Raw genomic sequence first — 115,343 nt, 5'->3', positions numbered from 1 at the left:
TGCGGGATCCCGCGCTGCCCCACCGATGGCGGGTGTCGGCGTTCCGCTCCTGCGTGCAGCTGTACCGGCCGATCGGATTCGAAGCGACGCTGAGCTTCGTCGAGTCCCGGGCCGGGAGGTTCCAGCGCGATGAGGCGGCGCTGCTCCGTGCCCTGGACCTCGTCGAGGCCGGCCGCGCCGCCTGGCATGCCGAGCTCCAGACGTACGCGGCGAGGCGGCGGGAGGCCAAGAAGCGAGGCCGGCGATCTCCGCGCGCGGAGGAGGCGAATCCCAACATCCAGGCTCGCTGGTACTGGTACGGCGCTCCCCGGGAAGCCGCGCTGCACGCGTTGTGGTTCTGGCGCCGCAAGCGCTTACCGGATCTGATGCCCTCCACAGATCCGGTCCTCCTGGAGATCAGCGCATGTGTCAACGAGATCCTGGACGTCGGGGCCGTTCTCACGGAAGCGCGGTGCGAAGCCGCCCGGCTGAGCGAGCTTGAGCACCGTCTGTACGCGTGGGATCTTCTCACAGTCGTCCGGCATCTCGAGGTGGCGTCGGGTCTGCGATAGCTCGAACCGATCAGATGGTGGTACGTCCGATCAGGACATCGGAAGCTCACCCCTGCGAAGCAATGGCGATCCGCTCCATGACGTGGGACGGGCCTTGGTCATCTCAGCCCGGACGAACGAGGCCGAGCTGTGCCGCGATCTCATCCAGGCACCGCGGCTCCAACCTGGCCAGCGGTGTGATGATGGCGCTTTCGAAGCCGAGGGTGAGCGAACGTTTGACCAGGTCGAGGCTCGGCTCGCCACCCGTGGCCGCGGCGAGGGCCAGACAGTAGGCCGCGTCCTCCTCCAGATCATCGATGACGGCGACCGCCTCCTGCGGGAGACCTGCCTCAAGCAGCGCGCTGACCAACTCGGTGAGAACGGTCTCGGCGAGCACATCGTTCAAGAGACGAGCTTCGGCGCGGTAGCGATCCCATAGACGCAGGCGTACGACCGCCTCCACCGGCACAGTGGAGCTTCCCGCCACCAGTACCGCGTGCTGGGCCAGGTCCAGTAGCTGAGTGTGTTCCTCGCTGAGTCGCGTGGCCTGACAGGCTACGGCGAGCCAGGGGCGGGCCCATAGGGAGTCCTCGAAGGTCAGGCTCAGGTCGGCGATTCCGGTGAGCTCGGCCGTGAAGTCGCGGCACAGGCTCTGATGACCCGCGTCGCACATTTCGACGACCATCGCGGCGGCCTGTTCCTGCCGGCGTGCGAGACCGGTAGGGGAATCTGCGGGCGCGTCCCGCACTGTCGCGCGTATCAGCGAGATCGCTCCGGTGATGTCGTTCGACAGCAAGTGAGCACGCATATCGAGGGTGCGGGCCCGAAGATAGCTCTCGTCCGCACCTGTCGTCAGGTTCATCGACCTGTCGATGCGTCCAGTGCGAAGGAGGAGGTCTTTGAGGTCGCAGGAGACGCGGGACCACCATCCGCTCCCGTTCGGGTCTTCGCAGTTCTCGAGACCTTCGGTCACCAGGTCGATGAGCAGGTCGAGGTCGGCTGATGAGTGGTCGCCCATGGCTTCGGCAGCTTTGAGGAGTATGTCGATCCGGTCCATTTCCTCGGTCTGATACGCCGAGGCGATCGCGAGCGCGTGTTCCAGGTGGCCGAGGGACGCTGCCGCGGCCGCGACCGGGCCGGCCTCCCAGGCGTCAACATCATTCACACTGCTGAGCACCGTGTGCCGTGCCAGTTCAAGGGCCTCCTCGGCCAGTTCGGTTCTTCCAGCGGCGCCGGCGGCACATGCGAATACTGCGAGAAGGCGAGGGGACGACGCACTCATGCTCTCGTCGAGGGCCGCGTCTATCTCTCCCACCAGGGAATCGACATTCTGTGGTGTGCCGGTATCGAGGATCGCCAGGGCGATCCCGGTGAGGGTTTCCGCCCGGTCGGCGGGGCCCGCGATGTCTCGTCCAAGAGAGGTGGCCAGAGGCAGATGCCCGTTGTTCCGGGCGGAGGCCGCGGCGTAGGCCAGAAGATCGTCCAGATCTTCGACTTCTGCGGTTTCGGTCTGCCGGGGATCATGGCCATGCGCGGCGAGTGCCGTGTAGATGAGCTTGCCGGGACCGTGGAACGGAAGGACCGTCTCGTCCGAGGACAGCATCGCGAGCAGTTGCCGAACCCGTTCCTCGTCCTGGTAGGCCGCCGACTCCACGAGTTCCGCCAGGGAGAATTCACTGTTCAGCGCGGCGAGAAGCACCTCCGGCACGTTACGACGTCCTCCCTTGGCGAAAAGGACTTCACAGGCGCAGAGCAAGGCCTCCCTTCTGCCTTTTCGGTCCAGGGTCGAGAGGTAACGGAGCAGGCGATCCATTTCGCCGAGGACACCGCACGCTTCGGCGAGGTAGCCGCATACGCTTGGCAGATCCTCGTCATCGGCATGGACGACGGCCTCCTCGATCAGGGTCTGGGTGAGCGCCGGGTTGATCTCGGCCAACGGGCCGACGACCGCGGTGATCGACCAGGCTCGATCATTCCCGGACAGGCCGTCTATATGGTCGATGATGATTTGATCGGCGATGTCGGTGACGTCGGATTCGCCCCACCGCGCCAGCGCGAGGACCACGCGCATCGCATGTTCCACCCGCTCAAGCTCCAGCCTGCCCGGTACGGCCATCGCCTCGAGAACGAGGTTCCGGGCCTCGACCGGCTGGGAGTCGAACAGGCGCTCCCCGACCGTCAGCAGGGCCTCGGCGCGGGCGTAGGAATTCTGGAGTGTACGGGCCAGCTGGATGCCTTCTTCCGATCGACCGACCCTTACCAGAAGCAGCGGATAGGAGGAGGGCACGCTGTGGCTGTCATCCTCGATGCGCATCCTCAGCAGGGAGACGCGGGCGAGCAAGGCGAGGTCGCAGTCCGGGGCCGCCGCGAGCAGCCTGGCCGCGTTCGACACCTCGGACAGCGTGGCCAGGTCGCCGCCGGTCCGGCGGCGCAGCAGGGCGCGCCGTTCCGGCGAGGCCAGCGTGGCCAGGGTGTGGCCGGCGCCTTCGGCGAGCAGGAGGGTCGGGTAGGCGTCGGTCAGGTAGGCAGGGGTCTCGTCAGGCCATCCGGCCTCAGCGAAGGCGAGGGCCCACGCGTCGATGGAGGCACGGGTGTGCGCGACCTCCTCCTGTTCCAGATCCTCCCGGACGGCGGCTACCAGGATGTCGTGCGCGAGCGTGTAGCGGGTCACCTGGCCGGGCCGCGACTCCACCACGCGGTGGAGATCCCGTTCGAGGGTACGGCGGACGGTCAGCGGGGCGTCTCGGGTGATCGAGGCGATGTCCCTGCCGCTGAGCGCGCCGCCGGCGACCGTCATCGCGGTCAGGATCCCGCGCGGCAGCGGCTCGGTGAGAACGTGATCCAGCTCTTGGCAGGCCCGCAGGAGCAGGCTGGTCGACGCGGGGAAGGGGGCCAGAACCTGGCGGCGGCAGTCACGCAGAGGGTGGCTCTCGTCCACGTCCAGAGGGAGGTGTGGGTGGCGGCTCGTCACCAGGACGTGCGTCTTCGCTCCCCTGATGGCCGGCAACTGCGAGGCGATGCTGGGCTCGGCCAGCTCCCGGAAGTCATTCTCGTCCAGGCCGTCGACCATCAGCACCAGGGGACGTCCACGTCGCTCGTGGTCGTTCGCCGCACGTTCCCAGAGGCTGAGGAAGACGGCCGCGTCCGGTTCGAGGGGAGGGAACTCACCCAGCAGGCTTGCGAGTTGCTCGCACACCGCGCGGTGGAACTGCTGAACCCGCATCTGCCCGTCACGCCGGGAGATGACGAACGACACCACGTCCACCTCAGGAGGGGGGCTTTCGGCGAAGTGCGTGACCAATGACGTCTTTCCCGCCCAGGGACCGGCGACGAGCAGCAGGTACGGCTCCTGCCCGGTCGCGAACGCGGTGAGATCGGCGAGCTCCTCCTCACGCCCGGTCAGTTCCGGGCAGCGGGCCGCGTACTGGCGCAGCAGCGCCCCGTAGGCCGGGCGGCGCCGCTCCTCCCTCGAACGGGGAACGCTGATCCGTTCCGGTACGACACCGTGGCCGGCCAGGAGCGCGCGTGCCGCCGCTGCGCTCGGTCCGGGCTCCCGCTCGGCCTGCGCACGCGGTTCGTACGCGCCGATCGCGGCGGCCAGGCGTACGGCTTCCAGACCTCCGGAGTGCGCCGACTCCACGACGACACCGACGGCCGAACCCTCGCAGACGACGACGGCACCGGAGAAACCGCTCCAGTCTCGTGCCTCCAGGATGCGTCCGTCGGCCCGATGAAGGGCCAGACGCCCCCGCTTGACGCTCGATCCCAGGGGGATCGTTCCGTCAATCTGGTAGCTGTCGCGCCAAAGTGCCCTGTCCCCGTCTCTCCAGGTCTGATGGCGTGGAAATCCGACCGCGGTGAACGGCAGCCGCCCGTGGGACTCCTCCGGGACGACTCCGACGGCCATGGGCACAATCTCGTCAAGGGGTGCGTCCGGGACGAGTTCGACCAGCGCGATATCCGCCTGATCACCCTTCCAGACGGTCCGGCCGTGCACCACGATCTCGTCCGGACCGCCTCCGAACAGCCGTACCTTGACCCCGGTCCCGTCCTTGACGACATGCCCGGCCGTCACCACCAAAGACGTCGCCAGCCGCAGCCCTGAGCCGTACCCCATCTCACCCTGACGCTCCACCAGGAGCTCGACGCACCGTCCGACGAGCGAGCCGTCCACGCGAGACACGGTCTCAACGCGGAAGTTCGGGCAACCGGTCGGTCACCGACAGCGGGCGGCCGTCCTCATCGGTAGGGGTGAGGGTCATCCGGACCCGCTGGGTCTGACCGTTGCTCCTCTTGCCCTCAGCGCCTAGTTCGGCCACCCACAGCTTCAGCCCGCCCTTCCCGCCGGCTTCCCGCGTCACAGCGACCTCGAACTCCAGCTCCACGGCCCCAACCCCGAACCTGACCGCACGGCCGTGCCCTTCCTGCTGCGCCGTCTCCAACTGGTCGCGGAGCACGCGGATGTAGTCGGCCAGGGGCACACCCTCGGATTCGTTCATCAGCTGTCTCCGCATATCGCTGGGTAGGACTGCCGGGCACATGTCGATGATGCCTGATGATGTGAGGCTTCGTACGGCTCCACGCGCGCGCTGCTCGCGGTGGAGGCCGTCGACCGCGTCCTCACCGGCCGAACCAGGACCACCGGCGACGCTTCGGCGGGCGCGATCTTCGACGCGCTGGACTTCCTCCGCCCTCTGTCCCCGCACCTCTCGCTGTACGTCCCCCACGGCACGCGCGGCTGACCGGGACCGCTGAGGCGGGTCGGCTCAGCGGGCCGGGGGCCGGGGGCGGTTCCACCAGAGGGAGAGGGACAGGGCCGTGGCGATGAGGACGGCGCCACCGGCGGCGAAGGCGGCGGCCGTGTCGACGCGTTGCTGGATGACGGTGAAGGTGCCGGGCAGGGAGCCGAGGGCGCGCTCGAGCTGGTCGGCGTTCTCCGCGCGGTGGTAGGAGCCGCCGGTGGTCTGGGCGATCTGCTTGAGCGCGGGCTCGTCGATCAGGCGAATGTTGCGGCCGCTGTCGAATCCGCCGCGCCCGCCGAAGCCGCCGCCCCAGCCCCCGTCGAACTGGGAGCTTTCGCAGACCATGGGGGCCGGGGTCCTGGTGCCGAAGCCGATGGTGAAGACGCGGACGCGGCGCAGGGCCGCCTCCTTGGCGGCGGTCTGCGGATCGGTGCCCTGGGTGTTGGCGCCGTCGGTGAGCACGACGATCGCGGCGGCGGCGTAGCCTTCGCCGCCGCTGGGGTTCGCCCCTGTGGCGGCGACCGACGGGTCGACCTCCGCGATCGCGTCGATCGAGGTGAGCACGGCCTGCCCGATCGCGGTGCCGCGGGCCACGCCGAGGCCGTCCAGCGCCTCGATCAGTGAGTCGGTGTCGTCGGTGGGCGGGACGAGCAGGCCCGCGCTGCCCGCGAAGGTGACCAGGCCGATGCGCGGCCCGCCCCGCTGCGACTCGATGAACTCCGCGGCGGCCTTCCTGGCTGCGGTGATGCGGTTGGGGTCGACGTCCGTGGAGCACATGGAGCCGGAGGTGTCGAGCGCGAGCACGATCGTCGCCGACGTCTGCGGCACCGGCACCGACGCCTGCGGTCGCGCCGCGCCGACCGCGAGCAGCGCCAGTCCGGCGATGAACAGGGCCGCGGGAATCTTCCGCGTCCAGCGCGTACGGCCGGGCAGAGCGCTGCGTACGAGCGCGATCGAGGTGACGCGGACGGCGGCTCGCCGGCGGCGGCGTCGCGCCCACGCACGGATGGCGAAGATCAGCGGGATGATCAGGAGGGACAGCAGCGCCCACGGCCATGAGAACGTCATTCAGATCACCCGTCCAGACCGGAGCACGGTGCGCGCGGCTCCTGCGGTGAGCAGCGCGAGGGCGAGGCCGATCAGCCCGCCGGCGAGGGGCAGCGGCTCGTCGGAGACGGTGAGCCGCAGCTCGATCGTGTCGGCGATCCCGTCGAGCCGTGCGGTGTCGGAGGCTGGGTGGTAGGCGCCGCCGGTGGTCTGCGCGATCGCGGTGAGGGTGCTCTCGTCGAGCGAGGTCTGCAGGTGGTAGCCGTCGACCTTCACCGTCGCCCCGGCCGTGGTGCCGACCCCGACGGTGTGGATGTGCACGTTAGCCCGCTGGGCCACGGCGGCGGCCTGTTCGACGTCCGGGCCCTGGTTCTGGCCGTCGGAGAACATCACGATCGTCGCCGACGGCCAGTAGCCGATGTCGGGCGCGGTTCCGTCGCGCCCGATGGCCACCTGCTTGCCGGTGATCGCCGACAGCGAGGCCGTGATGGCCGTGCCGAGTGAGGTGCCGCCGGTGACCTTCAGCCGGTCGATGGCCTTGAGCGCGACGGAGTGGTCGGCGTCGGGCCTGGCCGTGGTGAGCGCGCCCCGTTCGAACGCGACGACGCCGATGTCGACGCTGTCGGGCTGCGCCGCCACGAACGCGCGGGCCGCCCGTTGCGCGCCCGCCAGCCGGGTGGGCGCGACGTCGTCGGCGCCCATGCTGTTGGACACGTCGAGGGCGAGGATGACGGTGCCCGCGGTCCGCGGGACCGGCACCATGGCGGCCGGGCCGGCGGTGGCGACCGAGAGCACCCCGATGCCGGCGATCGTCAGGCCGATGCCGAGGTAGGCCCGGCCGCCGCCCGGCACGGCGACCCCGGCCGCGGCGAGCGCGGCCGTCCGGCGGCGCGCCGAGACGACGGCCGCCCAGGCGAGCGCCACCGTGACCAGCAGCCCGACGACCAGCAGCAGCGGGGAGGACAGGGTCATGAGGCCTCCCTGATCGACCTCGGCAGGGCGGTCATGAGGTCGCCCTGGTCGGCCTCGGCAGGGCGGTCATGAGGACCGGTCCCGGGTTCGGGCGACGACCTCGACGAGCGCCTCGGCCAGGTCGCGGTCGGTGTCGACGCGGTGGACGGGCACCCCGGCCCGGCGCATGCCCGCCGCGAGCCGGGCGTCGCGGGCGTCGACGGCGGCGCGGAAGCGTACCCGTAACAGCGGGTCGGCGGAGTCGACGACGAGTTGCTCGCCGGTCTCGGCGTCCTCGACCACGATCAGCCCGGCTTCGGGCAGCACGTCGTCGGCGGTGTCCACGATGCGCAGGGCGACCACCTCGTGCCGCCGGGCCAAGCGCTGGAGCGAGCGTTCCCAGTCGCCGTCGCCGATGAAGTCCGACAGCACGACGATGAGCGCGCGGCGGCGCGCGAGCCGACCCGCCGCGTCGAGCATCTCCGCCAGGTCGGTGGTGGCACCGCCGCGCGCCCCAGTGGTGCGCGCCAGCTCGGCGCCGATCCGCAGCGCGTGCCGCCGGGAGGTGCCCGGCGGCACCACGCGCGGCTTTCCGGTGTCGAACAGCAGGGCGCCGACGCGGTTGCCGCCCCGGCCGAACAGCCGGGCGAGGACGAGTGCGAGCTCGGCGAGCACGTCGTGCTTGCCGCGACCCGGCCGGCCGGCCGCCATCGACGCCGACCGGTCGAGCACGAGCCACACCGTCAGCTCGCGATCCTCGGTGAACACGCGCAGGTGCGGCTCGTCCAGCCGGGCGGTCACGTTCCAGTCGATGTGCCGGGCGTCGTCGCCGTCGCTGTAGGCGCGCAACCCGGTGAAGTCGATCCCGGAGCCGCGGTGCGCGGTGCGGTGCATGCCCTGGAGCCGGCCGTCGAGCCTGCGGACGACCTTCCACTCCAGGCGGAGCAGGAGCTTCTCGGAGGCGGTGGCCATGGCTTAGCGGTTCTGCAGGACGACGTCGGGCGCCCGGACGGCCCCGAGCACCCTGGTGATGATCGTGTCGGCGTCGACGTCGTCCGCGAGGGCCTCGTACGACAGCACGAGGCGGTGGCGCAGCACGTCGAGCGCGAGCTCGGACAGGTCGTGCGGCAGGACGTAGTCGCGGCCGCGCAGGAACGCCAGCGCCCGGCCGCCCGTGACGAGCGCGATGGACGCCCGCGGGCTCGCCCCATAAGTGACGTACGGTTCCAGCTCGCCGAGCCCGGCCGTCGCGGGCGAACGCGTCACGCCGACCAGGCGTACCGCGTAGTCGATGATCGCCGGATCGACGTACACCTCCTGAGCGCGGGCGCGCATCGCGATCAGCTCCTCGGCCGTCACCATCGGCTGCGGCGGCTCCGGCGGGCGCAGCGCCCGGTCGACGATCGCCTGCTCCTCGGCCCGCGTCGGATAGTCGACGACCACCTTCATCATGAAACGGTCGACCTGCGCCTCGGGCAGCGGGTAGGTACCCTCCGACTCGATCGGGTTCTCCGTCGCCATGACCAGGAACGGCTCGGGCACCCGGAACGTCTCACGGCCGATCGTCACCTGATGCTCCTGCATCACCTCCAGCAGGGCGCTCTGCACCTTGGCGGGGGCGCGGTTGATCTCGTCGGCCAGCAGCAGGTTCGCGAACACCGGGCCGAGCTCGGTACGGAACTCGCCGGAGTGCTGGTGGTAGACCCGTGTGCCCACGAGGTCGGCGGGCACCAGGTCAGGGGTGAACTGGACGCGCTGGAAACTCCCGGCGATCGCGGCGGCCAGCGACCGCACCGCCAGCGTCTTGGCCAGGCCCGGCACCCCCTCGACGAGCAGGTGGCCGTCGGCGATCAGCGCGACGGCCATGCGCTCCAGCAGGACGTCCTGCCCGACGATCGTGCGTTTGACCTCGAACAGCACCTGTTCGAGCGGATGGGCCGACTCGGGGGACTTGGTCATGGAGGTCCTTTTCATCAGATCTGCGGCCCGTCGCCCGGCGGGCCGTCGCCTTCGGTGCCCAGGGCCACGCCGATCGGCACCGCGAACGCGATGCCGGCGAACGCCTCATCGCCTCCCGGATCGGCGATCGAGACGACGATCCCGATGACCAGGCCGCGCGCGTCCAGGAGCGGACCGCCGGAGCTGCCCGGGTTGACGGAGGCGTCGAACTGGATGAGCCCGCTGAGGTCGCCGTCCATGGCGCTCCGGTTCAGCCCCGACACGACGCCGGTGGAGACGCTGTAGGCCAGGCCGAGCGGATTGCCGATCGCCACGACGGGCGCGCCGACGGCCGCGCCGCCGCCGAGCGTCGCCGGGACGACGATCTCCGGCAGCTTGGCGGGCTTGAGGGCCGCGATGTCGCGCTTGGGGTTCGTCGACACGACGACGGCCTTCGCCTTGGTGCCGTCGGCGAACGTCAGCTTGACGTCCTTCGCGCCTTTCACGACGTGGTACGCCGTCAGAATCGTCCCGTCGTCGGCCGCGATCACCCCGGTGCCGAGCGACTTCCCGGCCTGGATGACCACCACCGACGGCCCGACCCTCCTGAAGACGTCGGGCACCGTGAGCGTCGCACTCGGCGTCGGCGTCGCGCTCGGCCTGGACGCGGCCTCCTCGCCGCTCCCGCCGCTGCTTCCCAGCCAGTACGCCAGCAGCGCCACGACGACAAGGGCACCGCCCCCGGCGACGAACCACCGAGCCCTCCCGGCCACGGCTCCCTGAGCCTCGGCCGCGTCGGCCCCCTGCGGCGCGCGCTCCATTGCCCCATCGTCATAAATTTCAGTTGAAAGTGCTACAAAATCCGCCTGAGAACTCCATGAGAACCGATCCTCGCGGTCGGCGGAGATCGCGTGGTGCGGCTCCTAGCGGGCGGTGGAGAAAGTCCAGCGTTTGTTGGTGTCGTTGACCGCGAGCTCGGCGGGCGTGAGGTCGATGTGGACCGGGATGCCGGGTCTGCCGCCGACCTTGACCAGGAACTTGCCCCGCCCCGGGGGCTCGCCGTCGTGGTCGCGGGCGCTGTCCCAGCTGGGTGGGGTGGACCAGTCCACGATCATGCGCTGCTCGCGGGCGGACATCCGTACGACCTGGGTGAGGGAGGCCATCTCGGCCTTGGGCAGCCCACCACAGATGATCATGCCGGCCCGTTCGGCGAACCCTCGCGCCTTCACCCGGTCGGCCTCATCCGTCAGGGCGAGCAGATCGCTCATGGTGTGAGTGATCATCGCCTGGCCCACGCCTCGCTGCCTGTTCAGGCGGGTGAGCGCGTCGACCCGGTCGACCAGGCCGCGCCCGGCCCGCAGCACCCGCCACAACTCGTCCAGCACCACCCAGAAGCGCCGTTGTGGCGCCAGGTGGGCGTCGGCCAGGGCGTGCGCGGCCTCGATCGCGCCGAACCCCTCCGACCAGCAGGCCAGCAGCACCGCCGCCTGCAGCTCCTGGTCGGCTTCGTCGATGCTGGAGATGTCGATGCAGGATCCGGCCGGGGTGTCCAACCGGATCGGAGTGGTGGTGGGCCGGGCGAAGACATCGCCGAGCGGCCCGTCCAGCAGCCCGAGGAGGGAGGCGTGCAGGGGGTCGACCACCCGCCGATAACGTTCGTCGCTGCCGCGCGCCAGGGTGACCGCCCGCACCGGGTCGGGGCCGACGTCGATGACGTCGATCAGGTCCGGCAGGATCGGCACGCCGTGGTGGCGCTCGTCCAGCACCCGCAGCGCCGCCGACAGCACCGTACGTTCGGTGTCGGCCACGGGGCCACCGCGCACGACGGTGATCAGGGCGGCGACCGCGTTGAGTCGGCGACCGTGCGCGTCGGCCAGCAGCCGCTCGCGATCCAGGCCGGACAGCCGGGCCGCGGCGGCGCCGATCTCACCGGGATCCAGCACGTTGAGTGCGCCGAGTCCGCGGCCGAGCTTGATGATCTGCCCGCCCATGGCGGCGATCAGATCGGCGTAGTCGGGCTTGAGGTCGCCGAGGACCAGCGGGATCACGCCGTAGCCGGCCAGGCCGACGACCTGGCGGCGCACCAGGGTGGACTTGCCCAGCCCCGGCTTGCCGAGCACGAGCTCGGACGGGTTGTGGACCAGCCCGGCGCGGGCGAACCAGGAGATCGGGTCGCAGCACAAGGTCGCGCCGCCGGTCAACTCGCGCCCGAGGGGCACGCCGATCGTCGGGGTGCCGGATCCGACCCCGAACGGCCACAACCCGCACACCTGGACGGTGGTGCCACGCCATTCCGGCGGCGCCTCCACGTAGGGCACCCGGCCGCCGCCGCGCCCGCCGTACCCGCGGGCGCCGGGCCGCCGGACGGAGGCCGAGGGGATGCGACTCGTACCTGGCATGATCGTTCTCTCCCGACCGAGGTCTCCTCCGCGAGCAGACCTCAAGAAGTTGCGCTGGAACCTCGCCCGCCGAGCCGGAGGGCGTCAGATCGCCTCCCGGACGAACGCGGGGATCTGCAGGTGGTCGGGCAGGACCAGGCCGATGGGCAACGCGGCGGCGAAGGCGGCGGCTTGGGCGCCGTACATGCGGCGCAGCCGGATCCGCGCCGACGGAGCGAGGATGTCGATCGCGGCGGCGGCCGCGGGCAGGTCCTCCGGCTGTGGGACGGTGACGGTGACGAGCATGGCGAAGCGCACCAGGCCCGCCCCCTTGGCCTCCTCGCGGGCGCTCTGGTCGGCGGCGGCCACCGCGACGGTGTCGCGGGCTGCTGCGTTGGCGCCGCCGAGGCGGAAGCGGGCGTCCTTGCGGTCGCGCTCGACCAGCCGGGCGGCGCTGGCCGGATCGTACGGCCGGTACAGCAGGCAGACGCGCTTGCGGACGATGTCGCGGTGCGGTGCGAGCAGGTCGGTGAGCACCGGGGAGAGGACCTCGCCCCTGGGGGCTTCGCTCATCCCCCAGGTGACGGAGATCCCGGAGTCGTGCCGGTAGTGGTCCCAGGCCTCCTGGGCGGCGGCCGGGCCGATCTGGTCCCAGGGCTGGAGGAGCGGCGCACCGCCCGAGCGGGCCGCGTCCAGCGGTTCGTGACTGGCCGGGTCGTAGGCGATCCGGATCGTCTCGGCGATGTCCGCGCTGGTCAGGGGCCGGACGGCGCCGGCGCCGGTCATGCTGAGCCCGGCGGTCAGGCCGGGCAGGCGGGTGGCGATTTCGCCGATCATGGCGTCGGTGGTGCGCCGGCGGCCGGAGCCGCGCGGGGCGGCGGCGTAGGTGACGGCGATCCGGGTGCGGACCTGCGCGGATCCGGCGGGGTAGGTGCGGACGACGTCGTTCAGGACGGCCACCGCCAGGTCCGGCGCGTCGGGCGAGAGATTGTCCGCGACCTCACGTCGCAGCCGGGTGCCGAGGTCGGGCGCGGTCTCGACGGTGATGGCGACCGCCACAAGAGACGGTTCGTAGGCGAGGCCGGCCAGCCATTGGCCCCAGTGCGCCACCCAGGTGTCGATCTGGTCGCCATCGACCAGCGCGGCCCCGTCCGCGGCGGCCTCGAACACCGCGGTGTAGTGACCGGTCGTCGGCACCACGATCAGGCCGAAGTCGCGGTCGCAGGAGTCGGTGGCGTCCACGACCTGCGAGCAGGCCGCCAGGCCGGGCAACTGGAAGGCGCCGGCGTGGGTGGAACCGAGCGGCCCGGACCGGTACAGGCGCCGGCCACGGCCGCTCAGCCAGGCCAGGCGGGCGGTCGCGATCTGCAGGCCGGTACGGCCATGCCGATCGCGTACCAGCAGCATCGGCGCCAGCACGCAGGCGATGACCGCCGCGAGGATGAGCGCGGCCCACAGCGAGACCATCATGGTGATCACGCAGGCGACCAGGCCCCCCAGGAGCAGCAGGGTGCCCATCAGGCCCAGCGCGCCGATGCCGGGACTGGTGGGGCGGCGCCAGTTGCCGTAGGTGCGCTCGGAGTCAGTGATCGCCATCCGGTCCTCCTCCTTGTGGGGGTGGCTGGGTGTTGTCGGCGACGCGACGGCGGGGCGCGCCCGCCTCGGTGGCCACGGCCGCCCTCGGGGTCGTCGGCGGGCCCGCGGTGCATGCGCCGCGCGGCCCGGCGGGGCTGCCCGCCCTGCCCGCGTCCGGGCTGGAGGAGGCGAGGCCGTTCCTGCTGAGCATGGGCAGGGCACGGGCCCCGGTGGCGACGCCCGTACAGGGCATGGCGGCGGCAGCGCCGCCGGAGTGGACCGCGCCGACCGCCGGGGCCAGCAGCCGCAGCAGTGCGGGCAACGTGATGATCGCCAGGGCGATCATCACGAGGCCGGACAGCTGTGCCAGCTCGGCGGACGCGGTGCCCAACATCAGGAACGCGTAGCTGTAGACCGTCGCGGCGGCGGGCTTGTACAGAGCGAAGGCGAGCCCCCAGACCGTGATCCGGGTGAACCACACGCGCCCGGCCTGGCTGCCGCTCAGCGCCGCCGCTAGCGGCAACATCCCGGTCAGCAGCCCGAGCAGGGCGACGCGCGCCAGCATCAGCATGATCTGCAGGACGCAGGAGACGATCGAGACGAACGCCAGGATGATCATCAGGCCAGGGGGCAGCGTCAGGCTCTCGAAACTGGCCAGCCGGGTGATGGCGCCGGCGAAGTCGTCATAGCCGAGCGCCTGAGTGATGATCCAGGTGGAGTAGGCGTCCCCGGTCTGGACCAGCAGCGACATCACCGCCGCCCCGCAGCCGGTGACCACCGTCAGGGTCACCAGCCCGGCGGCGGCCTGCATCGCGGGCTCGGCCCGCCGCCGCAGTGCCAGCCGGCCCGCGGCGAGAATCAGCCCCAGCACGGCCAGCAGCGCGACATACCAGTGCGTACGCTCCTGCAGCCAGGCCACGGGGCCGACGCTGTCGGACAGGGTCGGTGTCGGCGTCGTCGTCCAGAAGCCGGCCATCATGGCCAGGACCTTGATCTGAGCCTCCTGCAGCGTCGCGGCGAGCTCGTTGATCACGCCGGTGTCACCGGCGGTGACGTCGCCGATTCCCGCGCAGATCGCGTCGGTGCCCGGCAGGTCGCACAGGCCCGGCCTGGACGGGCCCGGGGTGAGCGCCGGCAGGGCGGCTGTCATGGATCTCACCGCGATCACACCCCGGCCCAGGGGACGAACCCGGTCAGCGAGCTCACCGCCTGCAGGCTCGGGCTGATCGAGCCGCCCGGCTGCAGCAGCAGCCGCCAGTCGTCGCCGCTCCACACCACGGTGACGGTGTTGACCTGCAACTGCCCCGTGGCCGCGAACCGGGAGACCAACTGCACCGTGGCCACCTGAGGGGTGTAGGAGGCGAATCCGAATGCGGCCAGTTGCCCGTAGCCGCCGGCGTCCCGGCCGGCGCCGGCGCGTATCCGGGCCCGCTGAGCGACGTAGGCGTCCCGGCCGGGGCCGGGCATCACCTGGAGTTCGACGACGCGCCGCCAGTCGTCGGCCAGGACGAACCTCGTGGCGATCTGCCAGGCGGCGATCAGCGCGCCGGTCGGCGTGTGGGCGAAGCAGCGGTCCACGTCCGCCTGTCTGCGGTGCGGACCGTGCTCGGGCGAGGTGGGTTGTGCGACGCCGTGGAACAGCGTCCATGTCACGCCCGCAGGCGGCCGCGCGGGCAGCGCTCGGGTGAGCGCCCTGGGGGTGGCCGGGCACTGGTCCGGGCCTGGGGCAGGCGGTGCGGACGGCGGGGCGTCCGCCGGGGCGGATGCCGCCGACCCGGCCGACGCGGCCGACGCCGCCGGCGGCCCGGTCGGGCGGGCCGGAGCGGGAGGCAGTGATCGGCCGGGGGTCGCGTCGCGGCCGGGCAGCACGAACACGACCACGGCCAGGGCCGCCGGCAGGGCCACGAGCACGACGGCGGCCCAGAGCGCCGCGCCGCGCGAGGACGCCGGGGTGGCGGGATCGGACGCCGCGGGGCGTCGGCTGGTCAGCATCATGGCAGCAGGGCGCCCACCAGGCTGGAGGCCGACCCGAGGAGCACGCAGGCGGCCATCACCCACGCCAGCCCGACCGCGTGCCGGCCGCCCTCGCCACGGTGGTGCACCAGGGCCATCCGGGCGGCCACCCCCATCACCCCGGCCACGCACACCCCGGTCACGATCCACGCCGCCCAGCCCAACGCCGTCAGCAGCTTCTCCGATCCGGGCGGCGGTGTCCCCATGCCCGGGTCCGGCACCATCGTCGCGACGCCGGCGAGCAGGAACGGATCAGACAGTAGATGCGTCACGAAGGTCCTCCGGTGTGATCAGACCGGTTAAAGAAAATGACCAAGCCTGCCTTATGTTTTTCCGAAACTGGCGCGCCCGAGCGGTCGACTGGCTGAATAATCTGTTGCGCGAGCCGCTGACCAGGTAAAACCTTACTGCACGGGAACATGCGTGGCCGCTAGCGACACCATTCTCAATGCGGCTTCACCTGTGGCCGAAAGCGACGGATCAGCGCCGGCGACTCCCGGCGTATTGAAAAGACAGTTCCAGAAGAAAAGGGATGTTAAGGCGCGTTCGCGATGAATAACGGTGGAAAAATCGCCATTACGGCGACGGCCGCATTCCTGGCCCTTCTGCTCGGCTTGGTGGTGGTTCTGGGCGATGGCTCGCCGGGATCGGGCCCGGCGGTCTCGCTGCGTCCCGGCAGCGTCCCCGCCGCCTACCGGGCGTGGATCAGCCGGGCCGGCCGGCTGTGCCCGAAGGTCAGCCCGCCGCTCATCGCCGCTCAACTGGAGGCCGAGAGCGACTGGCGGCCCACGGCCCGGTCCAGTGTGGGGGCGCGGGGCATGGCCCAGTTCATGCCCGCCACCTGGGCGAGCTACGGCCGGGACGCCGACGGTGACGGCGTGGCCAGCCCCGATGACCCCGAGGACGCGATCATGGCCATGGCGCGGTACGACTGCGCCCTGGCCCGCACCACCGCCCAGGTGCCCGGGGACTCGACCGCCCACATGCTCGCCGCCTACAACGCCGGCCCGGACGCGGTCCTGCGCCACCAGGGCATCCCGCAATATCCGGAAACGCAGGACTACGTCCGCCGCGTCCTCGCCCGCGTCGCGCACTTCACCGACACCTCGCTCACCGCGATCGGCGCCACCCGGTTCGGCGGCGTCGTGGTGACCGCCGCGCAGCGCTGGCTGGGCACCCCCTACGCCTGGGGCGGGGGCGGACCCAACGGCCCCACCCCGGGCATCGGCAGAGCCGCCGGCATCGTCGGCTTCGACTGCAGCGGCCTGGTCCTTCATGCCGTCTGGGCCGCTTCCGGCGGCCGGGTCCAACTCCCCCACCTGGCCGCCGTCCAGGCGACCGAGTACGGCACCCCGATCCCCCGCGACCAGTTGCTGCCCGGCGACGTCATCGGCATCGACCACCGCAACGGCCGGGGCATCAGCCACATCGTCATCTACGTCGGCGGTGGTCAGGTCATCCATGCCCCGCACGCCGGCGACGTCGTCCGCATCGCCCCGCTGGACGCCTTCACCTCTGCCGACTGGACCATCCGGAGGTACGCATGAGCCCGCGTGCCCGCACCGCCGCCCAGGCCGTCGTCACGGCCGCTGCCCTCGCACTCACTGGATGCGTCGCGGCCGATCCCGAGCCGGTCGCATCCGCCCCCGCACCCGACGTGACCTCCTGGCGGCCCTCGGTCACGCCCACCACCGCTTCCCCGGCCCCTTCCCCTACCCCTACCTCTGCCTCTGCCTCTCCGCCTGCCTCCACTCCTGCTCCTGCCTCCGCTCCTGCTCCCTCCCGTGCTCCCGCCCCCGGGAAGATCGACCAGCGCGATGCCGACGCCGTCAGCGCCGCCGTCCTGACCACGATGTGGCGTATCGACACCACCACCGACAGCGATCAACGCGACGCCGTCCTGCGCGCCGCGGGCTGGCTGAGCCCGGCCTATCTGGCGGACCTGCGGGCCGGCTCACAGGTCGGTACGGACGCCGCCTGGACCGGTTGGGCCGCGCACCACGCGCGTACCGAACCCTCCCTCATCGCCGGCCGTGACCAGCGTCAGCCCGATACCGCGACCCACGCCGACCGGCAGTGGCGGCTCACCGTCACCCCGATCGGCGCCGACGGCTGGCGTGGCCGGCCACTCACCATGACCGTGTTCGTCGCCCTGCAGCGCGACCGCCGCAGCGCCCCCTGGCGAGTCGTCGCCGTCACCTTGCGCTGACACCGCGAAAGGGCGCCGTGGCCGGTCGGCCACGGCGCCCTTTCCGGCGCGGGCCTCAGCCCTTCGCCACCTCCCCGACGTCGAGCCGCCTGTCGGCCCTGGACGGCATCGGCTGCAGCGTCTCGACGGTGAGGTTGTACTCCCCGACCATCGCCACCTTGGTGAACGCCTGATAGGTGCCGGGTCGCCCGGGCACCTCGGTCATGGTGATGGGCCCTTGCCGATGGGCCATCGGCATGGCGACCATGTCCGTCCAGGCGACGACCTGCGCCTTGGTGACCGGATCGTAGGAGCCGGGCGCGCTCACCCGGGCCACGATCCGTACCTGCAGGTCACCGAGGTGCGTGGCGGTCACGTCGATCGACGCCGCAGGCGGCCGCTCGCCCTTCGTCGCCCCCGCGGATCCCTGGTCCGCCACCGGTTGCCCGGCGACCGCCGGGCCCGCGGCCGTCGGCCGGGTGACGAGGAAGCCGATCACCCCGATGCCCAGGGCCAACGTCATGCCGACGCAGACCCCGAGCACCAGGCCCTGGCCGAGTGGGCTCAGCCCGGTGGATGTCGCCGGACGGCGCCGGTCGGGCCTGGCCTGCCGGCGTGCCGGTACGGGCTTGCCGAGCGTCTCGTCCGACCCCCTGAACTTGCTCTTCAGGCTCATTCCGACCTCCTACGCTGGCTGCCCTGATCCGCCGCGTCGGGAAGCCACCCGTGCGGGTCCGGCGCGTCGGCGGGCCTGGGGCCCGGTCTGCGCACCGCGTCATCGCGCAGCGGGATCAGGTCCGGCCGCAGGCCGAAGTGCACCCGGAACAACCCCCACTGTCCACCGGGGAGATGACGGGGCAGGGTGTTGGAGTGGTAGAGGTAGTCCCCCGGCGCGGCGCGGAAGCCACCGGCCCCACCGCCCGACCTCGGATCCGCGACGAAGTCGTAGACCACGCCCGGGACGATGTTGAAGACGGTCCCCGGGTTGAACTGACCCTGAGTCGCCGCGATCTGGGACTGCGGGTCGTCGGGTGACCGGCGCCAGGTGTGGCCGTGCAGGGCGAAGCTCGTGGAGCGCGGGTCGCCCACGGCCTGCCCGACCCGGAAGACCGTCTTGTCACCCGTGTACGCCTGGAACACCGGCGTCGACGGGTCACCGTGCACGGCGGAGCTGAAGATGTCGGTGATGTTCTGGTTCTGGGCGAACCGGTGTGACCAGGGTTCGTTGGTGTAGTTGATGGAGAACTCTCCCATGTCCTCTGGGTCGTCGGCCTGCCGGCTCGGCGTGAGCACCAGGTCGAAGTTGTCCGGCACGAAGTGGTCGTCCTTCGGATTGCCGTTCCTGTCCTTGTAGAACAGCGACAGGTCGCTGTTCATCAAGATGATGTTCTCCCGGAAGTCCTGCTCCATCGGATGGATGATCACCGCTGCGGTGCCGCTGGTCAGCGGCCGGCCGGTCACCGGGTTCAGGTACTCCGAGCCGGGCTTCTCGATGATCAGCGCCCCGTACAGGCCGTGGTGCAGGTGGTTCTGCACGTCGGCGTGATCCCGCAGCAGCGCCATGCCCGTCAGGTCCGTGGGCACCTTCCAGTGGTACCGCGTGCTGTGTCCGGGCGCCACCGCCTCGGGTGGCGCCCCCGGGATGAGTTGCGCGCTGATCGACGCCTTCGCGCTCACCGGGAAGGGCTCGAAGCCCGGGACGTTGTTCTCGTCTTTGGGTGGCCGGTCGATGCACTGCGGGAAGCGCACTTCGTTCTCCTTGAACCCGAGTTGCCCCGGTTCCAGAGCTTCGTGGCAGTGCGGCTTCATCTTCTTCGGATCGAGCTTGTTGGTGAAGTTGACCGTCACGCAGTCACCCGAGTTCGCCCGGATCACCAGGGGCTCCGGCTGTTTGCCGCCGGTCCGCAGCGCGTGCTCATCGGCGGCCAGCGCGTACATCAAGCCGTTCGGATCATGGTCGCCGAATTTGTTGTAAGTGATGTCCTTGTTCATGGCGATGATGTCGAAGGTTCGGTTCTCGCCGGTCGCGCAGAAGGGCAGGACGCTCGTCCGGCCGCGCTGACTCGTGAGCGACTGCGCGGCAGGCTCGGCGTACCTGTCGTTCACCCCACCCGCGCAGGCGCGGCGCGGGAAGTCCGGCAGCATGGGGATCGGCGTCTTTCCGGATGACGGATCGACACAGGGGAAGAGCCGTAGCAGCCCCCAGGCCCCGAGGAACCAGTCATCGGCACCGGCGTAGTTGTACTGGTAGTCGACCTTCTTCGTCTCCGGTGCGACCGGCACCGGATCGTCCGGCGCGGGAGACACGTCGAAGTATTCGAGCATGCCTATGTGCTGCGCCCCGACGACGTTCGATCCGGGATCTCGTGGCTCGAACTTCCACCGGAACTGATCGAGGTTGAATCCGTGTGACTCCTCCTGCGAGAGCTGGAAGAGCCGGAACTTCACCGGATCACCCCGGTACGCCTTGAGGAGCGGGGTGAACGGATCCCCATGGACCGCCGAGTTGAACAGCTTCGACGGGTCGGCGTTCCTGCGGGCCTCGAACGGCTCCAGCCGGTAGTTGATCCCCATGCCGCCCTGGTCGTCGTTGCTCGACGGGAACTTGGCCGGGAAGATCGGCACCCCGAACTTGGTGGCGAACCTGTCGTCGGTGCGCTTCCTGGGGTCGTTCGGCTGGAACAGCGGCACATGGTCCTCGACGAAGAGCGAGAAGTTGCGATAGTCCCGGCCGTCGGTGCGCTGACCGTTGTGGTCGACCGTCGGCTTGCAGTGCAGGTCGAAAACGGTCCCGATCGGCGCCCTCCGCCAGATCGCCGAGTTGCTCTTCTTCGGCAGCACCGGTACGCACCCGGCCGGGTGGATGGTGGCGCCGCCGAAAAGGCCGTTCTTCTGATGGACGTTCGGGAAGAAGTGGTCGTGGAACGAGTTCGCCGTGGTGTTCTCATGAACGAAATCGCGAAATGTGATCGTCTGGCCGATGTCGGCGCCCTGGTCGTAGTTCCAGCCGTTGGCGGCTCCATCGGACGTCAGCACGTCGAAGTAGACCATGTGCTGGTGGATGCCGACCTCGTTGGTCACCTGCAAGCGGTCGAAGACCGTGCCGCCGAACTTACGGGGCAACTCGTTGGTCAGTTTGTAGACCACGCAGTCGCCGACGTTCAGGATGGGCGCGAACGGCTCCGGTTTACGGCCGTTTCGCACCGCCTGTTTGTCGGACTGCAGAACGTAGACCCGGGCCTGTGGGTTGGTCCACTTCAACTTCGGGTTGTACAGCTGCCGGATCTGGATGGCCGCCACCTTGTACGTCTTGGTGGGGCTGCCGACCGGGCACGGGTCCTGGAAGAAGCCCCCGGGCACTCGTGCGCCCGGGTCGGCCGCCGCCTTCTCCAGTGCGGTCGGCGGGAAGACGCCGCCTGCCGCTCGGCTGGAGACCCCGAGCGGCGGCTTCGGCGCCTTGAAGCCGAACTGCCCCGGGATGAAGAACGGAAAGCCCGGAGTGGCCGCCCTGGGCGAGGGGGGTGGGTTGATACCCGGGACGTCCGGCCGATAGTCATGGTCCTGCAGCGGCTCCAGCGCCGGCACGGGCGTCCCGTCCGGATTCCGCCGCGTCCCGTCCGCCAGCTTGTCCATCGTGCGGTTGAGGCCCCACATGCCGGAGAAGAAGTGCGGATAGAGGTGACAGTGGAAGATGACATCACCGAAGGTCGCCCGTTTGTCGGGCCCCGCCGACCCCGCACCCCCCTGAAGGACCAGGCCGTAATGACTGCCCGGGGAGACCGACTGCACGTCGAGGGGGTTGGTCGTCGACGTCACATGGGTGGGCCTGCTGATCTCGTCTATGCCCCCCTCGTCCGCCGGGTCGAACATCCAGCGGTTGACGTGCCAGTGGAAGGTATGCGTCTCGGCCTCCGCGGGGTGCAGCAGACGGACCTGGGTCGGCTCGCCGCGGTAGTTCGGGATCACCGAATCCCCGCCGCCCGGGTCGCCGTACACCCACGAGGAGAGTGCCGTCTCCTCGCCGACGCAGGCCTCGGCGTCGAATCCCTGAGCGGCGCGCCGCGCTGCCCCGCACCCCACTTCCTCGCGGTTGTCCCCGGGCTCGGAGCGGTAGTTGAAGGCGAACCACTCGAGCTTGACCGGCACCCTGCCATTCACCAGGGTGTCCGCGTCACCACCGCCGAGGGCGCGCAGCGTGCCCTTGGTCAGCAGCCTGAGCTGGGCCTTCGTGGGGCGCACACACTCGCTGGTGCGCGGCTGCGGCGCCCCGCCCTCGGTGCGGCAGAACCGGGTCAGAATGCCCGGCTCCGCTTCCACCTCGTCGTGCATGAACAGCACGTGCTCCCGGAAATCCACCCCGTCCGGGCGCTTGATGATGGCCCGGGTCCCGGACGGCAGCGGCCCCCCGGTGCGGGAGTCCACCCAGGTCGCCCCGGGCGGCTCGATGACGAACGCGCCGAACGCGCCGAAGGAGTGTGAGCCGATGAAGCGCACCTTGCCGTCGGCATCCACCGGCTGGGTCTGGTGGGAGGTGTAGTCCGCTCCGTCCTTGAACTGGAACTCCCCCTCGGCATGGGCGTGCAGGCGATAGGTGATCGTCTCGCCGGGCCGGGCGGTGGAGTCCGGATTGCGGCCGGCGACGGTGCCGTCCGAGGTCCTGACGTCGTAGTTGAGGCCGTCGAAGTGCATGGAGGCGTTCGGGGCCGTCCGCGGGTCGAAGTCGTTGTCCGGAACGGTGGCGGCCGGCGCGAACTGGCGGGGCTTGGGCGTCACCGTGCCGGGCGCCTTCACGATCTCGCCCGGCAGCGCGAAGATCGCGGCGTTGCGGATCTGCTTGTTCAGCGGCGGCGCCGGCTCGTTGAGCCGGTTGGTGAACCGCACCACGACGCACTCGCCCCGGTTGGCCCGCAGGACCAGCGGCTCGATCAACTCCTTCTCGTTCACCTTGGCCGGGTTGGCGGCTTGCGTGTAACCGGCGCGCACCGCCTTGATGTTCTCGTCGAGGACGTACATGCGCCCCTCGGGCACCACGTCACCGAACCGGTTGAGGAACAGCGGCACGTTGATCAGGGAGACGTCGAACCTCTCGGCCGGCCTCCCGGCGCACGGGTTCGCCGTCGGCGAGCTGGGGACCCTCTCGGCGATCGCGTGGCTCATCAACCACATCGATCCGCCGGAGACGGCTATCCACAGGCAGGCCCCGACGGCCAGCAGCGATCTGAAAACCCAAGAGCGGCTGCGCGACCGGCGCAACAGCAGGGCCGTCATGATGACGGCGACAAGGAGCAACGGAACGAAATCAGTGTGCGGCGCGGACAAGCATCCTCCTACCGAATGACCATCACCTGGTCGGCCCCCGGGCTGCTCTGACGAGATCGCGACCAGAGGGGATGGTCATTCAGCGCGTGATCGCCCCGAGACTTCCGATCACACGGCTGCCGAATCTGCAGGTCAGGCTACGGTTCGGTGATCCCGATCCGGGACAGACTCACCGAGACCACACCGAAGACCGTCGCCGGTTTACCAGTTGGTTCCCCCGGCTTGGTCGCCTCCGACCTCCGGGTCACTCACCGGCGTGGGCGAGGGCCGAGGGGGTCAGCCGGCCGACGATGGCCGGGGCCTCGTGGATGAGGGCGTCGTTCTCCACCGCCTCGACCATGAAGCGGGCGAAGTCCACGCGACGGGTCAGGTTGCTCGCCAGGACGGGGTCGCCCACGTGCCGGCTCCACACCGGCAGGCCCTGGCTGTCGCCCTCCTCCAGGTCGCTGCCGCGCACGACCGTCCAGCCGGTGTCGCTGGCGAAGACCCTCCGGCAGGCTTCCACCTGGTCGTCGATGTCCACGACGCGGGCGAGCTTCGCCAGCCGCCCGAAAACGGTGGCGAACGCCTTGAACGTCCAGGTGTACGCATCCTGCCCGTCGCGGGTGATGTGCCAGCCGCAGGAGAACACCAGCCGGGCGTCCGGGCGCGCGTGGTCGAGCACGGCCTGGGCCGTACCGGAGGCGTAGTGACGCACTCCCCAGGGCACCAGCACCGTGAGCACGGCATCGCACCCGTGCACCGCCCGGGCGATGACCGCGCGGTCGTCGGTCGCCCCGGGGAACACCGTGATGCGTCCCTCGAACTCGGCGAGCTTGGCCACGCTCTTCTCCCGGCAGACCCCCACGACCTCGTACCCGCGCTCCAGTGCGTGCCGCACCATGTAGCGGCCGAGCTTCCCGGACGCGCCGACGACGCACATCCTCTTCCCCGCGCCCGGCAGTGGGGCTCCGTCCGACCTGATGGGTTCCACGACCGTCTCCTCTGCTCGACCCACCTCCGCCCTTACACTGTTAGGCAGAGTCTAACGCTGTTAGAGTCCCCTAACGGTGTAAGGTTGTCAAGCCGTTCAAGCAGCAGTGCAGGTGGGAGGGTTTCGTGGCCACATCCGGTACGCCCGCGCCCCGCCGCACCTCGCTCAGCAGGGAGACGGCGCTGCGTACGGCGGTCGAGATGGCGGACGAGGCCGGCACCGAGGTGCCGAGCATGCGCGGACTCGCCGAGCGGCTCGGGGTCGAGGCCGCGTCGCTCTACCACCACTTCCGCAACAAGGACGTGATCCTCGACGGCATGGTCGACCTCGTCTTCGGGGAGATCGAGCTGCCGCCGGACGACGCCGACTGGCGGGAAGCGATGCGACGGCGGGCCGTCTCGATGCACGACGCACTGGTCCGCCACCCGTGGGCGATCGGGCTGATGGACTCACGGACGAACCCCGACCAGGCCAAGGCGACTCTCCGCCACCACAACGCCGTCATCGGCTGCCTACGGGCGGGCGGCTTCTCGATCACCGGCGCGGCACACGCGTTCTCGGTGCTGGACAGCTACATCTACGGGTTCACGCTCCAGGAGCTGAGCCTGCCCTTCCAGTCGTCCGCCGAGCTGGAGGACGTGGCGGGCTCGCTCCTGCAGGAGTTGCCCGACGACGAGTTCCCGCACCTCACCGAGATGATCGTCGACCGCGCCCTGAGACCTGGGTACGCCTACACCGACGAGTTCGACGTCGGCCTCGACCTGATCCTCGACGGCCTGCACCGACACCGCGAACGCTGGCCGTGACCCGGCCTACGCCGTGCCTGGGTTCGTACGTGGGGTGACCAGGCCGGATTCGTAGGCCAGGACCACGAGTTGGGCGCGGTCGCGGGCGTGGAGCTTGGCCATGGCTCGATTGATGTGGGTCTTCGCGGTCATCGGGCTGATCAGCAAGCGGTCCGCGATCTGGTCGTTGGACAGGCCCTGCGCGACCAGGGCGACGGCCTCGCGTTCGCGGTTGGTCAGGTGGCCCAGTGCCTCGGCGGTGCCGGTGGTGAGCGGCTGGGTGACGTACCTGTTGATGAGCTTGCGGGTGATCGACGGGGCGAGCAGCGCGTCACCGCGCGCGGCGACGCGTACGGCGTGCAGGAGGTCCTCGGGCACGATGTCCTTGACCAGGAAGCCGGCCGCGCCGGCGCGCAGCGCGTTGAAGACGTACTCGTCGAAGCCGTAGTTGGTCAGGATGACGACGTGCACCCCGGCCAGGGCCGGGTCGGCGGCGATGCGCCGGGTCGCCTCGATGCCGTCGACGACCGGCATCTGGACGTCGATGAGCGCGACATCGGGCAGATGCCTCCTGGCCAGAGCCAGGGCCTCCACCCCGTCGCCGGCCTCGGCCACCACGTCGATGTCGTCTTCGAGGTCGAGGAGGGCGCGGAATCCGCTGCGAATGAGCGGCTGGTCGTCGACCAGCAGGACACGGATCATGACGTCCCGCCCACGGGGAGTCCGGCGTGACGGATCATGACGTCCGGTCCACCGGGAGTTCGGCCTGGACGGTGAAGCCGCCCTCGCCGCGCGGCTCCGCGCGCAGGCAGCCGCCGAGGGCGGTGACGCGTTCGCGCATTCCGAGCAGCCCGACGCCGGGCTCGGGGGCGGTGTCCGGGGCGGCCTTGCCGTCGTCGTCGATGCGGATCGCGAGGGTGTCCTGGCGGTAGTCGATCCGGACCGACGCGGTCGCGGTGGCGGCGTGCCGGGCGATGTTGGTGAGCGACTCCTGAACGATCCGGTAGACGGTCCGGCTGACCGCGGCCGGCACGTCGCGTCGTTGCCCCTGGATCGTCAGCGTCGCGTCCAGGCCGATGGTACGGGCCCGTTCGACCAGCTCCGGAACGTGGTCGAGGCCGCGCGGCGGGGTCGTGTCGTCGTCCCGCAGCGCCTGCAGGGTCGCGCGCAGCTCCCGGCTGGCCTCACGTCCGGCCTCCTGGATCGCCAGCAGGGCCTCGGGCACGTGTTCGCCACGCCTGCGGGCCACGTGGACGGCGACTTCGGCCTGCAGCTTGATGATCGAGATCTGGTGGGTGAGCGAATCGTGCAGCTCCCGGGCGATGTGCAGCCGCTCCTCGTCGGCGCGGCGCCGCGCGGTCTCCTCCCTGGTGCGCTCGGCTTCCTCCGCCCGCCGCTCGGCCTGCCGCAGCGCCTCACCCGCGGCACCGGCCGCGACCAGCCAGGCGATCTCGAGCGCGCCCCGGGACCGCGCGAACGCCTCGCCCGCGTCGTGCACGCCCGCGGCCAGGGCCGCGAGCGGGAGCGCGGCCAGCATCAGCACGCTCGCCGCCACCGTGACGACGCGGTGTCCCGCCCGTACGGCGGCGTACACCGCGAAGAGGTACGCCACGGCGGGCACGTCGAAGCCCGCCACCTGGTGACCCACCGCGCACAGCCCCGTGACGACCAGGACGGCGACCGGAGCCCGCCGGCGCGCGGCCAGCGCCAGGCCCCCGGCCGCCAGCAGCGCGTAGCCGAACAGGTCGAGGCTCGTCGCGGAGCTCTGCCCGGACAGCCCGGTGACCAGCAGCGTCGCCGCCACGCAGACGGCGATCGCCCAGTCGACGACACCGGACCATCTCGGACTCATGCGCGCACCTTAACCGGATGTCCGCCCGGGCGACTCCTGCGAACGGATGAACAACCGGCTACCGCACCCGCGGTACCTCCGCCGATCCTGCGGCGTTCGCGGTAGCCGGCTGCGGCATCGGCGGCACCGCGAATCACCTCCCTCCGCCCGACGACCGGCGATGGGTCCAGCGGACATGCTCAGGCAACGTCCAGTCGCAGTCGCAGGAGGAGATCCTCATGGCAGTCAGACCCATGCTCGTCATGGCCGGAACCACCCTGGTCGGAGTCCTCGGGCCTGTCGCGCCGGCGGTCGCACAGGTCCTGGCCCAGCCGGACCCCGCCGGCGCGTACACCATGAGCGCCGGCCGTCTCTGGTCCTTGGTGGCCGCGCTGCTGGGGCTGGCCGGCGCGGCGATCGGCGCCCTGGCCCTGGCCCGCCCCACCGCCCGTATCGGCAGATGGGGAGCCATCTGGGCCTTGCTGGCGGGGCTGGCCGGCGCGGCCATCGGCGGCCTGGTCGTAGCCACCGCCAAGGGCGGCCCCGGCACCGGCTACGGCATCGTCGGGGGTTATGTGGCCCTGGTGATCGGCCTCATCGCCATGACCCTCGGCGGCCTGACCCTGGCCCGCCATCGCCGCACCGGCTGACCTAACACGTCGTACAGGTGGGCGGCAAGCTCGCCGAATGTCTGCGAGGCCAGACGTGGTCGTCCCAGCTCAGCCAGCGCACCCCGGTGTTTTTGCACCGTATGGGAAGCAAATATGCTAGATGTCTAGTTTAGAATGCACTCGTACATGATTGAGACAGATCCGATATCTGGTCATCCGGCTGACCAGATATCGGCTCCGCTTGCAGGATGCTCGCAGACTGCGGCCAATATCCAACGCGACAGTCAATCGCCGCGACTCCTGGCGTGTCGTTTCGCTGTCCCGAAGATGGCGTGCTATAAGGTCGCGCGCCACCAGTGGGAATGCATACGCCTGGACGCTCTGACACCATGGAACGCGCGCACCCATCTGACGGCCGCCAAAAGGCTTGTAGTAGTTGAAGCATTGATTTTCCCTCTCGCCAGAGAGCTTAGAGACGGCTCTCGCTCCCGGCCAGAGCGAAGAATCCGAGCATGGGCGAGCTCGCTCGGGTGTGCTGTGGATCTATGTCGCGCTGCATCCGTGGCGCCGAAATCACCTACTCAGCGCCCGGGCAAACCATGATCCAAGCAGGTCATCCCCTTGGCGATCAGTCGATGGACCGGCGCCCACGGGTCCGCAAGTTGACACAGGTTGCCTTTTAGGCCGCCCGCTATTGACCTAAAAGGCGATAGCAAAAGGGAATCGCGCAAGTGTTTTGAACCTTACATGACAACTGGCTCTTATATGTATAAGCTCGGTAGCCATGTCGGAACCTGACTCGTCCTATGTGCGAAGCCGCCTTTGCCACGCGGCCGAAAAGCCATGGCTGTGCATATCGGACGAAAAGGTACTCACCCAGTTCTCGCGGAATGCGAATAAGTATCTAAGCGAACCACGATATGCTCGAGAGCGCGAAATATCCCTTTTGACCGGCACACTCACGATCGAGCAAGCAGCCCGCTATGTGCTCCGTTCAGTATTTCCCAGAGATATCGAGCGGGCCAGCGTAAGGTACACGACGGCGGGGGACCTAAGGAAGGCAGGGTTTGCGGTCCTGCACACTCCAGGTCGCATCTCCGCAGGTTGCGACGATGATCTGAGCCATGTCTCGGTGATCTGGCCTGCGGACGATCCCGTGCAAAGGCAGGACATCCCATGGGGCCCCGACGTGACGGCAAGCTTCACTCGATGCTTCAATAGGCATGAAGATGAGCGGAGGTAGGGCGGTGAATCTAGACTTTTTGATCAAGCGAGGGCTGCCTCCTTGGCGCCCGCGCCCCGAAGCGTCCGATCTAGACGTGTGGCATGAGTACGAGATCCCGCTAACGGGCACCTTCCATCTCAACGAAGATCTCATCCTCTTTAAGCAAGTAGCTGCTGCGACCGAAGAGCGAAGCGCGTGGGCATACGTGTGGATCAACCCGGACGATGTCGAGTCGGTAGAAAATGCAGTTTTTCCCTCGCTAGATGAGATGGATGCGTTCGTCGAGGACAGATTCGCTGGCCGCGAGGTAGTGATCGCCCTTGCTGACGGAGACAAGCTTCTCGGCCTCTGGACGCGAGAGACCATCGATTCAGGTGGCCTGCCGCAGGCTCTTGAGGGTGCGCTCAACAAGGTGATCGAGAGTGTCGATCAGGTGGGTGAGCAGGAGCGTCGCATCCGGGCGAAGCTGGCAGGGGTTGAGGCGGCGACGGCGGAACTTGACCTGCTGTCGGCCTGAGACGGATCCAGGCCGCTGACACGGTCGAGTGGGCCCTTCGCGTCACTCGTTGACTTACGATCTCGGCATGGTGCTGCTGAACCGGGAGCCGGGGCTCAGTCGGCGGGTGGTGCTTCTGGCCGTCGGGGGGTTGCTCGCCGGTTGCTCTCAGCGGCCTGAGGTCGATCGGGTTCAGCTGCGGCTGGCCACCGGGCCGGCGGGGGCGGTGTATCGGCGTATCGGTGGGTCGCTGGCCGAGCACATCTCCGAGCAGGTGCCAGGAGCCGTGGTGACCACTGTGCCGAGTGGGGCGTCCACCGACAACATCCGGATGCTGCGGGCCGGCGAGGTGCACCTTGGGCTGACGAGCCTGGACGCGCTGATCACGACCGACGGCAGCGCTCCCGAAGGGCTTTCGGCGATCTGCCGGCTCTATGACAGTCACCTGCATCTCGTGGTGATGGCCGGGTCGGCGATCGAGGAGTTCCGGGACCTCAAGGGGAAACGCATCTCTCTCGGGGCCCGGGATTCGGGCACGGAGTTCACGTCGCTGCGGGTTCTCGAGCTCGGCGGGCTGGACATCGACGGCCGGTATCTCAGCCAGGCCGAATCGGCGGCGGCGCTGCGGGACGGGAAGATCGACGCGATGTTCTCGCTGACCGGTGTGCCGACGCCCGCGATCACGGACCTGGCGCAGCGGCACCCGGTCCGGCTGATCTCGCTGGACGCGCAAGCGGACGGGCTGTTCACGGCCTTTCCGGGGCCGTACGCTCCGGCCATGATCCCGGCGACCGCCTATGCCGGGGTCGCGGCCGCCCGGACGGTGGCTGTGCCGAACGTGCTGCTGGCGCGTAATGACCTGCCCGATGATCTGGTGTACGCCGTCACCGACACGATTTTCGCGCACACCGGTACGATCACCTCCGCCGGCCAGGACGACACCGGAGCCGAGGACGTTCCCGAAGCGTGGCGGATCAACGTGCGTACCGGGATCTCCACGGGAACGATCCCGCTGCATCCGGGCGCGGCCGCCTGGTTCCGCGACCGCAAGCGCTGACCCAAGCACTGATCGAAGCACAACCAGGTGCCTCAGACGGGTGAAGGAGTCGGAGAAGACGACGCCGCCCGGGGGACGGCCGGTAACGCGACCACCGCGGCGAACCCGTACCCGGACCCGTCCGGACGCGGCAACCCGTCCTCCAGCCGCAGCTCTCCCCCGGCCGCACCCACCAAATCCGCACAGATCGCCAGTCCCAGCCCGGTCCCCGGCACGTTCTGGTGCCGTGGCGACCGCCAGAACCGCCGTAACGCCTGAGCCCGCTCAGCGGCGTCGATCCCCTGACCGTCGTCCCGGACGGCGATCACGACCCCGGCCTCGGCCGCGTCACCCGCCCCACCAGGGACGATCCGGGCGGTCACCTCCACCACCCCCGCCCCCGACAGCCGCAGAGCGTTGCTGATCAGCTCGTCCAGAATGCTCCCCAGCCCACCCGTCGGCTCCAGCAACCGCAACCCCGGCGGCACGTCCACCGTCAGCGTCTGCCCCGCCGTGGCCGTCAGCGCCCGCCACCGGTCCGCCCGCGTCGCCAGCACCGCGTCGAGGTCCACCGGCGACGTCGTCCGGATGCTCTCCATCCGCGCGCTGGCCTGCAGCGAGTTCAGCAGCCGCTGCATCGCCTTCAGCTCGTCGACGGCGACCTCGTACATCTCCCGCCCGTCCCCGCGCAGGTGCGGATCCAGGCTCTCGACGGCGAGCCGCAGGCTGGTCAGCGGGTTGCGCAACTGGTGCGAGGCGTCCGACACGAACGCCCGCTGCCGCTGCACGGCGTTCTCCACCGCGTCCATCATGGTGTTGAACGACTCCGCCAGCCGCCGCAGCTCGACCGGCCCCGCCTCGGCGTCGGCCCGGATGGTGAGGTCGCCCTGGGAGATCCGCGAGCTGGCCGCGTCCAGTTCCCGTACCGGCCGCAGCACCCACGCCGACACCGGCCAGGCGACGGCCACCAGCGCGATCAGCGGCAGCAGCCCGAGCCCGGCGAGCCAGGCCCAGCGCGCGAGGATGCGGTGGCGGGTCTTCGACAGGTCGGAGATCGTCACGACGGCGCCGACGACCTCGCTGTCGCGGCCCACCGGCTCGGCGACCACGAGCGCGGAGTCGTCCCACGGCGCCCAGTCCCCGGACGGTTCGGGCCGCGCGCCGGCCAGGGCCGCGGTCACGATCCGGGGCAGCGCCGGCTCGGTCCGCGCCGCCTCCTGGTAGGCGCCGCGCGGGCCGAGCAGCACCGTGCCCGACGTGTCGATCACCGCGACGGGGATGCCGTACAGCGAGTGGTAGCGCGCCAGCTCCTGCTGGAGCGCCTCACCGCGCCCGGTGGACAGCGCGGTCTCGGCCAGCGACGCGAACCGGCCGACGTCGTTGAGCTGGTCGACGTACGTCTGCTGCATCTCCTGCTCGGCCACGGTGACGCTGAGCGGGGCGCCGAGCGCCGCGACGAGCAGGATCGCGAAGGGCACCAGGACGAAGAGCAGGCGACGGTGCACGGCGGGTCAGCCGATCAGCTCCGGCCGGTCGGCCAGGAGCCGATAGCCGACCCCGTGGATCGTGCGGATGGGCACGGCCGGTCCGATCTTGTTGCGTAACGCCGCGATGTGGGTGTCCAGGGTGCGGCTTGAGGACTCCCAGGTCGCGCCCCAGATCTGGTCGAGGATGACGTCGCGGCTGACGACGTTCGGCGCTCGCCGGGCGAGCAGCAGGAGCAGCTCGAACTCCTTGCGGGTCAGCGTCACGGGGGTGGCGTCGACAGTGACCTCGCGGGTGCCGACGCAGATGCGCATCGGGCCGAGGACGAGCGGCTCGTCCGGGTGGCTCAGGGCGCGAGCCGCCCGGGTGCGCCGCAGGACGGCGTCGATCCGGGCCAGCAACTCGGGGATGCCGAACGGTTTCACGATGTAGTCGTCGGCGCCGGCGCGCAGGCCGCGGACCCGTTCGTGCTCCTCCGAGCGCGCGGTCACGGCGATGACGGCGGTCTCCGGGCGGTCCCGCAGCTTGCGGATCACGTCGAGGCCGTCGCCGTCGGGCAGGCCCAGGTCGACGAGGACCACGTCGGACGGGTCGGCCCGCATGGCCTCCGCGGCGGTGGCGAGCCGGTGGACCTCGAAGCCCGCCTGGATCAGCACGCTCACCAGACCCCGCGCCACGCGGTCGTCATCTTCGATGATGGTGATCCGCATACCGGATTGTACGGCCGGACTCGGCGCTCGTGTCAGCCCCACAGTTCTTGGGATTTCTCTGACATTCGGCGCATTCCTTGGGATTCCTCTGACACTATCCGCGCCCCTGCCAGCCCAGACTGAGGCCGCGCACACACGAGGAGGCTGCGAGATGAGAACGGCCAGCAGGTACGGAACCACCGTTCGGATGTTCACCGCGATCGGCGTGGTCTCGCTCGTCGCCGCCTGCGCCGGAAACGGAGGCACCGGCGCGGGCGGTCCCAGCGGTGGTGGCTTCCCGGACCAGAGCATCACGATCGTGGTGCCGTTCAGCGCGGGCGGCCCGACGGACACCGTCACCCGCATGATCGCCGAGCCGATGGCCGCCAAACTCGGCGCCAAGATCGTCGTACAGAACGTCGAGGGCGCGGGCGGCACGGTCGGCGCCGGCGAGGTCGCGCGGGCCGAGCCCGACGGCTACACCGTGCTCATGCACCACATCGGCATGTCCACGGCGCCCGCCCTCTACCAGAACCTGGGCTTCAAGCCGCTCGAGGACTTCCAGACGGTCGGGCTCGTCACCGAGGTGCCGATGACGGTCGTCGCCCGCAAGGACTTCGCCCCCGCGACGCTCCAGGACCTCGTGACCCACGTGAAGGCGAACGCCGACAAGGTCACCCTGGCCAACGCCGGCATCGGCGCCGCGTCCCACCTGTGCGGCCTGCTGTTCCAGACCGCCGCCGGCGTCAAGGTGCAGGAGGTCCCGTACGAAGGCACCGGCCCCGCGCTGACCGACCTCGTCGGCGGCCAGGTCGACTTCATGTGCGACCAGACGACCAACACCAGCGGCCAGATCTCCGCGGGCGAGGTGAAGGCGTACGCGGTCACCACGCCGGAGCGGGTGAAGAGCCTGCCCGACGTGCCCACCACGGCCGAGGCGGGGCTGCCCAAGCTGGAGGTCAGCGTGTGGCACGGCCTCTACGTGCCCACCGGCACGCCGCAGGACATCGTCCAGAAGCTGTCCGAGGCGCTGAAGGTGGCGCTGGCCGACCAGAAGGTCGTCGACCAGATGGCCAAGCTCGGCACCGCGCCGGTCCCGGCCGGGGACGCGACCCCGCAGGCGCACCGGACCAAGCTCGAAGAGCAGCTCGGCGTCTGGGCGAAGGTCATCGCCGACGCCGGTGTGAAGGCCTCCTGAGGTGGAACGCCGCCGGTCCTTCCCGGACGTCCTCGCCGGGGGAATGTTCATCCTGATCGGTGGCGCGTTCGTGGTGGGGGCGCTCGGCTACGAGCTGGGCACCCCGCTGCGGATGGGCCCCGGCGCCTTCCCGGTGCTGGTCGGCGCGCTGGTGGCCGCCCTGGGCCTGGCGATCGTCGTCAAGGGACTGATCGCCGGCGAGGTGGCCGAGTTCGGGCCGGTCCCCTGGCGGGCGATCGCAGTCATCGTGCTCGCGGTGATGTTCTTCGGATTCACCGTACGGGGCCTCGGATTCGTGCCGACGTCGGCGGTGACCGCCCTGCTGACCACGCTGGCCAGCACCCGCGTACGCCCGCTCATGGCCGTGGCCGTGGCCGCCGGGCTGACCCTGGCCGCCACGCTCATCTTCGTCGTCGGACTTCAGCTGCGGATCCCGCTATGGGGCCCTTGGCTGGGGTTCTGACACGGCATCCGGATTGAGGCATGGAACTTCTCGACAACTTAGCGCTGGGCTTCTCCACCGCCCTCCTCATCCAGAACGTCCTCTACTGCTTCGTAGGCGTGCTGCTCGGCACGGCGGTCGGCGTGCTGCCCGGCATCGGGCCGACGGCGACGGTGGCGATGCTGCTGCCGATCACGTTCAACTTCGAGCCGGTGACGGCGTTGATCATGCTGGCCGGCATCTACTACGGCGCGCAGTACGGCGGCTCGACGACCGCCATCCTGATCAACCTGCCCGGCGAGTCGTCGGCGGCGGTCACCGCGCTGGACGGGCACGAGATGGCCAGGCAGGGCCGGGCCGGCGCGGCGCTGGCCACCGCCGCGATCGGGTCCTTCATCGCGGGCACGGTGTCCACCGTCGTGCTGGCCGTCGCGGCCCCACCGCTGGCCCGCGTCGCGTTGCAGTTCGGCGCGGCCGAGTATTTCTCGCTGGTGCTGCTGGGCCTGATCGTGTCCATCGCCCTGGCGCGCGGCACCGCACTCAAGGCCCTCGCGATGATCTTCCTCGGCGTCCTGCTCGGCACGGTCGGCCAGGACATCTACACCGGCACGCCGCGCTTCACGTTCGACCAGCGCGAGCTGTACGGCGGCATCGACTTCGTGTCGGTCGCCGTCGGCATGTTCGGGGTGGCCGAGATCCTGCGCAACCTGGAGAACGAGCAGACCCGCACGGCGATCGTCACCAAGGTGAAGAACCTCTGGCCGACCCGCGAGGACCGGCGCCGGATCGCCGGCCCGATCCTGCGCGGCACCGGTCTCGGCGCCGCGCTCGGCGTCCTGCCCGGCGGTGGGCACGTGCTGGCCTCGTTCACCTCCTACGCCGTCGAGAAGCGGATCTCCAAGCGGCAGCAGGAGTTCGGGCACGGCGCGATCGAGGGCGTGGCCGGTCCCGAGTCGGCCAACAACGCCGCCGCGCAGACGTCGTTCATCCCGCTGCTCACCCTGGGCCTGCCCGCCCACCCGGTCATGGCCCTGATGATCGGCGCGTTCATCGTCCACGGCATCACCCCCGGCCCGAACGTGATCACCGAGGAACCGGCGCTGTTCTGGGGCCTGATCGCGTCGATGTGGATCGGCAACGTGCTGCTCGTGCTCCTGAACCTCCCGCTGATCGGCCTCTGGGTGCGCATGCTGCGCATCCCGTACCAGGTGCTGTTCCCGATGATCGTCCTGTTCGCCTCGATCGGCACGTACTCCCTGGGGTTCAACGCCTACGACGTCTACGCGATCGCGTTCTTCGGCATCCTGGGCTACGTCCTGATCAAGTGCGGCTGCGAGCCGGCGCCCCTGCTGCTCGGCTTCGTCCTCGGCCCCCTGCTGGAGGAGAACCTGCGCCGGGCCCTCATCATCTCCCGAGGCGACGCGTCGGTCTTCCTCACCCGCCCGATCTCCGCGGTGCTCCTGGTCCTGGCCCTGGCAGCCCTGGTGGTCGCCGTTTTGCCGACGATCCGTAAGCGCCGCGAAGTGGTGTTCACCGAGGAGGATTAGGAGACTGCCGCCGGCTTCTCAGACGAGGTCGGCGGCGCTGGTACCGGCCGCGGGATCGACCGATTCAGGGTGGTTCGTGATGATGGCGGTGACGCGGATCTCGACGCGCATCTTCGGGGCGCCCAGGGCCGGGACCCCGATCTCGGTCCAGATGGGTGAGCGGTCGCCCATGCGCTTGCGGAACTGCTCGACCATGACGCCGTTGTGGACCTCGCCGATGAAGTCGGCGGAGTCGGGAATGTGGTACGAGTTCACGGCGATGACATCACGCCAGGTGGCGCCGGCCGTGGCGAGAGTTCGCTCGACGTTCTCGAAGGCCTGAACGATCTCCTCTTCGAGGGAGTCGGGGAAGTTCCAGTCATCGTCCCAGCCACCTTGACCCGAGGTCTCGACGCGGTCGCCGACTCGAACGGCCTGGCTGTAGTGCATGTTGGCCAACTGCGTGTCGCCGTACCCGGGTGTGGCGAAGAACTCCGGCTTGCTCATGGCGATCCCTCCGAATTAACTTCACGTTTGAAGTGAACGTATCAGGCTTTTACTTCACGCGTAAAGTCATGAGTGCTCGGTAGGGTGGCCTCATGGCCATCACCGCGACCCCGGACCCCGGCGGGAGTCCCCCCGACGAGACGCTGTGGCTGACCGCGGACGAGAAGGAGGCCTGGACCGGGCTGGTCTCCCTGGTCCTCCTGCTGCCAGGCCGGCTGGAGTCGCCGTTGCAGCACGAGTCGGGACTGACCCTCTTCGAGTACCTGACCCTCAGCCACATCTCGGAGGCCCCGGAGCGCCGCCTGCGGATGAGCGAGCTGGCCTACCTGGCCAACGGCTCCCTCTCGCGCCTGTCCAACGTCGTCAAGCGGTTCGAGCAGCGGGGCTGGGTGGAGCGTTCGCCCGACCCCGATGACGGCCGCTACACCATCGCGGCCCTCACCGACCTCGGCTTCGAGGTGGTGGTCGCCGCCGCGCCCACCCATGTGCGCTCGGTGCGGCAGTTCGTGCTCGACCCGCTCACCGCCGCCGACCGGCAGGCACTGGCGCGCATCGCCGCCAAGCTGCGGGTACGGCCTGTCGACCTGACCTGATTCCCCGGCCATGACCTGTTCGGGGGCAGGTGTCGGCGAGTTCCCGGGCAGCGGTCAGGGCTGGATGAGGACCTTCAGGGCGGCGCGGTCGTTCATCGCGCGGTAGCCGTCGGGCACCTGGTCCAGGCTGATGGTGCAGTCGAACATGCGGCCGGGGTCCAGGGTGCCGTCCAGGACCTCGGGCAGCAGCTCCTCGATGTAGGCGCGGGCCGGGGCGACGCCGCCGGTGAGGGTGAGGTTGCGGAAGAACTCGGCGAAGCCCATCGGCGTCTCCTCGTACTGGGGAACACCGACCCGGCTGATCGTGCCGCCGTCGCGGGCCACGGCGAACGCCGTCTCGATCGCCTGCCTGGTGCCGACGCATTCCAGCACGGTACGGGTGCCGTCGCCGCCGGTCAGCTCCCGTACATGCTCGATGGCCTCCTCGCCGCGCTCGGCGACGATGTCCGTGGCGCCGAAGTGGCGGCCCAGCTCGGTACGCTGCCCGTGCCGGCCCAGGAGGATGATCCGCTCGGCGCCCAGCCGCCTGGCGGCCAGGACCGCCGACAGGCCCACCGCGCCGTCGCCGATCACCGTCACCGACACGCCCTGGTCGACCCCGGCGGTCACGGCGCAGTGGTGGCCGGTGCAGAACACGTCGGACAGGGTGAGCAGGGACGGCAGCAGCTCGGAGTCCTCGCCGACGGGCAGCTTGACCAGCGTGCCCTGGGCCTGCGGGACGCGTACGGCCTCACCCTGGCCGCCGTCCACGCCGTCGGCCGCCCACAGGCCGCCGTGCCGGCAGGAGGTCTGCAGGCCCTCGCGGCAGAAGTCGCAGGTGTTGTCCGACCAGACGAACGGCGCCAGCACGACGTCACCGCGCCGCAGTCCGGACACTTCCGCGCCGAGGTCCTCCACGACCCCGAGAAACTCGTGCCCGATGCGCTCGCCCTCCTCGGTGGCCGGCCTCGACTTGTACGGCCACAGGTCGCTGCCGCAGATGCACGAGCGCAGCACGCGGACCAAGGCGTCGGTGGGTTCGCGCAGGACCGGGTCGGGCACGTTCTCCACCCGCACGTCGCCGGCGCCGTAGATCAGGGTTGCTTGCATGAGTGCCTTCCGTCCTTCAGGTAGTGGTCGTTTGCCTACCCGCGGCCGGTCGAGGCTGGGTGACCGATATGCCGGGTTGTGGTCCGTTATCGGTAGATTTACCTCGCCAGAGCAGTCCGACCCGAAGGCGCCGCACGTTGATCGCCCGCTCACTCGCCGACGCGACCCTCAGCGCCTTGGCCCCCCGGACAAGCGCTCTGAACTGCGATGATATGGATTTAGATATTGGTCTTCCATAAATAGCAATATTGGACAGGAACGATGTCCTGTGATGATCTCTACGCATGAAGAAGACGATTCCGCAGGTCCTACGCCCCTGGCTCGGCGCCGCCGTGCTCGCCTCGCTCACTCTCGGCGGCATCCCCGCGTACAGTGCCACTGCCCACGCGAGCGCCCCGCGCGGCGGCGCCATGGTCGCGACGGCCTATGAGGTCAAGCCGGGTACCGTTGTACGCGATGATCTGCGCGCGGTGTTCGACGCGGCGAAGGTTCGGGGCACGTTCGCGTTGCTGGACGTATCGTCCAAGAAGGTGACCGTGGTGGACCGCCGGCGCGCCGAGAAGCCGATGGTGCCCGCCTCCAGTTTCAAGGTCCCGCACGCGCTGGTCGCTCTGCAGACCGGTGTGGTCAAGAGCCCCGACGAGGTGATCCCCTGGGACGGCACGCCGCAGCCGTTCCCCGAGTGGGAGAAGGACATGAGCATGCGCGAGGCCGTTCGCGTCTCCAACGCGGCGGCGTTCCAGGTGATCGCCCGCCGCATCGGCCTCCAGCGCGAACGGCAGTGGCTGCACCGGCTGGGCTACGGCAACCGGCAGACCGGGACGGTGGTGGACCGGTTCTGGTTGGACGGCCCGCTGAAGATCTCGGCGGTGGAGCAGACCCGGTTCATGGAGCGGCTGGCCGCCCTGCGCCTGCCCGCCTCTCGCACGCACCAGCGCACCGTCCACGACCTGATCAAGCAGGAGGAGAAGAACGGGTACGCGCTGTACGCCAAGTCAGGCTGGCAGAATGCCCCCGATCCCGGCACGGGCTGGTGGACCGGGTGGGTCGAACGCGGCGGACGCGTGTACACGTTCGCGCTGAACATGGACATCGCCAAGGACGGCGACGCCGCGAAGCGCGCCACCCTCGCGCGTGAACTGCTGCACCGGCTGAACGTCCTGCCCACAGCGTGAGCGTTCCCCACGAGGACCCCGTCGATCAGTAGGGGACCTTCACGGAGGTGGCGATGCTCCAGGGGCCGCAGTCGGAGCTGAAGGTGCCGCTGTCGCAGCCCTGGACAATGAAGACGGTCCTGACGAGCCCGCCGTTCTCCACCCGCACGTCGCCGGCGCCGTAGATCAAGGTATTCGGTTCTCGGAACGTGCCGATCCCTTCAGGGCAGCCCGTACCTCCTCTTGATCTGCGCCGCCTCCTCCTCCGTCACCTCGATCGGCGTACGACCCAGCTCCGCCCGCAACTCACCCACGATCCTCTCCTCCGAGGCTCGCACACGGGACCGGAGCTGGGCGAACTGGTCCCCGAACAGCTTCGCCGTCGGCCCGGTCCACACGGTTCCGCTCTGGAACTGCCGGTAGGGCGTCTCGATGTCGCTGTCGATCTCCCCGATCATCGGCTCGACCACGCGCAGGGCGTTGCGCAGAGCCTCGTGCAGTGGATTGGACACCAGCGCCGCCATGGTCAGTCCTTCGCAGTACGAGGGGCAGTCGCGTCAGTCATCAGCTTGGGCGCGATCAACTTCATCAACGCGATCACATCGGCCGCGCTGTCCCGCCCTTCGACGCCCTTCGACATTCCGACGAACAGTTGGGCCTCTCCTCTCACCAGCACCGCACCGGCCTGGTTCTTCTCAACCGTTCCGCCTTGTGTGTAGAAGCCGATCCCGCCGGGGACGATCTCGGGCAGCGGCTTGTCTCCGGCTTTGATCTGGGCCTTGACCCACTCTTCTCCGCCTTCCGGAGTCAGGTCGACATCGATCAGCTTCTTCTTCCTGCCCGTCGGCTGATAGATGGCACATCCGCCCACGCCCACCCCATCGCCGAAGCTGAGGTCGAAATCTCCGCGAGCGATCGGTTGACGCACGCCCGTCATCAACTCCACAGCACGCAGCGGAATGTGGTCGCACATGTAGGGCGGCGCGGCGACTGCCGGCAGTGGTGTCCTGTCAACGGGAGGTTTCTGGGTACTTGTACAGCCAACCAGCAGCACAGCCATGCCTAGAGCGGTGAAAATTCTCACTTGTGCTCGCTGAAGGCGCGGCCGTAGGCATCCACCAGTTCCTCTTTCGCTTTCTTCCATATCGTGCCCTCGTGGTCGTCCTCCGCCCACTGCTCGTAGGCGTCGAAGTGTGGATGCTGGGTGGCGTTCTCCGGTGTCATCTCCCCCAGCGTCATCAAGGTCCCGTCGGCTTTGAGGAAGCTCAAGGAGCGGCGAGTCTCCTGGGCGAAGAGTCCGTGGTCGAACATGGCCTGGGCCACGAGTTGGGTCGCCAGAAACTCCGACCTGGCCTTCGCTACGTTGGCTTCGTACGTCGCCTGGTTCTTGTTGACCTCGGTCTTGGCGCTGTCCTCGATCAGGCTGCTCCACGAACCCACGACGCCGGCCGCAATGGGCCAACCGGCCTTCTGCGGAATCGCCAGCCCAGTGTTGACCACCGCCATGATCTCCTTCATCTTCCGTTCCTGGGCCTCATCCAATTTCTGGCCCTCAGCCATACGAGCGAGCCCCGTCGCGTCGGTGACCAGGCCGAACCCTGCGCCCACCTCCTTCGCAGCGGCTACGAAGCTCTTGTGATCGCCGCTTGCGGCATTGTGGTCGAGCAGCCTTTTTGACCACACGGTTTGGGCCGCCATCAACGTTGAGACGGTCTTCGGATCCTCCTCGAACGCCTCCTCCATGACCACTCGTAAGTCCTCCGTGCGAAACTGCGCACCCCACGGCTCGTTGGGCGGCCAATGCTCGGGGTTGACGGTGCGCACGCGAGCCCCGCTGAGCCCTGATTTCTTGGAGGCGTAGGCGACGTCAGGAATATAGGCGGCGAAGATGAGCGCGGTCGTACTGGCCGGAACGGCCGATTTGCCACCCTTGTTGATCCGCTCACGCTGCAACTCAGCGAACTCCGAGGCCAGTTCGGCGGACAGGAAACCGCGGGACGGATTCTGCGCTGTGCCGTCATGGTCCCTGAAGACTGTGGTGGCCGCCTCGACCGCCCTGCCCACCTCCTCCTTGCCGTTCAGTGTGGGCCGTTCGACGAGAAAGCGTTTGAGCGCCGTAGGGTCCTTGGCGAAAAAGTCCTGGGCGACGGCAGGGTTGCGGGCCAGTGCCGTCATCATGTCCACGATCGGATCCTGGTGGTAATCGCGTAGGACCGTTCCGCCCTGAGCCGGGGTTTTACGATCGTGCGCGTCGATGGCCCTGGCCGCCTGCAGCAGAAAACCCGCGTCGAACGAGCCGTACTTGATCGCCTTGGCGAGTGCCTCGTGATCCGCAGGCGTGCGGACGGCAGTGAGCTCCTCGCGCCAGCCGGCGTCCAACCGAGAGCTGGCCGTACCGAGAGCCTGGCTGAGCGCGATCTGGAGACGGTGGAGCTGCTTGTCGCCCCGCACCGTTTTAGCCATGACCGACCGGTACGTGGTGGCGCCCAGCGCGTGCATGAGCATCGTGGCGAAGGCGGGATCGCCGATGCGCTTCTCCAACTCGGAGAGGGTCTTCTTGTCGATCTTGCCGGTTTTCGCGGTTTCGGCCAGCCGATTCGCGGCGGCGTAGACGTCGGCGTCACTGGAGGACCGGTTGTAGAGGGCCTCGTCAAAGGGGACCATGCCGGCGGTATCGGCCCCCCACGTTGTGGTCAGCGACTGGATGGTTGTATTACGCCGACGCAACTCCGGGCGTTTGGAGCTGATGAAGTTGCCCATCTCGCGAAGAGCCGCCAGGGCGGAGACGTCGAGCTGAAGCCGGCTCAGCGCCTCCCGGATGCGTGGCTCATGAGCGCGGACCGTGGACTCGACCCTGCCGAGGTCACGCTCGAAGCGGTCCATTTGCGAGGGGGTGATACCGGAGTAGTTCCAGTCAGGAGGGCTGGGGGTCAGGGATGGTTTCGCTGTGGTCTGCGCTGGTGGCGGTGTGGCCTGGTCAGCGGGGCGGCCCGGTGTGGGCAACGGGGTGGGGGTCGGCTGGGCGTAGTCCCCGGGAGGCTGGTCGGTCTTGGCCTGTGAAGGCGGAGTTGGGAGGGCGTCGGGTACCGGGTGACTCATGATGGGTCTCCAGCGACGCGAATAGCCGACCTGATTCCGATCCCAGCGCGCCTCGACGGAGACTCATAACGAGCTCCCCATGGATTCTCCCCCGAGGATGTGGGCTATCAGGCAGGAGTTAAGCACATGAGCCAATCCCGGTAAACGCTTTACGCGTCTCTATAAACAACCGGAATTGGCTCGCGTGATATCAGACGGCTCAGAATGTTCATCACAGCGCGGTCAGTAGGGGACTTTGACGGAGGTGGCGATGCTCCAGGGGCCGCAGTCGGAGCTGAAGGTGCCGCGGTCGCAGCCCTGGACGATGAAGACGGTCTTGACGAGCCCGCCGTGGCCGTTGGAGGTCATGCAGGTGTCGCCGCTGCATGTCGGGTCCACGGAGTAGGCGCCGCTCCACGGCGTCAGCCGGGCCACCTTCACCTGCGTGGCCGGGCCGCCGCCGGCGCTCCAGCGGACGTTGAAGAAGTCCCAGTCGCGGCCGAGGCCGCTCCAGCGGAAGACGGCCTTGCCCTTGGCGTAGTAGGCGCGGACCAGCGTGCCGCCGCCGAGGTTCGGCGACCAGACGATCTTGCCGTTGCGGAAGGTCTGGTACGAGCCGCGCTGGCTCGCGTAGCCGTACTCCTTGGAGGTCGGGCAGCCGTAGACGCTGGTCTCGCCGCCGTTGGAGCGCCACAGGTTGCCGACGAGACTGCCGGCCGGCGCTACCAGGGCGGGGTCGCAGGTGGTCGCGCTCGCGGGGGCGGCGCCGATCGTGAGGGCCGTGGCGGCCGTGCCGAGAGCGGTGGCGAGGCCGAGGAGGGTGCGCAGGTGCGGCATTGGAGTGTCCTTTCCGGAGTTGGTTGCGCACTATGTGTAATACGAAGCACTTGAAAGGGGGTGACGGCGGTTTGCGGCCCGCTTACTGAACGCTTTCTCGCCGACGCGGACAGTTCGGTTGCGGGCCCGACACTTGATCAGCGCGCCCTGCAGGGGATCCGCCCGAACCCGCTGGGTAGGCCAGAGGAGACAGGTGCCCACCTGGCCTTTTATGTGACCGAGCAGGTCCGGCAGGTCGACGGTGGGCTTGGCGGAATCGGTCAAGGAGCGTCGCATGGCACGAGTGTCCGTTGCCGGTCTCGGCAACATGGGGAAGGGCATGGCCCGCCGCCTGCTCGCGGAGGGACACGAGGTGACGGTCTGGAACCGGCATCCCGAGGCCGGGGACGAACTCGTCGCGGCGGGCGCCGAACGCGCCGAGTCCGTCGCCGACCTGTTCGCCGCCGGGCCGGTGCTGTCGATGCTGGCCGACGACGCCGCCGTGGCCGCCGTCTTCGACGACTCGGTGCTCGCCGGCGCGGGGCCGGACGCCGTCCACGTCGGCATGTCGACGATCTCCGTCGAGGCCGGGCGCGCCCTGGCCGAGCGGCACGAGGCCGCCGGGATCGGCTATCTGGGGGTCCCGGTGCTGGGGCGTCCTGATGCGGCGGAAGCGGGACAACTCAACCTGCTCGCCGCCGGTGACAGCGGGCTGATCGACTCGCTGGAGCCGGTGTTCTCGACGCTCGGCCGGCGTATCTGGCGGGTGGGTGCGCAGCCGTGGCAGGCCAACCTGGTGAAGATCACCATGAACCTGCTGCTCATCCACGCGCTGGAGGCGATAGCCGAGGGTTTCGCCTTGGTGGAACGGCACGGGATCGACGCACACGACCTGCACGAGGTGATGACGGGGACCGTGCTGACAGGGCCGGTGTACCAGGGCTACGGCAAGCAGATGGCGGACCGCGCGTACATGCCGGCCGGTTTCCGCACCGTCCTGGGCAACAAGGATCTCGGCCTGGCCAAGGCCGCCGCCGACGGGGTCGGGCTGGAACTGCCCACCATGTCCGCCCTGCGTCAGACGTTCCAGGACGCGATCGACCTGGGCCTCGGCGACCACGACTGGGCGTCGATCGCGGAAGCGGTGCGGGGATCGAACGCGCCGCGAGACGAATGACCCGTCTCAGCAGTACGACGACAAAGGCGCGGGGTGACCGCCGCGCCTTCGGCCGGTAAGGTCGTGATCTTCGGCCGGCGTCGGCCGCCGGAGTTCTCGAGGCGGCCACCCATGACCACCCCCGCGCAGCATCGCCTGGACACCGCCCTGGCGGACCTGAAGGCCACCTTCCGCGGAATGACCGCCCACCCCGACGAGAACCACTGCGAGTGCCACCGGCGCAACGGCCAAGGCCTCGCCCTGCTGAGGGCCCCGGACACCTGGCTGCAACCCGACCTACTGCTGCGCATGTGGTGGAGTCCCGACTGGGACGACCACCCGGCAGTGCTGCGCCGGATCCTGCCTCAGCTTACGTACTCCCTGGTCAAAGGCTGGATAGAGCCGATCATCGGCATGGAGGCGGTCGGTCACTCGCTCGCTTTCGGTGATTGGCAGCACTGGCCCGCCGAGCAGGCCGCAGCCGTGCGGGAGTTTCTGGACTCATGGTGGGCGTACAGCCTCACCACGCCCGAGGTCGCCGTGCCCGCGTACGACGTGCTGACGCTGTGCGCCGAGGCGTCCGGCACGCTCACGCCCTGGCTCGACGTCTGGGCATCGCTGAGCGACCCGGTGGCCGACCAGCGGCTGGCGGAGACCGTCGCCTACTGGGGCCCCGACCTGCTGGGAGACGAGCTTCCCTGGCTCACCCACAAGGACGAGCGAGCCCAGTGCGCCGAGCTGAACGCCTGGCTGGCACGCCACGCTCCCACCCGCTTGCGTGCCGCCGGCGCGCCGGAGCAGTCGCTCCACTGGGTCCGGCTGCTGGGCCTCCCCAAGCCGGCCCGCTGGGACGACCCGTACTGGGACGACTACGGTTGCTGATCCACTGTGAAGATCTCACGAGATGGTAAAAATGGGGCGAAATGGGCTGACGGTTGGGGCGATGGATGATCCGGGTGCTGCTCGCCGAGGACATGCACATGGTCCGCGGGGCGCTGGTCGCGCTGCTCGACCTCGAACCCGACATCGAGGTGGTCGCCCAGGTGGCGGCCGGGGACGAGATCGTGCCCATGGCCCTGGCACACGACCCTGACGTGGCGGTGATCGACGTCGAACTGCCCGGCGTCGACGGGCTCACCGCCACGGCCGAGCTGCGCCGGCGGTTGCCGCGGTGCCAGGTGCTGATCGTGACGAGTTTCAGCCGGCCGGGAAGCGTACGCAGGGCGTTCGCCGCGCGGGCGTCCGGGTTCCTGGTCAAGGACGCCCCGCCGGATCGGCTCGCCGACGCGATCAGGAGGGTCGCGGCGGGTGAGCGGGTGGTCGATCCCGCGCTCGCCGTGGCGGCGCTGGAGACGGCCGAGAGCCCGCTCCGGCCGCGCGAGCTGGAAGTCCTGCGGCAGTTTGCGGACGGCGAGGACGTGGCGGACATCGCCGGGGCGCTGTTCCTGTCCGTGGGCACCGTGCGCAACTACCTCACCGGGATCGTCACCACCCTGAACGCCCGCAACCGCCTGCACGCCGTACGGATCGCCCAGGAGGCGGGTTGGCTCTGAGCCCGGTCCGCCTGCTCGCCGGGTTCATCTGCGTGCTGTGCGTGCTCCGGGTGGCCTTCCACGACTCCGGGCCGCTGACCGTGGCGAGCATCATCGGCGTCGCCGCGCTCCAGCTGCCGATCTCGCTCCCGGGCAGACGGCCGGGATTCCTCCTGCCGCTGCAGGCCGTACTGAACTATCTGCCGCTACTGGCGGAGGCGGACGGCTGGCGGGCGGGCGGCACGGGGTTCGTCGCCGCTTCGGTCCTGCTCATGGTGCGCGGGCCTTGGGCGTGGCCGATCTTCGGGCTGATCGCGGTGGTCGAGGGCGTCCTGGCGGGCGCCGTACTGGACCTGGCGCCGGTGTACGTCTACTACGCGGTCGTCGCCCCGCTCAACGTAGGTTTGACGCTGTACGGTCTCAGCCGCCTGGCCGACCTGCTGGACCGGGTACGGCGGGAGCGGTCCGAGCTGGCCGCCAGGGCCGGGGAGGTCGAGCGGCTACGGCTGTGGCGGCACGTACACGACCTGGTCGTGAGCAGCGCGTCCACGGTCGAGCGGCTGACCCTCGACCTGGCCGTGAGCAGCGCGTCCACCGTCGAGCGGCTGACGCGGCACCGGGACGACGTGCGGACGGCGATGAACCGGGCGGTCGCCGTCGCCCGGGAGGCGCTGGCGCAGGTGCGCTCCCTGCCGGCCGTCGAGGCGGCACTCCCGGTCCCGCCGCGCGATGACGACACCCGGATCCTCCGGCTGGCCACGCCGATCCTCGTCGTCACGCACGTCCTGTTCGTCGGGCAGTCGGTGTTCAACTTCGTCGCCGACGAGGGGGTCGATCCCGGCTCCGGGCAGGTCGCGTACCTGGCTCTGCTGCCCGTGACGTTCGGCCTGCAGTTCTGGCATCTGGCCGCGCTGCGCACCCGGCCCAGGTTCCTGACGTGGACGCTGGTCGCTCAGGCGCTCACCATCTACGTGCCGCTCCTGCAGGGGGAAGTGGCCGGGCTGGTGGTGTCGGGGTTCTTCGCCGGGGTGGTGCTGCTCCATGTGCGGGCGTGGGTCTCCTGGCCGCTGTGCGTGGCGATCTGCGGCGTCAACGCGGTCGCGTCCTGGCCGGGCTGGTACGAGTTCTGCGCCTCCCTGGCCGCTGCCCTGACCGTCTACGGACTGACGCGGCTCGTCGCCCTCGTCACCGAGCTCAGGGAGACCCGGGCCGAGCTCGTCGAGGTGGCGGCCCTGCGCGAACGGCTCAAGGTGGGCAGGGACGTCCACGACCTGCTCGGGCGCGGCCTCACCACGATCGTCCTGCACGGCGAGCTCACGCTGCGGCTGCTCGACACGGACCCCGGCCGGGCGATGGGGCAGCTCGATCGCGTGGCGGAGGCGGCGCGGGCCACGCTCTCGGACACCGCCCTGGTGAGCGGACGCTTGTCACTGGCCGACGAGCTCGCCTCCGCCAGGGCCATGCTGGAGTCGGCGGGAGCGACCGTACGGATCAACGCCGCGCCCGTGACCGGGCCCGCCGAGCCGGTGCTCGCGGTGGTGCTGCGCGAGGCGGTCACCAACGTGCTCCGGCACAGCACGCCGGTCGAGTGCGTGGTCGAGCTCGCCGTCGAGGACGGCCGCGCCCGGCTGCGCGTGACCAACGACGGGGTCACCCCCGGCTCCGGCCCCGCCCTCGCGTCCGCCTCCGGCTCCGTCTCCGTCTCCCGCTCCGGCGAGCCTGGGACGGGGCTGCGGAATCTGCGCGCCCGGCTGGCCGCCGTCGGCGGCGAGCTCACCACCATCCGGAACGGCGACCGCTTCGAACTCCTCGCCCACGCGCCAGTCGATCATGAGAATCTCATGCCCACGAGGTGAACGCGGCGACTGTGCCGGAGATCGCCCGCTGTCGCACAGTTGGTCCCGCCCCACTGACACGACCGACTGACCAGGGATCATGAACCGTCGACAGTTCCTCGCAGCCGCCGTCCTCTCGGGCCTCGCCTCCGGCTGCGGCTCTAGCTCCGGCTCCGGGAGCGATCCGGCTGCCTTCCGTACCGAGCTACGCGTACCTCCCCTGCTCAAGCCCAAGGTGGGCGAGGACGGGACGCGGACGTTCGCGCTCACGATGCAGCGGGGACGCAGCGAGATCCTGCCCGGTAAGCCGGTCGAGACCTGGGGGTTCAACGGCCCGCACCTCGGGCCGACCATCCGGGCGGCGCGCGGCGACAAGGTCCGGATGACGGTCACCAACCGACTGGACGAGCCCAGCACCGTGCACTGGCACGGGATGCGGCTGCCCGCCAAGATGGACGGCGGCCCGCACCAGACGATCGAACCGGGCGGCACGTGGACCCCGCACTGGACCATCGACCAGCCTGCCGCCACGTCCTGGTATCACCCGCACCCGCACGGGCAGACCGCCAAGCACGTCTATCGCGGGCTCGCCGGGATGTTCATCATCGACGATCAGAGCGTACCGGGGCTGCCCTCGCGGTACGGGGTGGACGACTTTCCCCTCATTTTTCAGGACAAGAATCTCGCCGAGGACGGGTCACCGACCGGTGACCCCTTGAAGGGCACTTTCGGCATTCTGGGCGACCACATGCTGGTCAACGGGACGTACCAGGCTTTTGTGAATGTACGTACTGAGCAGGTGCGTTTCCGAATGCTGAATGGGTCGAACGCCCGGATGTACCACCTTTCCTTCGCCGACCGCCGTACGTTTCACATCGTCGGTAACGACGCCGGCCTGCTGGCCGCGCCTGTTGAGGTGGACCAGGTCTCCCTCACGCCGGGCGAGCGCGTGGAGGTTGTCGTGACTTTTGCGGCCGGAGAGCAGGTCCTGCTGCGCACTCTGGCGGGGTCCGACGACATCGACGAGGGCGACTTCGACCTGCTGAAAATCGTCGCGGCGCCGCGGCTCGCCGCCTCTCCCCCGCTGCCCGCTCGCCTGGGCGGCCCCGCGACGATCGTGGTCCCCCCGAACGCCACGGTCCGACGCTTCCGGCTCAACGGACACGACGCCATCAACGGCAAGGAAATGGACATGTCGCGGATCGACGAGGTGATCCCTGCCGGGGCCGTCGAGATCTGGGAGATCGAGAACACCGTCTACGCCCACAACTTCCACATCCACGAGGTGGCGTTCCAGGTGCTCGACGTGGACGGGGACAAGCCGGCGGCGTACGCGAGCGGGCATAAGGACACGGTGTACGTGCCGCCGAAGAGCACGGTCCGGCTGGCCGTACAGTTCGGCCGGTTCACCGATCCGGCCATGCCGTACATGTACCACTGCCACATCCTGCGGCATGAGGATTCCGGCATGATGGGACAATTCGTAATCGTGAAGCCCGGCACCGAAAACCAGGTGTCCCGTACGATCGCCGCCCACCACGAGTAACCCCAGGTGTCAGAGGCCGAATCGATACAGGAACGGTCCATATTCAGCCCGGCAATATGATCAATTCTTCTTATGCCTTCCAATCCTGGAGTTTCTACGCGCATTCGAGCTCTCCTGACAGCCGCCGTGCTGGCCGCCGGCGCGATGGCCGTCGTCTCCCCGCCGGCCCACGCGGCCGCCCCCGCCGTCCAGATCACCAAGATCTACTACAACTCCCCCGGCTCGCCGGACAACGGCCAGAACAGCAGCCTGAACGGCGAGTACGTACAGCTCAAGAACATGACCAGGAAGGCCGTCAGCCTCAGAGGCTGGACCATGCGCGACATGACGCGCCGGTCTGACCACGTCTACACGTTCGGCGCGTTCACCCTCAAGCCCGGGAAGACGGTCACCTTACGGACCGGCAGGGGCAAGAACACCGCCACCATCCTTTACTGGGGCAGGAGCGGCGGCGGAACCTTCGCCTACATCTGGAACCAGGCCTCGGACACCGGCTACCTGCACAACGCCTCCGGCAAGCTGGTGGACTCCTGTTCGTACAACTCGTCGCGGGTCGAATACAAGATCTGCTGACCTCGACCCCACCCGCATCCGGCCCCCGGCACTCGCCGGAGGCCGGTTTTTCGTGAACGTGCCGACTGCCGACGTTCGGGGTGACGCTGCTCACAGGACTTGCCTCTGACATCAATGTCAGGATTTAGCGTAGCGGCAGGTCCTACCAGGGAGAAAAGATGAAGATTTCCGGTTCTGTCGCGCTCGTCACCGGCGCCAACCGCGGCATCGGGCGGCACTTCGCCCGGCTGCTGCTGGAGCAGGGCGCGAGCAAGGTCTACGCGACCGCGCGCACCCCCGAGTCCATCGACATCCCCGGCGTCGAGACGCTGCGGCTCGACATCACCGACCCGGCGTCGATCGCCGCCGCGGCGGCGATCGCGACCGACGTCGACCTGCTGGTCAACAATGCCGGCATCTCGACCTTCACCAACCTCGTCACCGGCGACCTGGACAAGATCCGGCTGGAGATGGACACCCACTTCTACGGCACCCTCGGCATGATCCGGGCGTTCGCCCCGGTGCTCGGCGCCAACGGCGGCGGCGCGATCGTCAACATGCTCTCCGCGCTGTCGTGGTTCTCCTTCGACGGCGCCAACTCCTACGGCACCGCCAAGGCCGCCGCGTGGAGCCTCACCAACGGCGTACGACTCGAACTCGCCAAGCAGAAGACGCTGGTGACCGGCGTACACCTGGGCCTGGCCGACACCGACATGGCGGCCGGCGCCGACGGCCCCAAGGCCGACCCGGCCGACGTGGTCCGCGCGGCACTCGACGGCGTCGAGGCCGGCAAGCTGGAGGTCGTCGTCGATGACTGGAGCGCCCATGTCAAGGCGTCCCTGTCCCGCGATCCGCTCGAGTTCTACGGCCAGTCCCTGGCGAGCTGACGACGGGACGCCGGTGGGGAGCACCGAGGCGCCGTACCGCGGTTTCGGGGTGGAGCCTATGCTGGGCGCGGTCTTCGACCTGGTAGAACGAGGCGGTGATCCCGGCCTCTGGTGAGCTGATGTGGCGGCTGATAGTGGCCGCGGAACGGATGAACGATGACTGAACGCCCCTCGGACGAAGCGCGAGACGCCCGTTTTGTGGAGATGCTGGCTGAGCGGCGCGTGGTCGCCATCGTGCGCGGCCGGGACGCGGACGCCGCCCTCCGCACGGTGATCACGCTGTTCGAGGAGGGCATCGGCCTGGTGGAGGTGTCGCTGGTCACCGCCGGCGCGCTGGACGTCATCCGGCAGGCCCGCGCGGCCCTCGGCGACTCGGCGGCCCTCGGCGCGGGGACCATCCTCACCACCGACGACGCCGTCGCGGCGGAGGAAGCCGGGGCCTCCTACCTGGTCACCCCCGCCGTCACCAAGGCCGTGTCGTACGGCCGGCTGCCCGTGCTCGCGGGCGCGTTCACCCCCACCGAGGTCGTCGCCGCGCTCAACGCGGGGGCCACCGCTATCAAGCTGTTCCCCGCCTTCCACGGCGGCGAGCAGTACCTGCGCGCGCTCCGCGACCCGTTCCCCCACGTCCCGTTCGTCCCGGTCGGCGGGGTCAGCGCCGACGCGGCGACCGCGTACCTGCGCGCCGGGGCGGTCGCGGTCGGCGTGGGCTCGCCGCTGGTGGGCGACGCCGCCGACGGCGGCAGCCTCGCCGCGCTCAAGGACCGCATCCGAGCCTTCAAGGACCTGCCGTGACCTCTCCGGGGATCGACGTCGCCACCTTCGGGGAGACGATGGCGGCCCTGCGAGCGGACGGGCCGGTCAGGCTCGGCGGCGCGATGCGGCTCTCGGCCGCGGGCGCCGAGTCCACCGTCGCGATCGGCCTGGCCCGGCTCGGTCACCGGTCCCGCTGGACCGGGCTCGTCGGCGATGACGAGACCGGGGAGCTCGTCCTGCGTACCTTGAGGGCCGAAGGCGTTGATGTGGCCCACGCCCGTACCGACGTTCGTGGGCCCACCGGGCTGATACTCCTCGAACAGCGGATCGGCGACCTGACCAGGGTGATCTACCACCGGGCCGGCTCGGCCGCCTCCTTCCTCGGGCCTGAGGACGTCCTGCCCGCGCTCGACCCACTGCCCAAGATCCTGCACGTCACCGGCATCACACCCGCTCTCGGACCCGGTCCTGCGGCGGCCGTACGGGCGGCGGTGGAGTGCGGGGCGCGGGTCTGCCTCGACGTCAACTACCGTTCCCGGCTCTGGGGACGGGAGCAGGCGGCGCAGACGCTCCGGCCGCTGGTGCCGTACCTCACGGTGGTTGTCGCCTCCGACGACGAGCTCGACCTCCTCGCTCCGGCCTCGGCCACGACTGAGGAGGACCAGGTGGCGGCGCTGCTCGCGGCGGGGGTGGCGGAGGTCGTGGTCAAGCGCGGCTCGGCCGGGGCCAGCGCGTACACCGCTAAGGAAACGGTGCACCACCCCGCACGTCCGGTACGTGTCACGGACGTCGTCGGAGCCGGGGACGCCTTCGTCGCCGGCTACCTGTCGGGCCTGCTCGACAACCTCGACCTCACCGACCGCCTCAACCGGGCCACCGCCACCGGGGCCTTCGCCGTCGCCTCGTCCGGCGACTGGGAAGGTCTTCCCACCCGGCGCGAACTGGCCCTCCTCGACTCCCTGCCGGGCTCCACCCTGCGCTGACCGGGGTTCACCGGGCTTGACCACTCAGGATCCGCCACCACAGGTCTTCGGCGGCAGCGACGGACAGCCAGGCGCTCTCGTCGCTGCCGGTGAGGGATCCGCTGGTGCTGCGGCGGACAAACCCCAGCCCGCCTGCCGCGCACAGCTCGTAGATCGGGCTCTGGCAGACGCAGGTGTGCGCTCGGACTCGCACTCTGTCTGTACGGGGGAGGCTGGGTTCCCATTCGACCAGTTCGGTCTGGGCTTGGGCGGCAGCCACGTGGAGTCCTCGGTAGTCGCCACGAGAGCGCGGGCAGTTCACGCCATCACTGCCATACCCGCTTGGTCCTGGAGCACCGCCGCGATGGTCGCGGGGTCGTCGCCGCTGACCGTCTGGTGCAGTCCCCCGGCTATCTCGGCGTAACTGAGCCGGGCACCACGCCGGGTCGCGTAGAACACACCCTCATCACTGACGAAGAACGACCAGCCGGGGAACATGACGCGCAACGCGCCGAGGTCATAGCCAAGTTGTGCCATGTCACGAGCGTAGAAGGCAACCTTGGTTATGTCTACCCTTGTCTACCCACGTAGGCTAGCGTTGACCCTTAACTAGCGTTTTCTATCGTTGAGGAATGTTCGAGTTCGAGCCCGACAGGCCAAGATGGCAGCAGGTCGCCGACGTCATTCGACAGCGCATCCAAGCCGGCACCTACCCGCCCAAGCACCTGGTCTCCGAGCTCTCCCTCGTCCAGGAGTTCGGCATCGCCCGCGACACCGCCCGCAAGGCAGTACGCGCCCTACGCGAAGAAGGCCTGATCTACACCGTCCCGCACATGGGCAGCTTCGTCAGCCATCGCGACGACGCCGACGCCCCCAAGGACGAGCTCTCAACGGAGTAGCACCCCTGCCAATGGGGACGGCGAATCGGACTCTGTCCCTGCAAGAAAGCCCTACGGGTTAACTCGCGACACGCGGCTGCAAGATCGTGACATCTCGGTGGCCGTGGGCTCTCCTACCGCTCGGAGGCGAGAGGGAGACGCAGCATCCGCACGACTGTCGGTCTCCCGACATATCGTGATCCAATGGCGTTATCCGATCTCGATCGCGAGATGGTCCTTACGGCCATCGAGGAGTACGACCAACTGGGCCGCGATGCCTTCCTGGAGCGGTACGGCTACCGAGAAGCGCGCGACTACTTCATCCTCCACAACGGGCGCCAGTACGACTCCAAGGCGATCGCCGGCGTGGCCCACCGCGGGATCGGCGGGCGCCCCCTTCACGCTTCGGAGTTCTCTGGAGGGGCGGCGACGGTCGGCAAAGTCCTCGGCCACCTCGGATTTCTCCTTACTTCGCGCCAAGATGCGCCGCCTGCCGAGGCATTCCTGGAAAAGATCAGAAATCTCGACACCGCCGTCTCGAACGGCCGCCCCAAGCGGCACCAGCCGCTCACCCTCCTGTGGGCCCTCGGCCGCGCCGCCCACCGAGCGGAACGTCTTATCCCCTGGAATGCCACACGGGCCGAAATCAGTGCGCTCATCAGAGAGTTCGGCCTGGAGGGCGACCGACCCACCCCCGAATACCCGGTCTTGAAGCTCACGCACTTCGGGTTATGGACGCTGCCCGACCACCCAGAGCCGCCTCGCCCGAGCGGCAGCCCGCCTTTAGGGTGGATGAGCCGAAACCAGCCGATTTCCGGCCTACGCGAGTGGGTGTACGACCTGCTGACGGAGGACCAGGCAGTACGGTCCCAAGCGACCGCGTGCCTCTTGAGCACGTACTTCCAAGACGTGGATCAGAACGCGCTGCTCATACGCGTCGGCCTGGGCGATATCAACGATGAGCCGCTCCCACCACCCGACGATGCCCGTACACCGGAACGCCGCCCGACCACGGCCATGAGGATCGTCCGGGACAGCGCGCTCTCACTGCTGATCAAGACCCTGCACGATCACACCTGCCAGATCTGCGGAGTCCGACTGCTACTCCCCAACGGCCCGTACGCCGAGGGAGCGCATATCCGCCCGCTCGGCGGCCCGCATGACGGCCACGATGTGGCAGGCAATCTCCTCTGCCTGTGCCCCAACGACCACGTGCTCTTCGACCAGGGCGCGATCACCATCAAGGACGACCTAACGGTGATCAACCGGCTCACCGGCGAGCCGAGGGGCACCTTACGCACCGTTCCCGGTCACGACATCGATCCGCAGCATCTGGCGTACCACCGCAGCTTGTACTGAACTCATGAATGCTGTTACTCGAAGCTTTGCCGGCATCCCATCGCGCACTGCGCGTCACCGCGCCTTCCCTCTCAGGATCCGCCACCACAGGTCTTCGGCGGCGCGGAAGGACAGCCAGGCGCTCTCGTCAGCACTCGTGGGGGTATCACCGATGATGCGCCGGACGAATCCCAGGCCGGCTGCAGCGCACAGCTCGTAGATCGGGCTCTCGCAGACGCATGTGTGCCTTCGGACTCGCACCCGGTTCGTACGGGGAAGGCTGGGCTCCCACTCGACCAGTTCGGCGCGGGCTTGGACGGCAGCCACGTGGAGTCCCCGGTACTCGCCACGAGAGGGCGGGCAGCTCACGCCATCACCGCCATCCGCGCCTGGTCCTGGAGCGCCGCCGCGATGGTCGCGGGATCATCGCCGCTGACCGTCTGGTGCAGTCCTGCGGCTATCTCGGCGTAACTGAGCTGGGCACCACGCCGAGTGGCGTAGAACACACCCTCGTCACTGACGAAGAACGACCAGCCAGGGAACATGACGCGCAACGCGTCGAGGTCGCAACCAAGCATCACCATGCCTCCAAAGTAGCCATCCTGTTCAGCCCTGTCCATGCCATTCCAAGACATGGGCTGCAACGAGGTGTATGCACAGGTATTTCTATGGTTAGACAGTGATTGAGTTCGAGCCAGATCGCTTCCGGTGGGAGCAGATCACCGACACGCTCCGCCAGCGCATCACCGACGGCACCTACCCGCCCAAGCACCTACTGTCGGAGGTGCAGCTCATGCAGGAGTTCGGCGTAGCCCGAGGCACCCTCCGCAAGGCCATGCAACGCCTCCGCGACGAAAAGCTCATCTATACGATCCCCAACCTGGGCAGCTTCGTCGGCCAACGCACCGAACCCAGCGCCCTCGACAGGCCGGCCAGCGACTAACCCAGCCGACATGACCTCTTGTGAACGTCGACTGCACACCGACCAGGTATCGACCGGCGAAGCGGCCCGGCAGATTGTCGACACCTTCCGCAGCGCGCAGGCACGTTGTGCGAGCTACCAGCCTGACTACGCAAGATCCGCTGCCACAGTGCCTGCGCATCGCGCGACGGCAACCACGGGCTGCAATGATCGTGTTGTCGTTGGAGGTGCGCCGTACATACAACGAGCCGGCGGCCGTGGAGGCCGCAGCCAGTAAGACCCGGCGAAGGATCACCACAGGCCAGTAACGGCCGGGGCATCCCGATCTCAAGAGAGCCCCGCCAGGCCGTCGCCTCGGCATCTCCAAAGGAACCGCCCGAGCATGCCTCCCTTGTGGCAATGCACCTGATCGCGCATGATTCTTGTCAGCTACAAGAGCACCCCCGTAGACAGGAAGACAAATGGGACAGCGGGTCGTTCATGCTCAGGTAGGATCCTCCAGCGCTCTGAAGTCGGGCGCTGGCAAGCGGGATGTCCAGAAGAAGACCAAGGACCGCTGGACTGACGCTGACGAGAAAAGGCGCCAGCAGCTCATCAGGATTGCTAGGTCATCCGGCGTGTCTGCGCGAAAGATTCGGCAGCTTATCAAACGCTTGGGTACCTAATCCTCTATCATCCGGTAGCGCTCTCCCGATCGCCTGGCTGTGGCCAGTCATCGTACGGGTTGAGGGCGATCGAAGGTCCGGGCTTCGTTCCCCTCCCCTCCCCGGCCCCGGCCCACCGGAAAGATGGCTTGGCGCTGCCACGGGATATACGCGGGATAGACCTGCCTCCCCCTCACTCCTCGAGACTGCTTGTCAGCACGTTGGAAGGGCTTGGTGATCGCCACTCCACTTCTTGCGCCGCACGGTCTGTACAGCAGCAGGGCGGCCCCGTCCAAGTCTCCCCATAACGGCCCAGCAAGAGATCACGATTCGGGCCTTCCTCGCGCATTTATCGAAGGCCCTTACTAAACTTTGCCGGAGAAACCCGGCTTTGGAGGCAGCGAGTGACGGACCGTGTCATCGAGAACCCGATCATCAACTCGCCCTACCTTCCGCCGAGCAGATACTTCGAGTTCGACAGCCACGGGGTCCCCGGTGACGTCAAGGAAGGCCGGCGTCCGAGTTCTTTCTTCATCCCGGTCCCCAAGGCCCAGAAGGGCAATGCCCAGTTTGAACTGGATCTCCCCGAGCTCGGGCTGACCGGCGACCAGATCGAGCAGAACCACTTCATCAACGCGATCCGGCGCAAGGTCGACGCATGGCGCATGCGCGGCTACCCGGACGTCACCCCAACCTCACGCCGCCTCCTGGAGTATTGGAGCGATCCCACCAGGGAAAACAGAATTTTGTTCTGTCAACGTGAGGCTGCTGAGACCGCGATCTACCTCGCCGAGGCCGCGCACAGGCAGGGCGATCCCTCGATCCACAACGCTCTTGCCGAGATCAATGCCACCTACAACGATGGACTCTCCCGAGTCGCGCTGAAGATGGCCACCGGCTCAGGCAAGACGATCGTGATGGCCATGCTGATCGCCTGGCATACCCTCAACAAGGTCGCCAATCCACAGGACAGACGGTTCGCCAAGCGCTTCCTGGTCGTCGCGCCGGGCTTGACCATCCGTGACCGGCTCCGTGTCCTACTGCCAGCGGACGAGGGCAACTATTATCGGATGCGCGATCTGGTCCCGGTCGACCTGTACGGGTCGCTCACCCAAGCCAAGATCGTCATCACGAATTATCACGCGTTCCAACGCCGGGAGACCAAGCTGGGCCAGGGGGTGGCCAAGACCACCAAGGAGTTGCTGGCCGGCAAGTCTGGAGCGCAGAGTCCGTTCCTGGAGACCGTTGGGCAGATGGTAGCCCGGGTCTGCCGGGAGCTGGGTAGCGCCAAGTCCGAGATCGTCGTCCTCAACGACGAGGCCCACCATTGCTATCGGGACCGGATCGACGACCCGGAGGAAGGTGCCGACGCAGGCCTGACCGGCGAGGGCAAGAAGGAAGCCGAGGGCCGTAACGACGAGGCACGCGTATGGTTCCGCGGCTTGCAGGCGATCAAGGCCAAGCTCGGCGTCAAGGCTGTCTATGATCTGTCGGCCACCCCGTTCTTCCTGTCCGGCTCCGGCTACAAGGAGGGCACTCTCTTCCCGTGGGTGGCCAGCGACTTCTCCCTCGTCGAGGCAATCGAGTCGGGCATCGTTAAGATCCCCCGGGTTCCCGTTGATGACAACAGCACCTCGGTCGACGTGACCTACCTCCAGTTGTGGCAGAACATCCGAGACCAGCTGCCCAAGAAGGGCCGCAAAGATCAGACCGTCTCACCCGAGTATCTGCCGCCCGCTCTCGAAGGCGCCCTGTACAGCCTTTACGACTCCTACAAGAAGTCCTTCCAGGCATGGCAGGACTCCGAGGGTGCCAAACAGGGCGACCCGCCACCGGTCTTCATCGTGGTGTGCAACAACACCACGGTCTCCAAGATGGTCTATGACTGGATCGGCGGCTGGGACAAACCCGTCAACGGGGAGACGATCGTTGCGGTCCGCGGCAGGCTGCCGCTGTTCTCCAATGTGGACGATAACGGCCAGTGGCTGCACCGACCGCCGACGATCCTGGTCGACTCCGAGCAGTTCGAGAAGGGTGAGTTGACTGCGGAGTTCCGCAAGGCGCTCGGGCATGAGATCGAGAAGTTTAAGCAGGAGTATGCCCAACGTTTCCCCGGCCGGTCCGCTGACGACGTGAACGACACGCAAATCCTGCGCGAGGTGATGAACACCGTCGGCAAGAAGGACAAGCTCGGCGAGCATGTCCGCTGCGTGGTCAGTGTCTCCATGCTGACCGAGGGTTGGGATGCCAACACCGTCACCCACATTCTCGGGGTGCGCGCCTTTGGCACCCAGCTCCTGTGCGAGCAGGTCGTCGGACGGGGCCTGCGCCGCCGCTCCTACGCGGTCGACGAGAACGATTTCTTCACCCCCGAGTACGCCGACGTGTATGGCGTGCCGTTCCAGTTCATGCCAACGAGCGGGAAGGTCGTCGACCCCAAGCTACGGGTCACTCGACACGTGCGCGCGATTCCTGGCAGGGAACAAGCTGAGATCACCTTTCCTAGACTCGTCGGTTACCGGATCGAGCTGCCTGACGAGGAGCTGATCCCGGACTTCGACGAGGAGAGCCGCCTGCGGATCACTACGGATATGATCCCCACCCAGACCACGGTCTCGGGCGTGGTCGGCGACATCGGCATGGACATCCTCGAAGGACTCCAGGAGAGCCGCGAGCAGGAGGTCGCCTTCCAGCTCGCCAAGCGGGTCATGGAGAGCTATCTCACCGACCCCGACGATCGCAAACCATGGCTCTTCCCGCAGATCCTGCAGATCTCCAAGCAGTGGCTGGCCGAATGCGTCGACTACGACCCCCACACCTTCGTTGGTCTGCTCCTGATCGCTCAACACGGCGACCGCGCCGCCCGACGGATCAAGGATTCGATCCTGACTACCAAGGGCAATCGGCAGCCGAAGGCCCTGCCGATCTTCCGCCCGTTCGATCATGTCGGCTCCACCGCTGAGGTGAACTTCTCCACTACCAAGCAGGTCTTCCCAACGGCTGAGGAGAAGAGCCACGTCAACTTTGTCGTGCTCGATGGGGTGGACGGCAACACGTGGGAGCAGAAGGTCGCCCAGATCCTGGAGTCCATGCCCCAGGTCGCCGCCTACGTCAAAAACGACCACCTAGGCTTCACCATCCCCTACTCCATCGGCGGCCAGACTCGCCAGTACATCCCCGACTTCCTGGTGCGACTGGCGCCGCTTACCCCGGACGACGACCTGACCCACACGCTGATCGTGGAGGTCTCAGGCAGCCACAAGCCCGCCGACTCCACCCACGAGAAGGCGGTAACCGCGCGTGACCGTTGGGTCCCCGCCGTCAACAACCACGGCGGCTTTGGCCGCTGGAGCTACTGCGAGTTGAAAGACCCCGACAAGTTCCGCGCCGGGCTGGAGCAGGCGATCCAGGCGCTGTACGGCGGACGCGGGACCAGCGCCCAGGTCGGCCCCGCTTGGGACCTCGACCCCACGACCACAATGATCCTTGCCAGTGAAGGGAAGTAGCGGGATGCCGCCGAAGCAGACCTCCGGGCCGACCGTCATCGAGTCGTTCAAGCACGAGGACAAGCGGACGAACATCCCAACCGCCGACTCTCACGACCTGCTCGACGAACAAGCCGCAGGAATCGCCAAGCTGCGCTACCCTCGCAACCCCGAACTGGACCCGCAACTGGTCTGGAACGGTAAGGATGCACAGGACTCCGGTGATCTGGTGGTGGATGCTCCGCCCATCTACATCCAGGAGAAGATCGACCCACGCGTCCTCATCGAAAACCTCCGCCGTACGGCCGAGCGGCCCGAGGACGAGCCGGAGCTCACCCTCTTCGATACCTTCGACGGCCTGGACGGCTTCGAGGCGATCGAGTATTACCAGCACCAGGCCAACTGGTCCAACCGGATGATCCTCGGCGACTCGCTCCAGGTTATGGCCTCCCTCGCGGAGAAGGAGAACCTTCGCGGCAAAGTCCAGATGATTTATATTGACCCACCGTATGGCATCAAGTTCGGCTCCAATTTTCAGCCATTCGTCGGTAAGCGAAATGTCAAAGATGGAAAGATTGAGGATGTCACCCGGGAGGCCGAACAGATCAAGGCCTTCCGTGATACATGGCAGTTGGGTATCCACTCCTACCTGAGCTATCTACGTGACCGCCTGATCATTTCTCGTGACCTGCTCACCGATTCCGGCACTATCTTCATTCAGATCGGCGATGAGAATGTTCATCTCATCCGAGCACTGCTGGATGAGATTTTCGGCAGCGAGAATTTTATCTCCCTGATTACAGTGCGGAAGACCACAGGCGTCGATGCTACCTATCTTGCAGCAACGGTGGACTTCATCCTTTGGTACGGGAAGGACGCCAAGCAGACCAAGTATCGACAGCTCTACGTCTCGAAGGTGACCGAGTCAGAGGGCGCCGACCGCTATGACCAAGTACTGCTGTCAGATGGAACAGCGCGACGAATCCGCCCAGAGGAGAGGGTCGATCCGTCCACACTCCCGACAGGCGCAGTACGGTACCGGCTCGACAACTTGACCAGCGATGAGTTCCGTCCCGACTCCACGGTCGACTTCGAGTTCGAGGGACGGACGTTTCATCCTGGCCAGAAATCTCACTGGAAGACAACCGTCCCGGGGCTGCGGCGGCTGGAAATCGCTGACCGCTTGGAAGCCACCAAGAGATCGCTGAACTACCGGCGACTCCTTTCCGACTTCTCCGTCAAGCAGATCAGCAACTTGTGGGCTGATATCAGCGGTGCGGTGCAGAGTCGTTCGGACCCCAAGGTTTATGTTGTCCAAAGCTCGACCACGCTCGTCCAGCGCTGTCTGCTGATGGCGACCGATCCCGGCGATCTCGTTCTGGACCCCACCTGTGGATCAGGAACGACAGCGGTAAGCGCAGAACAGTGAGGGCGTCGCTGGATCACGATCGACACCTCCCGTGTCGCTTTGGCCCTCGCTCGTCAGCGGATCATGACGTTGCAATTTCCCTATTACCTTCTCTCGGATTCTCGCGAGGGACGGAAAAAGGAAATGGAGCTGACCGGACAGCTAATATCTGGCGGATCCCACATAGGCGATATCCGTAAGGGGTTCATCTACAAACGCGTGCCTCGGGTGACCCTTGGAGCCATCGCCAACAACCCGGAGATCGTCGAGGGGATGAGCCGGGAACAGATTGACGCGGTCATCTCTCGTCATGCTGAGCAGGAGCCACTGTACGACCAGCCATACGAGGACAAGAAGAAAATCCGCGTCGCGGGCCCCTTCACTGTGGAGTCCCTCGCACCGCACAAGACCATCGCGACCACCGTACAGACGCGTACCGAGCAGGCCGCGACTGAGGCAGACGCATCCAGCTTCGAGCAGTCGATCCTGGACAACCTTGCCAAGGCTGGTGTGCAGAACGGCCGGAAGAACGAACGGTTGGAGTTCGAGTCCCTGACTCCGTTCGCCGGCGAGTTGATCAACGCCGACGGTATTCAGCAGGCGAGCAAGGATGACACACCCCGGCGGATCGCGGTGAGTATCGGCCCCCAGTACGGAACTGTGGACCCGGAGTGGATTCGGCGCGCGGCCCGTGAGGCGCTCAAAGGGCTGGGATTCGACCTGCTGATCGTGTGTGCGTTCGCGTTCGACCCGCAAGCGGTCAAAACCACCGAGGAGTTCAAGCCGAACGCGGAGGACTTCGCCTCGGTCCAGGAGGAGCGCAAGCTCGGCAAGCTTCCAGTGCTGCTAGTACGGATGAACTCCGACTTGGTCATGGCGGATGTGCTGAAGAAGACCAACACCGGCAACCTGTTCATGGTCTTCGGCGAGCCGGATATCGCGATCGAACACACCGATGAGGGCGTGGTCGTGGAGGTGCGCGGAATCGACGTGTACGACCCCACCCGGGGCGAGATCCGGTCGAGTGGCACTAACGAGGTTGCTCTCTGGATGATCGACACCGACTACGACGGCGAGTCGTTCTTCGTTCGCCACTGTTACTTCACTGGTGGGCAGAAGCCGTACGAGCGGTTGAAGAAGGCGCTCAAGGCAGACATCGACGAGGCGGCCTGGGAGCAGCTCTACACGACCCGCTCGCAGCCATTCCGGACTCCGGACAGCGGGAAGATCGCAGTGAAGGTGATCAACCACTACGGCGATGAAGTTCTGCAGGTCTACGACGTCTGACCCCCCGGGACCGGTTTGCCTCTCTGCATGAGGAGGCAAACCGGTTACCGAAAGTGTGTGCTAATTCACAAATTGTCAGTGGGGGTTGGCATCATCTGCGCCATGAAGTACACCGACGCTCAGCGGAGCGCGATCGCCACCGTCGACGACCCGCTGCTGATCGTGGCCTGCGCAGGGTCAGGTAAGACGCAGGTCATCTCCCAGCGGATCACCGAGATCCTCCGCCGGCCAGAGGTCCACCCCCGCAACGTGGTGGCGTTCACCTTCACCAACAAAGCTGCGGCCGAACTCCAAGAGCGGGTCGGCCTGCTGGTAGAGAAGGAGCTCGGCGAGCTGACAGGGCTCGCGGAGATGTTCATCGGAACCATGCACGCCTACGCGCTGGATGCGCTGCAGCAGCACGTTCCGGAGACGTTCAAGTTCAGCGTGCTGGATGAGGTCCAGACTCGGTTGTTCATCGACCGTAACAGCAGCAAGAGCGGGCTGACCAAGACCAAGGCTCGCGTCCAGGGGCAGGACAAGCCCCTGAAGCGCTACCGGGACTCCCGGCTCTATATGCAAGTCCTCAACATCCTGCGGGAAGACACCGTCGACCTGGAGCTCCTGCGGGAGGGGCTCATGGACAACCTGTCTGCTTATCGCGACCTGCTGTTCGAGCACAACTACTTCGACTTCACCGACCAGCTCAAGACGATCGTCGACCTGCTGGAGTACGACCCGGACGACCCACTCGCGGGCACGCTGGTTCGGCACGTCCGCGACAACGTGCGCTATCTGGTGGTGGACGAGTACCAGGACACCAACCCTGTCCAGGAAAGGCTGATTCGCGGGCTGACTCGTTGGGGGGCCAACCTGTGCGTGGTCGGCGACGACGACCAGACGATCTACCAGTGGCGTGGCAGCGCCGTCTCGGGGATCCTCAGCTTCGCCAGCCGATACGAGGGCGTTCAGACCGTCACGCTGGGCGAGAACTTCCGCTCTAGCATCGGCGTGGTCTCCCTCGGCCAATCCATTGCGGAGATGAACGCCGACCAGAGACTGCCAAAGAAGATGGTCGCAGCCGGGCACCAGCAGTTCGATCGAGGTGACCTGCTGGCACTGGCCTTCGACGACGCGGCGGCCGAGGCCCGGTGGATCTGTGACCGGATCGAGAAGATGCGCGGCCTGCCGTTCCAGGACACCGACGGCATCGAGCCTCGCGGCCTGTCCTGGTCGGACTTCGCGGTGCTGTTCCGCAGCGTGAGCAAGGACGCCGGGCCATTGGTGGAGGAGTTCAAGCAGCGCGGCGTGCCGTACGTCATCAAGGGTCTGACCCGTCTGTTCGAGGCCCCCGAAGTGCAGGCGTGCGTCAAGCTGTACGAGTTCCTCATCGGCCAGACCGGCGGACAGAACCCGACGCCGGTGACCGAGCAGGACGTGCGGGACACGTGGCATGCGGCCGGCCTCGGGCTGGACGACTCCGACCTGGACGAGGGAATAGCGATCCTGCAACGGGCCAGAACACTCGACCTAAAGCATCACCGGCGTATCACCTTCACCCTGCAGCAGATCTACGCCGACTTCCTGACCGCCGTCCGGGTCCGGGAGGAACGGGTCCCCGGTGAGCGGACCCTCGGCGAGCTCGCCTTCTACAACCTCGGAAAGTTCAGCAAGGTCATCACCGCGTTCGAGCAGATCAACTACAAGAGCAACCTGTCCGACCTGTACGACAGGTTCGTACAGTTCCTGACCTACCAAGCACCCGACTACTACGCCGAGAGCGACGCCGACTTCGGTTACGCAACCCCCGACGCCGTGGTCATCTCAACGGTTCACCAGGCCAAGGGCATGCAGTGGCCGGCCGTCTTCGTCCCTGCCATACGCAAGAACCGGTTCCCCGGCAAGCGGCACGGCGGGCTGAGTGCCTTCCACGTCATCCCGCCCGAGGCCGTCGACGACGCTGACCGCTACAAAGGGACCGAAGCCGACGAGGTCCGCCTGTTCTACGTCGCGGTCACTCGGGCCCAGAAGTACCTGGCCGTCACCTTCTCCCCAGGCGAGTCGCGGCTATACCAAAAGCAGTCGGACTTCTTCACCTTCACAACCCGCAACCCGTACATGCTCACCGCCGAAGCCTCGCTGCCCGCCAGACGGCTGGAGCCGCGGGCCCGGCACGATACTCCCGAAGTCACGCTCAGCTTCAGCGAGCTCAAGTACCTGTTCGAGTGCCCCTACCAGTTCAAGCTGCGCTTCCTGTACGGCTTCGACCAGCCGATCGCCGAAGAGCTCGGCTATGGCAAGTCACTGCACGACGTGCTGGCCGAAATCCACAAGCGCGCCATCGACGGCGACATCATCGACGCCTCCGAGGTCGACGAGCTGGTCGACCGGCACCTCAACGCGCCCTTCGCCGGCACGGAGCTGTTCAAGCAACTGCGCACCGCCGCGCACAGCGCCATCCGCCGTTACCTGCGGGAGAACGGCGAGCGCCTGCACAACACACTCCACTCCGAGCAGCCGATCCGGGTCCACGTCGCCCCCGGGGTGACCGTGAACGGTCGTATCGACCTGATCCGACGCTTGGACACCAACGAAACCTCAATCGTGGACTTCAAATCCACCCAGCGCGCGCAGACCGACGACATCTCCCGCGACCAGTTGCACGTATATGCAGCTGGCTACAAAGAGCTCAGCGGTACCAACGCCGACCTGGTCGAAGTGCTCAACCTGGACGACAGCACCTCCAGCTCACGCGAAGTCATCAATGAGGAGCTCCTGCTGGGTATTCACGGGAAGATCCGGGACGCTGGTGACGCATTGAGGGACAACCAATTGCCACGCAAGTCTTCCTGGTGCGACACCTGTGCCCGCTGCGATCTCGCCGGACTGTGCAGAGACTCGACATGATGAACAACCTGTGACGCTGCTACATGGCTCTGGTGCGCCGTCATCGCCCCAGAGCCGTCCCCCTACGTCTCAATTTGAACGGGTATCTGAATCTTGTTGGCGATTGGCGTGTAGATATCTGCAGCGACGTTGGTGAATAGGGACACCAGCAAGGTGTATCGGACGGGAACATTGACTCGATCTCGGCGGTTGTTCTGCTTCCACCATCCTCCAACAGGGTAGACAGCGATCACTCCGCAACGAGCGAGATCAATCGCGTGGCCGTTCCAAAGATCGGCGTGGAGAGATCCAGAATTTCGCGCCTGTCCGAGGAACCACCGATCATCTGTAGACGATGTGGCTCGCACCCCACGCTCCTCGTCCTCTGCCTCATTGCCAAGCCGCTTCTGGAACCCGGCCAGGTTCTCCGTTGGTCGGATGACATCGAAGCGAAGACCGTGCGAGGCATAGGCGTACTTACCCTGCCATCCCCGGTTCGACGGATTCGGCTCGATGAAGTACGACAGCGTCACCCGCATCCTTACTGGGACGTTTCCGAGCTCCTGAAGCAGGTCCGCCGGCCATGGGAGGCTATGGAGACGCATGGCTCGCATGGAAAGGGTTCCTGATGATCGCCCGAACGGCTTGAATTCGTCCTCAACGATCATGGTTACATCGTCTGCAGCGCTCGCCAACACCCGCTGCTCAGTCGGAACCCCCCACCCATAGCGCCTCAACAAGGAATGCCGCTTGGTTTTCGGTGAATTAGCCTTAGGCGCCGGGAAGTGGGCAGCCATCGCCGGTGTCCATTCCGCAGCATGGACGAGAAGACCACGGATCGCCTGCGGGGTGAGGCTTGGATACTTGCTGAGCGCCAAAGCACCCAGTCGTGCCGCCTGCGACGTTGCCGCACTTGTCGCATTCGCGGTGGTGAGAGGACTGTACGGCCTACCGCTTGTCGTAAGAACCTCAACAACTTCATGGTGATCAAAATCTCCCGAAGGCGCTAGGAGAAGATTCCCACCCTCCATTACAATGTCCGGCTTAATCGGGCGACCCTTCCCCCATGGTACGGATGTACGACTGAAGGGTGACAGCTCGCCCGAAGGTGCGATTGCTCGATACCCAGCGTAGGCGGCGTCCACAGGGGGATCCACGCGCTCGGTGTAAGCCCCTACTGTGAGAACGTTCCATGCCTGGGCGGGGTCATTGACCTGGCGGGTGTCGCTGATAACGAGATGATCAGGATCCCAGTCCTCGGCTGTGACGTTACCTGCGCTAATGAAAAACAGCCGTGCAGCCTCATGATCTGGCTGGCCCAGCAGTCCGAGTCCCCTTGGACCGGGTAACACATCAGTGCCGACCGCGAGTGCATCAATCGCCGCCGACCACGATGTCGGTCGTCCATCGACTCCCCTGAGGTCGCCAGAGGTCACAGCCATTGAGTAAACCCGGGCACGATCCTGCCCAATTTCTACTCGTGCTGCCGCGTCGACCATCAGCTTGCCATAGAGATCGGGCTGGGTCTCACTATCGTGATGTCCACGAAGGATCTTCACGGATTCGAGCCGGTGCTCAAGCCTAATTGGACTAGACCCATTGAGAAGTTGCTCAAGATCACCATAAAGAGCCAGTCCGGCCATTTCTGTGCCATGTGTGGCAGTGGGTGCGGGCGCGGACGTGGTCCCTTCGATGGCGGTGTAACCGTTGTCAAATGATGCCTTAAGCAGCGGATGCTCAGCCTGGACGCCACAGTCCAGCACGCAAACAGCTGGAGCTTCGGGCTCGGCTGCAGTCGTACGGCTCACCAGATCGTTGATTAGGTCCGCCTGAAACGTGCGCTCTAGTCCGAAAAGCTCCTCGGTGAACCCCGGTTTGCGTAGTTCACCGGGAATGGCGTTAGTGGTGAGTAGCGTCCCGAGCTCCTGAGCGCTTGTACGAACCAGCGTAACGACGCGATACGGAAACGCGAGAGCCGCCTCGGAAACCTGCCAGCGCAGGTGCTCGGCCACACGATGGAACTCCCGAATAGGATCATGATTTTTCGTGAGCTGGACGAGCCAGATCTCCCACCACCGAGGTTCCGCAGGATCAGGGAAGGATTCGCCCTCCTGCCACAACTCATGGAGCACCGACAACCGCAGTTCGTCGATGTTGGCTACGAGCGCGGCATTCTTCGGCTTACCTCCCGAAGTTAGCTCAATGGCGAACTTCTCGAATAGGTCTACGAATTTCGGTACAACCGTGAACGGCAGCCAGACCAGCGCCCGCTCGGGAAGTTCCTCACTCTTGGGCAGAACTGAGAGCAGCTTGGCGCCATGAGCGTCGAGCGACTTGAGCGCCAGGTGATGGTCAGCGGACCAACAAGCAACAGTTAGCACGAAGCCGTCACCCCGCACGGTCTGCGGTACCAAGGCCCGAGCCCTGCTCGCTGCCGATTCAGCCAGGTTTAGCTCTGAAATCAGTCTGGAGGCATGCGTTCTCGGATTGCTGATCTCCCGAATGCCCCCGCCCATTGGTGCAGGACGCCCCCTGTACCCGACGTCAGAGCCGCCACCCGGAACGAGCAAATGTGGAAGGTGACGGGACACGGGAGGGATGGACTCACCCATTCCGGGTAGCACGGCGCGCGCCAAGAGCTGCCATCAGAGCTGAGCTGGAGAGCTGAGCGTGCCCGGTTAGAATCGCGTCTTTCGCGGCTGCTTCCGCAGCGCGCACGAGCTCAGCATGACTGAGCCCACCAACGTGGTCCGCAAGACGACTCCAATCCACTCTCTTGGTATTCATCGACGCGAGCCTCCGGCGCAGTACCTCAGTGGCTTGTTCCGCACTCGGAACATCATAGGTAATGACAGCGTCAAATCTACGGAATAGCGCATTGTCCAAGATTCCAGCGTGGTTCGTGGCCGCTACCAGCAGGCTCTCTGGCCTCGCCTCGTCCAAGAAGAGTAGGAAGCTGTTGAGGATACGTCGCGCTTCACCGACGTCTCCCTCGATGCGACGTTCTGCCCCGATCGCGTCGAATTCGTCGAAGAGATAGACGGCTCGGCTCTTGGCAGCTGTGTCGAAAACTAGGCGTAGTTTGGACGCAGTCTGCCCCATGAACCGGCTGATCAGGCCATCCAAGCGAACTGTGAACAGCGGGAGGCTGAGCTCTCGGGCCAGCACCGCGGCACTCATGCTCTTGCCAGTGCCAGGTGGTCCGACGAGCAGCAGTCTGTAGATAGGGGCGAATCCATGGTTCTCCAGACGCTCGCGCTGGCGCTGTTCGTGCAACACTCGTTGTAGCTGCTCTTGTACAGCTTCCGCGAGGGTCATATCAGCCAGATGGATGTCTGGATAGCTCGCAGATACAAGTTCGGCCAGCTCTCCGCGAGGTTGGACGACTAGGGTCGGCCCTTGTTTGCGGGTCGGCTGCGCACGAGCTTCGTCCACGAGATCACGTAGCTCAGCCGCTAGCAGGTTGTGCCCTTGCCGGGCAGACTTGGCGGCCAGTTGCAGCGCAACACTGTAGAAGGCGTCTTCGTCGCCCTCGGCATGGGCTCGGACGAGAGCCTTGACGTGGTCCGCCGACGCAGCCATGACCTTCCTTCGCGAGGCTCGAGTATCGGACTGCACTCTCGTGATCCACGAGCACGGACTTGCACCCTATCCATGCCCATCGAGCCGGGTCATGATTCTTGCTATGTCAGGAGCGGTCCGCAACGGATGCTGTTGGACCGAGAGATCCGATGGCGCAAGCAATCCTCTCACTTAGTATTGAATCACATCAAAGCACCCGAGCGAAGATCACAAGCAGCCTCGTAGCTGCGATTCCACCGACTACCAGGCGAGAACATCCGATCCCGCGTTCAGGGCCGCCTGGCCGCGGTTACGGAACGCCATGGAGATGTGGCGGCCTATCAGTGAAGATCACATCGCGCCCATTGTCCTGATGGCCGACCCACGGATCGCCAAGCTGATCACTTCCGAGCGAGGACGGGAGTTTCTGGCCATGCGGCGTGGCTGACCAGCGAAGATCTGGGTCAGCGCAGGGTGGCGGTGAAGGTGCGGCCGTGGGTGTGGCGGGTCGTCGCCTGGATCAGGGTGCCGCCCGGTACGCGCCGTACTGTCATCCCTTCGTCCGCCGAGTCGAGCCTGAGGCGTACGCCATGAAGGTTCGGCACTTCTCCTTCCCATGGACATGAAGACGAGCGGAGGTAGGGCGGTGAATTTGCGGGCCAGGGGCTGACGGACCGGGTCAACGCAGGGTGGCGGTGAAAGTGCGGCCGTGAGCGTGGCGGGTCGTCGCCTGGACCAGGGTGCCGCCCGGTACGCGCCGTACCGTCACTCCCTCGTCCGCCGAGTCGAGCCTGAGACGAGCACCCTGAAGGATGACGCTGACGCGGTCGCGTTTCATGGTGGGGTCGGACAGGGCGACGACCATACGCTTTCCGTACTGGACGATGACCGAGACGGGGCCATCGATGAGCAAGCGTTCGACGTGGCGCGGGCCAGCGGTGAAGACGTTGGCGGCGACGATCCCGAGGGGCCGGCATTTGATCGCCTGCACGTGCCGGTCGTTGGCCAGGACGACCAGCGGCCCGTCCGCGTAGCCGCGCATACGGCTCTCGGTCGCGTTCGGGACCAGGGCGTAAGCGAGAGCAGGGGCGCGGTGGGTGACCGAGGCGGTGAAGACGTTCTTGGTCACGTTGGTGTCGGGATTGCCCGTACGGACGACTCTGCGGCTGCGGGTCACCAGCTCCAGCCCAGCCTGGACCACCTGCCTGGTGAGGAAGGCGTAGCCGACCGAGGTGCCGCGGGTGCCGTTGGCGTAGCGGAGCCAGCGCGGCGGCGCAGTGTCCCCCGCCTGCCACCCTCGGCCGTTCCAGCCCTGGCCAGTGAGGGTGACCGTGTCGCTGGGGGCGGCGATGCGGCTGTCCACGGTGGTTATCGCGTCGCGGCCGGCCTGGCCGGAGACGTCTGCGGCCAGGACCACGATCTCGTCGTCGAGCATGAACCAAGACTTGGTCGCGCGGGCGTTGCGGTAGGCGACGAAGTCGTCGGGCAACAATCCTGCCTGTTTGGCGGTGTAGGCAGCGTCGTCGGACTGGACCATGCCGGCCGCGCCGTACGCGCCGAGCGTCGCGCCGCCGGAGAACGCGTTCTCCGCGCGAGGGAAGTACACGTAGGTGTTCTGGGACTCGGACGAGGAGGTGAACTGAAGCGGGTGACCAGGGTTCTCGTACCAGGCCTGGCCGTACAGCTCGGGCACGGTTCGGCGGTCCTCCACCGGTGTGGTGACGCCCGCGAGCCGGTACGGCGAGACGGCGGTGTAGTAGTCGACGCCGTACACCTCGCGCTGGTCCTCCCCCGCCAGGTAGAGGTAGTACGCGCCGTCGCCCTGGAACCAGGGCATCAGATTCTCGCCGCTCATGTACTCGTACTTGCTGATCCGCTCGGAGCTACGCGCCAGGGCGAAGGCATAGCCGGGACGCCGATGCACAGTCCGGTCCATGGCGTTGAACGCCACGCTGCGCGAAGCCGGGTTCAGGTCGGCGGCCGGGATGGCGGGGTCGGCGCGGATGGCCGCGTACCGGGCGATGCTGATCGGGGAGATGAAGGCGCCCGTGTCGGCCTCCGGTAGGTGCTTGACGTACTTCTTCAGGGCGAGAGCGGCGGCGGAGTCGACGTGGTCGGTCAGGTCGGCGATGGCCTCGACGATCACGCCGACGTCGGCGTATCCGGTGTTCGTGCGCGAGACCGCCCGTCCCTTGACGATCTCCATCATCCACCCCTCGAAGATCAACGGGGCGAAGCCGTCGCTGATCCACCGGTACACCACGCCGCCCAGCTCGGACCCGCCCCCGAGCGTCTTGAGCGTCTGCACGACCCGGGTCAGCAGGGCCCGCCCATAGGACCCGGTGTAGGCGACCGAGTGGTGCTGGATGAACGAGCCGTCACGGTAGTACCCGTCGGTGACCCCGTGCTGAAGGTGGTACGGATCGATCACGGCGAACACGGTGGCCTGGTCGGCGATGGCCTTGGTCACCCGGGCGTCGTCCCCGGTGAGCGCCCCCTGCAGGATCCGGTTCGCGGTGATGTCCGCCAGGTTCGCCCCGGTATGGAAGCGCGAGTCGAGGTCGACGTCGCCGTCCTTGCCGTTGCGCAGGTAGGCGTCCATCGAGGCGATGTACGTCGCCGTCAGGTCCTCCGGCGCGGCCAGCAGCACCAGCGTCCTGCTGACATGCGTGGGAATGCCGATCTCCCAGCTGTGCCAGTTGCCGTAGTAGCCCGCCGCCTGGTCCCCGAAGTGCCGCTCGTGCAACCACCGCAGCCCGCCCACGACCCGCCCCTGAACAGCACTGTCATTGACGAGCTCCCCGCCGGGCGTGCGGGTCGCGAGCGCGATCTCGTACAGATATTGGTACGCCAGTCGCAGGTTCGCGTCGTTACTCCCGAGGCTCAGCCCGGCGAACAACTCCCCCTCCCCCGCCTGATCCATGGCGGCCAGCCGCTGACGGGCGGTCCGGGCCATTGCCGCGAGCTTGCCGGCGACCTCAGGCCGCGCGTTGACCTCCGGAGTCCCGGCGAAGATCGCCACGGTGTTGGCCAGCAACCGCGCGTGATCGGGCCCGGCGGCATGCACGGGGGTGGCCGCGGCGAGTAGGCCGGCGACGGGGAGCAGGGAGAGAACCTGGCGGCGAGACATGTGCAGCACGGCGGCTCCAGGCCGTTGAGGGGTACGCCGGGCTTACGTTACATGATCTTCTTTCGCGAGCCCAGGATCGAGGCCCTGCCCCATCTCGGTGAGCTGAATGACGAGCTGTTGCCCGACAGCCTTGCTGGTTTTAACCCTATTCGTCATGATCAAGACTCATATGATGCAACGAATACATACTTTCCGTGAATCGGAGTGAATGGCATGTATGTACTAGGCATATCCCGTGTGCACGACGCGGCGGCGGCGCTGGTGCGTGACGGTGAGATCGTCGCCTTCGCCGAGGAGGAGCGGTTCTCCCGGGTCAAACACGACGGCCGTTTTCCCGCTCAGGCGATCAGGTTCTGCCTGGAGCAGGCCGGAATCGGCCTCGATGAAGTCGATCATGTGGCGTTCTACTGGCAGCGCTGGCGCGAGGCCGCCCACGCGGCGAAAGTGTTCGCCCGCTACTTCCCCGGCACCCTAGACGTGTTCCGCAACGAGCGCGAGAACGGCGCCAAATCGGCCAGCCTGGTCGAGACCCTGCGCCACGGCGGTGGCCCCAAGCGGAACGACGACTACCACGTCGGCGGCGCGGTCCTGGCCCACATCAAGCGCACCTACACCCTCGCCGACGACGTCAAGGCCGCCGCCGGCCACACCGGGCCGACGAAGTTCAAGGTCCACCTCATCGACCACCACCGCTCGCACGCGGCCAGCGCGTTCTACGTGAGCCCGTTCGAGCGCGCCGCGGTCCTCACCATGGACGGGGTCGGCAGTGACGGGACGACCACCTGCCTCGCGGTCGGCGACGGCAAGCGGATCACGGACCTGAAGCGCATCCGGTATCCGCACTCGCTGGGCGCCATGTACGCGATCGTCACGGGCTACTGCGGCTTCTACTCCACCCTCGACGCGGGCAAGGTGATGGGCCTGGCGCCGTACGGGACCGACACCTACGTGGAGCGGTTCGCCGAGCTGCTGCACCTCACCCCGGACGGCGGATACGAGCTGGACCTGAGCTATTTCCAGCACCACCGCAACGGCAAGCACATGGTGTCGAAGAAGTTCATCGACACCTTCGGCCCGCCCCGGCCCCAGACCCGGATCACCCAGGACAACCCGGTCCCGCAGCACTACATGGACATCGCCTACGCCCTTCAGGCCACGCTCGAGCGGGCCGGACTGCACCTGGCCAACTGGCTGCACAAGGAGACCGGGATGACCCGGCTCGCGGTGGCCGGCGGGGTGGCGCTCAACTCCGTGATGAACGGCCGCATCCTGCTGGAGACCGGGTTCGAGGAGTTCTTCGCCCAGCCCGCCTCCGCCGACGACGGATCGTCGCTCGGCGCGGCGCTGGAGGTGAGCGTGGGCCGGTTCGACCGGCCCAGGCCGACCACCGGTTACGTCTTCACCGGGCCGGAGTTCACCGAGGAGCGGATGGAGCAGGCATTACGCGACGCGGGCGTCGAGTACCAGCGGGTGGACGACATCGCCCGCCACACCGCGGCGGGGATCGCCGACGGGATGATCGTCGGCTGGTTCCAGGGCCGGATGGAGTGCGGTCCGCGAGCCCTGGGCAACCGGTCGCTGCTGGCCGACCCGCGCGATCCCGAGTCCAAGACGCGGATGAACGAGAAGGTCAAGCATCGCGAGCCGTTCCGGCCGTTCGCGCCGTCCTGCCTGGAGGAGCGGTCCGGCGAGTACTTCGCCAGTGACCATCCGTCCGAGGTCATGCTGCTCGTCTTCGACGTGCTGGAGCACCAGCGGGCCGTGGTGCCCGCGATCACCCACGTGGACGGCACCGCCCGGGTGCAGACGGTGAGCCGCGCCGACAACCCCCTCTACCACGAGCTGATCACCCGGTTCGACGAGCTCACCGGGGTGCCGATGCTGGTCAACACCTCGTTCAACGACAACGACGAGCCGATCGTGTGCACTCCGGAGGACGCGGTCGCCTGCTACCTCAAGACCGACGTGGACGCGCTGGCGCTCGGGCCGTTCTGGGTCCGGAAGCCGACCGACGCATCGGACGCCGGCCGATGACCCAGGTTCGCCCCGCCCGCCGCGACGCCTGGATCGCCGCGGCCTACCGGAGCCGGAGCTGGCTGTGGCTGGTTTCCGGCGTCCCGACCGCCGTGCTCGCCGGTCTGATCCTGTTCGTGCTGCCACCCCAGCAGACGCTGGGCAACCTGGCCGACTGGGCCTTCCGGCTCAGCCCGTTCGTGTTCGGCGTGGTGACCGTCGCGCTGCTGCCCCTGCGGCGGTTCGGACCGCCGCTGCTGCTGGCCGCGGTCGTCTTCTACATGGGGTTCCTGGACACCGGGCTGGTGCTGCGGATGCTGCCCTACGGCGCCGCTTCCGGCGAGGAGCAGGACCTCCTGTTCCAGGCCATCTACCAGTGGATCCTGCTGACCGTCACGTTCGTCGTGCTGTTCGGGCTGCTCGGCTACCGGATGGGCGGAGCCCGTACGACGTCGGTACTCAAAGTGGGGATCGCCTCGATCCTGGTGGTCATCTCCGGGCTGAACGATCTCACGTTCTGGTTCAGCTACGACTGGCCCGACGGCCCGCCGTCGCACCTCGACTACGCCTCCCACATCATCGTCTTCACCGGTGGACCGCCCAGCATCGCGACCGCCGTCGTGTTCATGGTGGTCCACCTGATCCTGGCCGTCGCGGTGTTGGCGCTGCCGCTGGGCCGCTACGTCGAACAGGCGGTCGCCCGGCACCAGAAGCACGTGGTGCCAGCCCAGGATTGACAAGAGGCACGCTGGCAATGGGTCATAGGGAAGGGGGAGGCATCATGACCGAAATGTCCCCATCGGAGCGGGCGACCATCCACGAGCTGCTCGACGCCGACCGAAAGCAGACCACGGCCCGCGTCGCCATGCTGCGCAGCGACCTGGACGAGATCACCTCATCCTCCGCGCTGACCGGCGCCGACGACGAACACGACCCCGAGGGATCGTCCACCGCCTTCGAACGGGCCCACGCCCAATCCCTCCTGGATCAGGCCTTGAACCATCTCGGCGAGCTGGACGAGGCCGTCGAACGGCTGCGCGACGGCAGCTACGGGATCTGCGTGAAATGCGGGAACCGCATCCCCGTCGAACGCCTGCTGATCCTGCCCGCCGCGAGAACCTGTGTCCTCTGCGCCCCCCGCCGCCGATGACTTTCGCCGCCTCCGCTGGTCTACTTCACCACCACGGAGAAAGGAAGCGACCCGATGACCCACACCCTTGAGGTGCCCGGCGGCATTCTGCACTACGACGTACGCGAGGCGGAGGGGACCACCGAGCCGCCCCTGCTGCTGATCGGATCCCCGATGGACGCCACCGGGTTCACCGGCCTGGCCGAACGCTTCCGCGATCGTACGGTCGTCACCTACGACCCGCGCGGGATCGGCCGCAGCGAGCGGACCGACGGCGCGAGCGAGTCGACGCCCGACCTGCACGCCGACGACCTGCACCGGCTCATCGACGCGCTCGGCGGCGGGCCGGTGGACATCTTCGCCAGCAGCGGCGGCGCCGTCAACGGCCTCGCGCTGGTGGCCGTCCATCCGGAGCAGGTCCGTACGCTCGTCGCCCACGAGCCGCCGGTCGCCCAGACGCTGCCGGACCGGGAGCAGGCGCTGGCCGCGATCGCGGACATCCGCCGGACGTACGAGCGGGACGGCTTCGGAGCGGCGATGGTGAAGTTCATCGCGGTCTCCAGCATGCGCGGCGACATTCCCGCCGATTTCGCCGAGCTCCCCATGCAGAGCCCTGCGGAGATGGGCATGCCGGCCGAGGACGACGGCTCCCGCGACGACGCGCTGTTCGGCCAGAACCTCATCACCTGCATCCACTACGAGCCCGACTTCGAGGCCCTGCGCGCGGCCTCGACCCGCGTCGTCCTCGCCGTCGGCGCCGAATCGGAGGGCGAGATGGCCCACCGCTCAGGCGTGGCGGTCGCCGAACGACTCGGCACCCAGCCTGTGATTTTCCCCAGTCACCACGGCGGTTTCATGGACGGCGAGTTCGGCATGAAGGGCGACCCGGACGCCTTCGCCGCCACCCTGCGCGAGGTCCTGGCCGGGTAGGCATGTTCCGGTCACACCATCGATCAGCCGAAACCCGGCGTGACCGGAACCTTAATGATGCTGAACCTCACGTGCAGAAGACGCACCCGTCATCAACGGATAACGGGCAGGAATTGTAGATAAATCGAACCATGGTGATTTCGCAACACCGAAAACCGAGACGGCCTTGAACTCTTGAATTAGAGTTTATGATCCACTGCCCTCGTTAGATATACAGGTGATCATGGCCACGATGCTCTACAGCGACACCAGTTACACAGTCGGAAATCTGGTGGAGAACATCGATCGCGGGGATGTCGCCCTGCCTGACATCCAGCGCCCATTCGTCTGGCAGGCCACCAAGGTCCGCTCACTCTTCGACTCGATGTACAAGGGCTTCCCCGTCGGCTTCCTCCTGTTCTGGAGGACCGATGCCGACCCGGGCGCGCGGCAGATCGGCACCGGCAAGGCCGCGCCACAGTACCTGATCGTCGATGGACAGCAGCGCCTCACCTCGCTGTACGCCGTCATGAGCGGAACGGAAGTTCTCCGCGAGGACTATTCCAGAACCCGGATCCGGATCGCCTTCCGGCCAACGGACGGAACCTTTGCGGTCACCGACGCGGCCATCGAGAAAGACTCCGAGTTCATCCCGGACGTCAGTGTCCTATGGGCCCCGAACAACTTCGGACCATCCGTTCGGGCCTTCTTCAAGCGTCTGGCGACCAAGCGTGAGATCGATGATGACGAGCGGGACCGCCTGGACACTGCTCTCTACCGCCTGCATGGCCTGAGTAGCTACCTTTTCAAGGTGGTAGAGCTGTCTCGTGCGGTCAACGAGGAGCAGGTGGCCGAGGTCTTCGTCCGCATCAACAGCGAAGGCGTCACTCTGAACCAGGCCGACTTCATCCTCACCCTGATGAGCGTCTTCTGGGAAAAGGGCCGCCGCGAGCTCGAAGACTTCTGCCGGGTGGCCAAGGCTCCAGCCCTCGGCACCGCTTCCCCCTTCAACTGGTACATACAACCGCAGCCGCCGCAGCTGCTTCGCGTGACCGTCGCGCTCGCGTACCGCCGCGCCGTGCTCAAAAACGTCTATACCTTGCTCCGAGGCCGGGATCTGGAATCGGGCAGCGCTTCTCCGCAGAGCAGGGAGGCCCAGTTCGGGAAGCTCGAAACGGCGCAGGCTCACGTCCTCAACCTCACCCACTGGCACGAATTCCTTCTGTGCCTGGAGCGAGCCGGCTTCCGCAGCAGCAAGATGATCACCAGCGACAACGCGATCCTGTTCTCCTACACCATGTGGCTCTTCGGCAGAGTCCACTACGGCGTGCCGATCCCCCGGTTGCGCGAGGTCATCGCCCGATGGTTCTTCATGACGCACGCCACCAGTCGCTACTCCGGCTCCTTCGAAAGCCAGGCCGAGCGCGACTTCGCTGTGCTCGACGGCATTGAACCAGGTGACGCGCAAGGGTTCTGCGACACGCTCAACCACCTGATCGACGACACGCTGACCAACGACTTCTGGACTATCACGCTCCCGAACAACCTGGCGACCTCCGCAGCGAAGTCACCCGCTCTCATGGCGTACATCGCAGCCCTCAACATCCACGACGCGCCCGCGCTGCTCTCCACGGTGCGTGTACGCGCCCGGCTCGATCCAGCAGTTGTCGTGAAGAAGGGAATCGAGCGGCACCACCTGTTCCCGCGCAAGTACCTGCGCGAGACCCTCGGCTTGACAGACACCAGCAAGATCAACCAGATCGCCAACATGGCCCTCGTCGAGTGGTACGCCAACATCGCCATTTCCGACAAAGCGCCGTCCGACTACTGGCCAGCAGAGGTCTCCGAAGCACATCTGTCCCCCACAGAGCTGGCCAAGCACACCTATCTGCACGCCCTCCCGGACAGCTGGCACGAGATGGACTACCAGGCGTTTCTATCGGCACGGCGGCATCTGATGGCCCAGGTCACCCAAGACGCGTTCACCCTGCTCAGCCAGCCTTCCTACCAGCCCGACTACCCCGTGCCTGGAAAGCCCGACTCGTCCGCTGCCCTGACCGGTGTCTTCGGAGCAAGGCTCTCCCATCTCATCGACCACGACCTACTGGACGTCGGCGCCACCCTCGTGGACCCCCAGCACGGCACAGACGCGGCAGCGATCGTCACCTCGGAAGGCAAGATCGAACTCGACGGCAAGATCTTCGACACGCCCTCGGCCGCCGCGGGCGCCGTGCTCGACGTGAACAACTGTGACGGCTGGACGTTCTGGTACGCCGGCACCGACGATGGCCTGAGGCCCCTTGCCGACCTGCGTGAGGAGTTCGTACGAAGGATGACTCAGTCCGAACCGTCGGCGTGAGCCGATGGCGACCGCTCAGCGGGCTCCCTGAGCGAGTCGAGCATGTAAGCGCACCAGGCGATCGCGGCACGTACGGCCAGACGGCTGTCTCTGGCTTCGATGCCGGTCACGGCAGCCGAGCTGCCGTGACCGTCGCCGACCTTGTTCCGCAGTGTTCCGACCTTGAGGGCAATGTCTTGTACGTCGGCCAAAATGGTCCGAACCAGAGGCGACTTGGCGACATCCACCTGATCTGGATGTACGCCAAGCGCCTCCATCGCACCCTTGACCAGCTTCGGTACGTTCAGATTGGTTCCGACCGGTTGGCCTGCCTGTGCGAGAACCGCCTTGGCCGTAGCCTCGATCAGATTCTTGGCCTTACCGATCGCCAGGCTGGGGTCATCGTCCAGCGACCTCTCAAGCCGCACCAATTCGACACGTATCGCGGACGCGTCCGGAAGGACATCCGACGCCACCGCGTCCAGAGCACGGATCGCAGCCATGGGATCGCCCGTCGGATCCAGCGGAAAGCCGTCGGCAGCCAGGCAGTGTCGCAACCGCACCAACCGGCTCCTGTCCGAGGAAGGAGCCGACTCATAGATTTCGGCCAACGCCACGACCGCTCGCAAGACAGCCCGCACCACCTTCGGCTCGCTCAAATCGAGGCCGCGGAGCGTTCGCGAGACGTGCCTCGGGGTGCTGGCAACGATCACAGCGCCTTCGTACCGTGTGACCGGCTGTTTCTCTAGCTTTATGTCGGCTGCGGCGAAGGCGCGCTCCGCGTCCCGTGTCGAACGGGCGATATCCGCGATCGCTCCGATGGAGTCCTGACTGAGCAAAGCCCGTCTCGTCTGCGTCACGCCTTCTGCTCCTCAGTCCCCAAGGCTTCCCGCCTGGTGAGCGTAACGCGCGTACAAGCCGCAGGGGCAGAATTCGATGCCGTGTGCTCCACAAGGCGAACCGGTAGTGGACACTCTCCGAGCCTGGGCCATTCAGCTGCGACAGGCAGTAGGCGAGAGCCGGGCATGCCAGGCGGGGTGCTGGCACGAGGTCGCCACAACGTGCACCCTCGCTCGCCACTTCGTGCGCGTCACCCGGCGAGGATCTTGGCCAGTTCGGCCGGATGGGCCAGGTGCGGGAAGTGGCCGCCGCCAGGGAGGACGGTGACGGTCACCTCGGGCAGGACCCACTTCAGCCAGTTCCGGTACCTGGGCTCCAGGTCGTTCCCGCCGACGTAGTGGTACGCGATGCCCTTCATGCGCAAGGTCGCCATATCGTGCGTCCGCCGCCGCGTGAACTCCTCCGCGGACATGGTCATGATCTCGTCCCAGTATCCGAGGAGAAGCTCCTGCGGTGGCGTGCCGGCCGCCCGAACGAGCTCCTGCGCGTCCACGGGCAGCCGTTCGATGCCCATCCCCGCGAGCATGCCGTCCCAGACCTGCCCGTACCCCGGACTCCGCAGTACGGAGGCCGCACCGCGCAGCACGTCCCGGAAACCGCCCACCAGGAGTGGCTGATCGATGTTGATGACACCTCGGGCCGGATATCTCGCGGCGTAGACGGTCGCCAGCGCGCCACCGAGCGAATGCCCCGCCACGATCGGCGCGTCGAGCCCGGCAGCGGTCACGGCCTGGTGCACCACCGCGGCGACCTCGTCAAGCTGGTACGAATCCCGCGCCGGCGACTTCCCATGTCCAGGCAGGTCGAAGGCCACGACTCGCCGATCCGGATCGATGATCGCCAGCTCGTCCAGGACAGGCTCCCACTGACGCCGGTCAAAACTGAGCCCGTGCAGCAGCACCACGGCCGGCCGCTCATCATCCTTGCCATAACTGTCGAAATACATGCTTTTCCCTTCCCAGGAGGCTTCACCAGGAAGGCGTAACTAGGGTGGGAACAATCTGTACGGTCACACGGACCAGCGCGCCGGCCCACCCGGCGCCCGCTGATACCGCAGCACTTTCCCGGTCCGCAGCGACGCCCGCAGATGTGCCCCGGCCAGCGGCGCCACCGCCTCCACGCGCTTGACGGCCGCCCGCAGCGCGCGAGTGGCGCTGACCCGAGCCCGTTCCGCCTCGCCGCCCTGCGCCCGTGGCCGGCCACCGAGCCCGGCGGCCCGCCGCAGCTCAGCCAGCAGGGCACTCCTCTCAGCCTGTACGTCCGCCGCGCGTCCCGTGTCCCCGGCCCGGTCGGCGGCGTCGAGCTGCTCGTCAAGAGCCGCCAAACGCCGCTGGTACGCCTTGCGGCCGGTGTCGTCGAGAACCGGCTCGGCGGCGGGCTCGCGCAGACCGGCGCCTCCGGCGACGAGATCCAGGGCCGAGATCTCCTGTCCGGGCGCGGCCAGCAGAGCCCGCAGATACCGCACCCCACGCCCATCCGGCAGCCGCACCCGCTCAGCCCCGGCCTGGAGCAGCCAGTCGTCGCCGTCCCTGGTCAGCCGCCACTCGTCGGCCCGCGGCCCGAGCACGGCGAGGACCCCTGCCAGGTCGAGCCGCTCCGCGATCGAGCGGGCCCGGCCAAGATCCTCGGGGTCTCCCAGGGCGTGCCCCCGAGCCGCCAGTGTCCGCGCGAGCCAGGGCAGTGCCCCGATCCGCTCCGCCAAAGCGACCGCGCTGTCCAGGTGGGCCACCCCCTGGTCCTGGCGCCCGAGCCGGATGGCCAGCCGGCCCAGGTAGTCGTCGACCGGCCCGGTGATCGTGGCGGCGCCGGCCCAGACGACCAGCCGCCCCTGGTACGGGAGCAGCGCGTCGTACAGGGCCTGGACGGCCGGCGGTTCGCCGGCGCGCGACGCCACGATCGCCAGGTCGGCCACGGCTCCGACCCAGCGCGGCCCGGATCCGCCGAGGACGGCCGGCAGCAGCCGTTCCAGCTCCAGTCCCGCCTCCACGACCTCGCCGGACTCGGCCAGTATCCGGGCGGCGGTCGCCTCGAAGAAGTGGCCGGGAAGCCTCCTGGCCAGCTCACGCCACACATCCACCTGCGACTCGACCCGGCCGCGCGCCGCGTCGACGGCACCGGCCAACGCCCTGGCCAGCCGATCGGCGTCGGCGAGCCCAGCCCGCCGCCCACCGGACGCCACCTCGGCGGCGAGCGCCTTCGCCGCGTCGAACCGGCCGCGAACCGTCTCCAGCATCGACTGCCGGCCCAGTACCACCACCGCGGCCCCGGCGTCACCCGCCACTTCGGCGGCTCGCGCGTAAGCCGTCAGCGCCGCCTCAGCGGCTCCCAGCTCACCCAACTCCGCCAACGCGACGAACCGCCAGAACAGCCCGCGCCGCTCGGTCATGGCATCGCCGGCCCGCCGAGCCTGCTCCACGATCTCGTGCGCGGTCGTCAGGCGTTCGCGGGCCGCCCCCGGGTCCCACAGCGCGTGCAGCCCGCAGTCGAGAACCTCCGCCACCGCACCGGGATCGCCGCCGCCCCTGGCCAGCCGTACCGCCTCGTCGATCAACTCCTGCCGGTACGCCCCCGCCGACGCGTCCCCCAACAGCTCACGGGCGAGCCGCCCGAGCACCCGAGCCCGGACGGCGGGCGGCAACGGACGCTCGGCCGCGACCTCCAGCAGGCGGATCAGACCGACATCCAGATCCAGGAACTCCGCCCGCGACGGCGCCGTCAACGCCAGGTGAACCAGAGCGTCAGCGGCGTCCATCCCCGCCAGCTCACGCGCGAACCCGAGGGCGACTCCGGGCAGACCCCCCGACGCCAGCCACACCACATGAACGACCTCAGCGGGCAGGTACGGCACGAGCTCGGCCAACTCCGGCTCCGACAGCCCGCCGAGCCGCACCTCCGGCGTCACCCCCAACGGCCGCTCCGCGCTCGCGAGCAGGACCGTGGCGCCAGGCTTCGCGGCGAACCGGGCCAGGAACTCCACGGCCCGCGGGCCGGCTCGATCGACATCGTCGACGAGCAGCAGTCGCGGCCCGCCGTCGGCGAGGCGCTCCAGATCTTCCCGGCTCACCGGGACCCCACGAGCACCGGCCGACTGCGCGGCGGCATCGATCAGCGCCGTCTTCCCGGCTCCCGGTGGCCCGACGACGACGAGGCACCCACCCATCCCGGCCTCGGCCCGGTCCAGCAGCCGCCCCACCTCGGCAAGCTCGCTGCGGCGTCCGATAAGCGGCACTCGCGCAGTTTAACGGGGTATCCGCGTCACACCCAGAAGGTCACTACTGCTTCGACAGGTTCGCGGTGGCAAGGGGAGTGTCGCGGCGGAAGAAGCCCACATGCCCGCTGAACAACTCCAGCTCGGCCTTGCCCGACGCCGTCTGCCGCATCGCCAGCCACACCGTGGGCGCGCACGTGCGCTGCGGGTCGTCGTCGATCTCCTCGCGGATCAGGGTCACTCCGGTGGAGGGGTCGATCGGTTCGAGGGTGAGGGTGCCCGAGCACCCCAGTTTCGGATACTTGATGGTGCCCACCGGCTCGCCGGGCGGCGTGCCCCGCTTGAGGCGGAGGTCGACGGTGTAGGTGTCGCCGGACTGCCGTACGGTCCCCTTCCAGCGACCGGCGAGCTCCGGCCCGAGCGGGTCCGCCACCAGGGACGATGACGCCGTGCTGTCCAGCGCCGTCGCGTCGTCGTCCGGGAGCCAGGTGTTGAGCAGCAGCAGGCTGAACAGGACGAGCATCAGGGCGGAGGTCAGCATGATGGCGCCGGCGAACGCCCTCCTGAAGATCAGGTAGCTCAGGGGCGGGCGGCCCTGGGGGCGCGGCTTGGTGTCCCATGGTCGGCGGGCGTCGCCGGCCGTCAGCTCGGTCTTGTTCGGGGCGGCGGCCCCGGCCAGGTTGCCGTTCAGGCGCAGGCCGGCCAGCCAGCCCAGCAGCTCGGCGATCTCCGGCCCGCGCGGCGGCAGGCCCGAGGCGAGGTAGCGGACGTCGGCCCCCTGGTGCTCCAGCTCCCGGACGAGGTTGCCCAGCCCCATGAGCTTGAGCCAGGTGCTCATGTCCTCGATGCCGCGCCCCGAGGTGGTCTCGCGGAGCAGGTCGGCCTTGGTGAGCACGACCGCGACCCGGCGCTGCTTGCCGCCGTCGGCACGCCCGGCCAGCTCGTTGCGGAGCCGGGCGAAGGTGTCGGCGGGGTCCTCGGCGGACAGCACGACCCCTTTGGCGCTCAACGCCCGGCGCTCGGCCTCCAGGAGGTGGTTCTGTACGTCGGGGAGCGCGAACGGGTCGATGACCAGGATCAGCGCCTCACCGTGGGACAGGTAGCGCATCGCCTCGACCTTGCTCGCCCCCGTGTAGTGCTCGCCGGACGGGTCGAACAGGTAGAGGATCCGGTTGTCGCCCGTCCGGCCGGCCAGCGCGACGTCCAGCATCACGGCCTTGGGCAGGTCGGGCAGGGTCTTGCTGATCCGCCCCGACGACAGCTCGCGGCGGAGTTGCCGGAACGCCTGCTCGTCGCTCTTGTCGGCGAAGAGCGCCCGGCCGCCTGCCCCGGTCACGGCGCTGTGGACGGCGTCCACGCTGAGCGCCATGAACGTCGTCTTGCCGGCGTCGGGCCCGCCGACGAACGGCAGCGGCTCGATGCGCACCCGCCCGACGCGGGTCGGCAGCAGGCGGTCGCAGTGCGGGCAGTGCGCCTGGAGGCGGTAGCGGCCGAGCAGGATGGTGGTCGGCAGCCGGGTGCCGCACTGGCAGACGTGCCGGACGGCGCCGTTCAGGTCGGGCCTGAGCTTGGCGTGCTTGCTGCCGCAGGTCGGGCACGCGTAGACGGGCAGCGTGAACCGGGCGTAGCAGCCGGGATAGGGGCAGGTCTGCAGGATCCGGTACGCCAGCACGAACGTCTGGTCCACGACCCGGAGCAGCCCCACACAGATCAGCCAGACGAGCAGGCCGGCCACCACGCTCACCGCGTACAGCGCCATGATGAGCACGCCCACCAGGAGGACGGGCACCACGGCCGACAGGATCCCGCCGCAGATGCCGAGCCAGACGGGGAACACGAACCAGGCCTGCCGCCCGGTGAGAAGCGAGCGGGTGAAGCTGCTCAGCGCCCGGTCCATCCTGGCGGAGATGATCGGGGACGCGGTGCGCAGGATCACGTGCCAGTCCTTCCACACCTGCGCGGCCAGGTAGTGGCGGTAGGCCGGATCGCGCCCCTTGCCGGGGTCCTGCGGGAGGACCGGCGACGGGCCCGCCGAGGTGTCCGGCATCAGGACCGCCCGTACCTGCATGAGGTAGAGGCCGATCGCGGTCAGCGTGCTGCCGAGCAGGGCGACGGGATAGAGGAAGACGGCGGCGATCAGGCCGACCCACATCGCGAAGGCCCACGCGGCGACGACGACGATCAGATAGATCATCAGTCGTTCCCCCAGAGCCGGATGCCGCGCCGCTTCGGCTTCATGAGCCTGCGCAGGCCCTCGGACAGCTCCGGGTCCTTCTTGAACCGGCTCTCCATGGACCCGAACGGCGACCAGCCGTTCACCAGGGACTGCGCCCACTCCTCCAGCTCGGGCACCGGCTCGCCGACGTCCCGGAGCCGGATCGCGATCTCCAGGAGCGCCGCCTGCTCGTCCCGGCCCGCTTTCACGCTGAGCCACTGCTGGAGCAGCCACTCCCGCGACGGCCTGGACAGGTGCCTGATCAGCGCCATCCGGAACAACGGATCCTGCTTGGCCAGCGTCTTCGCCGCCCGGGCCAGAACCAGCGTGGCGAGATCCTGGTCGAGGTGGCGGACCAGCGCGGTGAGCCGGCCCACCTCCGCCGCGGCCCGCTGGGGGGTGCGCGCGCCGGCCAGCCCGATGGCGAGCAGCAGCGCTTCCGCGTCATCGGCCACGATCCCCGCCATCCTGGCCGTCCTGACGCGAGTGGCGATCTCCACGGCCTGCTCGTCCTTGAGTCCGGTCCGTACGAACAGGCGGCCGGGCAGGCTGCTCAGCGCGTGGTAGTCCGGCAGGTGCGCACCGGCCGCGTCGAGGAGCCGGCGCAGCTCGGCGGCCGTCGGATCCTCCCGCCAGATGTCCTTGAACGCCGTGTCCCGTTCGCGCATCGTTCCGGTGCCGTGCCTCAGCCGCAGGATCTGGAGGGTCGCCTCCACCCGGTCGAGAGCCGCCGAGCCGGTCTGCCAGGTGATCACGGCGGTGGCGGTGCTGGGTGCGGCCCGCAGGTCCCGGCCGGCCAGCGAGCGGCACAGCTCCGGGGTGAGCACGCTCGCCCGCACCGCGGGCGTGGCCTGTTCCAGTCCGGTGACCAGCCCCGCCAGCAGCGCCTCCCGCCACCGGTACGGCGTCCGGTCGAGCTGCGCGGGCACGTCGGTGAGCTGGGGCTCGACGAGGGCGGCCACCGCCCGCTCCACCTTGGCCGCGGGCACGCGCAGCCCCGCCGCCTCGGCTACCCGCAGGACGGCGACCAGGTGGTCGAGCCGGTCTGCCGCCGCCAGCTCGGCCCATGCCACCGCCGCCACCTGCTCGCGGTACGCCTCGGGCAGCGCCCGGGTGGGCGGCCCGAGCGCGGGGTCGCGCAGGGCCAGCAGGACGCATCGCGCGGCGCACGGTTCCGCGGCCTCGGCCGGGCCGTGCGCGCTGATCGCGGCCGCGAGACCGTACCCGAGCAGGTCGGCCCGCTTGCCCAGATGGGGCCACACCCAGCCGGGCACCCCGGGCTCGATCAGCTCGGCGACCGCCGCCTGCTCCTCGGGCGACAGCGTGGCGCCGGTCAGGCAGAGCGCCACCAGCGCCGCCGCCGTGTCGGGGTCGGCCGTGCCGAACCCGGCGAGCTCGTCGATCCCGTCGAAGTCCATGGACCGCCACAGCTCCCGCGCCGTCCGCGCGAACCTGCCGGTCTCGGCCGGCTGCGGCTCCTCGGCGAGGACGACCACCGTCGCGTCCACGTCGGAGGGCATCCACACGTCGGGGGTGGTGCCCACGATGAGCTGCGTGGTGGCGGCCGGGTCCCCGCTGTAGGTGACGAAGGACAGCCGCGTGACCGCCTCCCACGGCAGCGAGTACGAGATCACCGCGATCCAGCGGACGATCTCCTCGCCGTCCGCGCCGACCAGGACGAGCCGGCCGTACCCCTGGACGAGGTTGCGCCGGACGAGGTCGAGCAGGGTGCCGAGCCGCTGGTAGGCGGCCTGTCCGCCGGCGCTGAGCCAGCGTCCGAGGGATTCGGGGTCCAGCGCCGTGCCCGGGGTGAGCTCGGTCAGCTCGGGCAGCTCGGTGCCGGGGTCGGCCGGGGCGTCCGCCCACAGGGCCGCCCGCCAGAACTCGATCGGCCGCAGTCCGACGAGGTCGCCGTCGGCCAGGACCAGCGCGTGACCGAGGAAGTTGCCGTACCGGCCGGAGTAGTCCTGCCCGAGATAGACGCAGCGGACCAGCGCGTGCCGGTCGCCGGCCGGCGCGTACGACAGGGCCACCGGCATCGCGCGGATCTGCTCCCGGGTGGGCGCGGTCGGCGTGCCGGGTGGCGGCCGGTAGGTGAGGAACGGCGTGACCTCGGCGGCCGGCCCGGCGGGCAGCCCCGGGCTGTCGGCCACCACCTGGAATCCGGCCCGCCCGGACGGCCCCGTCGCCGCCGATGTGTAGTGGAGCTGCCAAGCCACGACGTTCTACCTCCGTATGCCGTCGAGCATCTTGAACCGGTACAGCAGCCACAGCAGCGGGTCTTCGACGCGATAGGGGCGGATTCCGCTGCGTGCCACCGTCTTGCCCTCCGGCACGTCGCCGAGGGCCGACAGCCCGAACAAGGCGTAGTCGTCGTACTGCTGGCTCAGGTAGCGGTCGATCATGCCCGCCTGCCACTGGTGCAGCAGCGCGCGGACCTGCTCGTCCACGGCCTCCCGGTCGTCCAGGTCGAGCGCGCCGGCCGGGTCGCGGGTGCGGTGCAGCGCCGACTGGCGCTCCATCGACGCCCGCAGCTCGTCGATCTTGCTGAGGGCCACGGCGGCCGGGATGGACAGCCGCCCGTTGTTCCGCTTGCGCAGGAGCTCGGTGACCCGGACGACGACGTCCATCTGGTCGCTCATCAGGTCGTTGGCGAGCGTCCCGCCGCGCTCTCTGGCCGAGGTGTGCAGCGCCGCCTGCGCGCCGGACAGCTCCAGCGGGTCCAGCAGGAAGATGACCGCGTCGGCCGCGCTCAGGTAGCGCAGATGCAGCTCGCTCATCTCCCGCTCGCGCAGGTCCTCCCCGGCCGTGTCGAACAGGACCAGGGTCAGCGAGGCGGTCCGGCGGCGCATCCGGCCCACGGTGCGGGTGAGCAGGTAGACCAGCGGGTCACGAGGGGCGCCCTCCGCCGACTGGGTGGCGTCCAGGAGCGTGTGGTCACCGTAGAGCGGCCGGGCGAAGTCCGTCTTGTAGCGTTCGATCGTCCGGTCGTCGCAGGGCACGAGCGAGGCGTTGAGCTCCTCGCCGATGCGGTTCATCAGCTCGTGGATCAGGACCGCGATGTAGGTGCTCTTGCCCGCGTGCTTCGCCCCGACGAGAGCGACGATCTTCCCCGGATTGGCGCAGTATTCGGTCGCCAGCCTGCTGTGGCACGACGGGCAGACCCGCCAGGCCGTCTCCCGGGAGCAGGCGGGGCACAGGGCGCGCCGCCCCGGCCGCCGCACGGAGAAGACCGGCGGCAACGCCGGCGCGGCGCCGCCGCGGAACGCGCCCAGCACCTCGTCCGGCCGCGGCTCGCAGCCCTCGGTCCGGCCGCTCTTGCCCAGGCAGCGGAACGCGATCCGAGCGGGCGCCACCTTCACGAAGCAGTACGGGCAGGTGATCATCGGCTCATCCCACTTTCAGGACGCGTACGGGTGGATCGATGAGCTCGACCGGCCCTTCGGCGAAGCAGCGCACCCAGTAGGGTTTCGGCTGCTTGGGCATCGGGACGACGAGTCGCGCCGGTGGGCTGAGGTCGGCCCACTCGGCGAGCACGCGCCCGTCGTCGGGCGAGCCGGGCTGGATCCGGCCCGCTTTGATCACCAGGACGAGCCTGGTCACCCGGGCCGGCTGCTCGCAGGTCAGGTCCACGACCAGCTGACGCTGCCAGAACGGGCCCTCGTGGCGCACGTCGTAGCGGAGCGGCACGACGGCGGCGAGCGGCACCCGCACCGCCGGGCCGCGCACCCGGACGCCCTTCACCACGGTCGTCGGGGCCAGCTCCAGGATCGGCGCCTCGCCCTCGGGGATGTCGAGGCGGATGCCGCCCTGCGACCGGTAGGCCGCCGACGTGACGATCAGGCTCCGCCTGTCCCACCGCACCTCGATCTCCGGCACGTCCTTGGGCCACTCCAGGCCGAGGTGCACCGTGCCGCCGCGACGTACGGCGCTCACCCCTTGCGGCGCGGGCAGATCGACGTGCTCGCGGTGCGCGCCGATGGTCGCGCTGTCCGCCACGACGGTGACGGCCAGCAGCACGCCGGACGTCCCGGCCGAGCGCAGCACGTACCCGTCGCCGGTGGCGGTGGCCGGCAGGACGCGACCGGCCGCGCGGACGTCCGCGATCGGCACGGTCGTCCCGTACGGCCAGCGTGGCTCGGCCGCGAGGAGCACGAACTCCAGCACGCCCGACGGCGGCTCGGTGCAGCGGACCAGCAGCTCGCCCCGGCCGGACTCGACCGTGAAGGCGGCGACCGGCACCGGCTTCGCCCGCGGCGTGACGGAGCGCCGCAGCCCTGGCGTGGTGACCTCGCCCCGGCCGTCGGGGTAGACCGCCGCGACGAGGTAGTCATAGGTGGTCCCGTTGCGCACCTCACGGTCACGGAACCCGGATCCCTCCACCCGGACGGGCCTGCCGTCGCGCTCGACGACGACGCGCAGCACCTCGGCGGGGGCGCGCCACTGACCGGTGACGACCCCGTCGATCGCGGTCAGCCGCACGTCCTCCGGCTCGGGCCGGTACGTCAGCGGCGGGCAGGTCACCGGCACCGACGTGGCCTGCCCGCGCCGGGCCGCGACCGCGTAGGTGACGGGGGTGTTGACCGGCGGGCGCTCGTCGGAGGCGCTCGGCCGCGTCACCTCGGCGAACGGGACCCCGTTGCGGTAGACCTCGTAGGCGATGTCGCCCGCCCGCGACGGCGACGGCTGCCAGCCGATGGCCACCACGTCGCCGTGCAGCCGGGCCCGCACCTCGCCCGGCGGCCGTGGCGCGAGCCCGGCGAGCAGATCCCCGGCTCCCGACAGGTCCGGGGCCCGGCGCAGGGCGTCCTCCAGCATCAGCCACGCCTGGTCGGAGTCGGCCTCCGTCCGCGCCGCGTCGCGTAACCGGACGGCCTTGGCCAGCCGGGCCCGCACCTCGGCGGCCAGTTCGGCGGCGTCGCCGGTCAGCGCCTCGGCCGGGAGCGCCTCGACGAAGTCCACGGCCGCCTGGATCTTGCCCGTGTCCACCAGCTCGCGCAGCCGGCCCACCGGGCCGCCCGGCACGCCGCTCTCCTGGCGGATCGCGTAGACCAGCCGCTTGGCCTCGCCCGGGTCGAGGCCGAGGTCGTCGGTGACGTGCCGCATCAGCGTGTCGTCGTACGGATGCTCGCGGACGCGTTCACGGAGCCTGGCGGCGATGTCGTAGCGCAGGAGCGCCGCGGGGTCGGGGGTGCTGCGCAGGGCAGCGAAGATCATTTCCGCGCTCACCGTCCGTGGCCCCCGTGGCTTGCGCTGCTCCCGCTCCTCGGCCTTGGCCACCTGCTCCAAGATGCCGGAAATGTCGCCCATGACCCGGAGGCCGGTCGGGGTATCGGGGAAGACGAACCCGGCCAGGTGCCGCTGGGCCAGCGTGTCGAGGGCCGTACGGATCTCGGCGTAGGCCGCGTACGGCGGTGACTGCGGGAGCTGGTCGGGCTCGCGCACCTCGATGCCGAGCTCGGCGGCCAGGCTCTCGGCGGCCTGGGCGCCGAGCCCGGCCGACGTGCCGATGCTCGCGACGACGTCGGGCGGCAGCAGCCGGAGCTTTCCCGCCGCGTCGTCCAGCCGCCGCCGCAGATCCGCCAGGCGCTGCCTGTCCCGCTCGGCGGCCTGCTTGATCTCGGCGCGCACCGGGTCGATGTCGCCGTCCGCCGCCGCCTTGAAGACCGACGTGTAGCGCTGGGCGTGGTCGGCCTCCAGGGCGTCGATCAGCTTGCGGAACTTGAGCATCTGCCGCGAACGCCGCCAGCACTGCCGGACCTGCCGCACGGTCTCGGTGACCTCGGCGGCGCTCATCGCCTCCGTGATCTGGTAGCGCCGGCACAGGTCCACCGGGGGCGTGCCACCGGCCTGCCGGGCCGGATCCAGCACTTCCCGGACGTACCGCTCCTCGTCGAACGGCATAGGTCAGTCCACACGGATCTCGGACAGCGAGGCCCGCGACGAGGCGACCTCCTCCTCGGACATGCCGCCGATCTGGATGTCGAGATCCAGCTGCCGGCCCTTCTCGTTCTCGCGCGCGGTGACGTGCAGCAGCCCCGAGGCGTCCAGGGTGAACGTCACCTCGATCGGGAAGCCCTTGGGCTTGCCGGGCGGGATGCGCAGCTCCCCTTCGCCGATCGTGGTGTTGTCGTCGACCTCGTCGGACTCGGCGCTGCCCGCCTGCTCCATCACCCGGATGGCGACGGTCGCCTGGTTGTCGTCGAGGGTGGCGAAGCCCTCGGTGACGGAGGCCGGCAGCGAGTCGTTGGCGTGCACGAGATGGGCGACGTAGCGCTGCCGCTGGGTGCCTCGGGTGGCGATGATGCCGAAGGCGCGCGAGGCGACCGTCTTGATCGTCCGTCCCTCGATCTGCCGGCGCTGCGTCTCGGACAGCCCCGCTTCCAGCGCCATCGCCTCGGCCTCGGCCTGCTGTCCCGAGCTCAGCAGCCGCCGGAAGGTCTCCTCGAAGGCGTAGAGCGCGGCGCCCTTCGCCACCGCCAGGTCGGGGTCCTGGAGCTGGGGCGTCAGGCCGAACTCCTTCTGCAGGGCCTCGGCCACCGCGGGCATCCTGGACAGGCCGCCGACCAGGACCAGGTGCTGGAAGGAGTCGACCCCCTTCGCCCGCGCCGTCTCCACGGTCCGGCGGGTGATGCTCAGGGTGCGCTCCAGCAGGTTCTGGGTGAGCGACTCGAACTCCGCCCGGGTGAGCTCGACCGCGGTCACGCGCCCCTCGTGCATCACGCGGGCGGTGTGCTTGATCCGGGTGGACAGGGTCTTCTTGAGGTCTTCCGCGATGTTGCGCAGGTCCTGCTCGGTCTCGTCGCTGTCGAGCGGGGCACTGACGTCCGGGTGCTGCTGCTGGAAGCTGTCCGCCAGGTACTGGACCAGGGTGTCGTCCCAGTTGGTGCCGCCGAGGTCATGGTCGCCGTCGGTGCACACGACCTCGATGTTGCCGCCGCGCAGGGTCATGACGGTCGTGTCGAACGTGCCCCCGCCGAGGTCGTAGACGAGGATGTGGCAGTCCTGCTCCGGCTTGAGCACGCCGTAGGTGATGGCGGCGGCGATGGGCTCGGAGATGATGTCGATCACGTTCAGCCCGGCGACGCCGCCGGCCTTCCTGGTGGCGTCGCGCTCGGCCGCGCCGAAGTAGGCCGGGACGGTGATGACCACGTCCGACACGGTCTCCCCGGTCGCCACCTGCGCGTCCTTGGCCAGCTTGCGGAGCACGAACGCGGAGATCTCCTCCGGCGAGTACGGCTTGCCGTGCAGTGTCCTGGGGGCGTCCTGGCCCATGTCGCGCTTGATCCTGCTGATCACGAGGCCGGGCTTCAGGACAGCGCTGTCTTTCGCGTACTGGCCGACCACGACGTTGTCGGGGGTCTCGAAGAAGATCACCGAGGGCGTGGTGTCGGAGCCTTCGCTGTTGCGGTGCACCTCGGCCCGGCCGACCTGGTCGATGCTGGCGATGCAGGAGTACGTGGTGCCGAGGTCGATCCCGTATACGGCCATTTATCCGTCCTTCCTCTGCTGGTCCGCCTGCGCGGGGGCCTCGCCGACCACCACGTCCGCCTTGCGCAGCACGCGCTCCCCCTGGTGGAAACCTGCCGCGACCACCGCCAGGACCTGCCCCGCCGGCCCCGGCTGGGTCCGGGTCGCCCGATGCCTGGCCGCGTCGTACGGCTCGCCCGGCGCGACGTCGAGCAGGTCGGCTCCGGTCCTGGCCAGCACCTCGGCCACCTCGGCGGCGATCGCCTCCAGGAGGGAGCTGACGTGGCCGTCGTCCTCCGGCCGGTCGCGGAGCCTGGCCGCCTCCCGCCCGGTGAGGTCGTACAGGCGGTAGAGGCCGGTCCGCACCGGCGTCAGCGCCTCTTGCAGGAGGCCGTGGCGCAGGGCCTTGTTCTCCTCGAAGAGGCGGTCGATGATCTGCTCGCGATGATTGGAACGGTCCACATCATGCTGGAACTTGGTCCTGATCTCCTCGGTCAACCGGTCGAGAGCCGTCACTAAGGAGATATCCGACATATCCCCCATATCGGGGGACTCTGGAGTTGTCGGGGGGATCGTCATAGCGGCTTTCCGCTTTCTCCGGGGGAATTTGTGCACCGCAGTGTATCCAGTATGTGCCGCGCTGAATACCACAAAAGCATGCCATTCCAACGTGAAAACTCTTCGGTAACGGGGCTTACTGGAATCCGGGCTGCGCTTATTCGAGATTTCGGCCTATTCACGCGCGAGCCGCTGACCGGTGGCCGCGGCGAGCGCCTTGCCGTACAGCAGGCTGAGCTCCTCGGCGCTGTCGAAGCCCTCGGTGACGACGGCGGCCAGCCGGGCATCGGTGAAGACCGTCGGCCGGTAGCCGGTCGCCTCGTCGGGCACGGCCAGGTAAACCAGGTCGAAGTGGCGGACGAGCGGCACGAGCTTGTCCACGTCGTCCTCGAACTCCCCGTCGGTGATCGCGACGAGCACCCGCCTGACACACTTCTCACCGTCCTCGGCGTGCGCGCGATCCAGCGCCTTGAGCGCCGGGATGAAGTACGTGTACTGCCCGTCCTCCTGACTCCCCGGCTCTTCGACGGCCTCCGCGAGACTGCCCACCGGGGTCGGGGGGAGGGTCAGCGAGGCCGTACGGGCGAACGTCACCGACGCCAGCAGGTCGTCCGGCCGCAGCTCGCGGGCCATGAAGGGCTTGAGCAGGGCCAGCGCCTCGTCCCTCATCTCGACGCTGTCGTCCATCGACCCGGAGAAGTCGCCGGCCACGTCGAGACAGACGACCCCTTGCACCTGCCGCGCCCCGGCCAGAGTCGCCTCGCCCAGCGATGCGCGCTGCCCGCCGCCGTTCAGGTACCAGATCACCCCTGCGGCGGCCACCGCCAAGAAAAGCACACCGATTATGGCAATCCCGGATAATCCTCCCGAACTGCCCGGCAGGCCCCCACCAACACCGCCGGGCAGCCGCCCGGGGGATTTCCCCGGGAGTTGGGGGCGATTTCCCACCATCATTGACCTCCACCACGACAGGCGTGAGAGATGAGGATATGACGCCACTCGCCGCTGCGGAGAAATGATCAGCAACAGCTTCATTTTGATATGCGTGATGCAGCACGCATATCGGAAAGGCAGCACGAATAGGCTGCCCGACGACCGAGCGTTCCCTTAAGGTCACTTGGACCATATAGGGCACGCGTGCTTTAAGTCAACATGACCTAAAAAACCGATAGGTCAGGATCGCTTGGGCGGCTGGTCCAGTCCGCCGTTGCCCAGCACATCCAGGACGAACTCCGCCGCGTTGCGCGCCGCCACCTCGTGCCAGTCGTCGTTCTTGCCCATCCCCCAGTCGCAGATCGCCTTGACCACGATCCAGTCGACCTTCTCCCTGGCCGCCGCCGCGTAGACCCCCAGCCCTTCCATCTCGCCGCCGATCCCGTCCGGCTCCGCCTCGATCAGGCGGGCGCGGATCGTCGGCGAGTTCAGCAGCACGTTCCCGGACAGCATCGGGCCCAAATGCACCTTCGGCCCGTCCTGGGTCAGCCTGGCGCTCTGGCACCGGTCGAGGAGGGTCACCGACGGCGCGACCCGATCGCCGCGCATGATCTCGACCGGTTCCCCCGGCGTGTACTCGGCGATCTTCTTGTGATCCATGACCCGTAACTGGGTGCACACCAGGATGTCCCCGAGTCGCTGCTTGTCCTCACGCAGGCCGAAGCAGATGCCGGTGAGCAGCAGATAGTCGGGGTTGAGCTGTTCGATCAGCGACTTGGCGGTCAGCATGGCGCCGCCGGGATCCACGCTCCCGGGGCGGGTCTGCGCGAGCAGCACCCGGGCACGGCTCACCACACCCAGTTCGAACGCGGTGTGCAGGTCCAGGTTGCGGCGGATCGGCGCCGCTTTCGTGACCCCGGTGACGGCCTCGATCACGGCCTGCCGCTCCTCCGGCGTGGCGACCATGATCAGTACGGTTGACGTGCCGAGCACCGGCTCCATCTCCTTCCGGAAACGTCGATGCCGCTCCGTGTTCACCTCAGGCGATCGCCACACCGCGACCACGAACAGCAGCACGGCCATGATCCCGAGCAGCGTGTTGAGCCACCCGACCACCCACGCCTGGGAGGTGGCGGGCACGAGATCCGGTGGATTGCCGCCGATCAGCCGCCAGGCGAGCCAGCGGAACGCGGTGCCGTAGGTGGCGGGCCGGCCGTCGCAGGCGGGCGCGCACTCCGCCTGCTCGAAATCCGCCAGTACGTACGCCTCGGCCGCCATGATGACCGCGACCGCGAACGCGTAGAGGGCCAGCCCCGAGCCCAGGCCAGTGATCTTCGGCGGGCGCACGTCCGACCCGGAGCCCGTCGCCAGGAACGTCACCCCGGCCGCACCGGCGCCCCTGGCCGCCACCGTGATGGCCGTCCGCATCCGCGTGGTCGTCGCGCCGTCGAGGAGGCAGAGCAGCGGTTCGTCGACCTCGACCGTCTCCGTACGCGCGCGCACGTCGCCGACCGCCCGCGCGACCTGGGCGCGCACCAGCCCGCGCAGCCGTTCGGTGACCTGGTTGAGCAGCGCGGGCGCCGTCTCAGGATCGGCGCAGTGACACAGCGGCATGGACCAGTGCAGGAACCGCATCTCCTCGGCCGCCCACCGGTCCGCACCACGGCGGGCATCCCGGATCCACCTGACGATCATGGTGCCGAGCATCCCGGCCATCATCAGGGCGACGTACAGCAGCGCCAGCAGGCAGCACAGCACCCCGGCCCCCAGCAGCCAGGCCGACCACCCCCACACCATCCCCACCGGCACCGTGGTCAACGCCAGGAGCTGCAGCAGGGCCGGCGGCCCGGCGAACATCACGAGATCCCAGCGCCTGTCCACGTGCCGCAGCAGCCCGCCCGGCCTGCCGCTGAGCCGCGAGTCGCGCGGGGACTCCAGCACCGCGAACGCGTCGGCGTCCCGCCAGACGAGCCGCCCGTCCCGCGCGGCCACGTACAGGAGCAGCGGCAGCGGAGCCCGGGACCGGATCAGCCCGGAGACCCCCCGGGGGCGCAGCGTATCGATCACCGCACGGCCGCACTCAGCGCGGCGCACCGCCGCGGCCGCCTCTCGCGCGGCGCGGAACGACATTCCCAGCGGGTAGGCGCGCCCCTCACGGCGAGCCTTGGACGAGCCCTCAGCCGACACGGCTCCACCATGGCGCATCCACCGACCCGTTTCCAGACCGCGTTGCCACCCGCATCAGGTGGACACCGCGCCGCTTACAGAGCGTCCCGTCGCCCGCATCAGGCAGATGCCTCGTCGTTCGCCCGCGTCAGACGGACGCGTCGTCCCCGTCGGCCGACCGTGGCATCGGCGGGAACAGCAGCTCCGCCGACCCCCGGCGGTAGAGCGCGGCCGGGCGGCCGATCTCGGGCGTCCGCGACTCGCCCGTGGCCTCAACGAAGTGCGCGGCCTTGGTCACCTTGCGGCGGAAGTTGCTGGGATCCAGCGGGATTCCCCAGATGACCTCGTAGACGTGTCGCAGCTCCGCGAGGGTGAACGGTTGCCGGCAGAACGCCGCCGCCACAGTCGTGTACTCGAGTTTGGCCCTGGCCCGATCGAGCCCCTCCTTGAGGATCGCCAGGTGGTCGAAGGCGAGCTCGGCCGACAGGGCGGCCTCGACGGGCACCCAGTGCGCGGTCGCCGCGTCGGTGCCCGCGACCGGCGTGGGCAGGTCGGGGCCCAGCGCGAGGTAGGCGACGGTGAAGGTGCGGCCACGCGGGTCACGCTCCGGCGCCCCGAACGCCCGCAATTGCTCCAGGTGGAGCTCACGCCCGTCGATGCCGGTCTCCTCAGCGAGCTCGCGAAGGGCCGCCTGATCGAGCCCCTCACCCACCCGGACATAGCCGCCGGGCAGAGCGAGCCCACCCTCGAACGGCGGCTTCCCCCGCTCGATCAGCAGCACCCGCAGACTCGCCTCGCGCACGGTGAAGATCACCAGGTCCACGGTCACCGCAGCCGACACGGTCCCGTCATACTTCAACGCCCTGTTCACCACCGCCACAGAATACCTATGGTCACCTTGACCAAAGGAACCGCGGCGACTTATGGTCAGTAGGACTTTAAGTGGGCGCAGAGTGGATCGATCATCCACATCAGCACCGTCGAGCGGAGACAAGCATGGGCGAGTTCATGCTCGGGGTGGTGAGCTCCTTGCTCGCGACCGCGCTCACCGTCCTTGGCGGCTGGGCTTGCTCCCTGCATGCCCGGCGATGGCCGGCCGTGCTCCTGTCCCGGATCACCGGGCTGGGAGTGCTCCGGGCGCTGCCACGACAGCAGCTCGCCGGCAAGGAGATGGCCGCCGACCTGGCCCGGGCCCGGTGGGTGCGTGTGCTCGCCGGTCGTGGCAACGAGCTGACCCGCGACAGCTTCGCCCCGGTCTGGGAGGCAGCGGAATCCGTACAGGTGCTGCTGCCTGACACCATGACCGGCCAAGACTCCTGGCTGGCCCAGCGGGCGTCGGACATCCGCCGCGTCGATCCGGGCTTCTCCCCCGGCCTGCTGGCCGACCAGGTGCGCGTCAACGCCGCGTACGTGAGTGAGATCAGGCGGCACGGCCAGCCGGTCTCACTGCGCTTCTACAACCTGCCGAACCTGCACCGCCTGGTCATCACCGACGACGTCGCCTACCTGACTCTCTATCGCCAGACCGAGCACGGCCGCAACTCTCCGTGCATCGTGGCGCACCGCCCCGGCGCTCTGTACGACCACGCGCTGTTCCTCTTCACCACCACCTGGGAGCACAGCCGCCCGGCGGACTGAGCATTCTGCCAAGATCATCAGATGCTGCGATTAGGCACGACGCTCCTGGCTGTGGTGCTGCTCCTCAGCTGCGGCCATTTCCTGTTCGGACCGCGCGCGTACGGCTTCGAAGAGCACGCCGCACTTGCCGTCTGGAACTGGCGGACCAGCGGTGCCGAGGAGATCTGGCACGAGGGTTTCGTCCCGCTCGAAGACATGAGCGCCATACCGCCGAAGGTGCTCAAGCGCATTCAGCACGATGAGGAGTACGGCTGGGTCGTGGCCGGTCCACTCCCCACTCCACCGGCCGAGGCGCGGGTCCGCTGGGACGACGGGTCCACGATGCGAGTTCCGGTGATCGAGCCGCGGAAGGCGATGATGGCGCTGTCTCCCTGGTCCGAGGAGGAGACCTTCCCCGATGACAGGGCGTACCACCTGACCGGCGCCACCTTCACCACGATGCGGCTGAAGACCGTACGGGGGATGGCGACGGTGCCCGCGTGGCGGCTGTACTTCTCGGACCTGCCTGAGCCTATCGACCAGGTAGCGGTCGATCAGAAAGCTCTCGGCACCGTCGAAGGAGTCATCGGCAGACACAGCTCTGACGGACAGATCACAGACTTCGAACTGCTCGGAGAACACACACTGCTGGTGAGCTACGAGTACGGCCGCTGCCTCGACAGGCAGGGGCCCAACGTCTACATCCGCATCCGCGAGGAGTCGGATGTGGTGGTCCTGGGGGTCGACATCCCCGACAGGTTCACCGGCTTCTGCTTGGGCGTCGGCGCGACCGGCAAGGGGATCATCAGGCTCGACGAGCCGCTGGCAGATCGCGTGCTGCTGGAGGCCGGCGGCAGACTCCCCCTCCTCTGCCGCCGTGCGCCGAACGTGTGCCGCTGGTCGGGCTTGTAGGGTCACTCGGCAGCGCTGAGCCGGCTGCGGATCGAGGTCAGCGGCGGTGGCCTCTGCGCCTTACCTGGTGCCTGAGGCCCGCGAGGATGACCAGCATGACTTCGACCAGCAGATTGGGCGCCAGATCACCGTAGGAATGACCGGGCGTGTTCAACCACTCGATGAGCGACCCCACCGCGACGGCGACGAGAATTGTGTACGTGAGCGCGCCGAAGAGCTGACTGGAGAAGACTCGGGTCGCACCCGAGACCGTGCGGACGAAGACCCGGGGAAGGGGCTGTTTGAAATTGAAGGTCAAGATCTCATCGATCGCCTGCCAGACGCAGGCATAGGTGCGGGTGGAGAGATGGCCTCCCGAAGCCTCATATTTGAACCCGTCCGGAGCGGAGATCTGCTGGGCGACGTCCATCATTTTCGCCTGCACGGAGAATCCGACGAACCTCGTCAGCGGGAAGAGTCTGGCGCACGACTGGATCAGATAGAGCTGCCAGGGCACCCGGACATAGTCCTGCGCGCCATATCGGGTGTACTCATGATTCGCCTCCGACTGGCCGCCGAACTCGCCGGCCAGGGCCGAGAACATCTCCTTCCAGCAGAGCTGCAACTCCCGCCGCTCAAGCTCGGGGTCATAGGTTGCCAGCACCGACAGGGCGAAGCATCGGACGTAGATGTCGCTGCCGCCGCTGACGTACTCTCGAAGATATCGCCAGTCCTCGGGCCGGGCAGGCAGGTTGTTCGCCGCCAGGCAGCGCAGCGCGTGCGCGGTGGCCAGCGGGTTCGGGCTCCCTCCTTCGCTGCCGACCGCATATCCCGCCGGCTCGGTCCTGGCATCTTCGAGAGCCTGGTGGACCAGCGTCAGCGCTTCGGATCTCAGCGGGACGACCGGGCTCACCTGCGAGATGGCGAAACCTATGTCGGCCATCCGGAAAACATCTGATTTCTGCAACCGGACTCTGCGCGCGACCAGGTCCCGATAGACGACGCCACTCACCGAAGCCTTTTCGACCTGGCCACGGTTGACGACATAATAGAGCAGCTTCGATATCCGGTCCTTGACCACAGGATCCGTCGTGGCGCGACGGGCAAGGATGTGAATGGTGGCCGCGGTGCCGTAGAGTCCGCGCTGTTTGTAGTCGGGGTGGTCGAGATACTGCCCCGAAGCCAGGGCGTGGTCCGGCAGTCGCCCGGCCTCTTCTCGCATACGCAACTCGATGCGCCGCTCGATCTCGGACTGAGCATCCTTCAGCATCTGACGCGTCAGCAACTATCTCATCCTTGATTCACACAAGCCCGTACGCGGCTCACTCGTCGAGGCCGAACTTCTGGAGGTTCTCGAGAACCGTCGCGATGGGGCCTCTGGCACTGGGAATGAGATCGAGGCCGAGGATCTCGTCTCTGTCGAACCAGCCGTACCTTTCGATGAAGTCGTCCTCGACCTGGCGGCTCATGTCCACGTCGACGTTGTTCGCCGTACAGAGCCTGGCGACGGCGATGACCGTCGCGGCGTCCTCCCCGCTTCCCAGTCGCCATGACCACAGGGCCAGTGGGCGCCCCGGGTGCACCTTCAGCCCTACCTCCTCATAAACCTCGCGGACCAGCGCCTCATCAGGTGATTCGTCTCGCTGCATCCGCCCACCCGGCAATTCCCATTTTCCAGGCTCGTGCGGGTCGTCACGGCTCTTCATGACGAGGAGCAGTTTTCCTTGCCATTCGATGACGGCCTTCTGCGCGAACTGCACGAACATCGGGTCCTCCGTGCGTTTTCTGAGGCTGCGAGGTGCTCAAAGCAGGCCGGGCACCCACTTTCGGGGGACTTCTCCGCTGAGCTGTTCCAGGAAACGAAGCCGTCTGAGATGCACGGCCTCCGTCTCCGGATCGCGGGCTTCCTTCAGCTTGGTACGCAAGTCGCGATCACGAAGGAGAATGGCCGCTCTCTCGTCCGCCCCCATCGTGGTCGACACAGAGACATGCTCGGCGACATAACCGAATGTCGACATAAGATCGCATGTAATACTCTCGACGGAGATCGTCAGGTCAGTGTGGGCGGCGTTCTTGTACGCGGCCACGCGATCCTTTCGAATGGGCCGGTCGAGATTGTTCCACAGCTCAGACAGGGACGCGGCCGATCGAGCGTGGTCCTGACGGTAAAAATCCAACGCGGCGTCGGACCACCGTAGCCCGGCACGATCACAGAGAGGAGCCAGAGCGCCCTCTGGATCTCTGACCAGATCTTCATAACGCAGGGTCAGCCAATTATCTTCTCCGACCATTTCTCGACCTTCGAGAGCGGCCTCCTGATCCTGCAGCCAGCGCAGTGCTATCGCCTGGGGATCCTTCGGGCCGATGGGTGCGGTGGAGAACGAGACGGCGACGTCGCGTGGATCCCTCACGAGGTGCAGATACAGGATCGGCAGGCCGGATACGTGCAACTGGGCGATGAAGTGAACATTCTCCAGACACTTGCTGACCCACAGGTCCTTGCCCAGATGGCGGGCATGAGCGTCGTAGAACGCCACGACCGCGTGCGCGAGCGTAGGTCCGCCCATGGCGGCGACGACCGCCGGCAGGCGATCAGGGATACGCGGCCAGGCGAGAGCATTGAGATCGACGAGGCGGCCCAGGTCCTCGGCCAGGCGCCTCCTGTTCAAGGGCTCACCTAATGAGCCGTACCGAGAGGCCAGGTCCTGGAAATCTCTCAGCTTGTGTGCCGAGGGAGGCGCGAAGACGCCGGGCAGCGATCCGAGCAGGAGCCGAAGCAGGTTCGAACCGGAGCGCTGGGTGCCGACGAGCTGGACCCGCTTCATGTCCGGCACCTCCGCACCCCTGGCAGCGCGTCGCGGAGCATCCCGGCGGCTATTTCTGGAAGGAGCGGGTTGACGTAGACACCCAGGCCCAGCTCCATGGCGCCGGGCCTTTTAAGGGTTTGCACGTCCTTGTGGAGCGGAACGAGCTCTATCCGCAAGTGGTGCGACGCATCGCCCTTGGGTGCCTGCATGACATTGATCAGGTAGGGCGGCATCGCGCCCCCATAGGTCACCCGGCACAGTCGCAGACCTGTGTGAAGACAACCCGCCACCGAGACGAGCTCATCGGGAGACAGCGATGCCAGGTCCGGACGATGAGCCCTGGGCGCAATGATCATTTCGAAGGGCAGTCTCGCCCATGGGGGCACCTGAAGCAGAGCATGGTCGGAGGTCGTCACCGTCAATTCTCGATCGACAGCCAAATCGCATACAGCGCAAGAGTCTGCGCCATGGGTGAGGGTCAGACGCCTTGGGACAAAGGGCAATCCAACGAGCTGACCATGCGGATGGGCAACCGTGGGTCCGAAGTGGTCGCCCACGGACTCGAAGGCATAAACCGCTTCAACCAATGGGCTGACCAAGAGGTCCGTGGTCTTATGGGAGACCTTCTTCAGGAACTGTTGAGTGACCTCTGCCGGAAGGTCGCCGAGTCTCTGGGAGTGGGAGCTGCCGTACACAAGAACCCAGTGCAGTTGCTCGTGTGCGCGCTCCTGGGGTGCAGCAATCACAGGGTGTTTGCTCGGAACCAGTCGAACCTGCACTGGCGCGTCCCCCGCATCGGGGCAGAATGGACATCCAGCGAATGAGGTGTCATCGGGACGAATGTCGACCTGTGCTGCCAAATCACGACGGCCCGGAACGCGAAGGAGCCACTCCTGCTCAACAGGGCTCCACGTGGCTATTGGTTCGCTTGACATGTTTCGTCCCGAGGGTCCGATGTCTCGCGGCCGATCCTGGCGTTACCTGTCAGTATCCATTCAAGCCCGAGTGTAGCAGCGGCCGGGTAAAGACAAAGGAGTTCAAGAGGACGACGGCCTTGGTATGGTCAGCTATGGCATCCAGGTTCGACGACAAATCGGCATCGGCCCCAAACGTTTTCGACGGCGACCAATTGCGACTCTGGAACAACTATCACCGTCAATACTGGAACAGCGAGGAACGAATAAGACCGACTTCGTCGGCCCTGGTTCTCGCGGACGGTTTGAGCCGTGGTCGGAGAATTCTCGAGTTGGGGTGCGGGAGTGGCAGAGATGCCGTCTTCCTCCAAAGGCGGGGACACGTGGTCACCGCCACGGACTTCTCGGAGTTCGCCATCGAGGCCAACCTTCACTCCCCAGAGGCATCCGGGGTCGACTTTTCTCTCCATGACCTCCGGACACCTCTGAAATTCTCCGCCGCGTCCTTTGACGTGGTCTACGCCCGTCTTTCTCTGCACTACTTCCCGGACAGCATCACCCGGGACGTCTTCTGGGAGATCCATCGTGTTCTGCGCCCTGCCGGGAAAGTCTTTTTCGTCTGCCGGTCAACTGACGACGTGCTTTTCGGGCAAGGCGAGGAGATCGGCCCTGATCTCTTCCGGAGTGACGGTCAGATCCGCCACTTCTTCAGCCAGGAGTACACCAAGGACGTCCTGTCCGCCGAAGGACTCTTCGCCGTCGACAGTCTCGTGCTCCGCGACGAGCTCGTTTACGGCAGTCACGCAAGCGTGGTGCAGTGCCTCGCCGAGCGCTCGCGAGATTAGCGGCCCAACTTCATTCTGGCATTGAGCAACTGGTCGCGCACCGAGAGCGAGTCCGCCCAGCGAACGCAGTCACGCCAGCTCCACATGGTCCTGAATCCGGTCGCCTGTGCTACGAGGCGCCTGAGATATTGGGTGGCACAGGCCGGGGCATGCACGCCGTAAACCTGATCCGATTTTCGGCTGAACAGCAGATAGGGCCTACCGGCGAAAGTTTCGAGCACTCGTTCATACGATGGGAACGACTCGACATCAGGGTAGTCACGAGCAACATAGGGAAGAATATCGAAGTCGCCTGGGACCAGGTGCAGGTGGGCATGGTCAATGCAGGCTCCGGCGTGCTTGGCGAACTTCTCAGCCCCATGCTCGAAAAATGAGATCGGGCCATAAGCCTCCCCCAGCAAGGATTCGGCGTGGTGTTTGACCGAATCCAGCTCGGCGCGCTCAGGTGTCGACAGGCCGGCAAGTGAGGAAATGTGGGCTTTCGTGATGATGAGCAGGTGGCCCTCAGCGAGCGGGGCAGTGTCGAGAATGACCAGGAAGGATGCGCTGCGGAGGATGATCTCATCGGTGCTGTCGGCGCGAAAGAGATAATCCCAGACAGGCGACCTCCCCTCCGATACCAAGGCGCAAAAGGGGCATTCGGCAGGTCCGTCGAACATAGCCGCTCCACCCCATCTCGCACATTCAGATCGCCTGCCCCTATCTTCACCCGGCATGACGTAGCGCACAGTTCTTAATTTGCTACCTTGAGCTGGCGCAATGGCCATATGTGCGATCACAGGCCGGGCCGATCGTCGCTGTCACCCCGAAAATCCACCCCTCAGAAGCCTCAGAAGGGGATGCCCTACCAGAAGATCAGCAGCAGGGTGAGGCCGAGGCCCAGGGCTATGAAGCCCGGTGTTCTGGGCTCGCGGGCGGCCTCCCGGCGGGCGGAGACCACCAGAATGGCGGCAATGGCCAGGGCCGCCAGCAGGTGCAGGCCGTACCACAGGGGGATGGGGACGGCCGTCGGGTATTCGTCGGCGGAGCCGTGGCCGGTGAACCGGCCGAGCAGGCTCAGGCCCAGGCCGACCAGCGCGAACACGTACCGGAGCCGGCCGAGCAGAGCCCAGACGACGGTTCCCGCCACCAGCAGGGCCGAGAACTGGGCGTGCAGTTGCCGCATGAGCAGGCCGCGGGGCGAGTCGAAGCTGAGCGTCAGCAGGGAGTCGTAGGCCCTGGTCATCATGGTGCCGTGGAGCGGCTCGTAGGCGCCGGTGTAGGGGATCAGCTCGCCGCTGGGCGTGTAGTGGAAGGCCAGGAAGCCGCCGGTGATCAGGACCAGTACGAAGCAGTAGATCAGCATCTCGCCCACCAACTGCCTCAACCTCTCCATTCGGCATATTTCATCACAAGGGATGCCCTGCCGAGACAACACTCACGAGGCGCGGCACCTGCTGCTGGCAGTGATATGGCGAGACAGTTATCGTTGCTACCGTGGAGCGAGATCTCACGCGTGAGCGGATCATCAAGGCGGCGTCCGACCTACTGACCCAGGGCGGCCGGGACGCGGTGTCGACCCGGGCGGTGTGCACGGCGGCGGGGGTGCAGTCGCCGACGCTCTATCGGCTCTTCGGCGACAAGGACGGCTTGCTCGACGCGGTCGCGAGCCACGGTTTCGAGAGCTACATGGCCGACAAGACGGCGCTGGCCGAGACCGACGACCCGGTGGAGGATTTGCGGCGCGGCTGGGATCTGCACGTCAGTTTCGGCCTCGCCAACCCGGCCTGCTACGTGCTCATCTACGGCGAGACCCGGCCGGGCGTCGAGTCGACGGCCGCGCGGCGGTCCGCCGCGGTGCTGGCCGCGAGGGTCAGGCGCATCGCCGAGGCGGGACGGTTGCGGGTCAGCGAGGAGCGCGCCGCGCACCTGGTCCACGCCACGGGGTCCGGCCTGACCTTCTCACTCATCTCGATGCCGGAGGAGCGGCGCGACCCGGCGCTGTCCGTCATGGCGCGCGAGGCGATCATCGCCGCGATCACCACCGGCGACTCCCCCGCCGCCGATGCGGGCCCGACGGGCATCGCGGTGGCGCTGCGCGCGGTCGCCCCCCGGCTGACCGTGCTCTCCGTCGCCGAGCGCGCCGTGCTGGCCGAGTGGATGGACCGGGTCGCCACCTCCGAGGGTTGAGCCGCCCAAGTTTTAGCAGTGGCAACACTTAAATGTTGCCAACGACACCATGACACCGATAGTGTCGTGGTGTTATCACTGCTACCACCGAAGAGGTGGAACCATGCGTCTCAGAACCCGCACCGTCGCCGCCTTCGCCTCGTTGACGCTGGTCACGGGCTGCACGGCCACCGCTGCCGAGCCCGGTAGCGCCGTCACCACGAGTCCCCCCGAAGGGCTCGGGCGGATCACCGAGCTGGCGTCCGGGCTGGACATGCCGTGGGGGCTGGCGTTCCTGCCGGACGGTTCGGCCCTGGTCTCCGGTCGCGCCTCCGGCCTGATCCACCGCGTCCCCGCCGAGGGCGGCACCCCGGCGCTGGTCGGTGAGGTGCCCGGGGTCGCCCGGAGCGCCGAGGGCGGCTTGCTGGGGCTCGCCACCTCGCCCCGGTTCGCCGACGATCGCACTGTCTATGCGTACGTGTCGTCGTCGCCGACCAACCGGGTCGTGGCCCTGCGCCTCGCCGAGGACCTGGCGTCGTTGCGCCAGGACCGGATCGTGCTGGACGGCATCGGCACGGCGAACCGGCACCACGGCGGCCGGCTGCGCTTCGGCCCCGACGGGAACCTGTGGATCGCCACCGGCGACGCCTTCGATCCACCGGTCGCGCCGAGGCGCGACAACCTCAACGGCAAGGTGCTGCGGATCAAGCCGGACGGCTCGATCCCCGAGGACAACCCGTTCGACACCCCGGTCTACTCCTACGGCCACCGCAACGTGCAGGGCCTGACCGTCGGCCCCGACGGGACCATGTACGCCGCCGAGCTGGGGCTGAACGACTGGGACGAGGTCAACGTCATCCGCGTCGGCGAGGACTACGGCTGGCCGGCGGCCGAGGGTCCGGACGGCGAGGGCGGCACCCGGCCGGTGTTCTGGCTGCCGCCGGCCGAGGCGTCCCCGTCCGGCATCGCCTACGCCGAGGGCGCGCTGTGGATGGCCGGGCTGCGCGGGCAGCGGCTGTGGCGGCTGCCGGTCGTGGGCGGGGAACGTACCGGAGAGCCTGTCGCTTACCTCACCGAGCGGTACGGGCGCCTGCGGACCGTGGAGGTCGCGCCCGATGGGGCGCTCTGGGTGACCACGTCCAACACCGACCAGGCGACGCTCGGCGGGACCCCCTCGCGCGAGGGTGACGACCGCATCCTGCGCATCGAACTCGTTCCGACCCCTTCGTGAGGTGACCAGCATGTCCGAAGAAGACCCGACCCGACGTACCGTGATCAAGGTGGGCGCGGCGGTCGCCGCCGTCGCGACGGCGGCGCCGGCCCTGCCGGACGTGGCGGAGGCGAAAGCCGCCGTCACTGACACGGCACGGATCTCCCTCAAGGTCAACGGCGTGACGCACCGGCAGGAGCTCGAAGCACGGGTCACCCTGCTCGACGCCCTGCGCGAGCGGATCGGCCTGACCGGCACCAAGAAGGGCTGCGACCGGGGCGAATGCGGCGCCTGCACGGTCCTGGTGGACGGGCGGCGGATCAAGTCCTGCCTGACCCTGGCCGTCATGCAGCAGGGCCGCGAGATCACCACCGTGGAGGGCCTGGCCCGTGGGGACGCGCTGCATCCCGTACAAGCGGCCTTCATCAGGAACGACGGGTTCCAGTGCGGCTTCTGCACCCCCGGCCAGCTCATGTCCGCGGTCGCCTGCGTCCACGAGGGACACACCGGGTCCGACGACGAGATCCGCGAGTGGATGAGCGGCAACCTCTGCCGGTGCGGCTGCTACCCGAACATCGTCGCCTCCGTCCGCCAAGCCGCGAAGGAAATGAGCTGATGGACGCGTTCGCCTACACCCGCGCCGACCAGCCCGAGCGCGCGGTCCGCCTGGCCGCCGACCCTCGGGCGCGCTACATCGCCGGCGGCACCGACCTGCTGAATTTGATGAAGGACGGCGTGCAGCGGCACGACCACCTGATCGACATCAGCGCGCTGCCGCTGGCCGACGTGCGGGAGAGCGGCGGGCGCATCCGGCTCGGCGCGCTGAGCCGGATGAGTGACGTGGCCGTGCACCAGGCCGTACGCCGGCGGCTGCCGGTCCTGTCGCAGGCGCTGCTCGCCGGCGCCTCGCCGCAGGTGCGGAACATGGCCTCGCTCGGCGGCAACCTGCTGCAACGTACGCGATGCTGGTATTTCCGGGACCCCACCATGCCCTGCAACAGGCGCGAGCCCGGCAGCGGCTGCCCGGCCCTCGACGGCCTGAACCGGTGGCACGCCATCGTCGGCGGCAGCGACCACTGCATCGCCGTGCACCCCTCCGACCTGGCCGTCGCCCTGACCGCTCTGGACGCCACCGTGCGCACGCTGAGCGCCGAGGGCCCGCGCGAGATCCCGATGGCCGGCTTCTACCTGCCGCCCGGCGACACCCCGCACCTGGAGACCGCCCTGCGCCAGGGCGAGCTCATCACCGGCATCGACGTGCCCGTCACCGAACTGGCCGCCGGCTCGACGTATCTGAAGGTGCGCGACCGGGCCACGTTCGAGTTCGCCGTCGTGTCCGTCGCGGCGCTGGTCCGGCTGCGCGGCGAGGAGGTCCGCGAAGCCCGCCTGGCCTTCGGCGGCATCGCCCCGCGCCCCTGGCGATCGGAGGCGGCGGAACAGGCGCTGATCGGCCGCCCGCTGAACGCCGCCACGATCGAGGCCGCCGGCGCGGCGCTGGTCCGGGACGCCCGGCCCCGCGCGCACAACGCCTTCAAGGTCCCGCTGGTCCAGCGGGCCCTGTCCGACATCCTTGGCCAGTTCGGGAGGAACCGATGACGGAGTCCCAGGTCGGCCGGCCGGTCAGCCGAGTGGACGGCGTCGCCAAGGTCACCGGCGCGGCCCGGTACGCGGCCGACGCCGAGGTGCGCGGGGTGACCCACGCGGTCCTGGTCATGAGCACGGTCGCGCGCGGCCGGGTCACCGCCGTCGACACCGCCGGGGCGAGCGCCGCGCCGGGGGTGCTGGGCGTCTTCACCCACCAGAACCTGGCCCGCCTCGCCCTGCCCAGCCCGGCGGTCGCGTTCCTGAAGCGGTTCCTGCCCGTACAGGATGACCTGATCCGGCACGCGGGCCAGCCCGTCGCGATCGTGGTGGCGGACACCCTGGAACGGGCCCAGCAGGCGTCCGGCCTGGTCGGCGTCAGCTACCGGGCAGAGCCGCCCCGGGTGGTGCTCGCCGACGACATGGGCGAGGCGTACATCCCGCCGCAGACCAACGACGGGGCCAACGACTATGTACGCGGGGACGTCGCCGCCGGTCTGGCCGCCGCGCACGCCGTGGCCGAGACCACGTACACCACGCCGATGCAGCACCACAACGCCCTCGAACCGTCGGTCACGGTGGCGGCCTGGGACGGCGACCGGCTGACGGTGCACGAATCCACGCAGGGCATCTCCAACACCCAGAACGCGCTCATGCAGGCTTTCGGGCTCGCCCGGGAGAACGTACGCGTCCTGTCGCCGTACCTGGGCGGGGGGTTCGGGGCGAAAGGCCCGGTGTGGCCGCACACCGTGCTCACGGCGGCGGTCGCGCGGCAGGTCGGGCGGCCCGTCAAGCTGGTGCTGACGCGAGCGCAGGCGTACACCTCCAACGGGCACCGCGCCGAGACGCACCAGGTGCTGCGCGTCGGCGCCGCCCGCGACGGGCGGCTCACCGCGATCCAGCACACGGTCACCCAGCAGGTGTCCCGCACCGAGGACGCGCTGCTCAACAGCTCGGAGCCGACCCGCATCCTGTACGCCTGCCCGAACGTACGCTCGACCCAGCAGGCGGTACGGCTCGACCTGCCGATGGGCAGCTTCGTGCGGTCACCGGAGACGGCGACGAGTCACGCGCTGGAGTCCACGCTCGACGAGCTCAGTTACACCCTCGGCCTGGACCCGGTCGAGCTCAGGGTGCGCAACTGGTCGGCCACCAACCAGGAGTCCGGCGAGCGTCATGGCAGCAGCTACCTGCGCGAATGCTACGAGCGAGGCGCGGAGCGCTTCGGCTGGTCGCGTCGTGATCCCCGGCCGGGCTCCATGCGTGACCGGGACGGGCTGATCGGCTGGGGCATGGCCACCGCCGCGCACACCGCGGGCGGCCGGCCGGGCTCGTCGGCCACCGTGACGATCGGCGTCGACGGCACCGCGCGGATCCGGTCGGGCACGCAGGACCTCGGCACCGGGACGTACACGGTGATGCGTCAGCTCGGCGCCGAGGTGCTCGGCCTGCGGCTGCGCGGGGTCCGCTTCGATCTGGGCGACTCGGCCTTCCCGGCGGCGTTCGCGTCGGCGGCGTCGGCGACCGTGCCGAGCGTCGGGGCGGGGGTCGTCCGCGCCGCGACCGCCGCCCGTGACCGCGTGATCGCGCTCGCGGTGGCCGATCCGGACAGTCCGCTGCACGGCGCCGCGCCCGATCAGGTCAGCGTCGGCGACGGGGACCTGTTCCTCACCGAGCGGCCGTCGCGGCGGGTCGGTTACCGGCAGGTGATGCGCCGCCACGGCCGGCTGATCGAGGTGACCAGCGAGGCGGTCTTCGCGCCGATGGGGTACTCGGTCGGCGCCACCTTCGTCGAGGTGCACGTGGACCCGGTGCTGGGGCGGGTCCAGGTGCGCCGCATGGTGGGGGTGTTCGACTGCGGCCGGGTGCTCAACCACCGCACGGCCCGGAGTCAGGCGATCGGCGGGGCCATCTGGGCGATCGGGTTCACGCTCAGCGAGCACACCCTGGTCGACCCGAACCTGGGGCGGATCGTCACCCCGAACCTGTCCGGTTACCTCGTCCCGGTCAATGCCGACGTGCCGGACATCGACGTCAGCTTCATCGACAAGCCGGACCCGTCCAGCCCGGCGCTCGGCGCACGGGGCTTCGGCGAGACACCCATGACCGGGGTGACCGCGGCCATCGGCAACGCCGTCTACCACGCGACCGGCCACCGCATCCGCGACCTGCCGATCACCCAGGACAAAATCATCGCCGCCCTGTCCTGACTGTCGTACGGCTAGAAGGACGGCCCGAGCCTCAGGCCCGAGCCGTCTCCTTCAGCCCCCGGGATGTGTCCCTTAGTAGATGCGGTACTTCTTGCCGCAGTTGTCGAACTTGCCGGCCCAGCAGGTGTAGGTGTAGACCTTGCCGATCCCGTGGCCGCTCCACGCGCCGACCTTCTTGCCGTCCCACGCGTGGTTGAACTTGTGCCAGGAGCCGTTCTTGTAGACCTCGAACCACACCCAGCCCTTCTTGCCCCCGAACTTGTCCACCCCGTACCACTTCGTGAACACCTTGCCGTGGCTCTTCCACGTCTTGCCGTAGGTGTACGCCTTACGGTCGGAGGAGAAGAACTTGCCCCACTTGACGACAGTGGTGGCGGCGGTCTGCGTGACCGCCTGAGTCTGCGTGACCGCCTGAGTCTGCGTGGCCGCCTGAGCGGCAGGAGCCACCGCCAGACCGGTGACGGCCATCGAACCGGCCAGCGCCGCGATCGCAAGAGTCTTACGCATTTCGGGTTCCTCCCCCAGTAGGTGCTGCTTTCCGACAACACGAACGCTACGGAGAACCCCGGCGATCAACTGTGGAGGAATCCACACACACCATGTGATCGGCACCACACCCCACACCCATGGTGCGAGGCCCGGACCGCTCTTCGCGGCTGGCTTACGGGCGTTCGCCTCGCTTGCTCACCCAGCCGGCGTCCTCCAGGGTGACGCGGGCCATCGCCGTCCCGTCACAGCCCCAGGATCACCGCGCGGCAACCGGCGAACGCCCGAAACCGCACGAAAGGCAGTGCGTACGCGAAGAGGGCATGATCCGCGATCAAGTGCCGCGATACGCTCTGGCGTGCCCGAAAACGCCAGCCCACCACCGCCGTTACCGGCGCTCACCCGGATCCTGATCGGCCCGCCGGGGAAGGTTCTGCTTCCCCTCATCGCCCTGCTGGCCCTGATCATCCTGAACAACAGCAGCCTGCCGGGCGGCGGCTCCTTCCAGCTGCTGCTCATGGGCCTCGGGCTGGCGTACGGCACGATAATCGTGTGGGTTGCCCGGTTCGTGGTGGCCCTGTTCCGGTCGGACGGCCGGTCCATGCTGCGCCGGCACTGGGTCCGCTGGGCGGCGGCCCCGGTCATGGCGGTGGCCGTGATCGGGTCGGTGTACGCCGACCTGCCCTTCAGCGCCCGGTTCGCGCTGTCGGAGAGCAGCCTGGAGAGCCTCGCCCGGACGGTCGCGTCGGGCCCCGCATCAACTGACGACGCGGACCAGTGGGTGGGCCTCTACCCGCTGACGTCGATCAGCCGGACAGAGGACGGCGCACGGTTCCTGGTGGACGGCACCGGCTTCCTGAACCAGTACGGCTTCGCGTGGAGCCCGAAGGGCCCACCGGCGGAGGAAAGCCACACGGACTACACGCACATCCAAGGCCCTTGGTACATCTGGGAGATGCAATGGTAAGGGTGCCCGGAGAGCCTGGCGTGTGGGTCTTCGTGGCCGTCGCCCAGATGATCGTCGTCTTCTTCCTACCAGGCAATATCATCTGGCCCGCGGCACCCATCCTCTCGCTGCTGGCCATGATCGCCGCCGTGACCAGGGCCTACCAGGACGCGGAACGACTCCGCACCACGGACGAACACCAACCGCCGACGTGACCCTGGTGACGGGGTTCGGCGGCCGTCACAGGATCGTGGCTCTGCTGACAAAGTGAGAAATCGGCTGAAATGCTGATGGCTTCCTCGACATGTACGGAGTGTTCCGATTCCGAGACCGAGGAGGCCGACCATGGGGATGCCCAGTGGCTGACCGGAGGACGCGGCGGACGTGGTGGCCGAGACGTTCGCCATCGCCTGGCGCCGCGCCGACGCGCTGCCGCCGGGCGATGAGGCCAGGCTCTGGCTGTACGGCGTGGCCAGGAACGTGCTGGCCAATCATCGGCGCGGTCTGGCCAGGCACCGACACCGGAGCGTGGAGCTCGACACCGACCTCGCCGACCTGTACGCCCACTCGCCCGAGGGCAGCGTCGAACTGGGCGTGATCGGGCGGACGTTCCGGGAGCTCGCCGAAGACGACAGGGAGCTGCTCTCCCTGGTGGCCTGGGAGGGCCTGGACAACGGGGAGATCGCCAAGGTGCTCGGCTGCTCGCGCAACGCCGTGCGCATCAGGCTCTACCGGGCGCGTAAGCGCTTCTCCAAGGCGCTGGCCGGGGCCGGCGTCTCCGTCGCTCATCTTGTCGTGGAGTCAGCATGAACGAAGTGAAGAGCCTTGCCAGATGCCGTGACCAGGACCTGGCCGGGGCTGCGTCCGGTGCGGGGGCACGGGCGCTGCTCGCCTCCATCACCACCAAGGAGCCGAGGTTCGAGGGCCGGGTGGTGGTCCGTACGAGCCGGACGCGCCGGGTGCTCGTGGGCGCGGTGGCCGTCGGCGGGCTCGCGGCGGCGGCCGTGATCGGGCCCGCCCTCCTGGGCGGGGGCGGCACCGCCACCTCCTACGCCAACTCGGCCATGGACATCCGGCTCCAAGGCGACTACTACGTGGCCGTCATCAAGGACCCGCTGGCCGACTTCGCCAAGTTCACCGAGGGATTCAAGGCGGTGGGCCTGAACGTGAGGCTGGAGCCGGCGCCGTCGTCACCGACCCAGGTCGGCAGGATCATTCGCGTGAAGGCCGGTCCCGGCGGCGGCGTCGGCGACCACCCGAACGACGACCGCAGGATCGGCAGCGGCACCACGCCCGCCGGCTGCGAGCTCGAACAGGCCGGGTGTGCCATGACGGTGATGGTGCGGCGCGACTATGCCGGCAACGGTGTGGTCGAGCTGGGGCGGCCCGCCCGGCCAGGGGAGAAGTATCGGAACGCCCGGCCGGCCACGGTCAAGGGCGAGATGCTGGAGGGCTACCGGGCCGACGAGAAGACCGTGGGAGAGGTGGTCGCCGAGGCCCACCGGCGGGGGCTGAAAGCGGTCTTCGAGGTCATCACGCCGGCGCCGGACCACAACGGATGGAATGTCGATCCGGACAAGCAGTCGGCTCAGGTGGAGGACGACTGGATCGTCTGGGAGGCGCGGTCGGAGAAGGCCGGCGTGCTGCGACTGCAGGTGACCGAGGATCGCCTGCCGAAGAACCCGATCTACGGCGGTCCGAAGCCGGCCCAGTTCACCAGCTGATCCCGACGACCGCACGCGGATGAGACCAGCCAGGCGTCCGGCCGAACACTAGCTGTCCGGATGGGTCACGATCGTCTGCAGTGCGGTGCGTAGGTGCCGCGCGGCCTGCGGGGTGAGCGGCGCGAGGAGCGCGCGTTCGGCGTCGTCGCTCGCCTCGATGGCCTGGCTGAGAGTTTTTCGTCCGGCGTCGGTCAGTTCGACCACGTTGCGGCGGCGGTCGTTCGCGTCCGGGTGACGTGACACCAGGCCTTTGCCCTGGAGTGTGTCCAGCAGCGCGACCATCGTCGTGCGGTCGATCCCCAGTCGCTGTGCCGCCTGCTGCTGAGAAGCCGGCTCGTGGCCGGCGAGGGCGAGCAGCACTCCCAGCTCACGCCCGTCGATGCCGTACGGCCTCAGCGCGTTCGTGTACAGCTCGTCCAGCCGCAGGCGCGCGTGCTTGAGGAGGTAACCCAGACGACTGCTCAACTCGGGGCCCGGCCCGTCGGAGGTAGACACCCGCTTATTCTATCGCTAGCCTGATTGTCAGCTACACTGATAATCAGCTAGACGACAGAAGGAGCAAGGCAATGATTCTGGTCACCGGGGGTCTGGGGTTCATCGGGTCTCACACCGTGCGGGCGCTGCTCGATCTGGGCGAGGAGTGCGTGCTGGTTCAGCGGCGGAGCGCCGAGGTGCCGGCCGACCTCGCCGAGGCGCGGGTGGCGGTGGAGCGGGCCGACATCACCGATCTGACGGCGCTGCTCGACGTCGGCGCACGGCACAAGATCACTGGCATCGTGCATCTCGCGGGGTCCATGCCGTGGCCGCCCAGCGCCGACGAGCCCGTGGAGGCCACCCGTAAAGCCATCGGCGGGCTCCTCAACATCCTGCAGGCCGCCCAGAGCTGGGGCGTGGCGCGGGTCGGTGTCGCGAGCACGATCGGCGTCTACGCCGGTCTGCCCGGCGCGGGCCCGCTGCGGGAGGACATGCCGTTGCCGATGACCTCACCCCACCTGATCCCGACGTTCAAGAAGGTCGGCGAGCTGCTCAACGACCATCTGGCCGAGGCCGCCGGCCTCGACGTCGTCAACTACCGCGTCTCCGCCACCTGGGGCCCGCGCGGCCACTCCGACCCGTTCTTCCCCGCCCCGGCATTCGTCCACGCGGCCGCCCGCGGCACCGCGCCGGACCTCTCCGGGCTGCGGGCCCCCGCCTACGCGGACGACGCGATCGACCTGTGCTACGTGAAGGACACCGGCCGGGCCATCGCGCTCCTCCAGCTCGCCGACCGGCTCGACCACCGCACCTACAACGTCGCGTCCGGCCGCGCGACGACCAACGCCGAGGTCATCGCCGCGATCAAGAAGGTCGTCCCGGACGCCCCGATCGAGCTGCCCACCGGCGGGACCGGCCATCACAACCACCTCGACATCACCCGCATCCAGCAGGACACCGGCTACCGGCCCGCCTACGACACCGAAAGCGCGGCCGCCGACTACATCGCCTGGCTGCGTGCGGGCAATGAGCGCTGAGCACCGCGCAGACGGTGGGGAAGCCGCGGCGCCTGGCCGGCCTCACCGGCCCCACCTGCCGACCTGACCAGGCGCCGCGGACGTGGATTCAGTCCCGTGCGAAAGGCGTACGGGAAGATCAGTGCAGGACCACGGTCTTGTGGCCGTTGAGGGCGACGCGGTTCTCGGTGTGCCAGCGGACCGCGCGGGCCAGCGCCCGGCACTCCGTCTCGCGGCCGCGCGCGACGAACTCGTCGGCGCTGATCGAGTGGTCCACCCGCATGATCTGCTGCTCGATGATCGGGCCCTCGTCCAGGTCGGCCGTGACGTAGTGGGCCGTGGCCCCGACGACCTTGACGCCGCGGTCATAGGCCTGCTGGTACGGGCGGGCGCCCTTGAAGCTGGGCAGCATCGAGTGGTGAATGTTGATCGCGCGGCCTTCGAGCCGCTTGCACAGGTCCTCGGAGAGGATCTGCATGTAGCGGGCGAGGACGACGAGGTCGACCTGCTCGGTCTCCACGATCTCCATGAGGCGGGCCTCGGCCTCGGGCTTGGTGTCGGGGGTGACCGGGATGTGGGTGAAGGGCACGCTGTAGTTGTCGGCCAGCATGGCGAGGTCGGGGTGGTTGGAGACGACCCCGGCGATGTCGATGTTCAGCTCGCCGACGGAGTTGCGGTAGAGCAGGTCGTTGAGGCAGTGGCCGAACTTGCTCACCATGATCAGGACGCGCTGGCGGGCGGCGGCGTCGCCGAGGCGCCAGGTCATGCCGAAGCGGGACGCCACCTGCTCGAAGTCGTGCCGCAGGTCCGGCACCGACAATGCCTCGCCGTCGACGTGGGTGAACTGGACGCGCATGAAGAAGGTGCGGCTGTCCGGGTCGTCGAACTGCTGGCTCTGCACGATGGTGCACTGCCGGTCGACGAGGAAGCCGGCGACCGCGTACACGATGCCGGGGGTGTCCGGGCAGGACAGCATGAGGACGTACTGCCCGGCGGAGCGGGCTGCTTCGGCGGTGGCGGTCATGAGGGCTCCTGGCTGCTGAGGAGGCGGGCGCTGTTGACCCGGGCGGCGGCCGCGGTGTTGCGCAGCAGCCACACGTCGGTGACGGGGCCGACTCCGCCGGGGACGGGGGTGAGGGCGCGGACGCGGGGGGCGACGGTGGCGTGGTCGACGTCGCCGACCATGTGGGTGACGCCGTCGGGGCCGGTTCGCGGGTTGATGCCGACGTCGATGACGACGGCGTGGTCGTTCACGTGCTCCGCCCGGATCAGGCCGGGCCGGCCCGCCGCGACGATGAGGACGTCGGCGCGGCGGGTGTGGCGGCCGAGAGTGCCGGTGTGGCTGGCCCATTCGTCGATCGACTCGACGGCGGCCTGCCGGTCGTAGCCGAGGGAGACGGCGGGCTTGCCGACGTTGTTGGAGCGGCCGACGACGACGATGAGCGAGCGGTGGTAGAAGTCCGCCCGGTCCTCGCCGACGGAGTCGAGCCAGGTGTCCAGCAGGTGGTAGGCAGAGGCCGCCGTCGAGGGGACGTAACGGGGCACGCCGAGGGCGAGGAGGCCGGCGTTCTGCGGGTGTACGGCCTCGATGTCCTTGGCGGGGTGGATGGCCTGGAAGGTGACGGCCTCGCTGAGGTGCGGCGGCAGGGGGCGCAGGACGAGGATGCCGGACACGT

Annotated in this window: 102 protein-coding genes and 1 pseudogene (2 of these 103 running past the window's edge); 47 read left to right on the top strand and 56 right to left on the bottom strand. The window is 68.3% G+C overall.

The window, feature by feature from the left end; genetic code table 11:
- On the top strand, positions 1 to 551 hold the 3' portion of the coding sequence (locus tag IEY87_RS31300; protein ID WP_189142420.1) for a hypothetical protein. 28 nt of this gene lie to the left of the window's left edge; the window shows 551 of its 579 coding nt (coding positions 29–579); its start codon lies off the left edge, out of view; its stop codon occupies positions 549 to 551.
- A 103-nt stretch (positions 552 to 654) separates the two neighbouring features.
- On the opposite strand, the gene IEY87_RS31295 is transcribed toward IEY87_RS31300, so the two are convergent.
- Both IEY87_RS31295 and IEY87_RS31290 read right to left on the bottom strand, forming a co-directional pair.
- Positions 655 to 4,647 carry a serine protease gene (locus IEY87_RS31295; protein ID WP_225277835.1) on the bottom strand — a complete coding sequence of 1,331 codons (3,993 nt, stop codon included), beginning with the start codon at positions 4,645 to 4,647 and terminating at the stop codon, positions 655 to 657.
- Between the two features lie 70 nt (positions 4,648 to 4,717).
- Positions 4,718 to 5,029 carry a trypco2 family protein gene (locus tag IEY87_RS31290; protein WP_189142418.1) on the bottom strand — a complete coding sequence of 104 codons (312 nt, stop codon included), beginning with the start codon at positions 5,027 to 5,029 and terminating at the stop codon, positions 4,718 to 4,720.
- A 99-nt stretch (positions 5,030 to 5,128) separates the two neighbouring features.
- Between IEY87_RS31290 and IEY87_RS31285 the strand changes: the two genes are divergently transcribed.
- Positions 5,129 to 5,272, top strand: a complete 144-nt coding sequence (locus IEY87_RS31285) for a hypothetical protein (protein ID WP_225277814.1) — start codon at positions 5,129 to 5,131, stop codon at positions 5,270 to 5,272.
- Between the two features lie 24 nt (positions 5,273 to 5,296).
- Here the strand turns inward: IEY87_RS31285 and IEY87_RS31280 are convergent, their stop codons facing one another.
- The 10 genes from IEY87_RS31280 to IEY87_RS31235 form a co-directional block, all read right to left on the bottom strand.
- Positions 5,297 to 6,340: a VWA domain-containing protein gene (locus tag IEY87_RS31280; protein WP_189142417.1), complete on the bottom strand. Its 1,044-nt coding sequence runs from the start codon at positions 6,338 to 6,340 to the stop codon at positions 5,297 to 5,299.
- The gene (locus IEY87_RS31275; protein ID WP_189142416.1) at positions 6,341 to 7,291 is read right to left on the bottom strand and encodes a VWA domain-containing protein; all 951 of its coding nucleotides are present in this window, start codon (positions 7,289 to 7,291) and stop codon (positions 6,341 to 6,343) included. It lies immediately after the preceding gene.
- Positions 7,292 to 7,357: 66 nt separating this feature from the next.
- Entirely contained in the window at positions 7,358 to 8,242 is an 885-nt protein-coding gene (locus IEY87_RS31270) for a DUF58 domain-containing protein (protein ID WP_189142415.1), read from the bottom strand.
- Between the two features lie 3 nt (positions 8,243 to 8,245).
- Entirely contained in the window at positions 8,246 to 9,229 is a 984-nt protein-coding gene (locus IEY87_RS31265; RefSeq protein WP_189142414.1) for an AAA family ATPase, read from the bottom strand.
- 14 nt (positions 9,230 to 9,243) lie between these two features.
- Positions 9,244 to 10,029 carry a S1C family serine protease gene (locus tag IEY87_RS31260; protein WP_189142413.1) on the bottom strand — a complete coding sequence of 262 codons (786 nt, stop codon included), beginning with the start codon at positions 10,027 to 10,029 and terminating at the stop codon, positions 9,244 to 9,246.
- Between the two features lie 102 nt (positions 10,030 to 10,131).
- Positions 10,132 to 11,607 carry a putative type IV secretion/conjugal transfer ATPase gene (locus IEY87_RS31255; RefSeq protein WP_189142412.1) on the bottom strand — a complete coding sequence of 492 codons (1,476 nt, stop codon included), beginning with the start codon at positions 11,605 to 11,607 and terminating at the stop codon, positions 10,132 to 10,134.
- 84 nt (positions 11,608 to 11,691) lie between these two features.
- The gene (locus IEY87_RS31250) at positions 11,692 to 13,182 is read right to left on the bottom strand and encodes an SCO6880 family protein (RefSeq protein WP_189142411.1); all 1,491 of its coding nucleotides are present in this window, start codon (positions 13,180 to 13,182) and stop codon (positions 11,692 to 11,694) included.
- Positions 13,169 to 14,311 carry a hypothetical protein gene (locus IEY87_RS31245; protein ID WP_189142410.1) on the bottom strand — a complete coding sequence of 381 codons (1,143 nt, stop codon included), beginning with the start codon at positions 14,309 to 14,311 and terminating at the stop codon, positions 13,169 to 13,171. Before IEY87_RS31245 ends, IEY87_RS31250 begins: the two co-directional genes overlap by 14 nt.
- A 14-nt stretch (positions 14,312 to 14,325) precedes the next feature.
- Entirely contained in the window at positions 14,326 to 15,156 is an 831-nt protein-coding gene (locus IEY87_RS31240; protein WP_189142409.1) for a DUF8175 domain-containg protein, read from the bottom strand.
- Positions 15,153 to 15,446, bottom strand: a complete 294-nt coding sequence (locus IEY87_RS31235) for a hypothetical protein (protein WP_225277813.1) — start codon at positions 15,444 to 15,446, stop codon at positions 15,153 to 15,155. The genes IEY87_RS31240 and IEY87_RS31235 overlap by 4 nt, the downstream gene beginning before the upstream one ends.
- A gap of 345 nt (positions 15,447 to 15,791) precedes the next feature.
- Between IEY87_RS31235 and IEY87_RS31230 the strand changes: the two genes are divergently transcribed.
- Both IEY87_RS31230 and IEY87_RS31225 read left to right on the top strand, forming a co-directional pair.
- Entirely contained in the window at positions 15,792 to 16,721 is a 930-nt protein-coding gene (locus IEY87_RS31230; RefSeq protein ID WP_194511345.1) for a C40 family peptidase, read from the top strand.
- Positions 16,722 to 17,026: 305 nt separating this feature from the next.
- Complete coding sequence (locus tag IEY87_RS31225) at positions 17,027 to 17,383, top strand: hypothetical protein (RefSeq protein ID WP_189142407.1); 357 nt, start codon at positions 17,027 to 17,029, stop codon at positions 17,381 to 17,383.
- A 55-nt stretch (positions 17,384 to 17,438) separates the two neighbouring features.
- On the opposite strand, the gene IEY87_RS31220 is transcribed toward IEY87_RS31225, so the two are convergent.
- From IEY87_RS31220 to IEY87_RS31210, 3 genes are all read right to left on the bottom strand, one after another.
- Complete coding sequence (locus tag IEY87_RS31220) at positions 17,439 to 18,038, bottom strand: FixH family protein (RefSeq protein WP_189142406.1); 600 nt, start codon at positions 18,036 to 18,038, stop codon at positions 17,439 to 17,441.
- Positions 18,035 to 22,630: a hypothetical protein gene (locus IEY87_RS31215; RefSeq protein WP_189142405.1), complete on the bottom strand. Its 4,596-nt coding sequence runs from the start codon at positions 22,628 to 22,630 to the stop codon at positions 18,035 to 18,037. Before IEY87_RS31215 ends, IEY87_RS31220 begins: the two co-directional genes overlap by 4 nt.
- A 295-nt stretch (positions 22,631 to 22,925) precedes the next feature.
- Positions 22,926 to 23,654: an NAD(P)-dependent oxidoreductase gene (locus IEY87_RS31210; protein ID WP_225277812.1), complete on the bottom strand. Its 729-nt coding sequence runs from the start codon at positions 23,652 to 23,654 to the stop codon at positions 22,926 to 22,928.
- Between the two features lie 125 nt (positions 23,655 to 23,779).
- Here IEY87_RS31210 and IEY87_RS31205 point away from each other — a divergent pair, with 125 nt between their 5' ends.
- Complete coding sequence (locus IEY87_RS31205) at positions 23,780 to 24,460, top strand: TetR/AcrR family transcriptional regulator (protein WP_225277811.1); 681 nt, start codon at positions 23,780 to 23,782, stop codon at positions 24,458 to 24,460.
- 6 nt (positions 24,461 to 24,466) lie between these two features.
- Here IEY87_RS31205 and IEY87_RS31200 read toward each other — a convergent pair whose 3' ends face one another.
- Together IEY87_RS31200 and IEY87_RS31195 are read right to left on the bottom strand one after the other, a co-directional pair.
- The gene (locus IEY87_RS31200; RefSeq protein WP_189142404.1) at positions 24,467 to 25,141 is read right to left on the bottom strand and encodes a response regulator; all 675 of its coding nucleotides are present in this window, start codon (positions 25,139 to 25,141) and stop codon (positions 24,467 to 24,469) included.
- A gap of 34 nt (positions 25,142 to 25,175) precedes the next feature.
- Positions 25,176 to 26,291, bottom strand: coding sequence for a sensor histidine kinase (locus IEY87_RS31195; RefSeq protein ID WP_189142403.1), 1,116 nt, complete (start codon positions 26,289 to 26,291; stop codon positions 25,176 to 25,178).
- Between the two features lie 218 nt (positions 26,292 to 26,509).
- Here IEY87_RS31195 and IEY87_RS31190 point away from each other — a divergent pair, with 218 nt between their 5' ends.
- The 3 genes from IEY87_RS31190 to IEY87_RS31180 all read left to right on the top strand — a co-directional run bounded on the left by IEY87_RS31190 (position 26,510) and on the right by IEY87_RS31180 (position 29,659).
- Positions 26,510 to 26,920 (top strand): DUF6223 family protein, encoded by a 411-nt coding sequence (locus tag IEY87_RS31190; RefSeq protein WP_225277810.1) that lies wholly within the window; start codon positions 26,510 to 26,512, stop codon positions 26,918 to 26,920.
- 1,280 nt (positions 26,921 to 28,200) lie between these two features.
- Entirely contained in the window at positions 28,201 to 28,623 is a 423-nt protein-coding gene (locus IEY87_RS31185) for a hypothetical protein (RefSeq protein WP_189142402.1), read from the top strand.
- Between the two features lie 67 nt (positions 28,624 to 28,690).
- A complete protein-coding gene (locus tag IEY87_RS31180) occupies positions 28,691 to 29,659 on the top strand; it encodes a TAXI family TRAP transporter solute-binding subunit (RefSeq protein ID WP_189142401.1) in 969 nt (322 codons plus the stop codon).
- Between the two features lie 32 nt (positions 29,660 to 29,691).
- Here IEY87_RS31180 and IEY87_RS31175 read toward each other — a convergent pair whose 3' ends face one another.
- Positions 29,692 to 31,143: a sensor histidine kinase gene (locus tag IEY87_RS31175; protein WP_189142400.1), complete on the bottom strand. Its 1,452-nt coding sequence runs from the start codon at positions 31,141 to 31,143 to the stop codon at positions 29,692 to 29,694.
- Positions 31,144 to 31,149: 6 nt separating this feature from the next.
- The gene (locus IEY87_RS31170; RefSeq protein ID WP_189142399.1) at positions 31,150 to 31,833 is read right to left on the bottom strand and encodes a response regulator transcription factor; all 684 of its coding nucleotides are present in this window, start codon (positions 31,831 to 31,833) and stop codon (positions 31,150 to 31,152) included.
- 151 nt (positions 31,834 to 31,984) lie between these two features.
- On the opposite strand from IEY87_RS31170, the gene IEY87_RS31165 reads away from it, so the two are divergent.
- The 3 genes from IEY87_RS31165 to IEY87_RS31155 are packed head-to-tail and all read left to right on the top strand — an operon-like array spanning position 31,985 to position 34,999.
- Positions 31,985 to 33,010 carry a tripartite tricarboxylate transporter substrate-binding protein gene (locus tag IEY87_RS31165; protein ID WP_225277809.1) on the top strand — a complete coding sequence of 342 codons (1,026 nt, stop codon included), beginning with the start codon at positions 31,985 to 31,987 and terminating at the stop codon, positions 33,008 to 33,010.
- A gap of 1 nt (position 33,011) precedes the next feature.
- Positions 33,012 to 33,473: a tripartite tricarboxylate transporter TctB family protein gene (locus tag IEY87_RS31160; RefSeq protein WP_189142398.1), complete on the top strand. Its 462-nt coding sequence runs from the start codon at positions 33,012 to 33,014 to the stop codon at positions 33,471 to 33,473.
- Between the two features lie 20 nt (positions 33,474 to 33,493).
- Positions 33,494 to 34,999 (top strand): tripartite tricarboxylate transporter permease, encoded by a 1,506-nt coding sequence (locus tag IEY87_RS31155; protein ID WP_189142397.1) that lies wholly within the window; start codon positions 33,494 to 33,496, stop codon positions 34,997 to 34,999.
- 18 nt (positions 35,000 to 35,017) lie between these two features.
- Here the strand turns inward: IEY87_RS31155 and IEY87_RS31150 are convergent, their stop codons facing one another.
- Positions 35,018 to 35,485 (bottom strand): RidA family protein, encoded by a 468-nt coding sequence (locus tag IEY87_RS31150; RefSeq protein WP_189142396.1) that lies wholly within the window; start codon positions 35,483 to 35,485, stop codon positions 35,018 to 35,020.
- Between the two features lie 92 nt (positions 35,486 to 35,577).
- On the opposite strand from IEY87_RS31150, the gene IEY87_RS31145 reads away from it, so the two are divergent.
- Entirely contained in the window at positions 35,578 to 36,078 is a 501-nt protein-coding gene (locus IEY87_RS31145) for a MarR family winged helix-turn-helix transcriptional regulator (protein ID WP_189142395.1), read from the top strand.
- A gap of 54 nt (positions 36,079 to 36,132) precedes the next feature.
- Here IEY87_RS31145 and IEY87_RS31140 read toward each other — a convergent pair whose 3' ends face one another.
- Entirely contained in the window at positions 36,133 to 37,167 is a 1,035-nt protein-coding gene (locus IEY87_RS31140) for a zinc-dependent alcohol dehydrogenase family protein (RefSeq protein ID WP_189142394.1), read from the bottom strand.
- A gap of 284 nt (positions 37,168 to 37,451) precedes the next feature.
- On the opposite strand from IEY87_RS31140, the gene blaOXA reads away from it, so the two are divergent.
- A complete protein-coding gene (gene blaOXA, locus IEY87_RS31135) occupies positions 37,452 to 38,342 on the top strand; it encodes a class D beta-lactamase (RefSeq protein ID WP_189142393.1) in 891 nt (296 codons plus the stop codon).
- Between the two features lie 25 nt (positions 38,343 to 38,367).
- Here the strand turns inward: blaOXA and IEY87_RS31130 are convergent, their stop codons facing one another.
- The 5 genes from IEY87_RS31130 to IEY87_RS31110 form a co-directional block, all read right to left on the bottom strand.
- The gene (locus IEY87_RS31130; protein ID WP_189142392.1) at positions 38,368 to 38,511 is read right to left on the bottom strand and encodes a hypothetical protein; all 144 of its coding nucleotides are present in this window, start codon (positions 38,509 to 38,511) and stop codon (positions 38,368 to 38,370) included.
- Positions 38,512 to 38,542: 31 nt separating this feature from the next.
- Positions 38,543 to 38,845: a hypothetical protein gene (locus tag IEY87_RS31125; RefSeq protein ID WP_189142391.1), complete on the bottom strand. Its 303-nt coding sequence runs from the start codon at positions 38,843 to 38,845 to the stop codon at positions 38,543 to 38,545.
- A gap of 2 nt (positions 38,846 to 38,847) precedes the next feature.
- The gene (locus IEY87_RS31120) at positions 38,848 to 39,381 is read right to left on the bottom strand and encodes a hypothetical protein (RefSeq protein ID WP_189142390.1); all 534 of its coding nucleotides are present in this window, start codon (positions 39,379 to 39,381) and stop codon (positions 38,848 to 38,850) included.
- 20 nt (positions 39,382 to 39,401) lie between these two features.
- A complete protein-coding gene (locus IEY87_RS31115) occupies positions 39,402 to 41,204 on the bottom strand; it encodes a hypothetical protein (RefSeq protein ID WP_189142389.1) in 1,803 nt (600 codons plus the stop codon).
- 438 nt (positions 41,205 to 41,642) lie between these two features.
- Positions 41,643 to 42,236: an LGFP repeat-containing protein gene (locus tag IEY87_RS31110; RefSeq protein WP_189142388.1), complete on the bottom strand. Its 594-nt coding sequence runs from the start codon at positions 42,234 to 42,236 to the stop codon at positions 41,643 to 41,645.
- Positions 42,237 to 42,477: 241 nt separating this feature from the next.
- Between IEY87_RS31110 and IEY87_RS31105 the strand changes: the two genes are divergently transcribed.
- The 9 genes from IEY87_RS31105 to IEY87_RS31065 all read left to right on the top strand — a co-directional run bounded on the left by IEY87_RS31105 (position 42,478) and on the right by IEY87_RS31065 (position 51,462).
- Positions 42,478 to 43,392, top strand: coding sequence for an NAD(P)-dependent oxidoreductase (locus IEY87_RS31105; RefSeq protein ID WP_268241368.1), 915 nt, complete (start codon positions 42,478 to 42,480; stop codon positions 43,390 to 43,392).
- Between the two features lie 111 nt (positions 43,393 to 43,503).
- Entirely contained in the window at positions 43,504 to 44,253 is a 750-nt protein-coding gene (locus IEY87_RS31100; RefSeq protein ID WP_189142386.1) for a hypothetical protein, read from the top strand.
- Positions 44,254 to 44,318: 65 nt separating this feature from the next.
- Positions 44,319 to 44,924 (top strand): response regulator transcription factor, encoded by a 606-nt coding sequence (locus tag IEY87_RS31095; protein WP_189142385.1) that lies wholly within the window; start codon positions 44,319 to 44,321, stop codon positions 44,922 to 44,924.
- A complete protein-coding gene (locus IEY87_RS31090) occupies positions 44,915 to 46,759 on the top strand; it encodes a sensor histidine kinase (RefSeq protein ID WP_189142384.1) in 1,845 nt (614 codons plus the stop codon). The genes IEY87_RS31095 and IEY87_RS31090 overlap by 10 nt, the downstream gene beginning before the upstream one ends.
- Positions 46,760 to 46,838: 79 nt before the next feature.
- A complete protein-coding gene (locus IEY87_RS31085) occupies positions 46,839 to 48,284 on the top strand; it encodes a multicopper oxidase family protein (protein ID WP_189142383.1) in 1,446 nt (481 codons plus the stop codon).
- 126 nt (positions 48,285 to 48,410) lie between these two features.
- Entirely contained in the window at positions 48,411 to 48,857 is a 447-nt protein-coding gene (locus IEY87_RS31080) for a lamin tail domain-containing protein (protein WP_225277808.1), read from the top strand.
- 158 nt (positions 48,858 to 49,015) lie between these two features.
- Positions 49,016 to 49,723: an SDR family oxidoreductase gene (locus tag IEY87_RS31075; protein ID WP_189142381.1), complete on the top strand. Its 708-nt coding sequence runs from the start codon at positions 49,016 to 49,018 to the stop codon at positions 49,721 to 49,723.
- A 156-nt stretch (positions 49,724 to 49,879) separates the two neighbouring features.
- On the top strand, positions 49,880 to 50,518 hold the full coding sequence (locus IEY87_RS31070; protein WP_225277807.1) for a bifunctional 4-hydroxy-2-oxoglutarate aldolase/2-dehydro-3-deoxy-phosphogluconate aldolase: 639 nt from the start codon (positions 49,880 to 49,882) through the stop codon (positions 50,516 to 50,518).
- A complete protein-coding gene (locus tag IEY87_RS31065; protein WP_189142380.1) occupies positions 50,515 to 51,462 on the top strand; it encodes a sugar kinase in 948 nt (315 codons plus the stop codon). Before IEY87_RS31070 ends, IEY87_RS31065 begins: the two co-directional genes overlap by 4 nt.
- Positions 51,463 to 51,469: 7 nt before the next feature.
- Here the strand turns inward: IEY87_RS31065 and IEY87_RS31060 are convergent, their stop codons facing one another.
- Both IEY87_RS31060 and IEY87_RS31055 read right to left on the bottom strand, forming a co-directional pair.
- Positions 51,470 to 51,721, bottom strand: coding sequence for a hypothetical protein (locus IEY87_RS31060; protein ID WP_225277806.1), 252 nt, complete (start codon positions 51,719 to 51,721; stop codon positions 51,470 to 51,472).
- 38 nt (positions 51,722 to 51,759) lie between these two features.
- Positions 51,760 to 51,978: a hypothetical protein gene (locus tag IEY87_RS31055; protein ID WP_189142378.1), complete on the bottom strand. Its 219-nt coding sequence runs from the start codon at positions 51,976 to 51,978 to the stop codon at positions 51,760 to 51,762.
- A 95-nt stretch (positions 51,979 to 52,073) separates the two neighbouring features.
- On the opposite strand from IEY87_RS31055, the gene IEY87_RS31050 reads away from it, so the two are divergent.
- Both IEY87_RS31050 and IEY87_RS46090 read left to right on the top strand, forming a co-directional pair.
- Positions 52,074 to 52,340 (top strand): GntR family transcriptional regulator, encoded by a 267-nt coding sequence (locus IEY87_RS31050; protein ID WP_189142377.1) that lies wholly within the window; start codon positions 52,074 to 52,076, stop codon positions 52,338 to 52,340.
- A gap of 183 nt (positions 52,341 to 52,523) precedes the next feature.
- Complete coding sequence (locus IEY87_RS46090) at positions 52,524 to 53,678, top strand: HNH endonuclease (protein ID WP_225277805.1); 1,155 nt, start codon at positions 52,524 to 52,526, stop codon at positions 53,676 to 53,678.
- A 54-nt stretch (positions 53,679 to 53,732) separates the two neighbouring features.
- On the opposite strand, the gene IEY87_RS31040 is transcribed toward IEY87_RS46090, so the two are convergent.
- Positions 53,733 to 53,984, bottom strand: coding sequence for a hypothetical protein (locus IEY87_RS31040; RefSeq protein WP_189142376.1), 252 nt, complete (start codon positions 53,982 to 53,984; stop codon positions 53,733 to 53,735).
- Positions 53,985 to 54,022: 38 nt separating this feature from the next.
- The gene (locus tag IEY87_RS31035) at positions 54,023 to 54,241 is read right to left on the bottom strand and encodes a hypothetical protein (RefSeq protein WP_189142375.1); all 219 of its coding nucleotides are present in this window, start codon (positions 54,239 to 54,241) and stop codon (positions 54,023 to 54,025) included.
- A gap of 95 nt (positions 54,242 to 54,336) precedes the next feature.
- Here IEY87_RS31035 and IEY87_RS31030 point away from each other — a divergent pair, with 95 nt between their 5' ends.
- The 5 genes from IEY87_RS31030 to IEY87_RS31015 all read left to right on the top strand — a co-directional run bounded on the left by IEY87_RS31030 (position 54,337) and on the right by IEY87_RS31015 (position 64,289).
- Positions 54,337 to 54,600, top strand: a complete 264-nt coding sequence (locus IEY87_RS31030; protein WP_189142374.1) for a GntR family transcriptional regulator — start codon at positions 54,337 to 54,339, stop codon at positions 54,598 to 54,600.
- 1,027 nt (positions 54,601 to 55,627) lie between these two features.
- Complete coding sequence (locus tag IEY87_RS31025; protein ID WP_189142373.1) at positions 55,628 to 58,729, top strand: BPTD_3080 family restriction endonuclease; 3,102 nt, start codon at positions 55,628 to 55,630, stop codon at positions 58,727 to 58,729.
- A gap of 4 nt (positions 58,730 to 58,733) precedes the next feature.
- Entirely contained in the window at positions 58,734 to 60,137 is a 1,404-nt protein-coding gene (locus tag IEY87_RS46085) for a site-specific DNA-methyltransferase (protein WP_225277804.1), read from the top strand.
- A gap of 123 nt (positions 60,138 to 60,260) precedes the next feature.
- Positions 60,261 to 61,403 (top strand): hypothetical protein, encoded by a 1,143-nt coding sequence (locus IEY87_RS46080; protein WP_225277803.1) that lies wholly within the window; start codon positions 60,261 to 60,263, stop codon positions 61,401 to 61,403.
- Positions 61,404 to 61,505: 102 nt separating this feature from the next.
- On the top strand, positions 61,506 to 64,289 hold the full coding sequence (locus tag IEY87_RS31015) for an ATP-dependent helicase (RefSeq protein ID WP_189142372.1): 2,784 nt from the start codon (positions 61,506 to 61,508) through the stop codon (positions 64,287 to 64,289).
- 62 nt (positions 64,290 to 64,351) lie between these two features.
- Here IEY87_RS31015 and IEY87_RS31010 read toward each other — a convergent pair whose 3' ends face one another.
- From IEY87_RS31010 to IEY87_RS30995, 4 genes are all read right to left on the bottom strand, one after another.
- A complete protein-coding gene (locus tag IEY87_RS31010; protein ID WP_189142371.1) occupies positions 64,352 to 66,649 on the bottom strand; it encodes a S8 family peptidase in 2,298 nt (765 codons plus the stop codon).
- A gap of 223 nt (positions 66,650 to 66,872) precedes the next feature.
- Positions 66,873 to 67,850 carry an AAA family ATPase gene (locus tag IEY87_RS31005; protein WP_189142370.1) on the bottom strand — a complete coding sequence of 326 codons (978 nt, stop codon included), beginning with the start codon at positions 67,848 to 67,850 and terminating at the stop codon, positions 66,873 to 66,875.
- Between the two features lie 443 nt (positions 67,851 to 68,293).
- Complete coding sequence (locus IEY87_RS31000) at positions 68,294 to 68,434, bottom strand: hypothetical protein (RefSeq protein WP_189142369.1); 141 nt, start codon at positions 68,432 to 68,434, stop codon at positions 68,294 to 68,296.
- Between the two features lie 74 nt (positions 68,435 to 68,508).
- Complete coding sequence (locus tag IEY87_RS30995; RefSeq protein ID WP_225277834.1) at positions 68,509 to 70,959, bottom strand: polysaccharide lyase family 8 super-sandwich domain-containing protein; 2,451 nt, start codon at positions 70,957 to 70,959, stop codon at positions 68,509 to 68,511.
- Positions 70,960 to 71,172: 213 nt separating this feature from the next.
- Between IEY87_RS30995 and IEY87_RS30990 the strand changes: the two genes are divergently transcribed.
- From IEY87_RS30990 to IEY87_RS30970, 5 genes are all read left to right on the top strand, one after another.
- On the top strand, positions 71,173 to 72,993 hold the full coding sequence (locus IEY87_RS30990) for a carbamoyltransferase family protein (RefSeq protein ID WP_189142368.1): 1,821 nt from the start codon (positions 71,173 to 71,175) through the stop codon (positions 72,991 to 72,993).
- Positions 72,990 to 73,709 carry a hypothetical protein gene (locus tag IEY87_RS30985; protein ID WP_189142367.1) on the top strand — a complete coding sequence of 240 codons (720 nt, stop codon included), beginning with the start codon at positions 72,990 to 72,992 and terminating at the stop codon, positions 73,707 to 73,709. The genes IEY87_RS30990 and IEY87_RS30985 overlap by 4 nt, the downstream gene beginning before the upstream one ends.
- A 44-nt stretch (positions 73,710 to 73,753) precedes the next feature.
- Positions 73,754 to 74,122, top strand: coding sequence for a TraR/DksA family transcriptional regulator (locus IEY87_RS30980; protein WP_189142366.1), 369 nt, complete (start codon positions 73,754 to 73,756; stop codon positions 74,120 to 74,122).
- A gap of 54 nt (positions 74,123 to 74,176) precedes the next feature.
- The gene (locus IEY87_RS30975; protein WP_189142365.1) at positions 74,177 to 75,031 is read left to right on the top strand and encodes an alpha/beta fold hydrolase; all 855 of its coding nucleotides are present in this window, start codon (positions 74,177 to 74,179) and stop codon (positions 75,029 to 75,031) included.
- A 223-nt stretch (positions 75,032 to 75,254) separates the two neighbouring features.
- Complete coding sequence (locus tag IEY87_RS30970) at positions 75,255 to 77,369, top strand: GmrSD restriction endonuclease domain-containing protein (RefSeq protein WP_189142364.1); 2,115 nt, start codon at positions 75,255 to 75,257, stop codon at positions 77,367 to 77,369.
- Here the strand turns inward: IEY87_RS30970 and IEY87_RS30965 are convergent.
- The 12 genes from IEY87_RS30965 to IEY87_RS30910 all read right to left on the bottom strand — a co-directional run bounded on the left by IEY87_RS30965 (position 77,348) and on the right by IEY87_RS30910 (position 95,639).
- Positions 77,348 to 78,208, bottom strand: coding sequence for an abortive infection family protein (locus IEY87_RS30965; protein WP_189142363.1), 861 nt, complete (start codon positions 78,206 to 78,208; stop codon positions 77,348 to 77,350). The genes IEY87_RS30970 and IEY87_RS30965 overlap by 22 nt on opposite strands.
- Positions 78,209 to 78,438: 230 nt before the next feature.
- Positions 78,439 to 79,194 (bottom strand): alpha/beta fold hydrolase, encoded by a 756-nt coding sequence (locus IEY87_RS30960; RefSeq protein ID WP_189142362.1) that lies wholly within the window; start codon positions 79,192 to 79,194, stop codon positions 78,439 to 78,441.
- 63 nt (positions 79,195 to 79,257) lie between these two features.
- Complete coding sequence (locus IEY87_RS30955; RefSeq protein ID WP_189142361.1) at positions 79,258 to 81,477, bottom strand: ATP-binding protein; 2,220 nt, start codon at positions 81,475 to 81,477, stop codon at positions 79,258 to 79,260.
- A 43-nt stretch (positions 81,478 to 81,520) separates the two neighbouring features.
- Positions 81,521 to 83,650: a TRAFAC clade GTPase domain-containing protein gene (locus tag IEY87_RS30950; RefSeq protein ID WP_189142360.1), complete on the bottom strand. Its 2,130-nt coding sequence runs from the start codon at positions 83,648 to 83,650 to the stop codon at positions 81,521 to 81,523.
- On the bottom strand, positions 83,650 to 85,890 hold the full coding sequence (locus tag IEY87_RS30945) for a GAP1-N2 domain-containing protein (protein WP_189142359.1): 2,241 nt from the start codon (positions 85,888 to 85,890) through the stop codon (positions 83,650 to 83,652). The genes IEY87_RS30950 and IEY87_RS30945 overlap by 1 nt, the downstream gene beginning before the upstream one ends.
- A gap of 6 nt (positions 85,891 to 85,896) precedes the next feature.
- Positions 85,897 to 87,057: a TRAFAC clade GTPase domain-containing protein gene (locus tag IEY87_RS30940; RefSeq protein WP_189142358.1), complete on the bottom strand. Its 1,161-nt coding sequence runs from the start codon at positions 87,055 to 87,057 to the stop codon at positions 85,897 to 85,899.
- Positions 87,058 to 87,061: 4 nt separating this feature from the next.
- Positions 87,062 to 89,575, bottom strand: a complete 2,514-nt coding sequence (locus IEY87_RS30935) for a fibronectin type III domain-containing protein (RefSeq protein WP_189142357.1) — start codon at positions 89,573 to 89,575, stop codon at positions 87,062 to 87,064.
- A 3-nt stretch (positions 89,576 to 89,578) separates the two neighbouring features.
- Entirely contained in the window at positions 89,579 to 91,162 is a 1,584-nt protein-coding gene (locus IEY87_RS30930; protein ID WP_189142356.1) for an Hsp70 family protein, read from the bottom strand.
- Complete coding sequence (grpE, locus tag IEY87_RS30925) at positions 91,163 to 91,657, bottom strand: nucleotide exchange factor GrpE (RefSeq protein ID WP_189142355.1); 495 nt, start codon at positions 91,655 to 91,657, stop codon at positions 91,163 to 91,165.
- A gap of 216 nt (positions 91,658 to 91,873) precedes the next feature.
- Positions 91,874 to 92,536 carry a vWA domain-containing protein gene (locus IEY87_RS30920; RefSeq protein WP_189142354.1) on the bottom strand — a complete coding sequence of 221 codons (663 nt, stop codon included), beginning with the start codon at positions 92,534 to 92,536 and terminating at the stop codon, positions 91,874 to 91,876.
- Between the two features lie 336 nt (positions 92,537 to 92,872).
- A complete protein-coding gene (locus IEY87_RS30915) occupies positions 92,873 to 94,819 on the bottom strand; it encodes a 5'-methylthioadenosine/S-adenosylhomocysteine nucleosidase family protein (RefSeq protein ID WP_189142353.1) in 1,947 nt (648 codons plus the stop codon).
- 127 nt (positions 94,820 to 94,946) lie between these two features.
- A complete protein-coding gene (locus IEY87_RS30910) occupies positions 94,947 to 95,639 on the bottom strand; it encodes an NUDIX hydrolase (RefSeq protein WP_225277802.1) in 693 nt (230 codons plus the stop codon).
- A gap of 155 nt (positions 95,640 to 95,794) precedes the next feature.
- Here IEY87_RS30910 and IEY87_RS30905 point away from each other — a divergent pair, with 155 nt between their 5' ends.
- The gene (locus IEY87_RS30905; RefSeq protein WP_189142352.1) at positions 95,795 to 96,436 is read left to right on the top strand and encodes a hypothetical protein; all 642 of its coding nucleotides are present in this window, start codon (positions 95,795 to 95,797) and stop codon (positions 96,434 to 96,436) included.
- A 21-nt stretch (positions 96,437 to 96,457) separates the two neighbouring features.
- Positions 96,458 to 97,327 (top strand): hypothetical protein, encoded by an 870-nt coding sequence (locus IEY87_RS30900; protein ID WP_189142351.1) that lies wholly within the window; start codon positions 96,458 to 96,460, stop codon positions 97,325 to 97,327.
- A 37-nt stretch (positions 97,328 to 97,364) separates the two neighbouring features.
- Here IEY87_RS30900 and IEY87_RS30895 read toward each other — a convergent pair whose 3' ends face one another.
- The 4 genes from IEY87_RS30895 to IEY87_RS30880 are packed head-to-tail and all read right to left on the bottom strand — an operon-like array spanning position 97,365 to position 100,892.
- Positions 97,365 to 98,591 (bottom strand): hypothetical protein, encoded by a 1,227-nt coding sequence (locus IEY87_RS30895; protein ID WP_189142350.1) that lies wholly within the window; start codon positions 98,589 to 98,591, stop codon positions 97,365 to 97,367.
- A 37-nt stretch (positions 98,592 to 98,628) separates the two neighbouring features.
- A complete protein-coding gene (locus tag IEY87_RS30890) occupies positions 98,629 to 99,072 on the bottom strand; it encodes an NUDIX domain-containing protein (protein WP_189142349.1) in 444 nt (147 codons plus the stop codon).
- Positions 99,073 to 99,108: 36 nt separating this feature from the next.
- Positions 99,109 to 100,131 carry a sulfotransferase family protein gene (locus IEY87_RS30885; protein ID WP_189142348.1) on the bottom strand — a complete coding sequence of 341 codons (1,023 nt, stop codon included), beginning with the start codon at positions 100,129 to 100,131 and terminating at the stop codon, positions 99,109 to 99,111.
- On the bottom strand, positions 100,128 to 100,892 hold the full coding sequence (locus IEY87_RS30880) for an HIT family protein (protein WP_189142347.1): 765 nt from the start codon (positions 100,890 to 100,892) through the stop codon (positions 100,128 to 100,130). The genes IEY87_RS30885 and IEY87_RS30880 overlap by 4 nt, the downstream gene beginning before the upstream one ends.
- A 26-nt stretch (positions 100,893 to 100,918) precedes the next feature.
- On the opposite strand from IEY87_RS30880, the gene IEY87_RS30875 reads away from it, so the two are divergent.
- Positions 100,919 to 101,872: a class I SAM-dependent methyltransferase gene (locus tag IEY87_RS30875; RefSeq protein ID WP_308112996.1), complete on the top strand. Its 954-nt coding sequence runs from the start codon at positions 100,919 to 100,921 to the stop codon at positions 101,870 to 101,872.
- On the opposite strand, the gene IEY87_RS30870 is transcribed toward IEY87_RS30875, so the two are convergent.
- On the bottom strand, positions 101,869 to 102,531 hold the full coding sequence (locus IEY87_RS30870) for an HIT family protein (RefSeq protein ID WP_189142345.1): 663 nt from the start codon (positions 102,529 to 102,531) through the stop codon (positions 101,869 to 101,871). The genes IEY87_RS30875 and IEY87_RS30870 overlap by 4 nt on opposite strands.
- Before the next feature lie 185 nt (positions 102,532 to 102,716).
- Positions 102,717 to 103,247, bottom strand: coding sequence for a hypothetical protein (locus IEY87_RS30865; RefSeq protein ID WP_189142344.1), 531 nt, complete (start codon positions 103,245 to 103,247; stop codon positions 102,717 to 102,719).
- A 101-nt stretch (positions 103,248 to 103,348) separates the two neighbouring features.
- Here IEY87_RS30865 and IEY87_RS30860 point away from each other — a divergent pair, with 101 nt between their 5' ends.
- The 5 genes from IEY87_RS30860 (at position 103,349) to IEY87_RS30840 (ending at position 109,021) form a co-directional block, all read left to right on the top strand.
- The gene (locus IEY87_RS30860) at positions 103,349 to 104,041 is read left to right on the top strand and encodes a TetR/AcrR family transcriptional regulator (RefSeq protein WP_189142343.1); all 693 of its coding nucleotides are present in this window, start codon (positions 103,349 to 103,351) and stop codon (positions 104,039 to 104,041) included.
- Positions 104,042 to 104,144: 103 nt separating this feature from the next.
- Entirely contained in the window at positions 104,145 to 105,251 is a 1,107-nt protein-coding gene (locus IEY87_RS30855; protein WP_225277801.1) for a PQQ-dependent sugar dehydrogenase, read from the top strand.
- Between the two features lie 10 nt (positions 105,252 to 105,261).
- Positions 105,262 to 105,846 carry a (2Fe-2S)-binding protein gene (locus IEY87_RS30850; protein ID WP_189142341.1) on the top strand — a complete coding sequence of 195 codons (585 nt, stop codon included), beginning with the start codon at positions 105,262 to 105,264 and terminating at the stop codon, positions 105,844 to 105,846.
- Positions 105,846 to 106,826 (top strand): FAD binding domain-containing protein, encoded by a 981-nt coding sequence (locus IEY87_RS30845; RefSeq protein WP_189142340.1) that lies wholly within the window; start codon positions 105,846 to 105,848, stop codon positions 106,824 to 106,826. The genes IEY87_RS30850 and IEY87_RS30845 overlap by 1 nt, the downstream gene beginning before the upstream one ends.
- Positions 106,823 to 109,021: a xanthine dehydrogenase family protein molybdopterin-binding subunit gene (locus tag IEY87_RS30840; RefSeq protein ID WP_189142339.1), complete on the top strand. Its 2,199-nt coding sequence runs from the start codon at positions 106,823 to 106,825 to the stop codon at positions 109,019 to 109,021. Before IEY87_RS30845 ends, IEY87_RS30840 begins: the two co-directional genes overlap by 4 nt.
- A 72-nt stretch (positions 109,022 to 109,093) precedes the next feature.
- Here the strand turns inward: IEY87_RS30840 and IEY87_RS30835 are convergent, their stop codons facing one another.
- Positions 109,094 to 109,528, bottom strand: coding sequence for a hypothetical protein (locus tag IEY87_RS30835; protein WP_189142338.1), 435 nt, complete (start codon positions 109,526 to 109,528; stop codon positions 109,094 to 109,096).
- A gap of 337 nt (positions 109,529 to 109,865) precedes the next feature.
- On the opposite strand from IEY87_RS30835, the gene IEY87_RS30830 reads away from it, so the two are divergent.
- The 4 genes and pseudogenes from IEY87_RS30830 (at position 109,866) to IEY87_RS30815 (ending at position 112,177) form a co-directional block, all read left to right on the top strand.
- The gene (locus tag IEY87_RS30830; RefSeq protein ID WP_189142337.1) at positions 109,866 to 110,474 is read left to right on the top strand and encodes a hypothetical protein; all 609 of its coding nucleotides are present in this window, start codon (positions 109,866 to 109,868) and stop codon (positions 110,472 to 110,474) included.
- A 2-nt stretch (positions 110,475 to 110,476) separates the two neighbouring features.
- Positions 110,477 to 110,668 carry a hypothetical protein gene (locus IEY87_RS30825; protein WP_189142336.1) on the top strand — a complete coding sequence of 64 codons (192 nt, stop codon included), beginning with the start codon at positions 110,477 to 110,479 and terminating at the stop codon, positions 110,666 to 110,668.
- A 151-nt stretch (positions 110,669 to 110,819) separates the two neighbouring features.
- A pseudogene (locus tag IEY87_RS30820) lies at positions 110,820 to 111,263 on the top strand (RNA polymerase sigma factor); the annotation flags it as partial.
- A complete protein-coding gene (locus IEY87_RS30815; protein WP_189142334.1) occupies positions 111,260 to 112,177 on the top strand; it encodes a hypothetical protein in 918 nt (305 codons plus the stop codon). The pseudogene IEY87_RS30820 and the gene IEY87_RS30815, both read left to right, overlap by 4 nt.
- Positions 112,178 to 112,225: 48 nt before the next feature.
- Here the strand turns inward: IEY87_RS30815 and IEY87_RS30810 are convergent, their stop codons facing one another.
- A complete protein-coding gene (locus IEY87_RS30810) occupies positions 112,226 to 112,672 on the bottom strand; it encodes a MarR family winged helix-turn-helix transcriptional regulator (RefSeq protein WP_225277800.1) in 447 nt (148 codons plus the stop codon).
- 71 nt (positions 112,673 to 112,743) lie between these two features.
- On the opposite strand from IEY87_RS30810, the gene IEY87_RS30805 reads away from it, so the two are divergent.
- A complete protein-coding gene (locus IEY87_RS30805; RefSeq protein ID WP_189142333.1) occupies positions 112,744 to 113,688 on the top strand; it encodes an NAD-dependent epimerase/dehydratase family protein in 945 nt (314 codons plus the stop codon).
- A gap of 118 nt (positions 113,689 to 113,806) precedes the next feature.
- Here the strand turns inward: IEY87_RS30805 and purU are convergent, their stop codons facing one another.
- A complete protein-coding gene (purU, locus tag IEY87_RS30800; protein ID WP_189142332.1) occupies positions 113,807 to 114,691 on the bottom strand; it encodes a formyltetrahydrofolate deformylase in 885 nt (294 codons plus the stop codon).
- On the bottom strand, positions 114,688 to 115,343 hold the 3' portion of the coding sequence (locus IEY87_RS30795; protein ID WP_189142331.1) for a bifunctional 5,10-methylenetetrahydrofolate dehydrogenase/5,10-methenyltetrahydrofolate cyclohydrolase. The gene runs 268 nt beyond the window's last position; the window shows 656 of its 924 coding nt (coding positions 269–924); its start codon lies off the right edge, out of view; it ends in the stop codon at positions 114,688 to 114,690. The genes purU and IEY87_RS30795 overlap by 4 nt, the downstream gene beginning before the upstream one ends.

This window comes from Nonomuraea glycinis (assembly GCF_014646515.1).
Taxonomy (GTDB): domain Bacteria; phylum Actinomycetota; class Actinomycetes; order Streptosporangiales; family Streptosporangiaceae; genus Nonomuraea; species Nonomuraea glycinis.
Note: the sequence above shows the minus strand (reverse complement) of the source record. Positions and strands in the feature narration are given on the sequence as shown.

Coding starts and splice junctions, on each gene's coding strand:
- IEY87_RS31295 (WP_225277835.1), bottom strand. CDS start 4,647: ATGGGGTACGGCTCAGGGCTGCGGCTGGCGACGTCTTTGGTGGTGACG.
- IEY87_RS31290 (WP_189142418.1), bottom strand. CDS start 5,029: ATGAACGAATCCGAGGGTGTGCCCCTGGCCGACTACATCCGCGTGCTC.
- IEY87_RS31280 (WP_189142417.1), bottom strand. CDS start 6,340: ATGACGTTCTCATGGCCGTGGGCGCTGCTGTCCCTCCTGATCATCCCG.
- IEY87_RS31275 (WP_189142416.1), bottom strand. CDS start 7,291: ATGACCCTGTCCTCCCCGCTGCTGCTGGTCGTCGGGCTGCTGGTCACG.
- IEY87_RS31270 (WP_189142415.1), bottom strand. CDS start 8,242: ATGGCCACCGCCTCCGAGAAGCTCCTGCTCCGCCTGGAGTGGAAGGTC.
- IEY87_RS31265 (WP_189142414.1), bottom strand. CDS start 9,229: ATGACCAAGTCCCCCGAGTCGGCCCATCCGCTCGAACAGGTGCTGTTC.
- IEY87_RS31260 (WP_189142413.1), bottom strand. CDS start 10,029: ATGGAGCGCGCGCCGCAGGGGGCCGACGCGGCCGAGGCTCAGGGAGCC.
- IEY87_RS31255 (WP_189142412.1), bottom strand. CDS start 11,607: ATGCCAGGTACGAGTCGCATCCCCTCGGCCTCCGTCCGGCGGCCCGGC.
- IEY87_RS31250 (WP_189142411.1), bottom strand. CDS start 13,182: ATGGCGATCACTGACTCCGAGCGCACCTACGGCAACTGGCGCCGCCCC.
- IEY87_RS31245 (WP_189142410.1), bottom strand. CDS start 14,311: ATGACAGCCGCCCTGCCGGCGCTCACCCCGGGCCCGTCCAGGCCGGGC.
- IEY87_RS31240 (WP_189142409.1), bottom strand. CDS start 15,156: ATGATGCTGACCAGCCGACGCCCCGCGGCGTCCGATCCCGCCACCCCG.
- IEY87_RS31225 (WP_189142407.1), top strand. CDS start 17,027: ATGTGGCGTATCGACACCACCACCGACAGCGATCAACGCGACGCCGTC.
- IEY87_RS31220 (WP_189142406.1), bottom strand. CDS start 18,038: ATGAGCCTGAAGAGCAAGTTCAGGGGGTCGGACGAGACGCTCGGCAAG.
- IEY87_RS31215 (WP_189142405.1), bottom strand. CDS start 22,630: ATGACGGCCCTGCTGTTGCGCCGGTCGCGCAGCCGCTCTTGGGTTTTC.
- IEY87_RS31200 (WP_189142404.1), bottom strand. CDS start 25,141: ATGATCCGTGTCCTGCTGGTCGACGACCAGCCGCTCATTCGCAGCGGA.
- IEY87_RS31195 (WP_189142403.1), bottom strand. CDS start 26,291: ATGAGTCCGAGATGGTCCGGTGTCGTCGACTGGGCGATCGCCGTCTGC.
- IEY87_RS31190 (WP_225277810.1), top strand. CDS start 26,510: ATGGCAGTCAGACCCATGCTCGTCATGGCCGGAACCACCCTGGTCGGA.
- IEY87_RS31180 (WP_189142401.1), top strand. CDS start 28,691: ATGGTGCTGCTGAACCGGGAGCCGGGGCTCAGTCGGCGGGTGGTGCTT.
- IEY87_RS31170 (WP_189142399.1), bottom strand. CDS start 31,833: ATGCGGATCACCATCATCGAAGATGACGACCGCGTGGCGCGGGGTCTG.
- IEY87_RS31165 (WP_225277809.1), top strand. CDS start 31,985: ATGAGAACGGCCAGCAGGTACGGAACCACCGTTCGGATGTTCACCGCG.
- IEY87_RS31155 (WP_189142397.1), top strand. CDS start 33,494: ATGGAACTTCTCGACAACTTAGCGCTGGGCTTCTCCACCGCCCTCCTC.
- IEY87_RS31150 (WP_189142396.1), bottom strand. CDS start 35,485: ATGAGCAAGCCGGAGTTCTTCGCCACACCCGGGTACGGCGACACGCAG.
- IEY87_RS31145 (WP_189142395.1), top strand. CDS start 35,578: ATGGCCATCACCGCGACCCCGGACCCCGGCGGGAGTCCCCCCGACGAG.
- IEY87_RS31140 (WP_189142394.1), bottom strand. CDS start 37,167: ATGCAAGCAACCCTGATCTACGGCGCCGGCGACGTGCGGGTGGAGAAC.
- blaOXA (WP_189142393.1), top strand. CDS start 37,452: ATGAAGAAGACGATTCCGCAGGTCCTACGCCCCTGGCTCGGCGCCGCC.
- IEY87_RS31125 (WP_189142391.1), bottom strand. CDS start 38,845: ATGGCGGCGCTGGTGTCCAATCCACTGCACGAGGCTCTGCGCAACGCC.
- IEY87_RS31120 (WP_189142390.1), bottom strand. CDS start 39,381: ATGGCTGTGCTGCTGGTTGGCTGTACAAGTACCCAGAAACCTCCCGTT.
- IEY87_RS31115 (WP_189142389.1), bottom strand. CDS start 41,204: ATGGACCGCTTCGAGCGTGACCTCGGCAGGGTCGAGTCCACGGTCCGC.
- IEY87_RS31110 (WP_189142388.1), bottom strand. CDS start 42,236: ATGCCGCACCTGCGCACCCTCCTCGGCCTCGCCACCGCTCTCGGCACG.
- IEY87_RS31100 (WP_189142386.1), top strand. CDS start 43,504: ATGACCACCCCCGCGCAGCATCGCCTGGACACCGCCCTGGCGGACCTG.
- IEY87_RS31095 (WP_189142385.1), top strand. CDS start 44,319: ATGATCCGGGTGCTGCTCGCCGAGGACATGCACATGGTCCGCGGGGCG.
- IEY87_RS31085 (WP_189142383.1), top strand. CDS start 46,839: ATGAACCGTCGACAGTTCCTCGCAGCCGCCGTCCTCTCGGGCCTCGCC.
- IEY87_RS31075 (WP_189142381.1), top strand. CDS start 49,016: ATGAAGATTTCCGGTTCTGTCGCGCTCGTCACCGGCGCCAACCGCGGC.
- IEY87_RS31070 (WP_225277807.1), top strand. CDS start 49,880: ATGACTGAACGCCCCTCGGACGAAGCGCGAGACGCCCGTTTTGTGGAG.
- IEY87_RS31055 (WP_189142378.1), bottom strand. CDS start 51,978: ATGGCACAACTTGGCTATGACCTCGGCGCGTTGCGCGTCATGTTCCCC.
- IEY87_RS31050 (WP_189142377.1), top strand. CDS start 52,074: ATGTTCGAGTTCGAGCCCGACAGGCCAAGATGGCAGCAGGTCGCCGAC.
- IEY87_RS46090 (WP_225277805.1), top strand. CDS start 52,524: ATGGCGTTATCCGATCTCGATCGCGAGATGGTCCTTACGGCCATCGAG.
- IEY87_RS31035 (WP_189142375.1), bottom strand. CDS start 54,241: ATGGTGATGCTTGGTTGCGACCTCGACGCGTTGCGCGTCATGTTCCCT.
- IEY87_RS46085 (WP_225277804.1), top strand. CDS start 58,734: ATGCCGCCGAAGCAGACCTCCGGGCCGACCGTCATCGAGTCGTTCAAG.
- IEY87_RS46080 (WP_225277803.1), top strand. CDS start 60,261: ATGGAGCTGACCGGACAGCTAATATCTGGCGGATCCCACATAGGCGAT.
- IEY87_RS31015 (WP_189142372.1), top strand. CDS start 61,506: ATGAAGTACACCGACGCTCAGCGGAGCGCGATCGCCACCGTCGACGAC.
- IEY87_RS31005 (WP_189142370.1), bottom strand. CDS start 67,850: ATGGCTGCGTCGGCGGACCACGTCAAGGCTCTCGTCCGAGCCCATGCC.
- IEY87_RS30995 (WP_225277834.1), bottom strand. CDS start 70,959: ATGTCTCGCCGCCAGGTTCTCTCCCTGCTCCCCGTCGCCGGCCTACTC.
- IEY87_RS30990 (WP_189142368.1), top strand. CDS start 71,173: ATGTATGTACTAGGCATATCCCGTGTGCACGACGCGGCGGCGGCGCTG.
- IEY87_RS30985 (WP_189142367.1), top strand. CDS start 72,990: ATGACCCAGGTTCGCCCCGCCCGCCGCGACGCCTGGATCGCCGCGGCC.
- IEY87_RS30980 (WP_189142366.1), top strand. CDS start 73,754: ATGACCGAAATGTCCCCATCGGAGCGGGCGACCATCCACGAGCTGCTC.
- IEY87_RS30975 (WP_189142365.1), top strand. CDS start 74,177: ATGACCCACACCCTTGAGGTGCCCGGCGGCATTCTGCACTACGACGTA.
- IEY87_RS30970 (WP_189142364.1), top strand. CDS start 75,255: ATGGCCACGATGCTCTACAGCGACACCAGTTACACAGTCGGAAATCTG.
- IEY87_RS30960 (WP_189142362.1), bottom strand. CDS start 79,194: ATGTATTTCGACAGTTATGGCAAGGATGATGAGCGGCCGGCCGTGGTG.
- IEY87_RS30950 (WP_189142360.1), bottom strand. CDS start 83,650: ATGATCTATCTGATCGTCGTCGTCGCCGCGTGGGCCTTCGCGATGTGG.
- IEY87_RS30940 (WP_189142358.1), bottom strand. CDS start 87,057: ATGATCACCTGCCCGTACTGCTTCGTGAAGGTGGCGCCCGCTCGGATC.
- IEY87_RS30935 (WP_189142357.1), bottom strand. CDS start 89,575: ATGCCGTTCGACGAGGAGCGGTACGTCCGGGAAGTGCTGGATCCGGCC.
- IEY87_RS30930 (WP_189142356.1), bottom strand. CDS start 91,162: ATGGCCGTATACGGGATCGACCTCGGCACCACGTACTCCTGCATCGCC.
- IEY87_RS30905 (WP_189142352.1), top strand. CDS start 95,795: ATGGGCGAGTTCATGCTCGGGGTGGTGAGCTCCTTGCTCGCGACCGCG.
- IEY87_RS30900 (WP_189142351.1), top strand. CDS start 96,458: ATGCTGCGATTAGGCACGACGCTCCTGGCTGTGGTGCTGCTCCTCAGC.
- IEY87_RS30890 (WP_189142349.1), bottom strand. CDS start 99,072: ATGTTCGTGCAGTTCGCGCAGAAGGCCGTCATCGAATGGCAAGGAAAA.
- IEY87_RS30885 (WP_189142348.1), bottom strand. CDS start 100,131: ATGAAGCGGGTCCAGCTCGTCGGCACCCAGCGCTCCGGTTCGAACCTG.
- IEY87_RS30875 (WP_308112996.1), top strand. CDS start 100,919: ATGGACATCCAGCGAATGAGGTGTCATCGGGACGAATGTCGACCTGTG.
- IEY87_RS30870 (WP_189142345.1), bottom strand. CDS start 102,531: ATGTTCGACGGACCTGCCGAATGCCCCTTTTGCGCCTTGGTATCGGAG.
- IEY87_RS30865 (WP_189142344.1), bottom strand. CDS start 103,247: ATGGAGAGGTTGAGGCAGTTGGTGGGCGAGATGCTGATCTACTGCTTC.
- IEY87_RS30855 (WP_225277801.1), top strand. CDS start 104,145: ATGCGTCTCAGAACCCGCACCGTCGCCGCCTTCGCCTCGTTGACGCTG.
- IEY87_RS30850 (WP_189142341.1), top strand. CDS start 105,262: ATGTCCGAAGAAGACCCGACCCGACGTACCGTGATCAAGGTGGGCGCG.
- IEY87_RS30845 (WP_189142340.1), top strand. CDS start 105,846: ATGGACGCGTTCGCCTACACCCGCGCCGACCAGCCCGAGCGCGCGGTC.
- IEY87_RS30840 (WP_189142339.1), top strand. CDS start 106,823: ATGACGGAGTCCCAGGTCGGCCGGCCGGTCAGCCGAGTGGACGGCGTC.
- IEY87_RS30835 (WP_189142338.1), bottom strand. CDS start 109,528: ATGCGTAAGACTCTTGCGATCGCGGCGCTGGCCGGTTCGATGGCCGTC.
- IEY87_RS30815 (WP_189142334.1), top strand. CDS start 111,260: ATGAACGAAGTGAAGAGCCTTGCCAGATGCCGTGACCAGGACCTGGCC.
- IEY87_RS30805 (WP_189142333.1), top strand. CDS start 112,744: ATGATTCTGGTCACCGGGGGTCTGGGGTTCATCGGGTCTCACACCGTG.
- purU (WP_189142332.1), bottom strand. CDS start 114,691: ATGACCGCCACCGCCGAAGCAGCCCGCTCCGCCGGGCAGTACGTCCTC.